General features: G+C 56.5%; 99 protein-coding genes and 1 riboswitch (2 of these 100 running past the window's edge). Of the genes, 44 read left to right on the top strand and 55 right to left on the bottom strand.

Annotated elements, in window-relative coordinates; translation table 11 throughout:
* Positions 1-1,883 carry the 3' portion of a glucose/quinate/shikimate family membrane-bound PQQ-dependent dehydrogenase gene (locus FFB58_RS16405; protein WP_138370448.1) on the top strand. 508 nt of this gene lie to the left of the window's left edge, so only the last 1,883 of its 2,391 coding nucleotides appear in the window; its start codon lies off the left edge, out of view; the stop codon is at positions 1,881-1,883.
* A 95-nt stretch (positions 1,884-1,978) separates the two neighbouring features.
* Here the strand turns inward: FFB58_RS16405 and cueO are convergent, their stop codons facing one another.
* Complete coding sequence (gene cueO / locus FFB58_RS16400; RefSeq protein WP_138370447.1) at positions 1,979-3,520, bottom strand: multicopper oxidase CueO; 1,542 nt, start codon at positions 3,518-3,520, stop codon at positions 1,979-1,981.
* Positions 3,521-3,665: 145 nt separating this feature from the next.
* Here cueO and FFB58_RS16395 point away from each other — a divergent pair, with 145 nt between their 5' ends.
* The 3 genes from FFB58_RS16395 to speD all read left to right on the top strand — a co-directional run bounded on the left by FFB58_RS16395 (position 3,666) and on the right by speD (position 5,781).
* The gene (locus FFB58_RS16395; RefSeq protein WP_039030342.1) at positions 3,666-4,013 is read left to right on the top strand and encodes a YacC family pilotin-like protein; all 348 of its coding nucleotides are present in this window, start codon (positions 3,666-3,668) and stop codon (positions 4,011-4,013) included.
* Between the two features lie 110 nt (positions 4,014-4,123).
* On the top strand, positions 4,124-4,981 hold the full coding sequence (gene speE / locus FFB58_RS16390; RefSeq protein WP_138370446.1) for a polyamine aminopropyltransferase: 858 nt from the start codon (positions 4,124-4,126) through the stop codon (positions 4,979-4,981).
* Between the two features lie 5 nt (positions 4,982-4,986).
* Positions 4,987-5,781: an adenosylmethionine decarboxylase gene (gene speD / locus FFB58_RS16385; RefSeq protein ID WP_039030344.1), complete on the top strand. Its 795-nt coding sequence runs from the start codon at positions 4,987-4,989 to the stop codon at positions 5,779-5,781.
* 30 nt (positions 5,782-5,811) lie between these two features.
* Here the strand turns inward: speD and yacL are convergent, their stop codons facing one another.
* On the bottom strand, positions 5,812-6,174 hold the full coding sequence (gene yacL / locus FFB58_RS16380) for a protein YacL (RefSeq protein ID WP_039030345.1): 363 nt from the start codon (positions 6,172-6,174) through the stop codon (positions 5,812-5,814).
* Positions 6,175-6,355: 181 nt separating this feature from the next.
* Complete coding sequence (acnB, locus tag FFB58_RS16375) at positions 6,356-8,953, bottom strand: bifunctional aconitate hydratase 2/2-methylisocitrate dehydratase (protein ID WP_072036672.1); 2,598 nt, start codon at positions 8,951-8,953, stop codon at positions 6,356-6,358.
* Between the two features lie 510 nt (positions 8,954-9,463).
* On the opposite strand from acnB, the gene FFB58_RS16370 reads away from it, so the two are divergent.
* Complete coding sequence (locus tag FFB58_RS16370; RefSeq protein WP_138370445.1) at positions 9,464-11,086, top strand: DUF3300 domain-containing protein; 1,623 nt, start codon at positions 9,464-9,466, stop codon at positions 11,084-11,086.
* A gap of 11 nt (positions 11,087-11,097) precedes the next feature.
* Complete coding sequence (locus FFB58_RS16365) at positions 11,098-11,892, top strand: DUF2950 family protein (RefSeq protein WP_138370444.1); 795 nt, start codon at positions 11,098-11,100, stop codon at positions 11,890-11,892.
* 55 nt (positions 11,893-11,947) lie between these two features.
* Here the strand turns inward: FFB58_RS16365 and lpdA are convergent, their stop codons facing one another.
* The 4 genes from lpdA to pdhR all read right to left on the bottom strand — a co-directional run bounded on the left by lpdA (position 11,948) and on the right by pdhR (position 19,137).
* Complete coding sequence (gene lpdA / locus FFB58_RS16360) at positions 11,948-13,372, bottom strand: dihydrolipoyl dehydrogenase (RefSeq protein ID WP_039030349.1); 1,425 nt, start codon at positions 13,370-13,372, stop codon at positions 11,948-11,950.
* 175 nt (positions 13,373-13,547) lie between these two features.
* Positions 13,548-15,452 carry a pyruvate dehydrogenase complex dihydrolipoyllysine-residue acetyltransferase gene (aceF, locus tag FFB58_RS16355; RefSeq protein ID WP_138370443.1) on the bottom strand — a complete coding sequence of 635 codons (1,905 nt, stop codon included), beginning with the start codon at positions 15,450-15,452 and terminating at the stop codon, positions 13,548-13,550.
* Between the two features lie 14 nt (positions 15,453-15,466).
* Positions 15,467-18,130 (bottom strand): pyruvate dehydrogenase (acetyl-transferring), homodimeric type, encoded by a 2,664-nt coding sequence (gene aceE / locus FFB58_RS16350; RefSeq protein ID WP_039030351.1) that lies wholly within the window; start codon positions 18,128-18,130, stop codon positions 15,467-15,469.
* 242 nt (positions 18,131-18,372) lie between these two features.
* Entirely contained in the window at positions 18,373-19,137 is a 765-nt protein-coding gene (gene pdhR, locus FFB58_RS16345; protein ID WP_039030352.1) for a pyruvate dehydrogenase complex transcriptional repressor PdhR, read from the bottom strand.
* Positions 19,138-19,675: 538 nt separating this feature from the next.
* On the opposite strand from pdhR, the gene aroP reads away from it, so the two are divergent.
* From aroP to FFB58_RS16330, 3 genes are all read left to right on the top strand, one after another.
* A complete protein-coding gene (gene aroP / locus FFB58_RS16340; RefSeq protein ID WP_138370442.1) occupies positions 19,676-21,046 on the top strand; it encodes an aromatic amino acid transporter AroP in 1,371 nt (456 codons plus the stop codon).
* 161 nt (positions 21,047-21,207) lie between these two features.
* The gene (locus FFB58_RS16335) at positions 21,208-22,605 is read left to right on the top strand and encodes an MFS transporter (RefSeq protein WP_039030354.1); all 1,398 of its coding nucleotides are present in this window, start codon (positions 21,208-21,210) and stop codon (positions 22,603-22,605) included.
* A 10-nt stretch (positions 22,606-22,615) separates the two neighbouring features.
* The gene (locus FFB58_RS16330) at positions 22,616-23,566 is read left to right on the top strand and encodes a family 43 glycosylhydrolase (protein WP_138370441.1); all 951 of its coding nucleotides are present in this window, start codon (positions 22,616-22,618) and stop codon (positions 23,564-23,566) included.
* Positions 23,567-23,584: 18 nt separating this feature from the next.
* On the opposite strand, the gene ampE is transcribed toward FFB58_RS16330, so the two are convergent.
* Together ampE and ampD are read right to left on the bottom strand one after the other, a co-directional pair.
* Positions 23,585-24,439 (bottom strand): beta-lactamase regulator AmpE, encoded by an 855-nt coding sequence (gene ampE / locus FFB58_RS16325; RefSeq protein WP_138370440.1) that lies wholly within the window; start codon positions 24,437-24,439, stop codon positions 23,585-23,587.
* A complete protein-coding gene (gene ampD, locus FFB58_RS16320; protein WP_138370439.1) occupies positions 24,436-24,999 on the bottom strand; it encodes a 1,6-anhydro-N-acetylmuramyl-L-alanine amidase AmpD in 564 nt (187 codons plus the stop codon). The genes ampE and ampD overlap by 4 nt, the downstream gene beginning before the upstream one ends.
* A gap of 87 nt (positions 25,000-25,086) precedes the next feature.
* Here ampD and nadC point away from each other — a divergent pair, with 87 nt between their 5' ends.
* The 4 genes from nadC (at position 25,087) to hofC (ending at position 29,184) form a co-directional block, all read left to right on the top strand.
* Positions 25,087-25,980, top strand: a complete 894-nt coding sequence (nadC, locus tag FFB58_RS16315; RefSeq protein ID WP_039030358.1) for a carboxylating nicotinate-nucleotide diphosphorylase — start codon at positions 25,087-25,089, stop codon at positions 25,978-25,980.
* Positions 25,981-26,164: 184 nt separating this feature from the next.
* A complete protein-coding gene (gene ppdD, locus FFB58_RS16310) occupies positions 26,165-26,623 on the top strand; it encodes a prepilin peptidase-dependent pilin (protein WP_138370438.1) in 459 nt (152 codons plus the stop codon).
* Entirely contained in the window at positions 26,613-27,998 is a 1,386-nt protein-coding gene (gspE, locus tag FFB58_RS16305; protein ID WP_039030360.1) for a type II secretion system protein GspE, read from the top strand. The genes ppdD and gspE overlap by 11 nt, the downstream gene beginning before the upstream one ends.
* On the top strand, positions 27,988-29,184 hold the full coding sequence (hofC, locus tag FFB58_RS16300) for a protein transport protein HofC (protein WP_138370437.1): 1,197 nt from the start codon (positions 27,988-27,990) through the stop codon (positions 29,182-29,184). Before gspE ends, hofC begins: the two co-directional genes overlap by 11 nt.
* Positions 29,185-29,214: 30 nt before the next feature.
* Here the strand turns inward: hofC and FFB58_RS16295 are convergent, their stop codons facing one another.
* Positions 29,215-30,258: a GMP reductase gene (locus FFB58_RS16295; RefSeq protein ID WP_039030362.1), complete on the bottom strand. Its 1,044-nt coding sequence runs from the start codon at positions 30,256-30,258 to the stop codon at positions 29,215-29,217.
* A gap of 236 nt (positions 30,259-30,494) precedes the next feature.
* Here FFB58_RS16295 and coaE point away from each other — a divergent pair, with 236 nt between their 5' ends.
* The 3 genes from coaE to yacG are packed head-to-tail and all read left to right on the top strand — an operon-like array spanning position 30,495 to position 32,053.
* Complete coding sequence (gene coaE / locus FFB58_RS16290; RefSeq protein WP_039030363.1) at positions 30,495-31,106, top strand: dephospho-CoA kinase; 612 nt, start codon at positions 30,495-30,497, stop codon at positions 31,104-31,106.
* Positions 31,106-31,849, top strand: coding sequence for a cell division protein ZapD (zapD, locus tag FFB58_RS16285; RefSeq protein WP_039030364.1), 744 nt, complete (start codon positions 31,106-31,108; stop codon positions 31,847-31,849). Before coaE ends, zapD begins: the two co-directional genes overlap by 1 nt.
* A 9-nt stretch (positions 31,850-31,858) precedes the next feature.
* A complete protein-coding gene (yacG, locus tag FFB58_RS16280; protein WP_138370436.1) occupies positions 31,859-32,053 on the top strand; it encodes a DNA gyrase inhibitor YacG in 195 nt (64 codons plus the stop codon).
* A 34-nt stretch (positions 32,054-32,087) separates the two neighbouring features.
* On the opposite strand, the gene mutT is transcribed toward yacG, so the two are convergent.
* From mutT to leuO, 23 genes are all read right to left on the bottom strand, one after another.
* On the bottom strand, positions 32,088-32,480 hold the full coding sequence (gene mutT, locus FFB58_RS16275; protein WP_138370435.1) for an 8-oxo-dGTP diphosphatase MutT: 393 nt from the start codon (positions 32,478-32,480) through the stop codon (positions 32,088-32,090).
* Positions 32,481-32,537: 57 nt separating this feature from the next.
* Positions 32,538-35,243: a preprotein translocase subunit SecA gene (secA, locus tag FFB58_RS16270; RefSeq protein ID WP_039030367.1), complete on the bottom strand. Its 2,706-nt coding sequence runs from the start codon at positions 35,241-35,243 to the stop codon at positions 32,538-32,540.
* 60 nt (positions 35,244-35,303) lie between these two features.
* Positions 35,304-35,807 carry a secA translation cis-regulator SecM gene (secM, locus tag FFB58_RS16265; RefSeq protein ID WP_171029968.1) on the bottom strand — a complete coding sequence of 168 codons (504 nt, stop codon included), beginning with the start codon at positions 35,805-35,807 and terminating at the stop codon, positions 35,304-35,306.
* 251 nt (positions 35,808-36,058) lie between these two features.
* Positions 36,059-36,976, bottom strand: coding sequence for a UDP-3-O-acyl-N-acetylglucosamine deacetylase (lpxC, locus tag FFB58_RS16260; protein ID WP_039030368.1), 918 nt, complete (start codon positions 36,974-36,976; stop codon positions 36,059-36,061).
* Between the two features lie 101 nt (positions 36,977-37,077).
* Complete coding sequence (gene ftsZ, locus FFB58_RS16255) at positions 37,078-38,229, bottom strand: cell division protein FtsZ (protein ID WP_039030369.1); 1,152 nt, start codon at positions 38,227-38,229, stop codon at positions 37,078-37,080.
* Positions 38,230-38,292: 63 nt separating this feature from the next.
* Entirely contained in the window at positions 38,293-39,549 is a 1,257-nt protein-coding gene (gene ftsA / locus FFB58_RS16250; RefSeq protein WP_039030370.1) for a cell division protein FtsA, read from the bottom strand.
* A 2-nt stretch (positions 39,550-39,551) separates the two neighbouring features.
* Entirely contained in the window at positions 39,552-40,385 is an 834-nt protein-coding gene (ftsQ, locus tag FFB58_RS16245) for a cell division protein FtsQ (protein WP_039030371.1), read from the bottom strand.
* A gap of 1 nt (position 40,386) precedes the next feature.
* Positions 40,387-41,307, bottom strand: coding sequence for a D-alanine--D-alanine ligase (locus FFB58_RS16240; protein ID WP_138370434.1), 921 nt, complete (start codon positions 41,305-41,307; stop codon positions 40,387-40,389).
* Positions 41,300-42,775: a UDP-N-acetylmuramate--L-alanine ligase gene (murC, locus tag FFB58_RS16235; RefSeq protein ID WP_039030373.1), complete on the bottom strand. Its 1,476-nt coding sequence runs from the start codon at positions 42,773-42,775 to the stop codon at positions 41,300-41,302. Before murC ends, FFB58_RS16240 begins: the two co-directional genes overlap by 8 nt.
* A 59-nt stretch (positions 42,776-42,834) precedes the next feature.
* Entirely contained in the window at positions 42,835-43,899 is a 1,065-nt protein-coding gene (murG, locus tag FFB58_RS16230) for an undecaprenyldiphospho-muramoylpentapeptide beta-N-acetylglucosaminyltransferase (protein ID WP_138370433.1), read from the bottom strand.
* On the bottom strand, positions 43,896-45,140 hold the full coding sequence (gene ftsW, locus FFB58_RS16225) for a cell division protein FtsW (protein WP_039030375.1): 1,245 nt from the start codon (positions 45,138-45,140) through the stop codon (positions 43,896-43,898). Before ftsW ends, murG begins: the two co-directional genes overlap by 4 nt.
* The gene (gene murD, locus FFB58_RS16220; protein ID WP_138370432.1) at positions 45,140-46,456 is read right to left on the bottom strand and encodes a UDP-N-acetylmuramoyl-L-alanine--D-glutamate ligase; all 1,317 of its coding nucleotides are present in this window, start codon (positions 46,454-46,456) and stop codon (positions 45,140-45,142) included. Before murD ends, ftsW begins: the two co-directional genes overlap by 1 nt.
* 2 nt (positions 46,457-46,458) lie before the next feature.
* On the bottom strand, positions 46,459-47,541 hold the full coding sequence (mraY, locus tag FFB58_RS16215) for a phospho-N-acetylmuramoyl-pentapeptide-transferase (protein WP_039030377.1): 1,083 nt from the start codon (positions 47,539-47,541) through the stop codon (positions 46,459-46,461).
* Entirely contained in the window at positions 47,535-48,893 is a 1,359-nt protein-coding gene (murF, locus tag FFB58_RS16210) for a UDP-N-acetylmuramoyl-tripeptide--D-alanyl-D-alanine ligase (RefSeq protein WP_138370431.1), read from the bottom strand. Before murF ends, mraY begins: the two co-directional genes overlap by 7 nt.
* On the bottom strand, positions 48,890-50,377 hold the full coding sequence (murE, locus tag FFB58_RS16205) for a UDP-N-acetylmuramoyl-L-alanyl-D-glutamate--2,6-diaminopimelate ligase (RefSeq protein WP_138370430.1): 1,488 nt from the start codon (positions 50,375-50,377) through the stop codon (positions 48,890-48,892). Before murE ends, murF begins: the two co-directional genes overlap by 4 nt.
* Positions 50,364-52,130: a peptidoglycan glycosyltransferase FtsI gene (locus FFB58_RS16200; protein ID WP_039030380.1), complete on the bottom strand. Its 1,767-nt coding sequence runs from the start codon at positions 52,128-52,130 to the stop codon at positions 50,364-50,366. Before FFB58_RS16200 ends, murE begins: the two co-directional genes overlap by 14 nt.
* 15 nt (positions 52,131-52,145) lie before the next feature.
* A complete protein-coding gene (ftsL, locus tag FFB58_RS16195; RefSeq protein WP_039030381.1) occupies positions 52,146-52,511 on the bottom strand; it encodes a cell division protein FtsL in 366 nt (121 codons plus the stop codon).
* Complete coding sequence (gene rsmH, locus FFB58_RS16190; protein WP_039030382.1) at positions 52,508-53,449, bottom strand: 16S rRNA (cytosine(1402)-N(4))-methyltransferase RsmH; 942 nt, start codon at positions 53,447-53,449, stop codon at positions 52,508-52,510. The genes ftsL and rsmH overlap by 4 nt, the downstream gene beginning before the upstream one ends.
* 2 nt (positions 53,450-53,451) lie before the next feature.
* Positions 53,452-53,910 carry a division/cell wall cluster transcriptional repressor MraZ gene (gene mraZ, locus FFB58_RS16185; protein ID WP_039030383.1) on the bottom strand — a complete coding sequence of 153 codons (459 nt, stop codon included), beginning with the start codon at positions 53,908-53,910 and terminating at the stop codon, positions 53,452-53,454.
* A gap of 599 nt (positions 53,911-54,509) precedes the next feature.
* A complete protein-coding gene (gene cra, locus FFB58_RS16180) occupies positions 54,510-55,514 on the bottom strand; it encodes a catabolite repressor/activator (protein ID WP_138370429.1) in 1,005 nt (334 codons plus the stop codon).
* 179 nt (positions 55,515-55,693) lie between these two features.
* Positions 55,694-56,185 (bottom strand): acetolactate synthase small subunit, encoded by a 492-nt coding sequence (gene ilvN / locus FFB58_RS16175; RefSeq protein ID WP_138370428.1) that lies wholly within the window; start codon positions 56,183-56,185, stop codon positions 55,694-55,696.
* Position 56,186: 1 nt separating this feature from the next.
* Positions 56,187-57,911, bottom strand: coding sequence for an acetolactate synthase 3 large subunit (gene ilvI / locus FFB58_RS16170; protein WP_138370427.1), 1,725 nt, complete (start codon positions 57,909-57,911; stop codon positions 56,187-56,189).
* Positions 57,912-58,296: 385 nt separating this feature from the next.
* Entirely contained in the window at positions 58,297-59,241 is a 945-nt protein-coding gene (gene leuO / locus FFB58_RS16165; RefSeq protein ID WP_039030386.1) for a transcriptional regulator LeuO, read from the bottom strand.
* A 635-nt stretch (positions 59,242-59,876) separates the two neighbouring features.
* Here leuO and leuL point away from each other — a divergent pair.
* From leuL to leuD, 5 genes are all read left to right on the top strand, one after another.
* On the top strand, positions 59,877-59,963 hold the full coding sequence (gene leuL, locus FFB58_RS23165) for a leu operon leader peptide (protein ID WP_072036675.1): 87 nt from the start codon (positions 59,877-59,879) through the stop codon (positions 59,961-59,963).
* Positions 59,964-60,057: 94 nt separating this feature from the next.
* On the top strand, positions 60,058-61,629 hold the full coding sequence (gene leuA, locus FFB58_RS16155; protein WP_039030387.1) for a 2-isopropylmalate synthase: 1,572 nt from the start codon (positions 60,058-60,060) through the stop codon (positions 61,627-61,629).
* Complete coding sequence (gene leuB / locus FFB58_RS16150) at positions 61,629-62,720, top strand: 3-isopropylmalate dehydrogenase (protein WP_039030388.1); 1,092 nt, start codon at positions 61,629-61,631, stop codon at positions 62,718-62,720. The genes leuA and leuB overlap by 1 nt, the downstream gene beginning before the upstream one ends.
* A 2-nt stretch (positions 62,721-62,722) precedes the next feature.
* Positions 62,723-64,123, top strand: a complete 1,401-nt coding sequence (leuC, locus tag FFB58_RS16145; protein ID WP_039030389.1) for a 3-isopropylmalate dehydratase large subunit — start codon at positions 62,723-62,725, stop codon at positions 64,121-64,123.
* A 10-nt stretch (positions 64,124-64,133) separates the two neighbouring features.
* Entirely contained in the window at positions 64,134-64,739 is a 606-nt protein-coding gene (gene leuD / locus FFB58_RS16140; RefSeq protein ID WP_039030390.1) for a 3-isopropylmalate dehydratase small subunit, read from the top strand.
* A gap of 89 nt (positions 64,740-64,828) precedes the next feature.
* On the opposite strand, the gene FFB58_RS16135 is transcribed toward leuD, so the two are convergent.
* The 3 genes from FFB58_RS16135 to sgrT all read right to left on the bottom strand — a co-directional run bounded on the left by FFB58_RS16135 (position 64,829) and on the right by sgrT (position 66,640).
* Positions 64,829-64,981: a Hok/Gef family protein gene (locus FFB58_RS16135; RefSeq protein ID WP_138370426.1), complete on the bottom strand. Its 153-nt coding sequence runs from the start codon at positions 64,979-64,981 to the stop codon at positions 64,829-64,831.
* Between the two features lie 197 nt (positions 64,982-65,178).
* Positions 65,179-66,384 carry a sugar efflux transporter gene (locus tag FFB58_RS16130; protein ID WP_138370425.1) on the bottom strand — a complete coding sequence of 402 codons (1,206 nt, stop codon included), beginning with the start codon at positions 66,382-66,384 and terminating at the stop codon, positions 65,179-65,181.
* Positions 66,385-66,487: 103 nt separating this feature from the next.
* The gene (sgrT, locus tag FFB58_RS16125) at positions 66,488-66,640 is read right to left on the bottom strand and encodes a glucose uptake inhibitor SgrT (RefSeq protein ID WP_072036676.1); all 153 of its coding nucleotides are present in this window, start codon (positions 66,638-66,640) and stop codon (positions 66,488-66,490) included.
* Positions 66,641-66,727: 87 nt separating this feature from the next.
* Between sgrT and sgrR the strand changes: the two genes are divergently transcribed.
* The 4 genes from sgrR (at position 66,728) to thiQ (ending at position 71,802) form a co-directional block, all read left to right on the top strand.
* Positions 66,728-68,383 carry an HTH-type transcriptional regulator SgrR gene (sgrR, locus tag FFB58_RS16120; protein ID WP_138370424.1) on the top strand — a complete coding sequence of 552 codons (1,656 nt, stop codon included), beginning with the start codon at positions 66,728-66,730 and terminating at the stop codon, positions 68,381-68,383.
* Between the two features lie 36 nt (positions 68,384-68,419).
* Positions 68,420-68,519, top strand: a riboswitch (TPP riboswitch).
* 34 nt (positions 68,520-68,553) lie between these two features.
* Positions 68,554-69,537 (top strand): thiamine ABC transporter substrate binding subunit, encoded by a 984-nt coding sequence (thiB, locus tag FFB58_RS16115; RefSeq protein WP_138370423.1) that lies wholly within the window; start codon positions 68,554-68,556, stop codon positions 69,535-69,537.
* Positions 69,513-71,123: a thiamine/thiamine pyrophosphate ABC transporter permease ThiP gene (thiP, locus tag FFB58_RS16110; protein WP_039030394.1), complete on the top strand. Its 1,611-nt coding sequence runs from the start codon at positions 69,513-69,515 to the stop codon at positions 71,121-71,123. The genes thiB and thiP overlap by 25 nt, the downstream gene beginning before the upstream one ends.
* On the top strand, positions 71,107-71,802 hold the full coding sequence (gene thiQ, locus FFB58_RS16105) for a thiamine ABC transporter ATP-binding protein ThiQ (protein WP_138370422.1): 696 nt from the start codon (positions 71,107-71,109) through the stop codon (positions 71,800-71,802). Before thiP ends, thiQ begins: the two co-directional genes overlap by 17 nt.
* 6 nt (positions 71,803-71,808) lie before the next feature.
* Here the strand turns inward: thiQ and FFB58_RS16100 are convergent, their stop codons facing one another.
* Positions 71,809-72,576 carry a DedA family protein gene (locus FFB58_RS16100; RefSeq protein WP_138370421.1) on the bottom strand — a complete coding sequence of 256 codons (768 nt, stop codon included), beginning with the start codon at positions 72,574-72,576 and terminating at the stop codon, positions 71,809-71,811.
* Between the two features lie 129 nt (positions 72,577-72,705).
* Entirely contained in the window at positions 72,706-73,551 is an 846-nt protein-coding gene (gene araC, locus FFB58_RS16095; protein ID WP_039030397.1) for an arabinose operon transcriptional regulator AraC, read from the bottom strand.
* Positions 73,552-73,886: 335 nt separating this feature from the next.
* On the opposite strand from araC, the gene araB reads away from it, so the two are divergent.
* The 6 genes from araB (at position 73,887) to rluA (ending at position 84,086) form a co-directional block, all read left to right on the top strand.
* The gene (araB, locus tag FFB58_RS16090; protein WP_138370420.1) at positions 73,887-75,596 is read left to right on the top strand and encodes a ribulokinase; all 1,710 of its coding nucleotides are present in this window, start codon (positions 73,887-73,889) and stop codon (positions 75,594-75,596) included.
* A 10-nt stretch (positions 75,597-75,606) separates the two neighbouring features.
* Positions 75,607-77,109: an L-arabinose isomerase gene (gene araA, locus FFB58_RS16085; protein ID WP_039030399.1), complete on the top strand. Its 1,503-nt coding sequence runs from the start codon at positions 75,607-75,609 to the stop codon at positions 77,107-77,109.
* 51 nt (positions 77,110-77,160) lie between these two features.
* The gene (gene araD / locus FFB58_RS16080; protein WP_138370419.1) at positions 77,161-77,856 is read left to right on the top strand and encodes an L-ribulose-5-phosphate 4-epimerase; all 696 of its coding nucleotides are present in this window, start codon (positions 77,161-77,163) and stop codon (positions 77,854-77,856) included.
* Positions 77,857-78,020: 164 nt separating this feature from the next.
* Complete coding sequence (polB, locus tag FFB58_RS16075; protein ID WP_138370418.1) at positions 78,021-80,378, top strand: DNA polymerase II; 2,358 nt, start codon at positions 78,021-78,023, stop codon at positions 80,376-80,378.
* 129 nt (positions 80,379-80,507) lie between these two features.
* Complete coding sequence (gene rapA, locus FFB58_RS16070; protein ID WP_039030402.1) at positions 80,508-83,414, top strand: RNA polymerase-associated protein RapA; 2,907 nt, start codon at positions 80,508-80,510, stop codon at positions 83,412-83,414.
* A gap of 12 nt (positions 83,415-83,426) precedes the next feature.
* A complete protein-coding gene (gene rluA / locus FFB58_RS16065; RefSeq protein ID WP_039030403.1) occupies positions 83,427-84,086 on the top strand; it encodes a bifunctional tRNA pseudouridine(32) synthase/23S rRNA pseudouridine(746) synthase RluA in 660 nt (219 codons plus the stop codon).
* A 40-nt stretch (positions 84,087-84,126) separates the two neighbouring features.
* On the opposite strand, the gene djlA is transcribed toward rluA, so the two are convergent.
* A complete protein-coding gene (gene djlA / locus FFB58_RS16060; protein ID WP_039030404.1) occupies positions 84,127-84,945 on the bottom strand; it encodes a co-chaperone DjlA in 819 nt (272 codons plus the stop codon).
* 240 nt (positions 84,946-85,185) lie between these two features.
* Between djlA and lptD the strand changes: the two genes are divergently transcribed.
* From lptD to apaH, 6 genes are read left to right on the top strand one after another with little or no spacing between them, the layout of a single operon-like run.
* Positions 85,186-87,534 (top strand): LPS assembly protein LptD, encoded by a 2,349-nt coding sequence (gene lptD / locus FFB58_RS16055; protein ID WP_138370417.1) that lies wholly within the window; start codon positions 85,186-85,188, stop codon positions 87,532-87,534.
* 53 nt (positions 87,535-87,587) lie between these two features.
* Positions 87,588-88,874 carry a peptidylprolyl isomerase SurA gene (gene surA / locus FFB58_RS16050; protein WP_138370416.1) on the top strand — a complete coding sequence of 429 codons (1,287 nt, stop codon included), beginning with the start codon at positions 87,588-87,590 and terminating at the stop codon, positions 88,872-88,874.
* Entirely contained in the window at positions 88,874-89,860 is a 987-nt protein-coding gene (gene pdxA, locus FFB58_RS16045) for a 4-hydroxythreonine-4-phosphate dehydrogenase PdxA (protein ID WP_138370415.1), read from the top strand. The genes surA and pdxA overlap by 1 nt, the downstream gene beginning before the upstream one ends.
* Positions 89,857-90,678 carry a 16S rRNA (adenine(1518)-N(6)/adenine(1519)-N(6))-dimethyltransferase RsmA gene (rsmA, locus tag FFB58_RS16040; protein ID WP_039030408.1) on the top strand — a complete coding sequence of 274 codons (822 nt, stop codon included), beginning with the start codon at positions 89,857-89,859 and terminating at the stop codon, positions 90,676-90,678. Before pdxA ends, rsmA begins: the two co-directional genes overlap by 4 nt.
* A gap of 3 nt (positions 90,679-90,681) precedes the next feature.
* Positions 90,682-91,059, top strand: a complete 378-nt coding sequence (gene apaG / locus FFB58_RS16035; protein WP_039030409.1) for a Co2+/Mg2+ efflux protein ApaG — start codon at positions 90,682-90,684, stop codon at positions 91,057-91,059.
* 2 nt (positions 91,060-91,061) lie between these two features.
* Positions 91,062-91,910: a bis(5'-nucleosyl)-tetraphosphatase (symmetrical) ApaH gene (gene apaH / locus FFB58_RS16030; RefSeq protein WP_138370414.1), complete on the top strand. Its 849-nt coding sequence runs from the start codon at positions 91,062-91,064 to the stop codon at positions 91,908-91,910.
* Between the two features lie 44 nt (positions 91,911-91,954).
* On the opposite strand, the gene folA is transcribed toward apaH, so the two are convergent.
* The 4 genes from folA to FFB58_RS23085 form a co-directional block, all read right to left on the bottom strand.
* Positions 91,955-92,434: a type 3 dihydrofolate reductase gene (gene folA / locus FFB58_RS16025; protein WP_039030411.1), complete on the bottom strand. Its 480-nt coding sequence runs from the start codon at positions 92,432-92,434 to the stop codon at positions 91,955-91,957.
* A gap of 114 nt (positions 92,435-92,548) precedes the next feature.
* A complete protein-coding gene (gene kefC, locus FFB58_RS16020) occupies positions 92,549-94,414 on the bottom strand; it encodes a glutathione-regulated potassium-efflux system protein KefC (protein WP_138370413.1) in 1,866 nt (621 codons plus the stop codon).
* The gene (gene kefF / locus FFB58_RS16015; protein WP_039030413.1) at positions 94,407-94,937 is read right to left on the bottom strand and encodes a glutathione-regulated potassium-efflux system oxidoreductase KefF; all 531 of its coding nucleotides are present in this window, start codon (positions 94,935-94,937) and stop codon (positions 94,407-94,409) included. The genes kefC and kefF overlap by 8 nt, the downstream gene beginning before the upstream one ends.
* A 402-nt stretch (positions 94,938-95,339) precedes the next feature.
* Positions 95,340-95,498 carry a hypothetical protein gene (locus tag FFB58_RS23085; RefSeq protein WP_286172789.1) on the bottom strand — a complete coding sequence of 53 codons (159 nt, stop codon included), beginning with the start codon at positions 95,496-95,498 and terminating at the stop codon, positions 95,340-95,342.
* Positions 95,499-95,622: 124 nt separating this feature from the next.
* Between FFB58_RS23085 and FFB58_RS16010 the strand changes: the two genes are divergently transcribed.
* A complete protein-coding gene (locus FFB58_RS16010; protein ID WP_286172788.1) occupies positions 95,623-98,205 on the top strand; it encodes an autotransporter outer membrane beta-barrel domain-containing protein in 2,583 nt (860 codons plus the stop codon).
* A 52-nt stretch (positions 98,206-98,257) separates the two neighbouring features.
* On the opposite strand, the gene FFB58_RS16005 is transcribed toward FFB58_RS16010, so the two are convergent.
* The 6 genes from FFB58_RS16005 to FFB58_RS15980 form a co-directional block, all read right to left on the bottom strand.
* A complete protein-coding gene (locus tag FFB58_RS16005) occupies positions 98,258-98,491 on the bottom strand; it encodes a YgdI/YgdR family lipoprotein (protein WP_039030414.1) in 234 nt (77 codons plus the stop codon).
* Between the two features lie 93 nt (positions 98,492-98,584).
* Positions 98,585-99,073 (bottom strand): MORN repeat-containing protein, encoded by a 489-nt coding sequence (locus FFB58_RS16000; RefSeq protein ID WP_039030415.1) that lies wholly within the window; start codon positions 99,071-99,073, stop codon positions 98,585-98,587.
* A gap of 126 nt (positions 99,074-99,199) precedes the next feature.
* Entirely contained in the window at positions 99,200-102,424 is a 3,225-nt protein-coding gene (gene carB / locus FFB58_RS15995; protein WP_039030416.1) for a carbamoyl-phosphate synthase large subunit, read from the bottom strand.
* Between the two features lie 18 nt (positions 102,425-102,442).
* A complete protein-coding gene (carA, locus tag FFB58_RS15990; RefSeq protein ID WP_039030417.1) occupies positions 102,443-103,591 on the bottom strand; it encodes a glutamine-hydrolyzing carbamoyl-phosphate synthase small subunit in 1,149 nt (382 codons plus the stop codon).
* Between the two features lie 455 nt (positions 103,592-104,046).
* The gene (gene dapB / locus FFB58_RS15985; RefSeq protein ID WP_138370411.1) at positions 104,047-104,868 is read right to left on the bottom strand and encodes a 4-hydroxy-tetrahydrodipicolinate reductase; all 822 of its coding nucleotides are present in this window, start codon (positions 104,866-104,868) and stop codon (positions 104,047-104,049) included.
* A 132-nt stretch (positions 104,869-105,000) separates the two neighbouring features.
* The gene (locus FFB58_RS15980) at positions 105,001-106,008 is read right to left on the bottom strand and encodes a LacI family DNA-binding transcriptional regulator (protein WP_138370410.1); all 1,008 of its coding nucleotides are present in this window, start codon (positions 106,006-106,008) and stop codon (positions 105,001-105,003) included.
* Between the two features lie 187 nt (positions 106,009-106,195).
* Here FFB58_RS15980 and FFB58_RS15975 point away from each other — a divergent pair, with 187 nt between their 5' ends.
* The 5 genes from FFB58_RS15975 to FFB58_RS15955 are packed head-to-tail and all read left to right on the top strand — an operon-like array spanning position 106,196 to position 110,500.
* Positions 106,196-107,938 carry a class I mannose-6-phosphate isomerase gene (locus FFB58_RS15975; protein WP_138370409.1) on the top strand — a complete coding sequence of 581 codons (1,743 nt, stop codon included), beginning with the start codon at positions 106,196-106,198 and terminating at the stop codon, positions 107,936-107,938.
* Between the two features lie 2 nt (positions 107,939-107,940).
* Positions 107,941-108,369: a PTS fructose transporter subunit IIA gene (locus FFB58_RS15970; RefSeq protein ID WP_138370408.1), complete on the top strand. Its 429-nt coding sequence runs from the start codon at positions 107,941-107,943 to the stop codon at positions 108,367-108,369.
* Positions 108,370-108,379: 10 nt separating this feature from the next.
* The gene (locus tag FFB58_RS15965; protein WP_138370407.1) at positions 108,380-108,874 is read left to right on the top strand and encodes a PTS sugar transporter subunit IIB; all 495 of its coding nucleotides are present in this window, start codon (positions 108,380-108,382) and stop codon (positions 108,872-108,874) included.
* A gap of 10 nt (positions 108,875-108,884) precedes the next feature.
* Positions 108,885-109,682, top strand: coding sequence for a PTS sugar transporter subunit IIC (locus FFB58_RS15960; protein WP_039030423.1), 798 nt, complete (start codon positions 108,885-108,887; stop codon positions 109,680-109,682).
* On the top strand, positions 109,682-110,500 hold the full coding sequence (locus FFB58_RS15955) for a PTS system mannose/fructose/sorbose family transporter subunit IID (protein WP_138370406.1): 819 nt from the start codon (positions 109,682-109,684) through the stop codon (positions 110,498-110,500). Before FFB58_RS15960 ends, FFB58_RS15955 begins: the two co-directional genes overlap by 1 nt.
* A gap of 27 nt (positions 110,501-110,527) precedes the next feature.
* Here the strand turns inward: FFB58_RS15955 and FFB58_RS15950 are convergent, their stop codons facing one another.
* The 3 genes from FFB58_RS15950 to FFB58_RS15940 all read right to left on the bottom strand — a co-directional run bounded on the left by FFB58_RS15950 (position 110,528) and on the right by FFB58_RS15940 (position 112,599).
* Positions 110,528-111,298 carry a glucose-6-phosphate isomerase family protein gene (locus FFB58_RS15950; protein WP_138370405.1) on the bottom strand — a complete coding sequence of 257 codons (771 nt, stop codon included), beginning with the start codon at positions 111,296-111,298 and terminating at the stop codon, positions 110,528-110,530.
* On the bottom strand, positions 111,291-111,854 hold the full coding sequence (locus tag FFB58_RS15945) for a glucose-6-phosphate isomerase family protein (protein WP_138370404.1): 564 nt from the start codon (positions 111,852-111,854) through the stop codon (positions 111,291-111,293). The genes FFB58_RS15950 and FFB58_RS15945 overlap by 8 nt, the downstream gene beginning before the upstream one ends.
* 100 nt (positions 111,855-111,954) lie before the next feature.
* Positions 111,955-112,599: an alanyl-tRNA editing protein gene (locus FFB58_RS15940; RefSeq protein WP_138370403.1), complete on the bottom strand. Its 645-nt coding sequence runs from the start codon at positions 112,597-112,599 to the stop codon at positions 111,955-111,957.
* A 92-nt stretch (positions 112,600-112,691) separates the two neighbouring features.
* Between FFB58_RS15940 and FFB58_RS15935 the strand changes: the two genes are divergently transcribed.
* Positions 112,692-113,597 (top strand): LysR family transcriptional regulator, encoded by a 906-nt coding sequence (locus FFB58_RS15935; RefSeq protein ID WP_138370402.1) that lies wholly within the window; start codon positions 112,692-112,694, stop codon positions 113,595-113,597.
* Between the two features lie 17 nt (positions 113,598-113,614).
* Here the strand turns inward: FFB58_RS15935 and ispH are convergent, their stop codons facing one another.
* The 3 genes from ispH to lspA all read right to left on the bottom strand — a co-directional run.
* A complete protein-coding gene (gene ispH / locus FFB58_RS15930) occupies positions 113,615-114,565 on the bottom strand; it encodes a 4-hydroxy-3-methylbut-2-enyl diphosphate reductase (RefSeq protein ID WP_039030429.1) in 951 nt (316 codons plus the stop codon).
* On the bottom strand, positions 114,546-115,016 hold the full coding sequence (gene fkpB / locus FFB58_RS15925) for an FKBP-type peptidyl-prolyl cis-trans isomerase (protein WP_138370401.1): 471 nt from the start codon (positions 115,014-115,016) through the stop codon (positions 114,546-114,548). Before fkpB ends, ispH begins: the two co-directional genes overlap by 20 nt.
* Positions 115,017-115,110: 94 nt before the next feature.
* Positions 115,111-115,343, bottom strand: the final stretch of a protein-coding gene (gene lspA, locus FFB58_RS15920; protein WP_039030431.1) for a signal peptidase II. The gene runs 268 nt beyond the window's last position; 233 of the gene's 501 nt are visible here — the last part of the coding sequence; its start codon lies beyond the right edge, outside the window; its stop codon occupies positions 115,111-115,113.

Below are 115,343 nucleotides of genomic sequence, written 5' to 3'. Positions count from 1 at the left end.
CCTACGGGCGTAACCAGGAAGGTCAGCGCTACTCCCCGCTGAAACAGATTAATGCCGATAACGTGCACAATCTGAAAGAAGCCTGGGTATTCCGTACCGGCGATCTGAAACAAGCGAACGATCCGGGCGAACTGACCAACGAAGTGACCCCGATTAAAGTGGGCAACATGCTCTACCTGTGTACCGCCCACCAGCGTCTGTTCGCGCTTGATGCGGCCACCGGTAAAGAGAAATGGCATTTCGATCCGCAGCTGAAAACAAACAATCAGTTCCAGCACGTGACCTGCCGTGGCGTCTCTTATCACGAAGCACGCGCTGATAACGCCAGCCCTGAAGTGATCGCCGACTGTCCGCGTCGCATCATGCTGCCGGTGAACGACGGTCGTCTGTTTGCCCTTAACGCTGAAACCGGCAAGCTGTGCGAAACCTTTGCAAACAAAGGCGTGCTGAACCTGCAGACCAACATGCCGGATCAGACCCCGGGTCTGTATGAGCCGACTTCCCCGCCAATCATCACCGATAAAACCATCGTGATTGCCGGTTCGGTAACGGATAACTTCTCCGTTCGCGAAACCTCTGGCGTGATCCGCGGCTTTGACGTCAACACCGGTAAGCTGCTGTGGGCCTTCGATCCGGGTGCGAAAGATCCAAACGCTATCCCGTCGGATGAACACACCTTCACCTTCAACTCGCCAAACTCCTGGGCACCTGCTGCCTATGACGCGAAGCTGGACCTGGTTTATCTGCCGATGGGCGTGACCACGCCGGATATCTGGGGTGGCAACCGTACGCCGGAGCAGGAGCGTTACGCCAGCTCTGTCGTGGCCCTGAATGCGACCACCGGGAAACTGGCGTGGAGCTACCAGACCGTTCACCACGATCTGTGGGATATGGATATGCCGTCCCAGCCGACGCTGGCCGACATTACCGTAAACGGTAAAACCGTACCGGTGATCTATGCTCCGGCCAAAACCGGCAACATCTTCGTGCTGGACCGTCGTAACGGCGAGCTGGTAGTTCCTGCACCGGAAAAACCGGTTCCGCAGGGTGCGGCGAAAGGCGACTACGTCACTAAAACCCAGCCGTTCTCCGATCTGAGCTTCCGTCCGAAGAAAGATCTCAGCGGGGCGGACATGTGGGGCGCCACCATGTTCGACCAGCTGGTGTGCCGCGTAATGTTCCATCAGATGCGCTATGAAGGCATCTTCACCCCGCCGTCCGAGCAGGGTACGCTGGTGTTCCCGGGTAACCTGGGGATGTTCGAATGGGGCGGTATCTCCGTTGATCCGAACCGTCAGGTGGCGATTGCCAACCCGATGGCGCTGCCGTTTGTCTCTAAGCTGATCCCACGTGGCCCGGGCAATCCGATGGAACAGCCGAAAGACGCGCAGGGTACAGGTACTGAATCCGGCATTCAGCCGCAGTACGGCGTGCCGTATGGCGTAACGCTGAACCCGTTCCTGTCTCCGTTTGGCCTGCCGTGTAAACAGCCTGCCTGGGGTTATATTTCAGCGCTGGATCTGAAGACCAACCAGGTCGTCTGGAAAAAACGTATTGGTACGCCACAGGACAGCATGCCGTTCCCGATGCCGATCCCGGTACCGTTCAATATGGGTATGCCGATGCTGGGTGGCCCAATCTCCACCGCCGGTAACGTGCTGTTCATTGGTGCGACCGCGGACAACTACCTGCGCGCATACAATATGAGCAACGGTGAAAAACTGTGGCAGGGACGTCTGCCAGCCGGTGGACAGGCCACACCGATGACCTATGAAGTGAATGGCAAGCAGTTCGTTGTCATCTCTGCAGGTGGTCACGGTTCGTTTGGTACGAAGATGGGCGACTACATTGTTGCTTATGCGCTGCCTGACGACGCGAAGTAACTAAAAAGCCGGGTGGCGGCTACGCCTTACCCGGCCTACGGTTCGTGCACATCTTGTTTTGTAGGCCCGGTAAGCGTTAGCGCCACCGGGCTTTTTTACACCGTGAACCCCAGCATCATCCCGGTATCTTCATGCTCCAGCAGATGGCAGTGCGCCATATAGGCGTACTCTTTCGGCGCGTCATGATCGAACTTCACTAGCACCTCGCTCACCCCACCCTCTACGCGTACCGTGTCTTTCCAGCCCGCACGATGTACCGCTGGCGGCCTGCCGTTTTCCGTCAGGATGCGGAACTGGGTACCGTGAATATGGAATGGATGCAGCATCATGTCGCCCTCGCCTGAGATCACCCAGCGCTCGTACTGCCCTTTGGCAGCAGCAAACTGCGGGGTGTGCATATCGAAGGCTTTGCCGTTAATCCGGTTGCCGTTATGGAAATCAAACCCGTGCATGCTGTGATCCATCTGTCCGTGATTCATATGGCCCATCTGGCCGTGATGCATCCCCGCCATCGCCTGGTCGCCATACTTCTTCATCAATGCCTGCATGCCCATCATATCGAGCATCGGATCCATCGACAGCTGGAGCTTGCGCTGGGTCACTCCTTCGAGCGACGGCAGAACGGGCATTTTGGCCAGCGTATCCGGCAACGCGCCCGAGGCGGTGACCAGCAGCGGCTGAATGCGCAGCACCGGCTGCGGTTTATCGAAGGGCGCCACCGCCATCCCCATCTGGCTCACCGGCAGAGTAATCAGGTCAAACGGCTTGCCGTCGCTGATGTCCACCAGCACTTCAAAACGCTCGCCCATCAGCATCGGCAGTTCGGTCACTTTAACCGGCTCAGCCAGCAGCCCGCCGTCGCTGGCGACGACGTATAGCGGTCGCTTATCGCTGGCGGCGAAGTTGAGCGAGCGGGCGTTACAGCCGTTGAGCAGTCGCAGGCGCAGCCAGCCTTTCGGCGCATTGTGCTGGGGGTAAATCGCTCCGTTGGTCAGCAGGGTGTCGCCAAACCAGCCCACCGCGGCGCTCATCACATCCAGCTGATAGTCAATTTGCCCGTCGGCGGTAAATTTCTTGTCCTGCACGACAACCGGCACATCGTCGATGCCCCACTGCTTCGGCAGGCGCAGCAGGCGGCTTTCGTCATCGTCAATCAGGACCAGCCCGGCTAATCCCATCGCCACCTGATGCCCGGTCTTGCCGTGCTGATGGGGATGGAACCAGCAGGTTGCCGCCCGCTGATCCGGCGTAAAGGTCACCGTCCGCTGGCCGCCTGGCTTAATGATGCCGTGCGGGCCGCCGTCTACCTCTCCCGGCACTTCCAGACCGTGCCAGTGGACGGTGGTCTCTTCGTTCAGGGTGTTGTGGATGTTAACGGTCAGCGCTTTTCCCTTGCGCAGCTGGATAGCCGGGCCCAGCAGGTTGCCGTTATAGCCCCAGGTGGTGGCGTTGTGTGGTCCAAACGTGGTTTTGCCCGCCTGCACCACCAGGCGCACCTGATTACGCGCATCCGGGGTGAGTAAATTCGGGATCGGCAAAACGGGCCGCTCGGCGGCAAAAGCCGCGCGGCTCCAGAGCGGAAGCGCACTGGCGACACCCAGGGCGGCAGAATATTTTAAAAAATCACGGCGTTGCATGTTCATCTCCTTATTCGCAGCAGTCGATCTCCTGAGCATAAACCCTCCCCTTGCCGGAAGGTCAAGAAAAGCAGCAATAATAAAGATCGTCGCACCGGCGGGAAGTGTGCTAACGTTGAATTTCCGTGACGTATTGGTAGAAGCAATGAAGACGTTTTTCCGAACAATCCTGTTCACCACACTAATGATGGGCTGCGCAAACAGCTATGCGCTGAGTGAAAATGAAGCCGAAGATATGGCGGATTTAACGGCGGTGTTTGTGTTTCTGAAAAACGACTGCGGCTACCAGAACTTACCTAACGGCCAGATCCGTCGCGCACTGGTCTTTTTTGCTCAGCAGAACCAGTGGGATCTGAGCAACTACGACAGTTTCGATATGAAAACCCTCGGTGAAGACAGCTACCGCGATCTCAGCGGCATCGGCATCCCTACAGCAAAAAAATGTAAAGCCCTGGCTCGCGACTCGCTGAGCCTCCTCGCCTACGTTAAGTAACTCTTCTCCCGATGCCCCTTTGCTGAATTTATGACCGTGCAACCACGGTCATTGTTAGCTATGATGTTGCCCCCGTTTTAAGCGGGTGTTAACAAAGGAGGTATCATCCCATGGCCGAAAAAAATGTGTGGCATGAAACGCTGCATGACCATTTTGGGCAGTACTTTGCCATTGATAACGTGCTCTATCATGAGAAAACCGATCATCAGGATCTGATCATTTTCGAAAACGCGGCCTTTGGCCGGGTGATGGCGCTGGATGGCGTGGTGCAAACCACCGAACGTGATGAATTCATCTATCATGAAATGATGACTCACGTCCCGCTGCTGGCGCACGGCAACGCGAAACATGTCCTGATCATCGGCGGCGGCGACGGCGCTATGCTGCGCGAAGTGTCCCGCCACAAATCCATCGAAAGCATCACCATGGTCGAGATCGACGCTGGCGTGGTCTCCTTCTGTCGCCAGTATCTGCCTAACCACAATGCCGGTAGCTACGACGATCCGCGCTTCACGCTGGTCATCGACGATGGCGTTAATTTTGTTAACCAGACGACGCGCACCTTCGATGTGATCATCTCCGACTGCACCGACCCGATTGGGCCAGGGGAGAGCCTGTTTACCTCGGCGTTCTACGAGGGCTGCAAACGCTGCCTGAATCCCGGCGGTGTCTTTGTGGCGCAGAACGGCGTCTGCTTCCTGCAGCAGGACGAGGCCATCGACAGCCACCGTAAGCTGAGCCACTACTTTACTGACGTCAGCTTCTACCAGGCGGCGATCCCGACCTACTACGGCGGCGTGATGACCTTTGCCTGGGCGACGGACAACGAAGCCCTGCGCCATCTCTCTACCGGCATTATTCAGGCGCGCTTCCAGCAGGCGAATCTGGCCTGCCGCTACTACAATCCGGCCGTGCATACCGCAGCCTTTGCCTTACCACAATATTTGCAAGATGCTCTGAGGGGGTGAATGAATTGAAAAAGCTGAAACTGCATGGCTTTAACAACCTGACCAAAAGCCTGAGTTTTTGTATTTACGATATCTGCTATGTAAAAACGGCGGAAGAGCGCGATGGTTATATCGCCTATATCGATGAACTCTATAACGCCAACCGACTGACCGAGATCCTGTCAGAAACCTGCTCTATTATCGGCGCCAATATCCTGAACATCGCCCGTCAGGATTATGAACCCCAGGGTGCCAGCGTGACCATTCTGGTCAGCGAAGAGCCCGTTGATCCTGGGCTCATCGACCATACCGAGCACCCCGGCCCGCTGCCGGAGGCGGTGGTTGCCCATCTCGATAAGAGCCATATCTGCGTGCATACCTACCCGGAGAGCCATCCTGAGGGCGGGTTATGTACCTTCCGCGCCGATATAGAAGTCTCGACCTGCGGCGTGATCTCCCCGCTCAATGCGCTGAATTACTTAATTCATCAGCTTGAGTCTGACATCGTGACCATCGACTATCGCGTGCGCGGCTTTACCCGTGATATCAACGGTATGAAGCACTTTATCGATCATGAAATTAACTCGATTCAGAACTTCATGTCCGAGGATATGAAAGCGCTGTATGACATGATGGATGTAAACGTCTATCAGGAGAATATCTTCCATACCAAGATGCTGCTTAAGGAGTTCGATCTTAAGCACTACATGTTCCATACCCGGCCGGAAGATTTAAGCGAAGAAGAGCGCAAGGTCATTACCGACCTGCTGTGGAAAGAGATGCGTGAAATTTACTACGGCCGCAATATCGCGACCGTATAAGACCCGTCTGGAGCAGGGACGCTCCTGATATTATTTCTGTTTCACAAACTCGCGGTAGGCCGCTACCACCTGCAGAAAATCCTCTACGCCGCACAGCGACAGGCTCTCTTCATCGTAGTAGCTCATCCCCTCTTCCATCTCGTCGCCGGAAAACTCCAGCTGATTGGCGCGAACCATGACCTCTTCGCCGTCCATCCACAGCGTGTATTCATGGCCGGCACGTTGCCAGGATCGTTCACTGCCTTTTACCGTGCGTGCAGCCTGTTCCACTTCATCGAGCAGGCTCAGGTTCTCTTTCACTTCCTCATTGAACCAGTGACCGACCACTTCGTGGCCCATCGACATACGCACTTTCACCACACCGGTGATATCACGCAGAAATTCGTAATCCATAGTATTTTCCTCTGCAAAGCTCTTGCAGTAATTATCGCAGCCCGGAGGAAGAAAAAAAGCGGAACGGGTGGAAGGAATGAAAATAAAAAATACCCCTCACCCTGGCCCTCTCCCCAAAGGGGAGAGGGTGTAATTGTTCCCTCTCCCCTATGGGGAGAGGGTTAGGGTGAGGGGTCAGGTTTTATACTGCAGTCTGGAAGATAACCCCGTCCGCTTTCTCGGTGTACTGAGAGAGCTGGTCGAAGTTCAGATAGCGATAGGTATCCACCGCAGTCTTATCAACCTGAGCCACAAAGGTCTGGTACTCTTCCGGCGTTGGCAGTTTGCCAATCAGCGCCGCAACCGCCGCCAGCTCCGCAGAGGCCAGGTAGACGTTTGCACCCGTACCTAAACGGTTCGGGAAGTTACGGGTTGAGGTAGAAACCACCGTCGCACCGTCCGCCACGCGCGCCTGGTTACCCATACACAGGGAACAGCCAGGGATTTCGATACGCGCACCGCTCTTACCAAACACGCTGTAGTAACCCTCTTCGGTCAGCTGCGCCGCGTCCATACGGGTTGGCGGAGCCACCCACAGACGGGTTGGCAGCTGGCCTTTATGGGTATCCAGCAGTTTACCGGCCGCACGGAAGTGACCGATGTTGGTCATGCAGGAGCCGATGAACACTTCGTCAATCTTGTCGCCCTGAACGTCAGAGAGCAGACGCGCGTCGTCCGGATCGTTCGGCGCACACAGGATTGGCTCTTTGATGTCGGCCAGATCGATGTCGATCACTGCGGCATATTCTGCATCAGCGTCGGCTTCCAGCAGCTGTGGATCCGCCAGCCATTTCTCCATGCCCTGAATACGACGCTCCAGGGTACGGCGGTCGCCGTAGCCTTCTGCAATCATCCACTTCAGCAGCACGATGTTGGAGGTCAGGTACTCTTCGATTGGCGCCTGGTTCAGCTTGATGGTACAGCCGGCAGCAGAACGCTCAGCGGACGCATCGGTCAGTTCGAACGCCTGCTCCACTTTCAGATCCGGCAGACCTTCGATCTCGAGGATACGGCCAGAGAAAATGTTCTTCTTGCCCTTCTTCTCAACGGTCAGCAGGCCCTGCTTGATAGCGTACAGCGGGATCGCATGCACCAGGTCGCGCAGGGTGATGCCCGGCTGCATTTTACCTTTGAAACGCACCAGAACGGATTCCGGCATGTCCAGCGGCATTACGCCGGTCGCAGCGGCAAACGCCACCAGGCCGGAGCCCGCCGGGAAGGAGATCCCAATCGGGAAACGGGTGTGGGAGTCACCACCGGTACCAACGGTATCCGGCAGCAGCATGCGGTTCAGCCAGGAGTGGATAACGCCGTCGCCCGGACGCAGGGAGACACCGCCGCGGTTCATGATGAAGTCTGGCAGGGTGTGGTGGGTGGTGACGTCAACCGGCTTCGGATAAGCCGCAGTGTGGCAGAAGGACTGCATCACCAGATCAGAAGAGAAGCCCAGGCACGCCAGGTCTTTCAGTTCGTCACGGGTCATTGGACCGGTGGTGTCCTGAGAGCCCACGGAGGTCATCTTCGGCTCGCAGTAGGCACCCGGACGGATACCGGCTACGCCGCACGCGCGGCCTACCATTTTCTGCGCCAGAGAATAACCACGGTCGCTTTCCGCCACGTCTTTCGCCTGACGGAATACGTCTGAGTGCGGCAGACCCAGCGCTTCACGCGCCTTGGTGGTCAAGCCACGACCGATGATCAGCGGGATACGGCCACCAGCACGCACTTCGTCGATCAGCACGTCGGTTTTCAGTTCAAAGCTCGCCAGCAGCTCGTTGGTTTCGTGGTTACGCACTTCACCTTTGAACGGGTAAACGTCAATCACGTCGCCCATGTTCAGGTTGTTAACGTCCACTTCAATTGGCAGTGCGCCGGCATCTTCCATGGTGTTGAAGAAGATAGGTGCGATTTTACCGCCGAGGCACAGACCGCCGCCGCGTTTGTTCGGCACGTTCGGGATATCATCACCCATGAACCACAGCACGGAGTTGGTTGCCGATTTACGGGAAGAACCGGTCCCGACCACGTCACCGACGTACGCCAGCGGGAAGCCTTTCTGTGCCAGCGCTTCGATCTGTTTGATCGGGCCGACCACGCCTGGCTGATCCGGCTCAATGCCTTCACGGGCGTTTTTCAGCATCGCCAGGGCGTGCAGTGGGATATCCGGGCGTGACCAGGCATCCGGTGCCGGAGACAGGTCATCGGTGTTGGTTTCACCGGTCACCTTGAAGACGGTGACGGTCATTTTTTCTGCAAGCGCAGGGCGGCTCAGGAACCATTCGGCATCAGCCCAGGACTGCATAACCTGCTTCGCATAGCGGTTGCCCGCTTTGGCTTTCTCTTCTACGTCGTAGAAGTTATCGAACATCAGCAGCGTGTGGGACAGGGCTTTAGCGGCAATCGGCGCCAGCGTGTCGCTGTCCAGCGCATCAATCAGCGGATGAATGTTGTAACCACCCTGCATGGTGCCGAGCAGTTCAATCGCTTTTTCAGGGGTAACCAGTGGGGAGGTTGCTTCGCCTTTGGCAATCGCAGCAAGGAAACCGGCTTTTACGTAGGCAGCTTCATCTACGCCTGGCGGTACGCGGTTGATCAACAGATCTAACAGGAATTCTTCTTCGCCTTTTGGCGGATTCTTCAGCAGCTCGACGAGCGCGGCCATTTGGGTTGCATCTAAAGGTTTGGGTACAATCCCCTCGGCGGCACGTTCTGCTACGTGCTTACGGTATTCTTCTAGCACGACGGTTCTCCTCGCTCTCATTGTCATATGCGGCGGGCGTTCTCTTCACGCTCCTGTGAGACAGCAGTTTGTAGGGTATATGCCCGATACCGCGTCGGGCAGCATAGCAGGATTTTCAGACAGTGTTAATCCGTTTACAAAAAAGCAACATTAAATTGTTTGCTGAATCGTTAAGCATGGTATAGCGGCGAGGCGGGAAGAATTTCAGGCACAAAAAAACCGCCCTTAAGCGGTTAGTTTGTTGCCTTGCGGTGGTAGCACACCGGGTTGGCAGATTTGTGGCAAAACCCCAACGAGAAAGATTTTGCTACGCAATAAGATGACTTGCAAGCGGGTTTGAATACCCCAACGCGTTTTTCGCCATCGGATATAATCTGTGTAATAACTGCTCACACTCTTTATCAGGCCATTCGCAACGGTTCCCAGTTTAAGTCAAAAAAGTAATACCCGGGTGCATATACTCGCGGCAACGTAAACGCCTCACGGCCTCGCTTTCGTCGGAGTCTTACTATGAAGTTGCCCTTTAAGCCACATCTGCTTGTTCTCCTGTGTAGCGCCGGGCTGTTAGCCGCATCTGGCGTTGTCTACGTCAACAGCCGTGCGCCTGAGACCGTCACTCAGCCACCACCGCCGGCACAGCCCGCACCGACAGCACAAACTGCATCAGCTCCTGCACCGGCTCAGGGGCAACCCGCGCCGGTGGTCTATACCGCCGCGCAGATCGACCAGTGGGTGGCACCCATCGCGCTCTATCCGGATGCCCTGCTGTCGCAGATTTTAATGGCCGCAACCTATCCGACGAACGTGATACAGGCGGCGCAGTGGTCGCGTGACAACCCGCGCATGCAGGGGGATGCGGCTATTCAGGCCGTCGCCGGGCAGCCCTGGGATCCGAGCGTGAAATCGCTGGTCGCCTTCCCGCAGCTGATGTCGCTGATGGGGGAAAACCCGCCGTGGGTGCAGAGTCTCGGCGATGCGTTTCTGGCCCAGCCGAAGGATGTGATGGACTCCGTCCAGCGCTTACGTCTGCTGGCGCAGCAGACCGGCGCGCTGCAGTCCACGCCGCAGCAGAAGGTGACCACCGTGACGAAAACCGAGCCCGCCAAAGTGAGCTCATCGTCCACCACATCCACATCGACCACATCAACCCCGGCCCCTGCCCCGACGGTCATCAAGATTGAATCCGCCGATCCGCAGGTAGTTTACGTCCCGACCTACAACCCCAGCACGGTCTACGGCACCTGGCCTAACACCAGCTATCCGCCGGTCTATCTGCCGCCGCCTCCGGGGGAGCAGTTCACCGACAGCCTGGTCAAAGGGCTTGGCTTTAGTCTCGGCGTGGCGACGACCTACGCCATCTTCAGCAACATCGACTGGGATGACGATGACGACTGGGATCACCATCACCACGATGACGATCACCACGGCGGTTATTCGCGAAACGGTGATAACAACATCAATATCAACGTGGATAACTTCAATAAAATCAGCGGGGAGCGGCTTGATGCCAATCGTGGCTGGCAGCACAACCCGGCCTATCGCGGCGGCGTGCCTTATGCCTCCAGCCAGCTAAATAATCGCTACGCGCAGAACACGCCTGCGGTGCGCCGGAATACCACCAGCCTCAGCACAGCTGCCCCGCAGGGTGGTGCCAACCGCGACGCCCAGCGCCAGGCGGCAATGACCCAGATGGAGCGTTCAACGGGTAAAAACCTGTCGCAGACGGCGCGTCCTGCCACCCGCGACGGGCAGCGTCAGGCGGCAAATAAGCAGCTGAATCAAATCTCCCAGCGCAACAACTACCGCGGATACGACAACGATCGACCGCAAACGGCGAAACGGGCTACCAGCACCCAGCGCGATACGCAGCGTACGGCGGCACGCCAGGAGACCACCCGCAAGGCACAAACTCAGCAGCGCACCGCACAGAACCAACAGCGTGCGATGCAGACGCACCAGCGGGCCAATGCGCTCAGCGGCAACGACAGCCGCTCGGCCAACTGGCAGGCGCAGCAGCAGCGCGGCATGCAGAGCCGTCAGCAGACGGCCCGCAATGTCGAACGCAGCGGCGGTCGGGCGCAGATGTCTGAGCGCCGCAGTGGTGGCGAACATCGTGAATTCCGTCATCGTTAAGGGAGACGACAATGAAAAGTAAACTACTCAGCGGAATGATGTTGTTCATGGTATCGACCGGCGTCTTTGCCCAACACCATTTCAGCACGCCCGAACAGGCGACCGATGCACTGGCAAAAGCCATTAACGAGCAGAACGAAACGGCACTGGGCGACCTTCTCGGAGAAGACTGGCGCAGCTTCTTACCGGCGGATGGCGTCGACCCCGAGGCCGTGGATCGCTTTAAACGCGACTGGCAGGTAAACCACCATACGGTGATCGACGGCGACATGGCCTGGCTGACCGTCGGGGAGTACCACTGGCAGCTGCCGATCCCGGTGGTGAAAACCGACAAAGGCTGGCATTTCGACATGCAGGAAGCCAAAGAGGAGATCCTGAATCGCGAGGTAGGTCGCAACGAGCTCGCCGCCATTGAAGCGCTGCATGCCTATGTGGATGCCCAGGACAGCTACTACGCCCTCACCACGCACTACGCGCAGAAGATTGTCAGCAGCGAGGGTAAAAAAGATGGCCTGTACTGGCCGGTAAAACCCGGCGAAGCGCCCAGCCCGCTTGGCCCGGCCTTCAGCCCGAAAGAGCCCGGTCAGGGTTATCACGGCTATCACTTCCGTATTCTGCCGGATACCAAATCAGGCTTCGCGATGATCGCCTGGCCGGTAAGCTACGGCGAAACCGGGGTGATGAGCTTTATGATCAACGGCGACGATCGGGTGTGGCAGGCGAATCTCGGCGAGAAGTCGGCAGAGGAAGTGAAAGCGATGTCGGCGTTTAAACCGGACGACCGCTGGCAGCTGGTCGCCCAGTAACCTTTCAGGCATAAAAAAAAGCGGCTCTTGAGCCGCTTTTTTCATGCCGGAAGAATTACTTCTTCTTCGCTTTCGCGTTTGGCAGGTCGGTGATGCTGCCTTCAAACACTTCTGCCGCCAGGCCAACTGACTCGTGCAGAGTCGGGTGAGCGTGGATGGTCAGCGCGATGTCTTCAGCGTCACAACCCATTTCGATCGCCAGACCGATCTCACCCAGCAGCTCGCCGCCGTTGGTGCCAACAATCGCACCACCGATCACACGGTGAGTCTCTTTGTCGAAGATCAGTTTGGTCATACCATCTGCGCAGTCGGAAGCGATAGCACGGCCAGAAGCAGCCCACGGGAAGGTGGCGGTTTCGTAGCTGATGCCTTTCTCTTTCGCTTCTTTCTCGGTCAGACCAACCCATGCAACTTCTGGCTCGGTGTACGCGATAGATGGGATCACTTTCGGGTCGAAGTAGTGCTTCATGCCGGCGATAACTTCTGCGGCAACGTGGCCTTCGTGAACACCTTTGTGTGCCAGCATTGGCTGACCGACGATATCGCCGATAGCAAAGATGTGCGGCACGTTGGTGCGCAGCTGTTTATCAACGCGGATAAAGCCGCGGTCGTCAACTTCCACGCCCGCTGCACCTGCATTGAGGTTTTTACCGTTCGGTACACGACCGATAGCCACCAGCACCGCGTCATAACGCTGTGCTTCCGCAGGGGCTTTTTTGCCTTCCATGGAAACGTAAATACCGTCTTCTTTCGCTTCAACGGCAGTCACTTTGGTTTCCAGCATCAGGTTGAACTTCTTGCTGATGCGTTTGGTGAAGACTTTAACGATGTCTTTGTCAGCAGCCGGGATAACCTGGTCGAACATTTCAACCACGTCAATCTCTGAACCCAGCGCATGGTACACGGTACCCATTTCCAGACCGATGATACCGCCACCCATAACCAGCAGGCGTTTTGGAACGGTTTTCAGTTCCAGCGCGTCGGTGGAGTCCCACACGCGCGGATCTTCATGTGGAATGAACGGCAGTTCGATCGGACGGGAGCCCGCCGCGATGATCGCGTTGTCGAAGTTGATTACGGTTTTGCCGTTCTCGCCTTCCACTTCCAGGGTGTTTGCCCCGGTAAATTTACCCAGACCGTTTACCACTTTCACCTTACGGCCTTTGGCCATACCGGCCAGACCACCGGTCAGTTGGGTGATAACTTTCTCTTTCCAGGTACGAATTTTGTCGATATCGGTTTTCGGCTCGCCGAAGACGATACCGTGCTCAGCCAGCGCTTTGGCTTCTTCGATAACTTTAGCAACGTGCAGCAGCGCTTTAGAAGGGATACAGCCGACGTTCAGACAAACACCGCCGAGGGTGTTGTAACGCTCTACGATGACGGTTTCCAGACCTAAATCCGCGGCACGGAATGCTGCGGAATAACCTGCCGGGCCTGCCCCAAGTACTACGACCTGAGTTTTGATTTCTGTGCTCATCATGACCTCTTAATTTATACCCGTCGTCCACCGGGTCGTTCAATCCGCCCGCAGTTTACAAAATTGTTAACAATTTTGAAACAACAAACGGCTCACGAATTGTCGCTTTCGCTAATAACCTCACAAACTTCATGAGATTACCAGAAAAAAGCCGGCCGTCAGGCCGGCTCTTCGATTACATCACCAGGCGGCGAATGTCGCTCAGGGTGTTGTTGATGATGGTAATAAAGCGAGCACCATCAGCACCGTCGATCACGCGGTGGTCGAAGGACAGAGAGATTGGCATCATCAGACGCGGCATGAACTCTTTGCCATTCCATACCGGCTCCATCGCGGACTTGGACACACCCAGGATCGCCACTTCCGGCGCGTTAACAATCGGCGCGAAGTGGGTAGTACCCAGGCCGCCGATGCTGGAGATGGTGAAGCAACCGCCCTGCATTTCGCCAGCAGTCAGCTTGCCATCACGCGCTTTTTTGGAGATGGTGGTCAGTTCGCGAGACAGCTCAGTAATGCTCTTCTTGTTCACGTCTTTGAAGACCGGAACAACCAGACCATTTGGCGTATCAACCGCAACACCGATGTTGATGTATTTCTTCAGCGTCAGCTTCTGGCCATCTTCGGACAGGGAGCTGTTGAAGCGTGGCATCTGCTCAAGCGCCGCAGCAACGGCTTTCATGATGAAGACCACTGGGGTGAATTTCACGTCCAGTTTACGCTTCTCAGCTTCGGCGTTCTGCTGTTTACGGAACGCTTCCAGATCGGTGATATCGGTTTTGTCGAAGTGCGTAACGTGCGGGATCATCACCCAGTTACGGCTCAGGTTGGCACCAGAGATTTTCTGGATACGGCCCAGTTCCACTTCTTCGATTTCGCCGAACTTGCTGAAGTCCACTTTCGGCCATGGCAGCATGCCCGGGATACCGCCGCCGGTGGCAGCAGCAGGAGCTGCTTCAGCGCGTTTCACCGCTTCTTTAACGTAAGCCTGAACGTCTTCGCGCAGGATACGACCTTTACGGCCAGTCCCTTTCACTTTCGCCAGGTTCACACCGAATTCACGCGCCAGGCGACGAATCAGTGGGGTAGCGTGGACGTAAGCGTCGTTTTCAGCAAACTCAGATTTGCCTTCCGCTTTAGCAGCCGGAGCAGCAGCAGGTTTAGCCGCCTGAGCCGGTGCAGCAGCAGGTGCTGGAGCAGCAGCGGCAGCCGGAGCTGCTGCAGGCGCAGCGCCTTCTACTTCGAAGACCATAATCAGGGAACCGGTAGAGACTTTGTCGCCGGTGCTGATTTTGATCTCTTTAACGGTACCGGCGAATGGCGCAGGAACTTCCATAGAAGCTTTGTCGCCTTCAACGGTGATCAGTGACTGTTCAGCGGCAACTTTGTCGCCCACTTTCACCATCACTTCGGTCACTTCAACTTCGTCACCGCCGATGTCAGGTACGTTAACGTCTTTCGCGCCGCCAGCGGCTGCTGGTGCAGCGGCCTGTGCCGGAGCAGCTTCCGCTTTCGCTGGAGCCGCAGCGCCTTCAGCGCCCGCCACTTCGAAGACCATGATCAGGGAGCCGGTAGAGACTTTGTCACCGGTGTTGATCTTGATCTCTTTAACGGTACCCGCGAACGGCGCAGGCACTTCCATAGAGGCTTTGTCGCCTTCTACGGTGATCAGTGACTGCTCAGCCGCAACGGTATCGCCCACTTTCACCAGGATTTCAGTGACTTCAACTTCGTCACCGCCGATGTCAGGCACGTTAACTTCTTTCGCTGCCGCGGCAGCTGCTGGAGCAGCGGCAGCCGGAGCAGCTTCTTTCTTCTCTTCCTGCGCAGGTGCAGCAGCTGCTGCACCGTCGGCGGAATCGAAAATCATGATCAGTTTGCCAGTCTCGGTTTTATCGCCCACAGAGACTTTGATCTCTTTGACGATGCCAGCCTGAGGAGACGGGACTTCCATAGAGGCTTTGTCGCCTTCTACGGTGATCAGCGACTGTTCAGCTTCAACTTTGTCGCCTACTTTGACCAGGATCTCGGTGATTTCAACTTCATCAGCCCCGATGTCCGGTACATTGATTTCGATAGCCATTATTCTTTTACCTCTTACGCCAGACGCGGGTTAACTTTTTCTGCATCGATGTTGAATTTGGTAATTGCTTCCGCAACCACTTTCTTATCGATTTCGCCACGTTTAGCCAGTTCGCCCAGTGCTGCTACAACCACGTAAGAAGCATCAACTTCGAAGTGGTGACGCAGGTTTTCGCGGCTGTCAGAACGACCGAAGCCGTCAGTACCCAGTACGCGATAATCATCAGCTGGAACGTAAGTACGAACCTGCTCAGCGAACAGTTTCATATAGTCAGTAGACGCCACCGCTGGCGCGTCGTTCATCACCTGAGCGATGTAAGGAACGCGTGGAGTTTCCAGTGGGTGCAGCATGTTCCAGCGCTCGCAATCCTGGCCATCACGCGCCAGTTCGGTGAAGGAGGTGACGCTGTACACGTCAGAACCTACGCCGTAGTCGTTCGCCAGGATCTGCGCTGCTTCACGGACGTGACGCAGGATAGAACCGGAGCCCAGCAGCTGAACTTTACCTTTGCTACCTTCGATGGTTTCGAGTTTGTAGATACCTTTACGGATACCTTCCTCGGCACCTGCTGGCATAGCCGGCATATGGTAGTTTTCGTTCAGGGTGGTGATGTAGTAGTAAATGTTCTCTTGCGCTTCACCGTACATACGGGTCAGACCGTCATGCATGATGACTGCCACTTCGTACGCGTAAGACGGGTCGTAAGAGATACAGTTAGGGATAGTCAGAGACTGAATGTGGCTGTGACCATCTTCGTGCTGCAGACCTTCACCGTTCAGGGTCGTACGACCGGAAGTACCCCCTACCAGGAAGCCGCGAGCCTGTTGGTCGCCAGCCTGCCAGCACAGGTCACCGATACGCTGGAAACCGAACATGGAGTAGTAGATGTAGAACGGGATCATCGGCAGGTTGTTGGTGCTGTAAGAGGTCGCAGCAGCCAGCCAGGATGCGCCTGCGCCCAGCTCGTTGATACCTTCCTGCAGGATCTGACCTTTCTCGTCTTCTTTGTAGTATGCAACCTGCTCGCGGTCCTGCGGGGTGTACTGCTGACCGTTCGGGCTGTAGATACCGATCTGACGGAACAGACCTTCCATACCAAAGGTACGCGCTTCGTCAGCGATGATTGGAACCAGACGATCTTTGATCGACTTGTTCTTCAGCATCACGTTCAGGGCACGCACGAAGGCGATAGTGGTGGAGATCTCTTTGTTCTGCTCTTCCAGCAGCTGAGAGAAGTCTTCCAGCGCTGGCAGTTCCAGTTTCTCAGTGAAGTTCACCTGGCGAGACGGCAGGTAGCCGTTCAGCTTCTGACGCTGGGCGTGCAGATAGGTGTGCTCTTCAGAACCTTCCGGGAAGGTGATGTAAGAGAGGTTTTCAACCTGCTCGTCGGTCACTGGAACGTTGAAACGGTCGCGGATATAACGCACGCCGTCCATGTTCATTTTCTTAACCTGGTGCGCGATGTTTTTACCTTCGGCAGTGTCACCCATGCCATAACCTTTAACGGTATGCGCCAGGATTACAGTTGCTTTGCCTTTGGTGTCCTGCGCTTTTTTCAGTGCAGCGTAGACTTTCTTCGGATCGTGACCACCACGGTTCAGGGCCCAGATCTGATCGTCAGTCCAGTCTGCAACCAGGGCTGCGGTCTCAGGGTATTTACCGAAGAAGTGCTCACGTACATAGGCACCGTCTTTGGATTTGAAGGTCTGGTAGTCGCCGTCAACGGTTTCCTGCATCAGCTGGAGCAGTTTACCGCTGGTGTCTTTACGCAGCAGCTCATCCCAACGACCGCCCCACATGACTTTAATCACGTTCCAGCCAGCACCTGCGAAGATGCCTTCCAGTTCGTTGATGATCTTGCCGTTACCGGTTACCGGACCATCCAGACGCTGCAGGTTACAGTTGATGATGAAGCAGAGGTTGTCCAGCTTCTCACGGGTTGCGATGGTGATCGCACCTTTAGATTCTGGCTCATCCATCTCGCCGTCGCCCAGGAAGGCGTATACGGTCTGCTGGGAGGTGTCTTTCAGGCCACGGTGTTCCAGATATTTCAGGAATTTAGCCTGGTAGATCGCACCGATTGGACCCAGACCCATAGATACGGTCGGGAACTGCCAGAATTCTGGCATCAGTTTCGGGTGCGGATAAGAAGACAGACCTTTACCGTGAACTTCCTGACGGAAGTTGTTCATCTGCTCTTCAGTCAGACGACCTTCCAGGAACGCTCGTGCGTAGACGCCCGGAGAGATGTGGCCCTGGAAGTACACCAGGTCGCCGCCGTCTTTCTCGGTGCGCGCGCGGAAGAAGTGGTTAAAGCACACTTCATAAACGGTTGCGGAAGACTGGAAGGAAGCCATGTGGCCGCCCAGCTCCAGATCTTTTTTGGACGCGCGCAGAACGGTCATGATGGCGTTCCAGCGAATTGCAGAACGGATGCGGCGTTCCAGATCCAGATTGCCCGGGTATTCCGGTTCGTCTTCGACGGCAATCGTGTTTACGTAGTTGTTAGCCCCTGCACCTGCAGCTACTTTCACACCGCCTTTGCGGGCTTCAGAAAGCATCTGTTCAATCAGATACTGAGCACGCTCAACACCTTCTTCACGGATGACCGATTCGATCGCCTGTTGCCAGTCGCGAGTTTCGATCGGATCCACGTCATTTTGGAGACGTTCTGACATGGGGGTATTCCTTATCTATCTAATACGTTGATTTGTCTGGAACCTGTCCCATTGCACTTTCTTTTCTTCATATTTCAGGCTGTCTCTTTGTTGGCTGCGCTTCCTCACCCCAGTCACATAGTTAACTATGCTCCTGGGGATTCGCGCGCTTGCCGCCGCGATACAACCCGAACTATTTCGAAAACTAAAAGCGCAATAAGACAGGTTCTGCGTTTAGTTGCCGCGCTCTAAAAAACTGGCGCTTAATCCTTTCGTTGCTGTATGCGGCGTAATGAACGTTCGCGACGCGACTGTTCACGGCTGCGGTCCAGCAAGATTTCCTCAATGAAAGCCAGGTGACGGTGCGACGCTTCACGCGCCTGCTCCGGCTCCCCGGCCATTATCGCCTCGAAGATTCGGGTGCGATGGTTGCTGACCAGCGGAAGCATCTCCCGGCGGGCATACAACAATTCAAAATTCTGACGAACGTTTTGGGCAAGCATTGGCTCCATGCAGCGTAGCAGATGGAGTAGCACCACGTTGTGGGCAGCTTCGGTGACGGCAATTTGATACTGGACAACGGCGTCGGATTCGGCGTCGAGATCGCCGGATTCCTGGGCCCGTTCGATGGCCTGATGCAGCTCGCGGATACGCTCGCGATCGGCATCATTGCTGCGCAGCGCCGCGTAATAGGCCGCGATGCCTTCAAGCGCGTGACGGGTCTCAAGTAGATCAAACTGGGATTCTGGGTGGTCGGAGAGCAGCTCCACTAACGGGTCGCTGAAACTCTGCCACAGGCTGTTTTGCACAAAGGTTCCGCCACCCTGGCGACGAAGCAGAAGGCCCTTGGCTTCGAGGCGTTGGATCGCCTCACGCAGCGAGGGACGGGAAACGTCGAACTGTTTAGCCAGTTCGCGTTCAGGTGGTAGTTTTTCACCGGGGCGCAGGGTCCCCTCAAGGATCAAAAACTCCAGCTGCTGCTCAATCACATCGGATAATTTTGGTTGGCGAATTTTGCTGTAGGCCATATTCCCTGTCTTACGCCTTTTTGCCCGGAGTCAATTGGTCTTACCAATTTCATGTTCGTATCGCTAAAGTAACAAAGTATTCACCTTGTGTCCATATTGGTTTTGATTGAAATCATTAAACCCTGCTTATTTTAACAACCTTACAGAAATAACGTTTCAAAAATGTAACTCTGCACAAATGAATTGATTACCCCAAAAGAGGCAGTTTTAACTTTAATGAAACGGTGGAAAGTGCGATCTGAACCGATTTAGCGGAGTAAAAAATGAAAATCTGCCCACTTATGGAGCATTTTTATTCTATAGGTTGATAAAGGGACTTAAACGGGACGATTTACAAATGCTTTCTTTTTATTCGAACTCGCTTTCTCCTCGCATAAAGCAGGTGCATTCGCTGTCGCTTACCACTATTCTTCCGATTACGGAAGACACATCCGTTTATTTCAGCCAATTGAACCGTAAACTTATAAATACATGAAATGGAATTTCATAATTACACACGCCCGAGCGTGAACATAACAACCACACACGAGGTTTTATAATGGAAGGTCAACAGCACGGCGATCAGCTAAAGCGCGGCCTCAAAAACCGCCATATACAGCTTATTGCTCTTGGTGGCGCTATTGGCACAGGCCTGTTCCTGGGTAGCGCATCGGTCATTCAGTCTGCCGGTCCGGGAATTATTCTGGGCTACGCCATTGCCGGTTTTATTGCATTCCTTATTATGCGTCAGCTGGGTGAAATGGTGGTCGAAGAGCCGGTAGCCGGTTCCTTCAGCCATTTTGCTTACAAATACTGGGGTAGCTTTGCCGGTTTTGCGTCCGGCTGGAACTACTGGGTGCTGTACGTCCTTGTCGCGATGGCGGAACTGACCGCGGTCGGGAAATACATCCAGTTCTGGTGGCCTGAAATCCCAACCTGGGCCTCAGCGGCGGTCTTCTTTGTGGTGATCAACGCCATCAACCTGACCAACGTCAAAGTGTTCGGGGAGATGGAGTTCTGGTTCGCCATTATTAAAGTTATCGCGGTTGTGGCAATGATCCTGTTCGGCGGCTGGCTGCTGTTCAGCGGCAACGGCGGCCCGCAGGCTTCCGTGAGCAACCTCTGGGATCAGGGCGGCTTCCTGCCGCACGGCATGACCGGGCTGGTGATGATGATGGCGATCATCATGTTCTCCTTCGGCGGTCTGGAACTGGTGGGTATCACCGCTGCGGAAGCCGACAACCCGGAGCAGAGCATCCCGAAAGCCACTAACCAGGTTATCTACCGTATCCTGATCTTCTATGTGGGCTCGCTGGCCGTGCTGCTCTCGCTGCTGCCGTGGACCCGCGTTACCGCTGACACCAGCCCGTTTGTCCTGATCTTCCACGAGCTGGGCGACACCTTCGTGGCGAACGCGCTGAACGTGGTGGTACTGACCGCGGCACTGTCGGTTTACAACAGCTGCGTTTACTGTAACAGCCGTATGCTGTTCGGCCTGGCCCAGCAGGGCAACGCCCCGAAAGCGCTGCTCAACGTGGATAAGCGTGGCGTGCCGGTGAATACCATTATCGTGTCGGCTGTGGTGACCGCACTGTGCGTGCTGATCAACTACCTGGCACCGGAATCGGCCTTCGGCCTGCTGATGGCGCTGGTGGTATCTGCTCTGGTGATCAACTGGGCGATGATTAGCCTGGCGCACATGAAGTTCCGTCGTGCCAAGCAGCAGCAGGGCGTGAAAACACGCTTCCCTGCCCTGCTCTACCCGCTGGGTAACTGGGTTTGCCTGCTGTTCATGGCAGCCGTACTGGTTATCATGCTGATGACCCCAGGCATGGCTATTTCGGTCTACCTGATCCCGGTCTGGATTGTGATCCTCGGCGTGGGCTACATGTGTAAACAGAAAAATGCCAAAGCGGTAAAAGCGCACTAATCCCCTCCCCTCTGCACCTTTACCGGGTGCAGAGGGTTGTTACCTTCCTCACACTTTCCCGCCTACAGCAATTTTATCCATATCACCGACGTTATACTGCAACGCATATTTTGCTTTGCCAGCGAATAATTCTCTCCATACCGTTACTCGGAGAAACGTCGATGGATAACAATAAACTATCAGTGAAAGAAAAGATCGGCTATGGGATGGGTGATGCCGGGTGCAACATCATCTTTGGCGCCATCATGTTGTTTGTGAACTATTTTTATACGGACATTTTCGGCCTGGCCCCTGCGCTGGTGGGCGTCCTGCTGCTCTCGGTGCGCGTCATTGATGCCGTTACCGACCCGATCATGGGCGCTATCGCCGACCGTACCCGCAGTAAGTATGGGCGATTTCGTCCATGGCTGCTGTGGATCGCTTTCCCTTATGCGCTGTTCAGTATCCTGATGTTCACCACCCCGGACTGGACCTACAACAGCAAAGTTATCTATGCCTTTGTCACCTATTTCCTGCTTTCTCTGACCTATACGGCGATTAATATTCCGTACTGCTCGCTGGGCGGGGTTATCACCAACGATCCGAAAGAGCGTGTTGCCTGTCAGTCCTACCGCTTTGTGCTGGTGGGTATTGCCACCCTGCTGCTGTCCCTGACCCTGCTGCCGATGGCCGACTGGTTCGGCGGTGAGGACAAGGCCAAGGGCTACCAGATGGCGATGACCGTGCTGGCGCTGATTGGCACCTGCATGTTCCTGTTCAGCTTCTCTACCGTGCGCGAGCGTGTGCAACCGGCGGTGCAAACCAATGACGAACTGAAAAACGATCTCAAGGACGTGTGGAAGAACGACCAGTGGGTGCGCATTTTGCTGCTGACCCTCTGCAACGTCTGCCCGGGCTTCATCCGCATGGCGGCCACCATGTACTACGTCACCTGGGTAATGGGCCAGAGCACCCACTTCGCGACCCTGTTTATCAGCCTGGGCGTGGTAGGGATGATGCTGGGCAGCGTGCTGGCAAAAGTGCTGACCGACCGCTGGTGTAAGCTGAAGGTCTTCTTCTGGACCAACATCGTGCTGGCGATCTTCTCAACCGCCTTCTATTTCTTCGATCCGAAAGCCACCGTAACCATCGTGGTGCTCTACTTCCTGCTGAACATCCTGCACCAGATCCCGTCTCCGCTGCACTGGTCCCTGATGGCCGACGTGGATGACTACGGCGAATGGAAAACCGGTAAACGTATCACCGGGATCAGCTTTTCCGGCAACATCTTCTTCCTCAAGCTCGGGCTGGCGATTGCCGGTGCCATGGTGGGCTTCCTGCTCTCCTGGTACGGTTATGATGCGGGTGCAAAAGCGCAAAGCGCTGACGCCATCAACGGCATCGTCCTGCTCTTCACTGTGATCCCTGGCGTCGGGTATCTCATTACCGCAGGCGTGGTGCGTCTGCTGAAGGTGGACCGCGAAACCATGAAGCAGATTCAGCAAGATCTGGAGAAACGCCGGAACAACTATCGCGAGCTGAACGACTATCAGGAACTCAAAGCCGCTGAGACTAAATAAGGAGAGCCGAATGCACACCTGGCCAAACCCATTTATTGAACAACGCGCCGATCCGTACATTCTTCGCCATGAAGGAGAGTACTACTTTATTGCCTCAGTTCCGGAGTATGACCGGCTGGAGATCCGCCGCGCCGACTCGCTGGACGGACTGCGCAGCGCGGAGCCTGTGGTGGTCTGGCGCAAGCCCGACAGCGGCCCGATGAGTGAGCTTATCTGGGCGCCGGAACTGCACTGTATCGACGGCAAATGGTACATCTACTTTGCCGCCACCCATACCCAGGCGCTGGACAAGCTCGGTATGTTCCAGCACCGGATGTTTGCCCTGGAATGTAGCGACAACGATCCGCTCACCGGTACCTGGGTGGAGAAAGGGCAAATCACCACCCCGTTCGACACCTTTGCGCTGGATGCGACCACCTTTGTTCACCAGGGCAAACGCTGGTATCTCTGGGCACAAAAAGCCCCGGACATCGCCGGTAACTCGAACCTTTATCTGTGCGAAATGGAAAATCCGTGGACGCTCAAAGGCGAACCGGTGATGCTCAGCAAACCGGAATATGACTGGGAGTGCCGCGGATTCTGGGTAAATGAAGGCCCGGCGGTTCTGTTCCACGGTGACCGCTTGTTTATCAGCTACTCCGCCAGCGCCACCGATGAAAACTACTGCATGGGACTGCTGTGGATCGACCTCAATGCCGACCCACGCAACCCGGCGAACTGGCATAAATCCCCGCAGCCGGTATTCACCACCAGCTACGAGAACCGCCAGTACGGGCCGGGGCACAACAGCTTTACCCAAACGCCGGACGGTGAAGACGTACTGGTTTACCATGCGCGCAACTACACCGAGATCGAGGGCGATCCGCTGTACGATCCGAACCGCCACACCCGCCTGAAAACCGTTGTCTGGAAAGAAAACGGGATGCCCGATTTCGGCATCCCGTCAGCTGATACAGTGTAAGGCCTGCGGCACGCTGGTTTAGATCAGCGTGCCGTAGATGGTCAGCAGCGCCACAATCACCACCACCACAAAAGAGGTTTTCTTGGCCATCGAAACGGCCGCTTTTGGCGTTTCGATCTTATCCGTATGCGGCTCCCGCGCCAGGGAGAACTGCGCCAGACGCGTTAACACCAGATACTGTGAGGTATGGCGATCCCCCAGCGAAGCGAACCACGCCGGCAGGGCTTTCTCGCCGTGGCCAATCAGGGCATACACCACGCCGAACAGCCGTACCGGCAGCCAGTCCACCACGTGCAGAATTGCGTCGATGCCGGACTGCAAACGCTCGTGCGGGGTCAGATAGCGTGCCAGCCAGCTCTGCCAGGCACGTAAGAACGCATAGCCCATGAGCAGAACCGGGCCCCACGCGCCCCCCACCACAAACCAGAACAACGGCGCCAGATAATAGCGGAAGTTAATCCACAGCAGCGCGTTCTGCAGTTCGCGTAAAAATTCGCGTTCATCGCACTCCGGCGGGATACCGTGAATAAGCGTTAGCTCGCTGGCCATCGCCCCACGGGCATGGGCATCATTGTTGGTGGCGGCCTTCAGATAGGCATGATAATGCAGACGCACCTTGCCCGCGCCGATACAGAGCACGCCGAGCAGGATCCACACCACCAGCAGCGGCACGTTGAAGAAAAGGCCATACAGCGAGCGCAGCAGCAGGAACACCACCACCATCACGCCCGCCGTCATCAGCAGCGTGCGGATCATGGAAAAGTGGCGGATGCGACGAAACAGCACTTCCATCCGATGATCCAGATGCCAGTGTTCGCCCAGCTTGAATAAACGCTCAGCAATCATCACCAGCAGCATGGTAAATAACGTCATGTCATCTCCTTTTCTGACAGGGCGGTAAGCAAGGTTTTAAATCTTTCCCAGTCAAACGCCGGGCCGGGATCGGTCTTGCGCTGCGGCGCAATATCGCTATGCCCGGTCAGGTTGCGGGCGATAGCCGGGTAGAGCGAAATCAGCGTGCGCGTTACCGCGGCCAGTTGCTCATATTGCGCGTCGGTGTAGGGCAGCGTATCTGTCCCTTCAAGCTCGATGCCGATAGAAAAGTCATTGCAGCGTTCACGCCCCTGATACTGAGACACGCCCGCATGCCAGGCTCGTTTATCGAAAGGAACATACTGGACGATCTCGCCGTCACGACGAATCAGACAATGGGCAGAAACGCGCAGGTGGGCGATTTCCGCGAAGAAGGGGTGAGCATCAGGATCGATTGTCCCGGTGAATAATGCGTCAATCCACGGGCCGCCAAATTCGCCGGGCGGCAGGCTGATGTTATGCACAACCAGCAGCGACGGAATTTCATCTTCCGGGCGGCAATCGTGGTGTGGCGAAGGAACGCGCCGTGCATCTGCCAGCCAGCCATGTTCTGAGTGCATGCAGGATCTCCTTATATATGGTGCTGATTCCCGGTTCAGAGTAGCATGTTTCAATCTTATGATTCGTTACCAATTTGGAGTTTTAACATGCCGCCACGCCGCTACAACCCCGACCACAGACGTAACGTACTGCTGGAACGTATAAATATGGATATTCCGGCAAGCGTCGCCAACGCGCTGCGCGAAGATCTGGGCGGAGACGTCAACGCTGACAACGACATTACCGCCCAGCTGCTGGCGGAAGATGCCCGTTCACATGCCGTCGTCATCACCCGTGAGGACGGGGTTTTCTGTGGTAAACGTTGGGTGGAAGAGGTCTTTACGCAACTGGCCGGGGACCGGGTCCAGGTAACGTGGCATGTTGAAGACGGCGACAGCATCAAGGCTAACCAGCCGCTGTTTGAACTTGAGGGGCCTTCACGCGTGCTGCTCACCGGTGAACGCACCGCGCTTAACTTTGTCCAGACGCTCTCCGGCGTGGCAAGCGAAGTGCGCAGCTATGTTGACCTGCTCGCAGGCACCAACACCCAGCTGCTGGATACGCGTAAAACCCTGCCGGGCCTGCGCACCGCGCTGAAATACGCCGTGCTGTGCGGCGGCGGTGCGAACCACCGTCTGGGGCTGTCCGATGCGTTCCTGATCAAAGAGAACCACATTATTGCCTCCGGCTCCGTTCGCCAGGCGGTGGAAAAAGCCTTCTGGCTGCATCCGGACGTGCCAGTCGAAGTGGAAGTGGAAAGCCTGCAGGAGCTGGAGGATGCGCTGAAAGCCGGCGCTGACATCATCATGCTGGATAACTTCGAAACTGAGCAAATGCGTGAAGCCGTGAAACGCACCAACGGCCAGGCCCGCCTGGAGGTCTCTGGCAACGTGACGCGTGAAACCCTACGTGAATTTGCCGAAACCGGCGTCGATTTCATCTCCGTTGGCGCGCTGACCAAACACATTCGCGCCCTCGACCTGTCGATGCGCTTTCGCTAAGTGACATAAAGCCCGGTCTGCACCGGCCGGGCTTGCCAGATTTACGACCTCTCTCGCAAGCCCGCTGCACCTCACTGAAACGCCAGCACATCCCTCTGAATCCCGCTTCACGAAACGCTTTTTGCCGCTCGCCCCCGGTTTGTCTGCCTGCCACAGTAGTGCCAGTCTAAACAAGGAGCGAATCATGGAAAGACAAAAAGGATTTACCCTCATCGAATTAATGGTTGTCATCGGCATCGTCGCCATTCTGAGTGCCATCGGCATTCCGGCCTATCAGAACTACCTGCGAAAAGCCGCCCTCACCGATATGCTGCAAACCTTCCTGCCCTACCGTACCGCCGTCGAACTCTGCGCGCTCGATCATGGCGGGACAGATAGCTGCGATGCGGGCGTGAACGGTGTCCCCTCCCCCGCGACATCCCGCTATGTCTCAGGCATGAGCATCGCCAAAGGTGCCATCACCCTGACGGGACAGGAGAGCCTGAACGGTCTGGAGGTGGTCATGACGCCGCAGTGGGATAACGGCAATGGCATCACTGGCTGGAAGCGCGTCTGTACCATTGCCGCAGACGGTGCCCTGAAGCAGGCCTGTGAAGAGGTGTTCCGCTTTACGGCCGGTGAGGAGAAAGGCAATGAATCCTGATCGGTTAATGGCCCTGTGTCAGCGTCATAACGCCCAGCTGCTGAATCGCGATCCGGACAAAATCACTATCGCGGTTGTCGGTAACCCGCCGTCTGAGTTGCTGGAGGCGCTACGTTTCGCCACGCAGAAAAGGATCGATATCGAATGCTGGACCAGCGAGAGAATGGAGAAGCACCGGCAAACCGCGTCGGAATCGCATCTGCCCGCCGTCGCCAGCGCCACGAGCTCCGCCATTGAGATCCTTAACCGCACCCTGATGCAGGCGATGAGTCAGCGGGCCTCGGATATTCATATCGAGCCCGCCGACGAGAGCTGGCAGATTCGGTTACGCATCGATGGCGTGCTGTACCCGCAACAGCCCCTCTCATCTGAGCTGGGCACAACGCTTATCGCCAGGCTGAAGGTACTGGGCAACCTGGATATCGCCGAGCGGCGCTTACCCCAGGATGGGCAATTTACGGTTGAACTTTCAGGGGCTCCCGTCTCGTTTCGTATTGCCACGCTCCCCTGTCGCAGCGGAGAAAAAATCGTCCTGCGGCTTCTGCAGCAGGAGCAGCAGGCACTCCTGCTCGATCAGCTGGGCATGAGCACAACCCAGCAGCGATTATTCGCCGGGGCACTGCATAAATCCCAGGGGCTGATTCTGGTGACGGGACCTACCGGCAGCGGCAAAACCGTTACCCTGTACAGCGCGTTGCAGGCCCGTAACACGCCCGCAGTGAACATCTGCAGCGTCGAAGATCCTGTCGAAATCCCGCTTGATGGGCTAAACCAGACCCCCATTAACCCCCGGGCGGGGTTAACCTTCCAGAGCGTACTGCGCGCGCTGTTACGTCAGGATCCGGACATCATCATGGTGGGCGAAATACGCGATGGCGAAACGGCGGAGATCGCCATCAACGCCGCACAGACCGGCCATCTGGTGCTGTCGACGCTGCATACCAATTCCACCGCCGAAACGCTGGTACGTCTGCAGCAGATGGGGGTGGCGCGCTGGATGATCTCCTCGGCGTTGTCTCTGGTGATTGCCCAGCGGCTGGTCCGTCGGCTGTGTCCGCACTGTCGTCAGGAGGCCCTAAGGGATACGCCGCTACCGCAGGCGCTGTGGCCTCGCCCTCTGCCGCACTGGCTGCCGGTGGGTTGCGACCGCTGCTATCACGGTTTTTATGGCCGTGTGGCCATCTTCGAGGTAATGGTTATTACCCGCGAACTGCGCTCGGCCATTGCCAGCGGAGCAGCGGTGGAAGAGATCGAAAAACTGGCCCGACAGACGGGCATGGTCACGCTGTTTGAACATGGCTGCATGGCGGTAGAACAGGGCCACACCACCCTCGAAGAGGTGGTGCAGATGCTGGGTGCCCCGGATGGCAGGTAATCAGCTCTGGCGCTGGCGGGCACTCAGCCCACAAGGGGAACGCCAGGCGGGCGCACTTTGGGCGCCCGACAAACAAACGGCATGGACAGTCCTGCTGGGCAAAGAGCTTGTCCCCCTTGAGCTCAGACGATGCGCGCAGCAGAGTCGCTGGCAGGCGCAGCATCGCTACGATGTTATCCACCAGCTGGCAACGCTGTTGCAGGCGGGCTTAACGCTGTCGGCAGGGCTGTCGCTTCTGGCGCAGCAGCATCCGGCCCGGCAATGGCAGGCGCTGTTGCAAAGCGTCGCCGATGACCTCAGCGCCGGGTGCGCCTTCTCTGACGCCCTGAAAAAGTGGCCGCACGTCTTCCCGCCGCTCTATATCTCGATGATTAAAACCGGGGAGCTAACCGGCAAGCTGGATGAATGTTGTCGTCAGCTGGCGCATCAGCAAAAAACCCAGCAGCAGCTCAGCACGAAGGTAAAAAAAGCGCTGCGCTATCCGGTGATTATTCTCAGTCTGGCGGTCGCCGTGGTGCTGGCAATGGTGACGCTGGTGTTGCCGGAGTTCGCTGCGATCTACAAAACCTTCAATACCCCATTGCCTGCCCTGACCCGGGCCGTCATGGGGCTGGCAAATGCGCTCCAGGAGCAGGGCGTGGTACTGCTGTTAAGTCTGCTGGCAATCATATCGGGCCTGCTGTTTCTTCGGCGCAAACGACGATGGCAGTACGCCACCCAGCGTCTGCTGCTGACCAGCCCGGTGATTGGCCCGCTGGTGCGGGGGCAAAAGCTCAGCCAGATCTTTACCGTTTTGTCGCTCACACAACAGGCGGGTATCGCTTTTCTACAGGGGCTGGAAAGTACGGAGGAGACGCTGGAGTGCCCCTTCTGGCGGGAGAAATTACAGACGATACGGCATCGCATTATGCAGGGTATGCCCATCTGGTCAGCCCTGCACAACGCCGCGATTTTTACGCCACTCTGCATTCAGCTGGTTCGCACCGGCGAGGCATCGGGAGCGCTGGACACCATGCTGAGCAATCTGGCGCAGCATCACAATGAGCAGACCTTTCAGCAGGCGGACAATCTTGCCTCGCTGCTGGAGCCATTACTGTTGATTGTGACGGGACTGATTATTGGCACGCTGGTGGTGGCGATGTATCTGCCGATTTTCCATCTGGGGGATGCGATGAGCGCGGGATAACGCTGGCGCGAGACGCGCCAGCGAGAGGCATTACAGGCTGTTGAAGACGCGGTTTTCCTGTTCCTGAACGCGGATAAAGGTCGTGCGCTTGGTCAGCTCTTTCAGGCGGGATGCACCCACGTAGGTACATGCGGAACGCAGGCCACCCAGGATGTCACGCGCGGTATTCTCAACCGGGCCGCGCAGAGGCAGCTTAACGGTTTTACCTTCCGCGGCACGATACTGCGCAACACCACCCACGTGGCGGTTCATCGCAGATTCAGAGCTCATGCCGTAGAAGAGCATGAATTTTTCACCGTTTTCGTCAACCACGGTGCCGCCGCTCTCTTCGTGGCCCGCCAGCATACCGCCCAGCATCACGAAGTCTGCGCCGCCGCCGAAGGCTTTCGCCACGTCGCCCGGCATGGTGCATCCACCGTCACTGATGATCTGGCCGCCCAGGCCGTGGGCTGCATCAGCACACTCGATCACTGCTGACAGCTGCGGATAGCCAACGCCAGTTTTTACACGCGTTGTGCAGACGGAGCCCGGGCCGATGCCCACCTTCACAATATCTGCGCCGGACAGGATCAGCTCTTCACACATTTCACCGGTAACCACGTTACCCGCAATAATGGTTTTGGTCGGCCAGGCCTGACGCGCCTTGCTGACGAACTGAACGAAGTGCTCGGAGTAACCATTCGCCACATCAATACAGACGAAGTTCAGGTTTGGGTTCGCAATCAGGATCTGTTTTGTTTTTTCGAAATCAGCATCAGAGGTGCCGGTGGAAACCATCACGTGCTTCAGCACGTTTTCAGATACGGAACCTGCAAACGCATTCCACTCTTCAACGCTGTAGTGCTTGTGCACAGCGGTCAGGATGTCGAAGGAGGCCAGCGCTTTTGCCATGGCAAACGTCCCGACGGTATCCATATTCGCGGCGATAACAGGTACGCCAGACCAGGTCTGACCGGAATGCTTAAAGGTGAATTGACGTTCAAGTTCAACGTCGGAGCGACTTTTCAGAGTAGAACGTTTAGGGCGGATAAGAACGTCTTTGAAACCTAACTTCAGATCTTCTTCGATACGCATTTGCGGATTCCTGGGGTACTGGGGTAAATGTCGAAAAAACGTAACACACAACTCCAGTGACGCTATCATACGCACTAATACCTGTTGCGCAAGACTGCGAAAATCACTTTTTTTACGCTACAATCCTATAAATTTACCTGGTAAAAAGTACGTAAGCAGAGCTTAATCTTTGCTGATAAAAGATTAAATCTTAAGCAATTGATATCAATAATGAATATTTCCCAGGATTTTATTTAATGGGGTACATCGTTGCACTAACGGGAGGCATTGGCAGTGGCAAAAGCACTGTGGCAGAAGCCTTCTCTCGTCTGGGCGTCACAATAATTGATGCCGACATCCTTGCCCGCCAGGTGGTAGAGCCCGGTACACCCGCACTACGCGCTATCGCAGAACATTTCGGCAACGATACGATCGCACCTGACGGCACCCTTAATCGCCGGAAGCTGCGCGAACGCATTTTTGCCCACCCTGAAGAGAAAGCCTGGCTTAACGCCCTGCTTCACCCGCTTATCCAGCAGGAGACGCAGAAACAGATAGCGCAAGCGACGTCTCCCTATGTGCTCTGGGTTGTCCCGCTTCTTGTGGAAAATAATCTCCATGACAAAGCGGACCGGGTGCTGGTGGTGGACGTCTCCCCGGCAACACAAATTCAGCGCACCATTGCCCGCGATAACGTCGGGCGTGAACATGCGGAACAAATTCTTGCCGCGCAGGCCACGCGTGAAGCGCGTCTGGCCGTCGCGGATGATGTTATTGATAATAACGGCGCACCGGATGCCATTGCATCGGATGTGGCTCGCCTGCATCAGCAATACCTGGCGCAGGCCGTTTTACAGGAAAAAGCCTAATGCACACCCACGTTCTTTTTGAGCATCCCCTCAATGAAAAAATGCGCACCTGGCTGCGCATTGAGTTTTTAATCCAGCAGCTTTCGAGCCTGCTTCCGGTTCACGACCACACCACGGCGCTGCATTTTTTCCGTAACGTGGGCGACCTGCTGGATGTGTTAGAGCGTGGCGAAGTCCGCACTGATTTAGTGAAAGAGCTGGAGCGTCAGCAGCGTAAATTGCAGGCCTGGGCAGAAGTGCCGGGAGTGGACAACAGCCGCATCGACAGCCTGCGCCAGCAGCTGAAAAACAGCAGCGGAGTGTTAATGGCCGCACCCCGTATCGGCCAGTTTCTGCGGGAAGACCGCCTGGTAGCGCTGGTGCGTCAGCGTCTGAGCATTCCCGGCGGCTGCTGCAGTTTCGATTTACCGACCCTGCACATCTGGCTGCATATGCCGCAGGAGCAGCGCGATATCCAGGTACAAAACTGGCTGGTCAGCCTTGAGCCGTTGAACCAGGCGTTGACGCTGATCCTCGACCTGATCCGCAACTCCGCGCCGTTCCGCAAGCAAACCAGCCTGAATGGTTTTTATCAGGATAATGGGGAAGATGCCGATCTGCTGCGCCTGCAGTTGCCCCTTGCCGCTCAGCTTTATCCGCAGATTTCAGGCCATAAAAGCCGCTTTGCGATTCGTTTCATGCCGCTCGACAGTGAACATGGCCTGGTGCCGGAACGCCTCGACTTTGAACTGGCGTGTTGTTAAGGAGTTAAGATGTCTGATGTTACTACCGTGAACTGCCCCATCTGTGGGAAGCCCGTCGTCTGGGGCGAGCAGAGCCCGTTTCGTCCTTTTTGCAGCAAGCGTTGTCAACTGATCGATCTGGGTGAGTGGGCCGCGGAAGAGAAACGCATTCCAAGCGAAGGCGATCTCTCTGACAGCGACGACTGGAGTGAAAGCCAGCAGTAACGTTTAATGCCTGCTGGCGCTTTGTCCGGCAGGCTTACAGATTGTCCACTAAACGGGCGATAACAGGCGCGTTTGCCGGTGGGAATTTATCAGCATCCTGCGCGCTCAGCATCACCCAGTTTCCAGGCTGTCCCTCTTTGCCCCAGGGCTCCCCCTCCCAGCTTTCCACCAGCCAGAACCACAGCGTGATATGGCGATCGGGGAAGGTATATTCCAGTTTGTCGAACAGGGTCGCACCGAGCGGGGTGATCCCCACCTCTTCCTGAAGTTCGCGGGTAAGCGCCTGTTCCGGCGTCTCGCCAGACTCGATTTTGCCGCCAGGAAACTCCCACTTGTTCGCCATATGCGCATCCGCTGCACGCTGGGTAATAAAGATTTGGTTATCGGAATTGCGAATGATCCCGACAGCGATTTGCAGTATTTTCATTGTCTTACGTCCATAAAAAAGGCGCAGATATCTGCGCCTTTCAGGTGTGTTTCAGGCTTAGCTCAGACGGCCATGGCACTGTTTGTATTTTTTACCAGAACCGCATGGGCACGGATCGTTACGACCGACCTTACGCTCACCGGACTGCGCGGCAATCGCGGCGGCTGCGGCTTCTTCGTCGTCCTGATGGCTGAGCTGCTGCATCTGGGCCAGACGCTCAGCTTCTTCACGACGCTGCTGCTCCATCTCTTCCACTTCTTCCGGCATGCGCACCTGAACTTTGCTCAGAGTGCTGATCACTTCATACTTCAGTGATTCAAGCATGGAGGCAAACATCGCAAAGGATTCGCGCTTGTACTCCTGCTTCGGATCTTTTTGTGCATAGCCACGCAGGTGGATGCCCTGACGCAGGTAGTCCATCGCCGCCAGGTGCTCTTTCCACAGGGAGTCCAGGGTTTGCAGCATCACGCCTTTTTCGAAGTGACGCATCATCTCAGCACCCACAACTTCTTCTTTGCGCTTATAAACCTCAAGGGCGTTAGCAAAAATACGCTCGCGCAGGGTCTCTTCGTGCAGCTCCGGCTCTTTATCCAGCCACTCCTGAATCGGCAGATCCAGGTCGAAGTCGTTTTTCAGACGCGCCTGCAGACCTTCAACATCCCACATCTCTTCCAGGGACTGCGGAGGAATGTGCCCATCGATGGTGGCTTTAAACACGTCTTCGCGGATGCTGTTAATGGTTTCGCTCACGTCGGAAACGTCCAGCAGCTCGTTACGCTGGGTGTAGATCGCGCGACGCTGATCGTTGGCCACATCATCATACTCAAGCAGCTGCTTACGAATATCGAAGTTACGGCTTTCCACTTTGCGCTGGGCGTTGGCGATGGCTTTGGTCACCCATGGGTGTTCAATCGCTTCGCCCGGCTTCATGCCCAGCTTACGCATCATGCCCGACACACGGTCAGAGGCGAAAATACGCATCAGCGCATCTTCCATCGACAGATAGAAGCGTGAAGAACCGGCATCACCCTGACGACCCGCACGGCCGCGCAGCTGGTTATCGATACGACGGGATTCATGGCGCTCAGTACCAATGATGTGCAGACCGCCCGCAGCCAGCACCGCATCGTGACGAACCTGCCAGTCGGCTTTGATCTGTGCGATCTGCTCCGGCGTTGGGTTTTCCAGCGCGGCCACTTCTGCCTGCCAGCTACCGCCCAGCATGATGTCAGTACCACGACCCGCCATGTTGGTGGCGATCGTCACGGCTGACGGATAACCCGCCTGCGCAACGATATCCGCTTCTTTGGCGTGGAATTTGGCGTTCAGCACGTTGTGCTTAATACCGGCTTTGGTCAGCTCTTCGGAGACCACTTCCGATTTTTCGATGGAGATAGTCCCTACCAGCACCGGCTGGCCCGCGGCGGTACGATCGCGGATATCTTCGATGATGGCCTGAATTTTTTCCGCTTCGGTCATGTAGACCAGGTCCGGCATATCTTTACGGATCATCGGACGGTTGGTTGGCACCACCACGGTATCCAGCTTATAGATGGAGCTGAATTCGAAGGCTTCGGTATCCGCCGTACCGGTCATCCCTGCCAGCTTCTCGTACAGACGGAAGTAGTTCTGGAAGGTGATCGATGCCAGGGTCTGGTTCTCGTTCTGGATATCGACGTTTTCTTTAGCTTCAACCGCCTGGTGCAGACCATCGGACCAGCGGCGACCCTGCATGGTACGGCCGGTGTGTTCGTCGACGATGATGACTTCGCCATCCTTAACGATGTAGTCCACGTCACGGGTAAAGAGCACGTGCGCGCGCAGGGCGGCAGTCACGTGGTGCATCAGCATGATGTTGCCCGGAGAGTAGAGCGACTCGCCCTCTTCCATAATGCCCTGGGCAACCAGCAGCTCTTCAATCTGGACCAGGCCACGCTCGGTCAGGTTCACCTGACGGGCTTTTTCGTCCACGGAGAAGTGACCTTCACCCTGGAAGGTGTCGGAGTCCTCTTTTTCCTGACGGATCAGGTGCGGAATGATTTTGTCGACTTTGCGATACATCTCGGAGCTGTCTTCAGCCGGACCGGAGATGATCAGCGGCGTACGCGCTTCGTCGATCAGGATGGAGTCCACCTCATCCACCAGCGCATAGTGCAGTTTGCGCTGGACGCGCTCTTCAGGGCTGAACGCCATGTTGTCGCGCAGGTAGTCGAAGCCATATTCGTTGTTGGTACCATAGGTGATGTCAGCGTTGTAGGCTTCGCGTTTCGCGGGAGCCGGCAGGCCGGACATGTTGATCCCGACGCTCATACCGAGGAATTCGAACAGAGGACGGTTGTTTTCGGCGTCACGCTGGGCCAGATAGTCGTTGACGGTCACCACGTGCACGCCTTTACCCGACAGGGCGTTAACGTAGGCTGGCAGAGTCGCGGTCAGGGTTTTACCTTCACCGGTACGCATCTCGGCGATGCAGCGGTCGTTCAGAACCATACCGCCCAACAGCTGCACGTCGAAGTGACGCATGCCGAACACGCGCTTACTCGCTTCGCGCACAACGGCGAACGCTTCCGGGATCAGGCTTTCAACGGTTTCACCTTTTTCAAGGCGGGCACGGAATTCAGCGGTTTTGGCTTTCAGCTCGTCATCAGAAAGTTTTTCCATCGCTGGCTCGAGGCCATTGATGACGCTGACAGCTTTACGCATGCGGCGCAGGGTACGATCATTACGGCTACCGAAAACTTTAGTTAGTAATTTGATTAACATAATAAATTCTCAAACGCCCCATCATGGGCAGTTAAATTAAGGTATTGAAAGACGGTTAATTTAGCTGAGGCGTTGAGGTCCGGCGCGGATGCCCTGTACCTGGCTAATCCAGGCGGACACGGAGAAAGCGGTGTGTGGCTCGAATGCAGCAAGCGCGACCTGACGGACAATAACCGGCGGCTTGCTCTGCTGAGTCAGAAGCGTATTGAGCGTATCCAGCAGCGCCAGATGGTGCGCCTGAACCGGTAAAGACTCTTCAACAGCAGGTAACGCCTGCGGCGCCATGGCAAAGGAGAGATGCCGGATGACGGTACGAATGGCATGCTGATGCCAGTAATCTACCGTGAAATTCGGTCGGCGGTTCGCTTCCAGCAGGGCAAGATTGGTGAAATTAACCCGCGTGTTCAGATCGTGGCGGGTGGTGGTGGTCCTGGCAGTACTGGCGGCTTCAGCGTTACTGCTGAGCGCGGGCAGGCCAAGACTCGCCGCGACCATCCCCAGAAGGAGATGCGGCCAGAAGTAACGTCTGCCAAATTGTCGCCAGCGCGTCAGAATTCCGCTCAATTGCCCCACCACAAGTAAGTAAGCTTTCAGGCTCACCGTATGATTTTTATATTTTCGCGCCAAGATAGTACCACTAAAGCTACTTCACAGCAGCAGTATTGAGGCACCGGGGAGGTTAAAAATGGTGATGAAATCAGCAAACGCGCCATTGACTACAGCGATTCGGGAAAGGCAAAAACAAAAACGACTGGTCTTCCTGGCCGGAGAGAGTGCCAGGTCAACCAGTCGAATTTACATAACGGAGTGTGCCGTTACGCCAGAACCGTGCTCGGTGCTTTGAATGCCAGTGGCAGTTCAGCTTCGTCTTCGAAGGTCACATATTCCCAGGCTTCCTGTTTTGCCAGAACAGCCTGCAACAGTTTGTTGTTCAGCGCGTGACCGGATTTATACGCGGTAAACGCACCAATGATGTTGTGACCACACATGAACAGGTCGCCGATCGCATCCAGCATTTTGTGACGAACGAATTCATCTTCAAAACGCAGGCCGTCTTCGTTCAGTACGCGATAATCGTCAACAACGATGGCACAATCGAAGCTGCCGCCCAGGCACAGGCCACGGGACTGCAGATATTCGATATCACGCATGAAACCAAACGTACGAGCTCGGCTGATCTGACGCATAAACGCATCAGCAGAGAAGTTCATCGCATAGCGCTGAGTGCTGGAATCAATCGCCGGGTGGTTAAAATCGATGGTGAAATCCAACGAAAAACCATTAAACGGCTTGAATTCTGCCCATTTGTCGCCATCCTGGACACGAACGGTCTCTTTAATGCGTACGAATTTCTTCGCGCTGTTCAGCTCTTCGATGCCGGCATCCAGCAACAGATAGACAAACGGTGCAGCACTGCCATCCATGATTGGGATTTCTGGCGCATCGACTTCAATAACGATGTTGTCGATACCCAGACCCGCCAGGGCGGCATTCAGGTGCTCTACGGTAGAGATCCGCACGTCATGCTCATTTACCAGGCAAGTACAGAGCATGGTATCACGCACAGATTTGGCATCAGCCGGGAAATCTACCGGTGGATTCAAGTCGGTGCGACGATAGATGACCCCGGTGTTGGCCGGCGCAGGGCGCAACGTCAGGGTGACTTTCTTGCCGGTATGTAAACCGACACCTGTCGCCTGAACGATACGTTTTAATGTCCTTTGTTTGATCATCGTATAATCTCGCCAAGTTACTTATCCAACCGAGAGTGTACATCACTATCGGGCGGCCAGTTTAGCACAAAGAGCGTAAATCCCCTAATTCCAGCTAATTCTTAATCAGCTTGCTTACGCAGGAACGCGGGAATGTCCAGATAATCCGGCTCTTTCTGAGTCTGTGGAGTATTGTCATTAACCACCTTAGCGGCTGGTTTCTGCTCCTGGGTCAGCGGCGCCATACCGTGCTGCTGGTAACGATCCATCACCGGCTGCTGAGCAGGTTTATTGGTCACCAGAGTGATCTCAGGACGTTTGTCCATGCCAATACCGGTCGCAACAACCGTTACGCGCAGTTCATCGTTCATTTCCGGATCAAGGGAAGTACCGATTACCACGGTGGCGTTGTCAGAAGCGAACGCACGGATGGTGTTACCCACGGTTTCGAACTCATCCAGACGCAGGTCGAAGCCCGCAGTGATGTTAACCAGCACGCCGCGCGCGCCGGACAGATCGATATCTTCCAGCAGCGGAGAAGAGATCGCCATTTCAGCGGCTTCTTCTGCACGGTCTTCACCTTTCGCCACGCCGGAGCCCATCATCGCGTAGCCCATTTCGGACATCACGGTGCGCACGTCAGCAAAGTCGACGTTCATCAGGCCAGGACGGGTAATCAGCTCGGCAATACCCTGGACTGCGCCTTTAAGGACATCGTTCGCTGCGCCAAAAGCGTCCAGCAGAGAGATGCCACGGCCCAGCACTTTAAGCAGCTTGTCGTTTGGAATGGTGATCAGCGAGTCCACGTGCTTGGACAGCTCGGTGATACCCTGCTCTGCAAACGCCATACGCTTCTTGCCTTCAAAGTTGAAAGGCTTGGTCACTACGGCAACAGTCAGGATACCTAAATCTTTAGCCACTTCCGCAACAACTGGCGCAGCACCGGTTCCGGTACCACCGCCCATACCTGCGGCGATAAACACCATGTCTGCACCATCCAGCGCAGCACGCAGTGCTTCACGGTCTTCTTCTGCAGCATTACGGCCGACTTCCGGGTTTGCCCCAGCGCCCAGCCCTTTGGTGATGCCGCCACCGATCTGGATTGTCTGGCCAACAGCCGTCTTACGCAGTGCCTGCGCATCGGTGTTCACCGCGAAGAACTCAACACCTTCGATGCGCTCGCGCACCATGTGCTCTACAGCATTACCGCCGCCGCCACCGACGCCGATGACTTTAATCACCGCGTCGTTGGTCAGTTCCATAGGTTCAAACATAGTTTCTCTCCGTTTTGTGCCTGTCGCCTGAAACCGTTAATTCTCTCCGGTCTCTTACTAAAATTAAAATTCTTTTCGCAGCCAGGTATTGATTCGCTTAAACCACGAACCTACCGACGTACGTTTTTCTACTTCTGCTTCGCCACTGAGATGGGTTTCCTTCCCGTAATGAAGCAAGCCCACTGCCGTTGAGTAATACGGCTCCTGAGCATAATCCGTCAGACCGGTGATGTTCAGCGGTGCACCAATACGCACCTGCGTATGAAACACCCGCTGAGCGCAGGCCGCAAGACCTTCAATTTGCGCCGCGCCGCCGGTTAATACAATCCCCGCCGCAAGATGATGTTTAACACCCTGCTGGCGAAGCTGTTCCTGTAATTGCAAAATCTCTTCGTTCACCAGGTTAAGCAGCTCGGTATAACGCGGCTCAATCACCTCGGCTAAGGTCTGGCGCTGCAGGCTGCGCGGCGGACGACCACCGACGCTCGGCACTTCAACGCTCTCATCTTTACCCACGATGGAGCCCAGTGCACAACCGTGGCGCACTTTAATTGCCTCGGCATCGCTCGGTGGCGTACCGAAGGCGTACGCGATATCGCTGGTGACCACATTCCCTGCATAAGGGATAACCTTGGTGTGGCGCAGCGCACCACCGGTGTAGACGGCCATGTCCATAGTACCACCGCCGATATCGACGACACAGACGCCCAGTTCACGTTCGTCTTCCGTCAGCACCGAATAACTTGCCGCCAGACCGGCGAAAATAAGTTGGTCAACTTTCAGGCCACAACGTTCAACGGCTTTGACGATGTTCTTCGCCATATCGTTGTGACATGTGATCAAGTGCACTTTTGCCTGCATACGCACGCCTGAAAGTCCTACCGGATTCTTAATACCTTCCTGGTAGTCGATCGCATATTCCTGCGGGATCACATGCAGGACGCGATGCTCGTCGCGAACACGTACCGACTTCGCAGTATGCACTACGTTCTCGACGTCTTCCTGCGAGACTTCTTCTTCTGAGATCGGCACCATACCGATCTCGTTCTGGCAGCTGATGTGCTTGCCAGAGAGTGCCAGATACACGGAGGAAATCTGGCAATCTGCCATCAGTTCGGCCTGATCGATGGCGCGCTGTACGCATTTCACCACCGACTCGAGGTCGTTTACCCCACCTTTATCCATACCACGGGACGGGCAGCTACCCACACCAATGATATTGACCACACCGTCGGGCAGAACTTCCCCTACTAAAGCGGCAACCTTCGCAGTGCCAATCTCCAGTCCTACTACCAGTTTTCTGTCCGTCGCCTTGATCATTGTTATTCTGCCTGTACCTGAGCCTGATTCTGTTGCTGATTAGGTTCCTCAACCGGGGCCGGGGACCACCCGACCGATGCGCCTGAGTCATAGCGCAAATCAACGTAGCTAATCCTTTTGCCTTCAGCCTGCGCCTGCTGCTGCAGAACGGGATAAAGTTCTACAAAACGTTCTAGACGCTTCATCGTGTCACCCCGCCCCAGATTCAGCTTGATATCGTTCGTCAGCGTTAACTGCCAGGAACGACGCGCCGTCATTGCAGCCTGTTTCAGGGTAAAACGATCCTTAGCCAGCACTTTACCCATGCTACGAAAACCTTCCAGTACTTCGTTTTCGCTGCCTTCCGGCCCATACAACATAGGTAAATTTTGCTTGCTGACACGATCGGCCGGGACGCTGAAAGAAACTCCATCTACGTCAACCATATGCTGATCATTCCAACGCGCAATGGGTACATATTCAACCAGATGAATCTTCAATTCATCAGGCCACTGCTTTCTGACGCTCGCCTGTTTAATCCAGGGCAGGCGCTCAATCTGACTCTGGATGATGTTCACATCCTGCGTCATGAAGGTGCCAGGCGACCCTAATGCCAGGATCGACTGACGGATATCGTCATTACGCGTGTAGTGACGGTCGCCGGTCACCACCAGTTTCGACAGAGGCAGACGCTGTGCATCTTCCATCCAGCCGAGCACCATCCAGCCGCTGACAAACACAGTACACAGCACGGCAAGCAGGAAGGTGATCCCTGCAAGACGCGTTCCATTACTCCGCCGTGAAGAATATTCTTCTTCCTCTTCGCGGTTTCGCGTGTTCAGCGCAGCCTGAGACATATCAGCCCGCCTGATCCAGAATGCGGACTACCAGCTGCGAGAAGCTCATGCCAGCCTGGCGAGCCGCCATCGGCACCAGGCTATGACTGGTCATGCCCGGTGAGGTATTGGCTTCCAGCAGATAAAACTGTCCGTCGCTATCCTGCATGACGTCGATTCTTCCCCATCCATAGCAGCCAAGAACTTGCCAGGCTTTAAGCACCAGCGCGTTGATTTCAGCTTCATGCCCGGCATCCAGACCACTTGGGCAGAAATATTGCGTCTCATCAGAGAGATACTTCGCCTCATAATCATAGAAGGTTCCGGCTGGTTGGATACGAATTGACGGTAAAATTTCTTCACCGAGCATCGCGACGGTAAATTCCGGTCCGCTTAGCCATTTTTCCACCAGAACTTCTTCATCATGTTGAAAAGCCAGCGCTAATGCTGATGATATATCGTCAGCTTTATCAACTTTAGACATTCCTACGCTTGAGCCCTCACGGCTGGGCTTAACAATCACCGGTAAACCCAGCGCGGCAATGTGCGCGCTAACGCTGGCTGTCAGGCCCTGCTCAAACTCACGACGCGTCAGTGCAACCCACGGGGCAACCGGTAAGCCGGCACCCTGCCACAGCAGTTTGCTGCGCAGTTTGTCCATGGAAATGGCCGACGCCATCACGCCGCTGCCGGTGTAAGGCAGGCCGATAATGTCCAGCAAGCCTTGCAGCGTGCCATCCTCACCGCCGCGACCGTGCAGCGCGATAAAAACTTTATCAAAGCCCAGCTCTTTCAGGCGCGTCACGTCGGTCTCTTTCGGATCGACCAGGTGCGCATTAACGCCGCCTTCGCGCAGCCCTGCCAGCACGGCCGCGCCGGAATTCAGGGAAACCTCGCGCTCGGCAGAGGTGCCGCCAGAGAGGACCGCAATCTTATCAGCCATGGCGCTCTTCCTCCGAAATTTGCGGCTTAAGTTTGATTTCGGCCAGCGTACGGGCGATTTTGCCGATATTTCCGGCACCCTGCACCAGAATCAAATCATTGCCGGTCAATACCGGGGCAAGCATCGCTGCCGCCTGGGCGTGATCGGAGACCAGAATCGGATCGATCTTGCCGCGACCACGAATGGTACGGCACAGCGAACGGCTGTCGGCACCCGGAATAGCCGCCTCACCTGCCGCGTACACTTCCAGCATCAGCAGCGTATCAACCTGTGACAGCACATTAGCGAAATCGTCGTATAAGTCACGCGTACGGGTGTAACGGTGTGGCTGGAACAGCATAACCAGATTTTTGTCCGGCCAGCCCGCGCGCGCCGCTTTGATCGTGGCGTCCACTTCCGTCGGGTGATGGCCGTAGTCATCCACCAGCATTGCGGTACCGCTTTTCCCGTTAACGCTTTCCAGCGGGAACTCGCCGAGGAAATCAAAACGACGACCGGTCCCCTGGAAGCTTTCGAGCGCCCGCAGGATATCCTCGTCGTCAATGCCCTCTTCTGTGGCGACCGCAACGGCCGCCGCCGCGTTCAGTGCGTTATGGCGTCCCGGCGCGTTAAGCGTCACCTGCAACAGCTCTTTGTCCTGACGCGCCAGGGTGAAATGCCCCTGCGCACCAACCTGCCTGTAACTCTCTACGCGGACATCAGCGTCTTCGCTGAAACCGTAGGTAGTGATCTGACGTCCGACACGCGGCAGCAGCTCGCGGATCACCGGATCGTCAACGCACATCACTGCACGTCCATAAAACGGCAGGTTGTGCAAAAAGTTTATAAAGGTTTGCTTTAAATTTTCGAAATCGCCCTGGTAGGTATCCATATGGTCGGCTTCGATGTTGGTCACAATCGCGACCATCGGCTGCAGGTGCAGGAACGACGCGTCGCTTTCATCCGCTTCAGCGATCAGATAGCGGCTGTGCCCCAGGCGAGCGTGAACGCCCGCTGCTTTCACCAGGCCGCCGTTAACGAAGGTCGGATCGAGGCCCGCTTCAGCATAAATGCTGGAGACCATCGCCGTGGTCGTGGTTTTACCGTGGGTACCGGCAATGGCAATGCCGTGACGAAAACGCATCAGTTCTGCCAGCATCTCTGCGCGGCGGATCACCGGAATACGCGCTTCGTGTGCCGCAACGATCTCCGGGTTATCGGCAGAAATGGCGCTGGAGACCACCACCACGCTCGCATCAAGAACGTTTTCCGGGCGATGGTTGAAATAGATTGTCGCACCCAGCGACGCCAACTGTTGCGTAACAGGGTTCGGCGCCAGATCGGACCCGCTGATCTGGTAGCCTTCATTCGCCAGCACCTCGGCAATACCGCCCATACCGGCGCCGCCGATGCCAACAAAGTGAATGTGCCGGACGCGACGCATCTCGGGCACGATTGAACGCAGTTTCGCCAGTTGTTGTGTATTCATTCTCTAAACGCCATCGACTACTTCAAAAAAATCGTGCAGCGCAACACGCGCTGCGAGGGTTAAACCTGGGCTGCCAGGCTCACTTCTTTCGCCACCCGCTCCGTTGCATCCGGGATCGCCGCCGCACGTGCGTGCTGCGCCATCGCCAGTAATGTCTCCCGGTCCCAGCCCGCCAGGGTGGTGGCGACCGCCTCGGCGGTAAACTGCGGCTGTTCAAAAATTTTGGCTGCCCCGGCTTTTTCAAGCGGCAGCGCATTCCAGTACTGCTGACGGTCTTTGTGCTGGAAGGGCACAAACAGTGCCGGCAAACCGGCGGCGGCGATCTCGCTCACCGTCAGCGCGCCGGAGCGGCAGACAACGACATCGGCCCAGGCATATGCCGCCGCCATGTCGTCGATAAATTCGGTTACTTTGTGCTGCGGCTGGCCCGCATCGGCATAGGCCTGCTCTACCGTTTGCTGAGCGCCCTTTCCGCTTTGATGCCAGATCGTCACGCTATCGTTAAGCTTTGCGGCCACCTGTGGCATGGTCTGATTCAGGACGCGCGCGCCCTGCGATCCCCCCACCACCAGCACGCGTACCGGCCCTTCACGACCGGTGAGTCGCTCCTGCGGCAACGGCAGCGCCAGCACGTCGACACGTACCGGGTTACCCACCACGTCGGCTTTCGGGAATGCGCCCGGGAATGCCTGCATCACTTTGCTGGCGATTTTTGCCAGCCATTTATTGGTGAGGCCCGCAATACCGTTCTGCTCGTGGAGCACAACCGGGATCCCCAGCGACCACGCCGCCAGTCCGCCAGGACCCGAGACATAACCGCCCATTCCCAGCACCACGTCCGGCTTAAAACGCTTCATGATCGCCCGCGCCTGACGCCAGGCATTGAAAATACGCACCGGCGCAAGCGCCAGGGCTTTGATCCCCTTACCGCGCAGGCCAGAAATACGAATAAAGTCGATCTCAATACCGTGTTTTGGCACCAGATCGGCTTCCATGCGGTCTGCGGTTCCCAGCCAGCGTACCTGCCAGCCCTGATCCATTAAATGGTGTGCAACCGCGAGCCCCGGGAAAACATGTCCGCCGGTACCGCCCGCCATCACCATTAACCGCTTCGGTTGATTCATCGTGAACCTCGTGTAAACGCCTGGGCATTCTCCAGACGCGTTTCATAATCTATGCGCAACAAAAACATAATGGCGGTCGACATGATCAACAGACTCGAACCACCGTAACTGATTAACGGCAACGTCAGACCTTTGGTCGGCAGCATACCTGCTGCTGCACCTACGTTGACTAATGCCTGAAAACTGAACCAGATACCGATCGAACAGGCTAAAAAGCCCGAGAAACGGTGGTCAATCACCAGCGCTTTACGACCGATCGACATCGCACGGAAAGCGACGAAGAATACCATTAAAAGCGCCAATACCACACCGATATAACCCAGTTCTTCCCCAATAATGGAGAAGATAAAGTCGGTATGTGCCTCGGGTAAATACTCCAGTTTCTGGACTGAATTCCCAAGCCCCTGACCCCACATTTCACCGCGGCCAAACGCCATCAGCGACTGTGTCAGCTGATAACCGCTGCCAAACGGATCTTCCCAGGGGTTCCAGAAAGAGGTCACGCGGCGGATACGATACGGCTCGGCGAGGATCAGCAGCACGACCGCGGAGATCCCCATTCCGATGATGGCGATGAACTGCCACAGTTTCGCCCCCGCCAGGAACAGCATCGCCAGCGTAGTGACGAACAGTACTACCACGGTACCGAGGTCAGGCTGGGCCAGCAGCAGAACCGCCAGCACCAGAATCACGCCCATCGGTTTTAAGAAGCCGCGCAGGTTGTTACGCACCTCATCAACCTTACGCACCAGGTAGTTGGCGAGATAGCAGAACAGCGACAGCTTGGTAAATTCCGCCGGCTGGATACGCAGCGGGCCGAAGGCAATCCAGCGCGATGCCCCGTTCACCGAGCTACCCACCACCAGTACGATCAGCAGCATGACGATCGAGGCGATCAGCATCGCGGTACTGTGGCGCTGCCAGAACGCCATCGGCAGACGTAAGGTCACCATCGCCAGACAGAACGCGAGGATGATGTATAGCCCGTCACGCTTGGCAAACAGGAAGGGATCATTCGCCAGACGCTGCCCGACAGGCATCGAGGCCGAGGTCACCATAATAAAACCAATCGCCGCCAGCCCCAGCGTAAGCCAGAGCAGCATGCGGTCATACATCACCAGACTATCGGAATCTTTATCCCGGGAGCCCATGACCCAGCCTTTTAACGCCGACGAGATCCACACCAGGATGCCAAATCCTGGCAGGCGCGGCATTTTCGGGCGAGGGAGAGAGAAGCGCATCAGCCTAACTCCTTCGCCAGGCGGGTGAAGAGATCGCCCCGCTGTTCGAAATTCTTAAACTGATCGAGGCTGGCGCAGGCCGGAGAGAGCAGCACCATATCGCCCGGCTTCACGCGCGGGGCGATCAGCCGCATCGCCTGTTCCATGGTCCCGGTTTGTTCGGCGATGTCCGGACGCAGCGCTGCCAGTTCGGCACCGTCACGGCCAAAGCAGTAAAGACGCACGTTATCGCCGCTGAGATACTGTTTCAGCGAAGAGAAATCGGCGGATTTACCGTCGCCACCCAGCAGCAGGTGCAGGGTGCCGTCAACGTGCAGGCCATTCAGCGCCGCTTCCGTACTGCCGACGTTGGTGGCTTTTGAATCGTTGATCCAGCGCACGCCGTTATGCTCCAGCGCCAGTTGGAAGCGGTGCGCCAGGCCCGTAAAGGTGGTGAGGGCTTTCAGGCTGGTGGCGCGGGGTAATCCCGCAGCGTCCGCCAGCGCCAGCGCCGCAAGGGCGTTGGTGTAGTTGTGCTGGCCCGAAAGCGGCATCTCTTTAACGTTCAGCACCTTTTCACCGTTTGCCCGCAGCCAGGTTTCGCCCTGCTGACGGTTAAGGTGATAGTCGCCCATATTGATGCCAAAGCTCACGCAGCGCTCATCCGCGCCGCGTACCGGCATGGTCAGCGCATCATCGGCGTTCACCACGCACACGCGGGCTTTTTCATAGATGCGCAGCTTGGCGGCGCGGTACTGCTGCAGACCAAACGGATAGCGATCCATATGATCTTCGGTGACGTTGAGGATGGTCGCCGCCACCGCCTGCAGGCTTGAAGTGGTTTCCAGCTGGAAGCTGGAGAGCTCAAGGATGTAGAGCTCACGCGCGGGATCGAGCAGCATCAGTGCCGGTAGGCCGATGTTGCCGCCGACCCCCACATTGACGCCCGCCGCTTTCGCCATCTCACCGACCAGCGTAGTGACGGTGCTTTTACCGTTTGAACCGGTAATGGCAATAACTGGCGCCTGGGCTTCACGGCAGAACAGTTCGATATCGCCGACGATCTCAACGCCCGCCTCGGCGGCAGCGCTCAGGGCCGGGTGCGCCAGGGCGATACCTGGGCTTGCGACAATCAGATCGGCGGCGTTCAGCCACTCTTCATTCAGACCACCAAGGTGGCGTTCAACCTGTTCCGGCAGTTTGTCCAGACCAGGCGGAGAGACACGCGTATCCATCACGCGAGGCGTGACGCCGCGCGCGAGGAAAAAGTCCACGCAGGAGAGGCCGGTTAAGCCTAACCCGATGATAACGACTTTTTTACCCTGGTAATCTGCCATGATTAACGTACCTTCAGCGTTGCCAGGCCAATCAGCACCAGCATCAGCGAAATAATCCAGAAGCGCACGATGACGCGCGGTTCCGGCCAGCCTTTCAGTTCATAGTGGTGATGGATAGGCGCCATCCGGAAGATGCGCTGTCCGCGCAGCTTGAATGAACCCACCTGCAGGATCACCGACAGGGTTTCAACCACAAACACGCCGCCCATGATCACCAGCAGGAACTCCTGGCGCAGCAGCACGGCGATAATGCCCAGCGCGCCGCCCAGCGCCAGCGAACCCACGTCGCCCATAAAGACCTGCGCCGGGTAGGTGTTAAACCACAGGAACCCTAAACCTGCCCCGACAATCGCCGTGCAGACGATCACCAGTTCACCGGCATGACGCAGATACGGAATATGCAGATAGCTGGCGAAGTTCATGTTGCCACTCGCCCACGCCACCAGCGCAAAGCCCGCCGCCACGAAGACGGTAGGCATAATCGCCAGGCCGTCGAGGCCGTCAGTCAGGTTTACTGCGTTACCGGTACCGACAATCACGAAGTAGGCCAGCAGGATGTAGAACAGGCCCAGCTGCGGCATCACGTCTTTGAAGAAGGGCACCACCAGTTCGGTGGCTGGCGTGTCTTTGCCTGCCAGATAGAGCGCAAACGCCACGCCCAGCGCAATCACCGACATCCAGAAATACTTCCAGCGGGCGATCAGGCCTTTGGTGTCCTTGCGCACCACTTTGCGGTAGTCATCGACGAAACCGATAATCCCGTACCCGACCAGCACCACCAGCACGCACCAGACGTACGGGTTTGACGGATAAGCCCACAGCAGCACCGACACCACAATCGCGGTGAGGATCATAATGCCGCCCATGGTCGGCGTACCGCGTTTGCTGAAGTGTGATTCCGGACCGTCGTTACGCACAACCTGACCGAAAGAGAGTTTTTGCAGACGGGCAATCATGCGCGGGCCCATCCACAGCGAGATGAACAGCGCAGTCAGCAGGCTGACGATGGCGCGAAACGTCAGATAGGAAAAGACGTTAAAGCCGGAATAATATTTGACCAAATGCTCGGCCAGCCAAACTAACATGTCCCATTCTCCTGTAAAGCGTGCACAACCTCTTCCATGGCGGCACTGCGTGAACCTTTCACTAAAACTGTCACTATTTGTTGTTCTGCAACCAGCGCCCTGAGGCGGGCGATCAACGCCGCTTTATCGGCAAAATGCTCACCGACGCCGCTGGCCTGGCTGATATTTTTACTGAGATGACCGGCGCTTAACACGCGATCGATACCGGAGGCTTTCGCCGCCTCACCCACCTCGGTGTGGCAGGCCTCGCTCTCATCACCCAGCTCGGCCATATCCCCGACCACCATCACGCGATAGCCCGGCATCTCAGACAGCACCTGTACGGCAGCGGTCATAGAGCCGACGTTGGCGTTGTAGGAGTCATCCAGCAGCAGTTTGTTTTCTGCCAACTGAACAGGGAACAGGCGTCCAGGGACGGCTTTGAGGTTTGCCAGCCCGGCTTTGATAGCCGACAGCGGCGCGCCGACGGCCATCGCCAGCGAACTTGCCGCCAGGGCATTGGCGATGTTGTGGCGACCCGGCAGGGGCAGCAGCACATCCACATTGCCGGTTGGGGTCTGGAGCGTAAATTCGGTGCCGTGGGAGGTCACGTGGACGTTGGTCGCGGTGAAGTCGCTGTTGGCAGCATTCGGCGAGAAGCGCCAGGTTTTACGATCCCCGATGACGCTTTTCCAGTTCAGCCAGTCGTTGTTATCGGCATTCATAATGGCGATGCCGTTTGCCGGCAGGCCGGTATAAATCTCGCCTTTCGCTTTCGCCACGCCTTCGAGTGAGCCGAAACCTTCGAGGTGCGCCGCAGCAAGGTTGTTCACCAGCGCCGCTTCCGGACGGGTCAGGTTGACGGTCCAGGCGATTTCACCCTGGTGATTAGCCCCCAGCTCGATCACCGCAAATTCGTGCTCGGGCGTCAGGCGCAGCAGCGTCATCGGCACGCCGATGTCGTTGTTCAGATTGCCTGCGGTATAAAGCGTGTTGCCACACTGCGAGAGGATGGCGGCGGTCATCTCCTTAACGGAGGTTTTACCGGAGGAGCCAGTCAGCGCCACAACGCGCGCCGGAACCTGCTGGCGAACCCATGCCGCCAGCTCACCAAACGCCAGACGGGTATCTTTCACTACCGCCTGCGGCAGGTCGATATCCAGCTTACGGCTTACCAGCAGTGCGCCAGCACCGGCGGCTTTCGCCTGTTCTGCAAAATCGTGGGCATCGAAACGCTCACCCTTCAGCGCCACAAACAGGCAGCCTGGGGTGATTTTGCGCGTGTCGGTGGTAACAGCATCGAAGGTCAGATCGTCGCCGCTGACGTCAGCGCCCAGGATCATCGCTAGCTGGTTTAGCGTTACGCTAATCATGCCACCACTCCCAGCAGACGCGCCGCGGTCACACGGTCGGAGTAATCCAGACGGTTGGTGCCGACAATTTGATAGTCTTCGTGGCCTTTACCGGCCAGCAGCACTACGTCGTTTTCGTTAGCCTGCATAATGGCGTTGGTCACCGCTTCTGCGCGGCCTTCCACCACACGGGCGCGGCCCGCATCCAGCATACCGGCCAGAATGTCGTTGATGATAGCGCGCGGCTCTTCGGTGCGCGGGTTGTCATCGGTAACTACCGCGATGTCCGCGAACTGCTCGGCAATAGCCCCCATCAGCGGGCGTTTGCCTTTGTCGCGATCGCCGCCGCAGCCAAAGACGCACCACAGCTTACCGGCACAGTGCAGGCGCGCGGCTTCCAGCGCTTTTTCCAGTGCGTCCGGCGTGTGGGCATAATCCACCACCACGGTCGGTTTGCCAGGGGCGGTGAACACTTCCATACGACCACAGACCGGCAGCAGGCGCGCGGAGGTGCTGAGCAGGTCCGCCAGCGGATAATCCAGCGCCAGCAGGGTGGCGAGAGCCAGCAGCAGGTTGCTGACGTTGAAGGCCCCCATCAGGCGGCTTTCGATTTCGCCTTCGCCCCATGAGGAGGTAAAGCGAATGGTCGCCCCGCTGTCGTGATAGGTCACGTCGGTGGCTTTCAGCCAGCGGCCGTGGCAGTTCGGGTTGATATGGTCAGCCATGGAGACCGCAACGGCATCCGGCAGCTTAGCCAGCCAGCGGCGTCCCACTTCGTCATCGGCGTTGATAATCGCCTGACCGCAGTGATGCGTGGCATACAGTTGCCATTTCGCCGCTTCGTAGTTTTCCATATCGCCATGGTAATCGAGATGGTCCCGGCTCAGGTTAGTGAACACGGAGGCCGCAAATTTCAGGGCCGCAACACGGTGCTGTACCAGCCCGTGGGAAGAGACTTCCATTGCCGCGAAGGTAGCGCCCTGCCCTGCCAGGCCCGTCAGCACGTGCTGGACGTCGACCGCAGAGCCGGTGGTGTTTTCCGTTGGGTTGACTTTGCCCAGCAGGCCGTTGCCCACGGTTCCCATTACCGCGCTGGTTTCACCCAGCAACTGCGCCCACTGCGCCATCAGCTGCGTGGTCGTGGTTTTACCGTTAGTCCCGGTGACGCCAACCAGACGCAGCCGGTCAGAGGGTTCGTTATAAAAACGTCCCGCCAGCGCAGAGAGACGTTCATTCAACTGGCTGAGATAGATGACCGGCACGCCGTGCATTTCACGGATTTCACCGTCAGTGGCCTCATCTTTTGCCTCAGCAATAATGGCAGCTACACCTTGCGCTATCGCCTGCGGGATATACCGACGCCCGTCCGCCTGATGACCCACTACTGCCACAAAAAGATCGCCCGACGCAGCCAAACGGCTGTCGAGTACCATCTCTCGCAGTACTCGCGCAGGTAAACCTGATACCCACGGAGCAAGAAGGTCGCGCAAATTACGATCTGCCACCTGTTCCCTCGCCTTGATTAATTACAAATTCACTTTTCTCGCCTGTTGCCAGCGCATCCGGCTCGATGTTCATGGTTCGCAGTACGCCGCCCATGATGGCACCGAAGACCGGCGCGGAAACGGCGCCACCGTAGTATTTACCCGCCTGTGGATCGTTGATGACCACCACCAGCGCAAAACGCGGATTACTCGCAGGCGCAACGCCTGCGGTGTATGCAATATATTTATTGATGTAGCGGCCATCCGGACCGACTTTTTTCGCCGTACCGGTTTTGATCGCGATGCGATAGCCTTTGATCGCCGCCTTCACGCCGCCGCCGCCGGGCAGCGCCACGCTTTCCATCATGTGAACGACGGTACGGACGATCGATTCCGGGAAGACGCGCTCACCGGGAACCGGGGGGTCAACTTTGGTAATTGAGAGCGGGCGATAGACGCCATAGCTGCCAATCGTTGCATAGACTCGCGCCAACTGTAACGGTGTTACCATTAGCCCGTAGCCGAAAGAGAAGGTGGCCCTCTCTATGTCAGACCACCGTTGTTTTTGAGGATATAAGCCACTGCGTTCTCCGACCAACCCCAAATTGGTCGCTTTTCCCAGCCCAAAACGTGAGTAAGTTTCTACCAACGCTGAGGACGGCATCGCTAACGCCAGCTTAGAAACGCCGACGTTACTCGACTTCTGTAAAACCCCGGTGAGGGTCAATTCGCTGTAACGCGCCACGTCTTTGATTTCGTGACCGTTAATTCGGTAAGGAATGGTGTTGAGCACGGTATTTTCATTGACGATGCCGCGCTGCAGGGCCGTCATCACCACCATCGGTTTGACCGTTGAACCCGGCTCGAAGACGTCAGTGATCGAACGGTTACGCATGGCGTCTTTAGCCGTTCCGGCAAAATTGTTCGGGTTGTAGGACGGGCTGCTGGCCATCGCCAGCACTTCGCCAGTGCTGACATCAACCAGTACCGCACTGCCGGATTCCGCTTTGTTAAAGGCCACGGCGTTATTCAGCTCACGATACACCAGCGCCTGCAGACGTTCGTCAATGCTCAGCGCCAGGTTGTGCGCCGCCTGGCTATCCGTTGAAGAGATATCTTCAATTACGCGGCCGTAGCGGTCTTTACGCACCACGCGCTCGCCCGGTTGACCGGTCAGCCACTTATCGAAGCTCTTCTCTACGCCTTCAATACCCTGGCTGTCGACGTTGGTAAAGCCGATCAGGTGGGCAGTCACTTCCCCTGACGGGTAGTAGCGACGTGACTCTTCACGCAGGTGAATGCCGGGCAACTTCAGTTTTTTGATGTAGTCGGCCATGTCAGGGTTAACCTGACGCGCAAGATAGATAAAGCGCCCTTTCGGGTTGGCATTCACGCGCGCCGCCAGCTGATCGAGCGGCATTTTCAGCGCGTCTGACAGCGCTTTCCAGCGGTTATCCAGCGAGATCCCACCGGCGTCATGCAGCTCTTTAGGATCCGCCCAGATCGCTTTTACCGGCACGCTGACCGCCAGCGGACGACCCGAGCGGTCGGTGATCAGGCCGCGCGAGGTGGAGACTTCCTGAACGCGCAGGGAACGCATGTCACCCTGACGCACCAGCATGTCGGGCGCAATGATCTGCAGCCACGCCACGCGTCCCAGCAGGAAACCCAGCGCCAGTAAAATGCAGCCGCACAGCAACGCAAAACGCCAGCTGATAAAGCTGGCCTGTTCTTCCTGACGTTTTGGTTTTAGCGCCTTCGCCGCCGATTTCATGCGTCGCGTTTTTCCTTATTTTTGTACTACGATATTTTCCTGAGAAGGATCAACATGCTGCATCTGCAGCTTTTCCGTTGCGATCCGTTCAACCCGGCTATGATCGCCGAGCGCATTTTCTTCGAGGATCAGATTTCGCCACTCGATATCCAGCGCATCACGCTCCAGCACCAGCTGTTCGCGCTGCGCCGTTAACAAACGGGTATGGTGAGCGGTGGTCACGACAGTGACCGCCGACACAATGATGCAAATAAACAGGCACAGTGGCAGCTTGCCGAAACGCAACAGATCGTCCCAGATGACGCCGGGCAAGGCATGACGCTCGTTGCTGCTAAGCGAATCTTTAACCTTGCTGAAGGTATCTGCCACCTTGCCAATCATGCGCTCGTCCTTTCTGCAATACGCAGCACGGAACTACGGGCGCGTGGGTTCTCTTCCACTTCTGCTTCGCCCGGCATTAATTTGCCCAATGCGCGCAGCTGACGACCACCCAGCTTTTTGAGCTGCTCTTCCGTCATCGGTAAGCCGGCCGGAACCTGTGGGCCGCGGCTTTGCTCGCGCATAAAGCGCTTCACGATGCGATCTTCCAGCGAGTGGAAGCTGATAATCGACAGGCGACCACCCGGGGCAAGCACGCCAAGCGAACTCTTTAGCGCCTGCTCAATCTCATCCAGCTCGCTGTTCACCCAGATGCGAACGGCCTGGAAGGTGCGGGTGGCGGGATGTTTGTATTTGTCCTTCACCGGGGTTGCCGCGGCGATCACTTCCGCCAGCTCTTTGGTGCGGGTCATCGGCTCAATGCGGTTGCGCTCAACGATGGCTCGGGCTATACGCTTGCCAAAACGCTCTTCGCCAAAGGTTTTGATCACCCAGGCAATATCGGCTTCATCGGCGGTTTGCAGCCACTCGGCGGCAGACTGGCCGCGCGTTGGATCCATGCGCATGTCCAGTGGACCATCGCGCATAAAGGAGAAACCGCGTTCAGCATCGTCAAGCTGTGGTGAGGAGACGCCAAGATCGAGAAGAATGCCGTCGATCTTGCCGGTTAAACCACGCTCGCCGACGTAATCAGCCAACGCGGAGAAAGGACCGTGAACGATGGAAAAGCGTGGGTCATCGATGGTTTTTGCCACCTCAATCGCCTGTGGATCGCGATCGATTGCCAGCAAACGGCCTTCCGCTCCCAGTTGGGAGAGGATCAAACGCGAGTGACCACCCCGGCCAAAAGTGCCATCAATATAGATGCCATCAGGACGAATATTCAGGCCATTGACGGCCTCATCCAGTAGCACCGTCGTATGTTTATAATTTTCCATCATATTTATAGAGACAAATCCTGCAATCGTTCCGACAATGTCGCGGAATCAGACTGCTCTGCGTCGATATCTTCCTTGACCCGTTGATACCAGGCCGTTTCATCCCACAGTTCAAATTTATTGAACTGTCCGACCAGCATCACTTCTTTTGTCAGACCGGCATGTTGCCGCAGCACAGGCGCAATCAACAGACGCCCCGCGCTATCCATCTGACATTCACTGGCATGACCCAATAACAGCCGCTGCACGCGGCGTTCCTGCGGGTTCATGCTCGACAGTCGAGACAGCTTTTGCTCAATGATTTCCCATTCAGGCAAGGGGTAAAGCAGCAGGCAGGCGTGGTTGATGTCAATGGTGCAGACCATTTGACCAGAAGCGCTCTCGTTCAGCCGATCGCGATATCGTGTTGGGACCGATAAACGCCCTTTGCTGTCGAGATTGACTAACGTCGCTCCACGGAACATGCCAGTCTCACCCCTCCTCACCACTTTTACCCACAAATTCCCACTTAAGGGAGTTTACGGAGCGATGGAAAAGCTTGTCAAGCCAGGACTTCCGCGACATCAGTCTAAATGTTACTGATTTACGAACGGAAGTTAATCAGGCTATTAACCGTACAACTGGCGAGGCAAAATTAACGTGATGAATATTTGCGAGAAAAAACTCAGATATGCATACCAGCGTTAAAAATCACTCATCTCATCGCAACGAAATATAAAGTGTCAGTTTGCGACGCGGGCGGCATTTTAAGCCATATTCTCGGGGGATAACAGCGCCAGATTCAACGCGGGTGCCATGCCGGTGGCGCGTAAACAGAGAGTGGGATAGTGCAAGGAAAAAAATGGCTGATAATTCAGCAATAGCGATCGGTTATGTAACAAAATAATACAATTAATGTCATCTGTGGCAATTAAATAAACATGAAAAGAAGTTTTAAATAGCCAGGAGAAATAAAAAGCATAGCAGGCGATGTGTTTTAGAGAATTATCTTAAAAATAATAAGGGAATACCTGCGCATAGTAATGGCAATAAATTCAGGGCAGCTTTCACTGCCCTGCCACCCTTACGTACGGCTTAATATGCCGCGACGGTAGAGATTACGACGGATGCGCGTTAGCCCTGGTTTAGGCTTACGCGGCTCATCGAGGCTCGCCAGCACGATCTCCAGCACCCGTTCTGCCACATCGCGATGACGCTGGGCAACGGCCAGCACCGGACACTGCAGGAAATCGAGCAGCTCGTGATCGCCGAAGGTCGCAATCGCCAGATTCGAAGGCAGCTTGCCCTCGCGGCGCAACGTCACATCCATCACCCCCTGCAGCAGCGCAAAAGAGGTGGTGAACAGCGCCTGCGGCATCGGATGGGTTTCCAGCCACTTCTCAAAAAGCTGCGCCGAGGCTTCACGCTCGTAGCTGTTGGCATAGAGGAAGTCCACTTCGCGGGGATCGTCTTTCCATGCGGTGCGGAACCCTTGCTCGCGCAGGAAGCTCACGGAAAGCTCAGGTAAGGCGCCCAGATAGAGGACGTTTTCCGCCGGGAAGGTCCGCAGCTCCGCCGCCAGCATCTCGGCATCATCCTGATCGGCACCCACTACGCTTGTAAAATGTTCGCGGTCTAATGCACGGTCGAGGGCGACAATAGGGAAGGAATCATTGGCCCAGCGCTGGTAGAACGGATGCTCCGGCGGGAGTGAAGTTGAAACGATAATGGCATCGACCTGACGCTGCAGCAGGTGCTCAATACAACGCATTTCATTATCGGGCTGATCTTCCGAACAGGCGATCAACAGTTGATAGCCGCGCTGACGCGCCTGGCGCTCAAGGTAGTTTGCGATCCGGGTGTAACTGGTGTTTTCCAGATCCGGGATCACCAGGCCAATCGAACGGGTGCGGCCGGCGCGTAAACCTGCCGCGACAGCATTCGGATGGTAGTTATGTTCACGAACCACGGCCATCACTTTCTCAACGGTCTTGTCGCTGACCCGATACTGCTTCGCTTTACCGTTAATCACATAGCTTGCCGTTGTTCGCGACACGCCGGCGAGCCTGGCGATTTCATCCAGTTTCACAATTGCCCCTTAAAAAGTATAAAAGAGTCCATGACCTTGTCAGGGTTAAGACTAAATCTTGTAACATCTAAGCGCAGAATAGTCTGTGCGGCAACCGCTTTTGTCCGTACAACGGCATCGGTGCGCAAAAAAAAGCCCGGTTAATCGCACCGGGCAATAGAGAGGCGAACTTTTTATCCTTAACGCATCACTTTGTCACCGCGAGAGAGCCCCACGACGCCAGAACGCGCCACTTCAACAATTTTTGCCACATCCCGCACCGAGGAAAGGAAGGCATCCAGCTTATCGCTGGTACCGGCAAGCTGAACGGTGTAGATAGACGGGGTGACATCGATGATCTGCCCACGGAAAATATCCGCGTTGCGTTTCACCTCTTCACGCCCGTAGCCGGTGGCCTGAATTTTCACCAGCATGATCTCGCGTTCAACGTAAGCCCCCTGCCCCAGCTCGCTGACGCGTAAGACATCCACCAGTTTATGCAGCTGCTTTTCGATCTGCTCCAGCACCTTGGCATCACCCACCGTCTGAATGGTCATGCGGGAAAGCGTTGGATCGTCCGTCGGGGCAACCGTCAGGCTTTCGATGTTATAGCCGCGCTGTGCAAAGAGCCCAATCACGCGCGACAGCGCCCCGGACTCGTTTTCCAGTAATACAGATAATATCCGGCGCATATCAGGTTCTCTCCGTTTTGCTTAACCACATTTCATCCATACCGCCGCCGCGAATATGCATCGGATAAACATGTTCAGTGCCATCCACAACCACATCAACAAAGACCAGACGGTTATTTTTAACGTGCTCAAGGGCTTCGCTGAGCTTCGCTTCCAGCTCTGCCGGATTGTTGATGCGCATACCAATGTGGCCGTAAGCTTCTGCCAGACGGACAAAATCAGGCAATGAGTTCATGTAAGACTGCGAATGACGACCGGAATAGATCATGTCCTGCCACTGCTTCACCATGCCCAGATAGCCGTTATTCAGGTTGAGCACCAGCACCGGCAGCTCATACTGCAGCGCGGTGGAGAGCTCCTGGATGTTCATCTGGATACTGCCATCGCCGGTCACGCAGACCACCGTCTCTTCCGGTAACGCCAGCTTAACGCCCAGCGCGGCAGGCAGGCCAAAGCCCATGGTGCCGAGGCCGCCGGAGTTGATCCAGCGACGTGGCTTATCAAACGGGTAATAGAGCGCGGCGAACATCTGGTGCTGGCCGACGTCAGACGTAACGTAAGCCTCGCCGTTGGTCAGCCGCCAGATAGTTTCAATCACCGCCTGCGGTTTGATGTTCTCGCTTTGGGTGTCGTACTTCAGACACTGACGCGCACGCCACTGCTCAATTTGCAGCCACCAGTCACGAATATCATCGAGCGGCTGGACATAGTTTTCCTGCGCCAGCAGCTCCAGCATCTGATCCAGAACCTGACGTGCGTCGCCCACAATTGGCACATCCGCCGGAACGGTTTTGGAAATAGAGGTAGGATCGATGTCGATGTGTAGCACCGTGGCATTGGGGCAGTATTTCGCCAGGTTATTGGTAGTGCGATCGTCAAAGCGCACCCCCACGGCAAAGATGACATCGGAATTGTGCATCGTCATGTTAGCTTCATACGTGCCATGCATGCCGAGCATACCAAGCGCCTGGCGATGCGTGGCCGGGAACGCCCCGAGTCCCATTAATGAAGAGGCTACCGGCAGATTCAGCTTTTCGATAAGCGTCCGCAGCTGTGTTTCACACTGGGCATTGACCGCTCCGCCGCCAACGTACACCACCGGCTTTTTGGCCGTCGCCAGGGTTTGCAGGGCGCGCTTAATCTGGCCCTTGTGCCCCTGAGTGGTTGGGTTATAAGAACGCATGCTGACCGACTCTGGCCAGACATAAGGCAATTTGTTTGCCGGATTCAGAATATCTTTGGGAAGGTCAACCACCACCGGCCCCGGACGTCCGCTGGCCGCCAGCCAGAAGGCCTTTTTCAGCACGCCCGGAATATCTTCCGTCTGCTTGACCAGGAAACTGTGTTTCACCACCGGACGCGAGATGCCAACCATGTCGCACTCCTGAAAGGCATCGTAGCCAATCAGCGAGGTCGCAACCTGACCGGAGAGCACCACCATCGGGATGGAATCCATATAGGCCGTGGCGATCCCGGTAATAGCGTTGGTCGCGCCAGGACCGGATGTCACCAGCACAACGCCCACCTCACCTGTCGCACGCGCCAGTCCGTCGGCCATATGCACGGCAGCTTGCTCATGACGCACCAGGACGTGATCGATACCGCCAACGGTATGTAGTGCGTCGTAAATATCGAGGACCGCGCCCCCAGGGTAACCGAACACTTGCTTCACGCCCTGATCGATTAACGATCGGACGACCATTTCGGCGCCAGACAACATCTCCATGATTTGCCTCCAGGCTTATCGTTTCAGACGGACAGGAGATCCAGGTTCTGAGCCGTCATTTTTGTCAGGGTTACCCCTGGCGATTTTTATTGTGCAGAGTGACATTTACCATAACCGCTCGCCGGAAGGCAGGCAATTAGCAAACCTCGGCTGGCGCATAAACCAAAAAGAAGAAATAAGAGGTATTAATATTTGTTATGGATAAATCTACTACGATAACGAGGAGGAGTGAGCGTTCGTCATTTGAAAAGGGGGAGGCGCAGGAATTCATGCATTTTTACTGCCAGACAATAACAATAAAAAATTCACCAACAGAATAAAATTTCAGAAATAATCAGATAGTCAGGATAAATAACAATAACACTGAAATTTATCCTGACGGTGTTTATCGTCGGCAGACGCTGACCAGCAACTCCTCCATCCACTGATGGCCTTTATCGCGACCGGCTGCTTCATGCCATGAGAGATAGCAGGTACGCGAGTTAAGGTTCAGCGGCAGCGGCATAATTCGCAGGTTCAGCGGCTCGGCAAACTCTTCAACCAGCCAGCGCGGGGCAATGGCGACCAGGTGGGTTTGCGAGACAATATTCAATACGCTGACCATCGCCATTCCCTGATAGGCCACACAGGCCTGCTTATCTGGCGTGTCGTACCATGGCTGGCTAAATGAAGCGTAGCGATCGAGGGCGACAACCGCATGCTGTTCGCGATAAATATCGCTTTCCAGCAACATACCATTCAGGCGCGGATGGGTTTTGCTGGTCACCAGCACCATTTCATCTCTGAATAACGGCACGCAGGAAAACTCCGGGCGACGAAACTCTTCGTAGCCAATAACAAACTCCGTTTCCTGATACCGCAGCTGATGTTCCGTATTTTGGTTAAGGGATGATTTGAAAACCAGCTGAATATTAGGTGCAACCTCCTCAACCTTATTATAAATAAGCGAGGTGAGATAATTATCCAGAGGGCTACAAACGCATAAATGGAAAATACGCTCGCTGCTGCTTGAGTCGAATCCCGATCCCGGCAGTTCATTCTGCACCAGCTGTAGCGCCTGGCGTACCGATGCAAACAGCTGATAGGCCCGGGCAGTAGGCTGAATACCGCGGCCATAACGAACAAATAATTCATCGTTAAACATGACCTTGAGTCTTGCGACAGCATTGCTGACAGCGGGCTGCGACATCCCCAGAGACTGGGCAGCGCGCGTAATATTTTGCTCCTGCATCACCGCATCAAAGACAGTTAAAAGGTTCAGATCCACCGTACGAAGTTGGGGTTTCGTCCCCTCTGACACAGGCGATTTTTCGCTACTTTCTTCAGACATATCCTGCTCCACTGTCACGCTGAACTCCCTTTTCTCGTGTGCAACAATAAACTTAAAAAATATGATTTATCACGCATATAAAACAAGCTAAAGAGAAATGTTACAAATTAGGAATATATAAATACCCGTCAGCAGTGACAGGACTAAGGCATAAGATAAGAGAACATGTTCAAAAAACAACAAAACATATCAATTAGTTTATATTGCGAATGAAACCATAGATCACACAAATAAACAACATGGCATTTCGTTAAGGTCCAATTAAGTACTAATGAAAGATTAACAGTAAAATAATTAAATTAATTAACATTTCATTATCGGGAAAATTACTTTCCCATATTTCTCGACTGTCTCATCATGGTAACTTAATGAAAGTTAAAGAATTCAAAAGCCAGACTTATTGTTTCGAAAGTTTAAACAATTGCAATTAAATATATTTAAATAATTCCACCGTTAAATTCGCCGACATAAATCAGAAGAACAAAATTGTCTGACAGGGAAAAACCAGCACAATAAGCTAATTTCATTCTGACATGTCAGGGGAGCAAAGGGCCGTTTTCACATCTGAGGGGTTGACATCAAACCGCGTATCCAGTACCACTAAAAGCATATCTTATTTCTCTGGGGCATGACTCATGATTCACAGCACTCGTTTCACCGGTCTACTACTACTAAACGCATCCACTGTGCGCGGTAGACTGGCGGGCGAAATTCAGCGTTGAATCGTTCCCCCGGTTAAGACAAAAAACCCGCGCCACTGCGCGGGTTTTTTTATGCTCGTAGCAAGGCGCCCAAATTCAGACAAGGACCTAAACCATGAGCCAGCAAGTCATTATTTTCGATACGACCTTACGTGACGGTGAACAGGCATTACAGGCAAGCCTGAGCGTTAAAGAGAAATTGCAGATTGCTCTGGCCCTTGAACGTATGGGCGTAGACGTAATGGAAGTGGGCTTCCCGGTCTCTTCTCCAGGTGATTTTGAGTCCGTTCAGACCATCGCCCGCACCATTAAAAACAGCCGGGTCTGTGCGCTGGCTCGCTGCGTCGAGAAAGATATTGATGTCGCCGCGGAGTCGCTGAAAGTCGCCGAAGCCTTCCGTATTCATACCTTTATTGCCACCTCGCCGATGCATATCGCCACCAAGCTGCGCAGCACGCTGGATGAGGTGATCGAGCGCTCCATCTATATGGTAAAACGCGCCCGTAACTATACCGACGACGTTGAGTTCTCCTGTGAAGATGCAGGCCGTACGCCGATTGACGATCTGGCCCGCGTGGTCGAAGCAGCCATCCGTGCCGGCGCCACCACCATCAACATCCCGGACACCGTCGGCTACACCATGCCGTTCGAGTTCTCCAACATCATTACCGGCCTGTATGAGCGCGTGCCGAACATTGATAAGGCGATTATCTCTGTTCACACCCACGACGATTTAGGCCTGGCGGTGGGTAACGCCATTGCCGCGGTCCATGCCGGCGCACGTCAGGTTGAAGGCGCCATGAATGGTATCGGCGAGCGCGCCGGTAACTGCTCGCTGGAAGAAGTGATCATGGCGATCAAAGTGCGTAAAGACATCATGAATGTTCAGACACGCATCAATCACCAGGAGATCTGGCGCACCAGCCAGACCGTCAGCCAGATCTGCAACATGCCGGTCCCGGCGAACAAAGCGATTGTTGGCACCGGTGCTTTCGCACACTCCTCCGGTATCCACCAGGACGGCGTGCTGAAGAACCGTGAAAACTACGAAATCATGACCCCGGAATCTATCGGTCTGAATCAGGTGCAGTTGAACCTGACTTCCCGCTCTGGCCGTGCGGCGGTAAAACACCGCATGGAAGAGATGGGTTACAAAGATACCGACTACAACATGGATCACCTGTACGACGCCTTCCTGAAGCTGGCCGATAAGAAAGGTCAGGTCTTTGATTACGATCTGGAAGCGCTGGCGTTTATCAACAAGCAGCAGGAAGAGCCAGAGCATTTCCGTCTGGACTACTTCAGCGTGCAGTCGGGTTCAAGCGATATCGCCACCGCCTCCGTCAAGCTGGCCTGCGGTGAAGAGATTAAAGCCGAAGCGGCTAATGGCAACGGTCCGGTCGATGCCATCTACCAGGCCATTAACCGCGTCACCGATTACGACGTTGAACTGGTCAAATATGACCTGACGGCGAAAGGCCAGGGCAAAAACGCGCTGGGTCAGGTCGACATCGTGGTCAACTATAACGGCCGTCGCTTCCACGGCGTGGGCCTGGCGACCGATATCGTCGAATCCTCCGCTAAAGCCATGGTTCACGTCCTGAACAATATCTGGCGCGCCGCGGAAGTTGAAAAAGAGTTGCAACGCAAAGCTCAGAATAAAGAGAACAATAAGGAAACCGTGTAATGTCGAAGAATTACCATATTGCTGTGTTGCCGGGTGACGGAATTGGCCCGGAAGTTATGGCACAGGCGCTGAAGGTTCTGGAAGCTGTCCGCACCCGTTTTGCGATGAAAATTACAACCAGCCACTACGACGTGGGCGGTATCGCGATCGATAACCAGGGTACGCCGCTGCCGCAGGCAACGGTGACCGGCTGTGAGAATGCCGACGCGGTATTGTTCGGTTCCGTGGGTGGCCCGAAATGGGAACACCTGCCGCCGGCCGAGCAGCCAGAGCGCGGCGCGCTGCTGCCATTACGTAAACACTTCAAGCTGTTCAGCAACCTGCGTCCGGCCAAACTGTACCAGGGGCTGGAAGAGTTCTGCCCGCTGCGCGCCGATATCGCCGCCAACGGCTTCGACATTCTGTGCGTCCGTGAACTGACCGGCGGCATCTACTTCGGTCAGCCGAAAGGCCGTGAAGGCAGCGGCCAGCACGAAAAAGCGTTTGATACCGAGGTGTATCACCGTTTTGAGATCGAACGTATCGCCCGGATCGCATTCGAATCCGCCCGCAAACGCGGCCATAAAGTGACTTCAATTGATAAAGCGAACGTGCTGCAATCTTCCATCCTGTGGCGCGAAATCGTCAACGAGATCGCTCAGGAGTACCCGGACGTTCAGCTGGCGCATATGTATATCGACAACGCCACCATGCAGCTGATTAAAGATCCGTCCCAGTTCGACGTACTGCTGTGCTCCAACCTGTTCGGCGACATTCTCTCCGACGAGTGCGCGATGATCACCGGCTCCATGGGGATGCTGCCGTCCGCCAGCCTGAACGAAGAAGGTTTTGGCCTGTACGAACCGGCAGGCGGCTCCGCCCCGGACATCGCAGGCAAAAATATTGCTAACCCGATTGCGCAGATCCTCTCCCTGGCGCTGCTGCTGCGCTACAGCCTGAACGCTGACGACGCGGCAACGGCCATCGAAAACGCCATCAACCGCGCGCTGGAAGAAGGCATTCGCACCGGTGATTTGGCCCGTGGTGCGGCCGCAGTCGGTACTGATGAAATGGGTGATATCATCGCCCGCTATGTCGCTGAAGGGGTGTAATCATGGCGAAGACGTTGTACGAAAAATTGTTTGATGCGCACGTGGTCTTCGAAGCGCCGAACGAAACCCCGCTGCTCTATATCGACCGCCACCTGGTGCATGAAGTGACGTCCCCGCAGGCGTTTGATGGCCTGCGCGCGCACCATCGCCCGGTGCGTCAGCCTGGTAAAACCTTTGCGACGATGGACCATAACGTCTCGACGCAGACTAAAGACATCAACGCCTCCGGTGAGATGGCGCGAATTCAGATGCAGGAGCTGATTAAGAACTGCAAAGAGTTCGGCGTTGAGCTGTACGACCTGAATCACCCGTATCAGGGGATTGTCCACGTGATGGGTCCTGAGCAGGGCATCACCCTGCCAGGGATGACCATCGTCTGCGGCGACTCCCATACCGCGACCCACGGCGCGTTCGGCGCCCTGGCGTTCGGTATCGGCACCTCAGAAGTAGAACATGTGCTGGCGACTCAGACCCTGAAACAGGGCCGCGCGAAGACCATGAAAATTGAAGTTACCGGCGAGGCCGCCCCGGGCATCACCGCCAAAGACATCGTGCTGGCGATCATCGGTAAAACCGGTAGCGCAGGCGGTACCGGGCATGTGGTGGAGTTCTGCGGCAGCGCAATCCAGGCTCTGAGCATGGAAGGCCGTATGACCCTGTGTAACATGGCCATTGAAATGGGTGCGAAAGCCGGTCTGGTTGCACCGGATGAGACCACTTTCGCCTATGTGAAAGATCGTCTGCATGCCCCTAAAGGTCAGCATTACGACGACGCGGTCGCCTACTGGAAAACCCTGAAAACCGACGAAGGCGCGGTGTTCGACACCGTTGTCACCCTGCAGGCCGAAGCGATTGCGCCTCAGGTCACCTGGGGCACTAACCCGGGCCAGGTCATCTCCGTTAACGACAACATTCCCGATCCGGCCTCGTTCGCCGATCCGGTTGAGCGCGCCAGCGCAGAGAAAGCGCTGGCCTATATGGGTCTGAAACCGGGCGTGCCGTTGACCGACGTGAACATTGATAAAGTGTTTATTGGCTCCTGCACCAACTCGCGCATTGAAGATCTGCGCGCGGCGGCAGAAGTGGCGAAAGGCCGTAAAGTGGCACCGGGCGTACAGGCGCTGGTGGTTCCTGGCTCCGGCCCGGTAAAAGCGCAGGCAGAAGCCGAAGGCCTGGACAAGATTTTCATCGAAGCAGGCTTCGAGTGGCGTCTGCCGGGTTGCTCCATGTGTCTGGCCATGAACAACGATCGCCTGAATCCGGGCGAGCGCTGCGCCTCCACCAGCAACCGTAACTTTGAAGGTCGTCAGGGGCGCGGTGGGCGCACACATCTGGTTAGCCCGGCGATGGCCGCGGCCGCCGCAGTGACCGGCCATTTCGCTGATATTCGCAGCCTGAAATAAGGAGACCATCATGGCAGAGAAATTTACCCAACATACTGGCCTGGTGGTCCCTCTGGACGCGGCTAACGTCGATACCGACGCCATCATTCCGAAGCAGTTTTTGCAGAAGGTGACCCGCACCGGTTTTGGTGCCCACCTGTTTAACGACTGGCGTTTTCTGGATGACAAAGGCGAAGTGCCAAATCCGGAGTTCGTGCTGAACTTCCCGGCATTTAAAGGGGCGTCGATCCTGCTGGCGCGGGAAAACTTTGGCTGCGGTTCATCGCGCGAGCATGCACCGTGGGCGCTGACCGATTACGGTTTCAAAGTGGTGATTGCGCCGAGCTTTGCCGACATCTTCTACGGCAACAGCTTCAACAACCAGCTCCTGCCGGTCACCTTAAGCGACGAGCAGGTCGATGAGCTGTTTACATTAGTGCAAAGCAACCCGGGCATCACCTTCGAAGTGGATCTGGAAGCGCAGGTAGTCAAAGCCGGGGAGAAAACCTACAGCTTTAACATCGACGCCTTCCGCCGCCACTGCATGATCAACGGTCTGGACAGCATCGGGCTGACCCTGCAGCACGAGGAGGCGATTTCCGCCTACGAGAACAAACAGCCAGCCTTTATGAGTTGAGTTAATGGCCCGCAATGCGGGCCATTAAAAAGGTGCCTGAGCCAATCATGCAACCTGGAAAAGCGGGGGAAAATTCCCCCGCCCTCGCCTTAACGTTTCACATCACAAGCCAACACTGCCGCCAGCTCTGTATGGTCCTGTCTGAATCGCAGCTCACACAGCGAGTCGCGAACCATCCAGGTGAAGATCAGTAACGTCATACAGATCATCAACAAACCTAACAGCAGAGTACGTTTTGGCATTCCAGCCTCCTTATTGCTTTCCAGCGATGAAGAGGCTAACCTCACAGGGTTCAGTTGTGTTGGTTGGGTAGCCTCACATCAATGTTAAGTTGAGTGGGGCTTTCTTCTGTCTACCCTTCCACCAATGCTTCAGGCAAACAGCCTCAAGCACCCGCGTGAACTCTATGCGTATTACGCTCTGCTGTCAGAATGGGCTTTCATTTCGTGAAGCCGCCTTCCAGAATTTCGCTCTCTTTCACCCGCCAGGTCAGCACCAGCGCCACCAGCGAAATCCCCGCAATAGCCAAGTAAACCGCAGAATGACCGTAGCTTTGCGCCAGCGCTCCCTGAACGATCCCCGCCAGAATCACGCCGGTTGAAATGCTATTGGTAAATAACGTCGTGGCAGAGCCCGCACGTCCCGGCATCAAATCCTGGAACCAGAGCATGCCGATCCCGGCGATGATGCCGATAAAGACCGCGTTAAACAGCTGCAGGGCGAGCAGCGCTTCACGGCTGTGAAACAGGATCAATCCCAGATAAAACAGCACACCCGCCGCCACCGCAACCACCATCATCCGGCGCTTGCCGAAATATTTCACGTAGTAGCCTGCAAGGATCATCGCCGGGATTTCCAGCCCGGCGGCGGTGCCCATTAAGATCCCGGCCAGCTTGTCAGGCAGGCCCAGATCGCTGCTGATCCACAGCGGCATGTCGATGATATACATGGTGTTGCAGGTCCACATCAGCGTGGAGGCGATAAACAGCCTGCGGACATTTTTGTTTTTCCAGCCGCTGACCTCGGTCACCGGCACGGCGGTCGCCGATTCCACCCGCGCAACGGAAGGCAGCGCGAAGGCAATCAGCCCCAGGCTAATGGCAAAAATGGCCGCCGCAATGGAGAACATGGCGGTAAAGCCGTAGTTAAGCGCCAGCATAAACGCCAGCGGCGGGCCGATAACCCACGCCAGCGAAAGCTGGGCACGCATCACCGAGCTGAACATCACCACTTCACGCGCGGAGCTGTCGGCATATTCCCGCGCCAGGGCAAACAGCTGCGGCATGGCGGTGTTGGCAAGTGAGGCCAGCAGCACGCCGCAGGTTAATAAGGTCAGATAATGACGGTTAAAGGCAAACAGCAGCGCGTTGCCAATCGCCATCGCGCAGCAAAAGAGGATTAGCTTGCGGCGATCGCCCTGGCTGTCGGAACGCTTCGCCAGCCAGAGGCTGACCAGGATCCCGGCGACGGCGTTGACGGTATAGAACAGCCCCACCCAGAAAGGTTGAGCGCCCACCTCGCGGCTCAGGAACAGACTCAGGGTCGGCGCCTGCAGTGCCCCGGCTACGCCCATCATAAAAGCCACCATTAAAAAAGCGGCATAAACACCGTTGAGACGGCGTCCCATCGTCATTAACCAGAGCATTCACTGTTCCCTTTAGCGCACGTGAAAACGAAAAAAGCCAGCAGATAATACCTGCTGGCGTGGTGATTGGCACCAATACTCAGTCACACATGATAGAAGCAATTCAGCGTTCCGAGGTCGACGTTGTCACCTCCCACTGCATCAGATCTTCCAGTATTTTCAGCCGCTGCTCTGCACACCGGCGGGCCAGCCAGGACACTCCCTTTGTCGCTGAGAAGTACTGCTGGTAAAACTGATTTGTGGCAGACCTCTTCATATTCACCTCCTCGCTTCATCGAAGAGAATTATTGGCTTAATATAGGGATTAATAAATTGCTGATTTTTTGTCAGGAGTTCCCCTTTTATGCCTTCTGGTCGTCTGCAACAACAATTCATCCGCCTGTGGCAGTGCTGTGACGGCCAGACCCGGGACACCACGCTCAGCGAGCTGGCCGATCTGCTCAGCTGTACGCGTCGCCATATGCGGACCCTGCTTAACACCATGCAGCAGCAGGGATGGCTGAGCTGGGAAGCCGAAGCCGGGCGCGGCAAGCGTTCGCGCCTCACCTTCCTCTACACCGGCCTCGCGCTCCAGCAGCAGCGGGCGGAAGACCTGCTCGAGCAGGATCGCATCGAACAGCTGGTGCAGCTGGTGGGCGATAAAGCCGCGGTGCGCCAGATGCTGGTATCCCACCTCGGACGCAGCTTCCGTCAGGGCAAACACATCCTGCGCGTGCTCTACTATCGTCCGATGAAAAATCTGTTACCGGGCAGCGCATTACGGCGATCTGAAACCCACATGGCGCGGCAGATTTTTAGCGGCCTGACGCGCATAAATGAGGAAAATGGGGAACTGGAAGCCGACATTGCTCATCACTGGCAGCAGCTTTCCCCGCTGCACTGGCGATTTTTTTTACGGCCCGGCATCCATTTCCATCACGGACGCGAGCTGGAGATGGCCGACGTCATCGCCACGTTGCAGCGCGCCCGCGAATTGCCTCTTTACTCGCACATCAGCCGGATCCAGTCCCCCACCGCCTGGACTCTGGACATCCAGCTCTCTCAGCCCGACCGCTGGCTGCCGTGGCTGCTGGGGTATGTACCCTCGATGATCCTGCCGCGCGAGTGGGAAACCATGCCCAACTTTGCCGCCCATCCGGTGGGTTCCGGGCCTTACGCCGTTTCCCGCAACAACAATAATCAGCTAAAGATCCGCGCCTTCGACGACTACTTTGGCTACCGGGCCTTGATTGACGAAGTGAACGTCTGGGTGTTGCCGGATCTCAACGAAGAGCTGAGCGTCGGCCTGACCCTCGAAGGGCCAACGGAGGGAGAAAAGGCGGTAGAGAGCCGCCTCGAAGAGGGGTGCTACTATCTGCTGTTCGATGCCCGCTCCCATCGCGGTGCCAGCGGCGAGGTGCGCCAGTGGATAAGCCGGATCCTTTCGCCAGCCAACCTTATCTATCAGGCCGAAGAGATGTACCAGTCCTACTGGTTCCCGGCGTATGGCCTGCTGCCGCGCTGGCATCACGCCCGCCCGGGACGCGGCGATAAACCGGCCGGGCTGGAGAGCATCACCCTGACCTTCTACCGCGAACATATTGAACACCGGGTGATCGCCAGAATGATGAGCGAGCTGCTGGCCGCCGAGCAGGTGACGCTCAACATTCAGGAGGTCAGCTACGAGGAGTGGCATCGCGGAGAGATCGTAAGCGACATCTGGCTCAACAGCGTCAACTTCACCCTGCCGCTGGATTTCTCGCTGTTCTCCCATCTGTATGAGGTACCGCTTCTGCAAAACTGCATCGCGCGGGACTGGCAGCAGGACGCCGCCCAGTGGCGCGCCGGGGAGATGAATCTTGCGGTCTGGTGCCAGCAGCTGCTGGCCCAGCAGGCGATCGTCCCGCTGATCCACCACTGGCTGATGATCCAGGGGCAGCGCAGTATGCGCGGCTTACGCATGAATACGCTGGGCTGGTTTGACTTTAAATCGGCGTGGTTTGCGCCGCCGGAACCATAACACTTTCGTAATATTCACCAAATCATTACAATACCGCCGTTCTCAACGGGGTGCTGCGCGAAAGCGTGTGCTGAGAAAATACCCGTCGAACCTGATCCGGATAACGCCGGCGAAGGGATTTGAGGCTGTCGCTCAAAATCCTTTGCCACTCTCAAACAATGAGGTGCAAAGTGTTCAAAACTGTTCTTCCCCTGCTGGCGCTGGTTGCGCTGCCTGCCGTAGCCAGTCCTGTGCTGACGGTCTACACCTACGACTCTTTCGCTGCCGACTGGGGCCCTGGCCCGGCGGTCAAAAAAGCCTTTGAAGCCGACTGCAAGTGCGAGCTGAAGTTTGTGGCGCTGGAGGATGGCGTCTCGCTGCTGAACCGCCTGCGCATGGAAGGTAAAAACAGCAAAGCCGACGTGGTGCTGGGTCTGGATAACAACCTGCTGGAAGCGGCGACGCAGACCGGGCTGTTCGCCAAAAGCGGCGTGCCGACCGATGCGGTTAACGTCCCTGGCGGCTGGAAAAACGACACCTTTGTGCCCTTCGATTACGGCTACTTCGCCTTTGTCTATGACAAAAACAAGCTGAAAAACCCACCGAAAAGCCTGAAAGAGCTGGTTGAGAGCGATAAAAAATGGCGTGTGATCTACGAAGATCCGCGCACCAGCACCCCGGGACTGGGTCTGCTGCTGTGGATGCAAAAAGTGTACGGCGACAAGACGCCGGAAGCCTGGCAGAAACTGGCCGCCAAAACCGTCACGGTGACCAAAGGCTGGAGCGAAGCCTACGGCCTGTTCCTGAAAGGCGAGAGCGACCTGGTGCTGAGCTACACCACCTCTCCGGCGTACCACATTATTTCGGAGAAAAAAGAGAACTACGCCGCCGCGGACTTTGCCGAAGGCCACTATCTGCAGGTGGAAGTTGCCGCCCGTACCGCTGCCAGCAAACAGCCGGAACTGGCTGAGAAGTTCCTGAAATTTATGGTCTCTCCGTCGTTCCAGAACGCCATCCCGACCGGCAACTGGATGTACCCGGTGACCAACGTGACGTTACCGGCCGGTTTTGACACCCTGGTGAAACCGCAAACCACCCTGGAATTTACCCCACAGGAAGTGGCCGGGAAACGTGCAGCCTGGGTCAGTGAATGGCAACGCGCCGTCAGCCGCTAATCGCCGGCTGGTTACTTCCGGGGCTGCTGGCCGCCATCCTGATGGTGGCCGTCGCCCTGGGTGCCTTTCTGGCGCTGTGGTTTAACGCGCCCGCCACCGACGTCGCGGCGCTGTTGCACGACAGCTATCTGTGGCATGTTATCCGCTTCTCTTTCTGGCAGGCGTTTCTCTCCGCCCTGCTCTCGGTGACCCCCGCCATATTTCTTGCCCGCGCCCTCTACCGGCGACGGTTTCCGGGCAGGCAGGCGCTGCTGCGCCTGTGCGCCATGACCCTGATCCTGCCGGTGCTGGTGGCGATATTTGGCATTCTCAGCGTCTACGGACGTCAGGGCTGGCTGGCCGCCCTGTGCCAGGCGCTCGGGCTGGAATGGACCTTCTCGCCCTATGGCCTGCAGGGGATCCTGCTGGCGCACGTCTTTTTCAACATGCCGATGGCCACGCGTCTGCTGCTGCAGGCGCTGGAGAATATCCCCGGCGAGCAGCGCCAGCTTGCGGCCCAGCTCGGGATGCGCGGCTGGTCATTTTTCCGCTTCGTTGAGTGGCCCTGGCTGCGCCGTCAGATCCCGCCGGTTGCGGCGCTGATCTTCATGCTCTGCTTTGCCAGCTTCGCCACCGTGCTCTCGCTCGGCGGCGGGCCGCAGGCCACCACCATCGAGCTCGCTATCTATCAGGCCCTGAGCTACGACTATGATCCGGGCCGTGCGGCACTGCTTGCCATCGTGCAGATGGTCTGCTGTCTGGGGCTGGTGATGCTGAGCCAGCGGCTGGGAAAAGCCATCCCCGTCGGCAGTAACCAGCTCGCAGGCTGGCGCGATCCGCAGGACAACCTGCGTAGCCGTCTGACCGATGGCCTGCTGATCGCCCTGGCGCTACTGCTGCTGATCCCGCCGCTGCTGGCGGTGGTGGTCGACGGTCTGAATCTCAACCTGCTGTCGGTGCTGCAACAGCCGGTGCTCTGGCAGGCGCTGGGCACCTCACTGCGCATTGCGCTGGGTGCCGGGCTGCTCTGCGTGCTGCTGACCATGATGCTGCTGTGGACCAGCCGGGAGCTGTATGCCCGCCAGGCGTTCGTAGCTGGACAGGCGCTGGATCTCAGCGGGATGCTGATCCTGGCGATGCCCGGCATCGTGCTGGCGAGCGGTTTTTTCCTGCTGTTCAACAGCACTGTCGGCCTGCCTGAATCGGCCGATGGCATAGTCATCTTTACCAACGCCCTGATGGCGATCCCCTACGCGCTGAAAGTGCTGGAAAACCCGATGCGCGATCTCAGCGCCCGCTATACCCTGCTCTGCGACTCCCTGGGAATGCACGGCTGGCAGCGGCTGAAGGTGGTGGAGCTGCGCGCCCTGAAACGCCCGCTGGCCCAGGCGCTGGCCTTTGCCTGCGTGCTGTCGATCGGTGATTTCGGCGTGGTGGCGCTGTTTGGCAACGATGATTTCCGCACCCTGCCGTTCTGGCTTTACCAGCAAATTGGCTCGTATCGCAGCCAGGACGGTGCCGTCACGGCGCTGCTGCTGCTCTTGCTATGCTTTGCGTTATTTACCGTTATCGAAAAACTTCCGGGGCGTGATGTTAAAACTGACTGATGTAACCTGGCTTTATCAGCACCTGCCGATGCGCTTTACCCTGTCCGTGGGCCAGGGCGAACTTATCGCCGTGCTCGGCCCCAGCGGCGCGGGGAAAAGCACGCTCCTCAACCTGATCGCCGGTTTTCTGCAACCGGCCAACGGCAGCATCACGATTAACGGCCATGACCATACCCGCACGCCGCCGTCACAGCGCCCGGTGTCGATGCTGTTTCAGGAAAACAATCTTTTCACTCATCTGACCGTGCGTCAGAACATTGGCCTCGGCATGCATCCGGGCATGAAGCTGAAAGCTGCCCAGCAGCAGAAGCTAAGCGACATCGCGCTTCAGATGGGGATAGACGATCTGCTGGAACGCCTGCCGGGGGAGCTCTCGGGTGGTCAGCGCCAGCGTGTTGCCCTTGCGCGCTGTCTGGTGCGCGAACAGCCTATCCTGCTGCTGGATGAGCCCTTTTCGGCGCTCGATCCCGCGTTACGTCAGGAGATGCTGCTGCTGGTCAAAGAGGTGTGCGAGCGCCAGCAGCTAACGATGCTGATGGTGTCGCACAGCGTGGAAGATGCGGTCAGGATCGCCCGACGGTCGGTGGTGATTGCCGATGGCCGTATCGCCTGGGATGGCGATACGGAACAGCTGGCAAGTGGGAAAGCGAGCGCGTCGCGCCTGCTGGGGATCCGCTGATAAGTGTCAGCGGCTGACAACCTTCAATAAGATCTCGCCGTAGACCGGCATCAGCGGGTGGCGGATCAGCATCACCAGCGCTGCCACCGCAACACCCAGGGTGACGGGCGCCAGCCAAAACAGGCGTCCGCGCGGCAGGTAATCGCTCAGGCGATCGGACGCCGCCTTTCCGCTGCGCCACAGTCGCCAGCAGAGCCAGGCCGCCAGCCACAGCAGCATCGCGGTTGCCAGCAACAGCCATTTAAAGCCCCCGCTCTGCACATCGGCAGGAATATCAATCGCTGCCCCGGCCAGAATGCCCGGCAGGAAGTAAAACGGCGGCCATAACAGGCAGCCAATCAGGTTCGGCACGATAAATTTCGACACCGGCAGATCGAGCATCCCCGCCACCATCGGCACCAGCGGACGCGTCGGGCCCACAAAGCGGCCCACCAGAATGGTAAACATGCTGTGTTGATGCAGGGCATGCTCGGTTTTATCGAGCAGCGCTTTGTTTTTCTTCATAAATGACCAGCGGTGCAGCGGCTTTTTGAAGCGCCAGCCCAGCCAGAATGAGATCCAGTCACCCAGCAGGCAACCGACGATCCCCGCCAGCCACGCCTCCCAGAAGTTAACCTCGCCACTGCCAATCAGCGCGCCGAGCCCGGCCATCAGCACCGTGCCGGGCAGGATCAGTCCGACCAGCGCCAGGGATTCCAGAAAGGCCACTAACGCCACGGCGATGAGCGAATAGGTAACGGACTGAGTAATAAAATGTTCCAGCAATGCCTGCATAACAGTTCCGGTCAGGTGACGAAGCAGGGATTCTGCGAACAGAGGCCTGCTGCGTCAAGACAACAATTGTCTGAATAGTTTACCGGGTGTGAGCAGGATCGAGTGATCTTGTTTAGTTTTATTTACCTTTTATTCACACCCCGCGCGGAATTCGCTCGGGCTGGCCCCGGTGCATTTTTTAAAGACCCGGGAAAAGTAGAGCTGATCCTCAAAGCCCACGTTGCGCCCGACGGTGGCAATCGGCATGCGGGTGGTGCTGAGCAACAGCTTGGCCTGGCTGATACGCTGATCTTCGCGCCAGCTCAGCACGCTCACCCCCAGCTGCTGCCGGAACAGGTGCGACAGCCGCGACGGCGACAGGCAGACATGCTGGGCGACGCTGGCGATATCGAACTGGCTGTCCGCCAGATGATCGCTAATGTACTGACAGGCTTCGCGCACCCGGTGATCCAGCGGTGGGTTCAGCGATTCGTTGATCGCCTCCATCCGGCGCAGCAGGAGCTGTTCCAGCAGGTTGATGGCCAGCAGTTCGGCATAGCGCCCCCCGGCCTGTCCGGCCTCGATGATCTGGGCGAACAGTTCACGAAACTGCGGCTGATGGGCTTCATCCGGGCGATAAAAGCCGGTGTGGGCAAACATCGATGGCCAGGCCAGCCACTCCTGCCAGTAGGCGCGGGGGCGAAAGTAGACCCACTGGTGATACCACTCCCGGGCATCGGGATGACGGCCGTAGTGGTGAATTTCACCCGGCGGAAAGAGCAAAATATCCCCCGGACGGCAGACAAAGGTTTGCTCGCCATTCTTGATGACCCCCTCTCCGCGCACGGTCAGGTTGAGGATATAGCCCTTCATCCCCAGCGGTCGGTCAACGTAAAAATCGAGATAGCCTTCCGCCTCAATGGGCGTCAGTCCTGCAACCAGATGCGCGTTAAACGAGTAGCCCGGCAGCAGGGGATCACTTTGCGTTTCAGCCATATTTTCAGTACTCCTGGCAGTCCTGAAGGAAACCATTTGTCCATATCATCAAAAGCGGCATAAAAACGGGGCGCTCAAAGATCCAAAAGGCATCAGCCCGCTTTTAGGTCCGCCATCATAACGCTTCCGTTGCGATTTATCCGTAACATCGGGCGGGTCGGCGGTAACAAAAGTGTCTATAACCACGGCAGAAATGTCCACATTGATTATTTGCACGGCGTCACACTTTCTCATGTCACAGCAAAATCATCCATAAGATTAGCGGATCCTGCCTGACGATTTTTCCCCTCACTCTCTAATGTTCATTCATATCTGTTTTTTGATGGAGCAACACCATGGCAATTGCGATTGGCCTCGATTTTGGCAGTGACTCAGTACGCGCCCTGGCAGTGGAGTGCACAACGGGTCAGGAGATAGCGACCAGCGTCGAGTGGTATCCGCGCTGGCAAGAGGGGCGCTATTGCGATGCGCCGAACAATCAGTTCCGCCATCACCCGCGTGACTATATCGAGTCGATGGAAGCGGCGATCAAAACCGTGCTGGCAGAGTTAAGCGAAGCGCAGCGCGCTCAGATCGTCGGGATTGGCGTGGACAGTACCGGTTCAACCCCGGCACCGATTGACGCCGACGGCCACGTCCTGGCGCTGCAGCCGGCGTTCGCCGATAACCCGAACGCCATGTTCGTGCTGTGGAAAGACCATACCGCGGTAGAAGAAGCCGAAGCCATCACCCGTTTGTGCCATCAGCCCGGCAAAAACGACTACTCCCGCTACATTGGCGGCATTTACTCCAGCGAGTGGTTCTGGGCGAAAATCCTGCACATTACCCGTCAGGATCCGCAGGTGGCGCAAGCGGCTGTGTCGTGGATTGAGCTGTGCGACTGGGTTCCGGCCCTGCTCTCCGGCACCACCCGCCCGCAGGATATCCGTCGCGGTCGCTGCAGCGCCGGGCATAAATCCCTCTGGCATGAGAGCTGGGGTGGCCTGCCGCCTGCCGCCTTCTTTGACGAACTCGATCCGATTATTAACCAGAGCCTGGACTACCCCCTGTTTACCGATACCTGGACTGCGGATATCCCGGTCGGCACGCTGTGCGCCGAGTGGGCGGAACGTCTGGGTCTGCCGCAGACCGTTGCCATCTCCGGCGGCGCCTTCGACTGCCACATGGGCGCGGTTGGCGCGGGGGCTCAGCCCAACACACTGGTGAAAGTGATCGGCACCTCTACCTGCGACATCCTGACGGCAGATAAAGCCAGCGTCGGCGATCGCGCCGTGAAAGGTATCTGCGGCCAGGTCGATGGCAGCGTAGTGCCTGATTTTATCGGCCTGGAAGCGGGTCAGTCCGCCTTCGGCGACATCTACGCCTGGTTTGGTCGCGTGCTGGGCTGGCCGCTGGATCGGCTGGCGGCTGCGCATCCGGAACTGAAAACCCAGATTGCCGAGAGCAAAAAACAGCTGCTGCCGCAGCTGACTGAAGCCTGGGCGAAAAATCCTTCCCTTGATCATCTCCCGGTCGTTCTCGACTGGTTTAACGGCCGCCGCACACCGAATGCTAACCAGCGCCTGAAGGGGGTGATTACCGATCTCAACCTCGCCACCGACGCCCCGGCGCTGTTTGGCGGGCTGGTGGCAGCCACCGCTTTCGGCGCGCGCGCCATTATGGAGTGCTTCACCGAACAGGGGATCGCCGTTAACGAAGTGATGGCCCTGGGCGGTATCGCCCGTAAAAACCCGGTGATCATGCAGGCCTGCTGCGACGTGCTGAACCGTCCGCTGCAGATTGTCGCCTCGGATCAGTGCTGTGCCCTGGGCGCGGCGATCTTCGCCGCAGTGGCGGCAGGCGTGCACGCCGATATCCCGACGGCCCAGCAGCATATGGCGAGCAAGGTGGAAAGCACCCTGCAGCCGCGCGCGCAGCAGGCGCAACGTTTTGAACAGCTTTATCAGCGCTACCAGCAGTGGGCGAAGAGCGCTGAGCAGCACTATCTCCCTGTCGCCGCCCCGGTTAAGAGCATCCCGGAATCCACGGCAACCCTGACACATTAAGGACACGATAATGACGATTTTTAATAATTATGAAGTGTGGTTTGTGATTGGTAGCCAGCATCTTTACGGGCCGGAAGCCCTGCGCCAGGTAACACAGCATGCAGAACATGTGGTCAATGCCCTGAATGCGGAAGCAAAACTGCCGTGCAAGCTGGTGCTTAAACCGCTGGGGACCTCCCCGGATGAAATCACCCACATCTGCCGCGACGCCAACTACGATGATAAATGCGCGGGCCTGGTGGTGTGGCTGCACACCTTCTCCCCGGCCAAGATGTGGATCAACGGTCTTTCCATCCTCAACAAACCGCTGCTGCAGTTCCATACCCAGTTCAACGCGGCGCTGCCGTGGGACAGCATCGACATGGACTTTATGAACCTGAACCAGACCGCACACGGCGGCCGTGAGTTCGGCTTCATCGGCGCGCGTATGCGCCAACAGCACGCGGTGGTAACCGGCCACTGGCAGGACAAACAGGCTCATCAGCGAATCGGTTCCTGGATGCGCCAGGCAGTATCGAAACAGGATACCCGTCAGCTGAAAGTGGTGCGCTTCGGCGACAACATGCGCGAAGTGGCGGTGACCGACGGCGATAAAGTGGCCGCGCAGATTAAGTTTGGTTTTTCCGTCAACACCTGGGCGGTGGGCGATCTGGTGCAGGTGGTCAATGAAATCAGCGACGGCGACGTTAATGCGCTGGTGGATGAGTACGAAAGCAGCTATCGCCTGACGGCGGCGGCACAGGTTAACGGGGATAAGCGCCAGAACGTGCTGGATGCGGCCCGTATTGAGCTGGGGATGAAGCGCTTCCTGGAACAGGGTGGCTTCCATGCGTTCACCACCACCTTCGAAGATCTGCACGGCCTCAAGCAGCTGCCGGGCCTGGCGGTACAACGTCTGATGCAGCAGGGCTACGGCTTTGCCGGTGAAGGCGACTGGAAAACTGCCGCTCTGCTACGCATCATGAAAGTGATGTCGACCGGTCTGCAGGGCGGCACCTCCTTTATGGAGGATTACACCTACCACTTCGAGAACGGCAACGATCTGGTGCTGGGCTCGCACATGCTGGAAGTCTGCCCGTCGATCGCCGTGGATGAAAAACCGATCCTTGACGTGCAGCATCTTGGCATCGGTGGCAAAGCCGATCCGGCGCGTCTGATCTTCAACACCCGTACCGGCCCGGCCATCAACGCCAGCCTGATCGATCTGGGGGATCGTTTCCGCCTGCTGGTGAACTGCGTTGACGCCGTTGAAACCCCGCACTCCCTGCCGAAACTGCCGGTCGCCAACGCCCTGTGGAAAGCCCAGCCGGATCTGGCGACCGCGTCCGAAGCCTGGATCGTGGCGGGCGGCGCGCACCACACCGTCTTCAGCCATGCGCTGGATCTCAACGACATGCGTCAGTTCGCGGAGCTGCACGACATCGAACTGACGGTCATTGATAACGACACCCGTCTGCCGGCCTTTAAAGATGCGCTGCGCTGGAACGAAGTCTACTACGGTTCAAAACGTTAACAGGGGAACCTTTGGCCTGCCGCAGGGCGGGCCTTTTTTCCTGGAGGATACATGCTGGAAGATCTCAAACGTCAGGTGCTTGAAGCTAACCTGGCCCTGCCGGAACATAACCTCGTTACCCTGACCTGGGGCAACGTCAGTGCCGTCGACCGCGAAGCAGGCGTGTTCGTGATTAAACCGTCCGGCGTCGACTACCGGGTGATGACCGCCGACGACATGGTAGTGGTCAGTCTCGCCACCGGCGAAGTGGTGGAAGGGAAGAAAAAGCCCTCCTCCGATACGCCAACCCATCGCCTGCTGTATCAGGCTTTCCCGTCGATTGGCGGCATTGTTCACACCCACTCCCGTCACGCCACCATCTGGGCGCAGGCAGGGCAGCCGATCCCGGCGACCGGTACCACCCACGCCGACTACTTCTATGGCACCATCCCCTGCACCCGCAAGATGACCGATGCCGAGATCAACGGCGAGTATGAGTGGGAAACCGGTAACGTGATTGTCGAAACCTTTGAGAAACAGGGAATCGACGCCGCGCAGATGCCGGGGGTGCTGGTTCACTCTCACGGCCCGTTTGCCTGGGGTAAAAACGCCGAAGACGCAGTGCATAACGCCATTGTGCTGGAAGAGGTGGCCTATATGGGCATCTTCTGCCGTCAGCTGGCGCCGCAGTTGCCGGATATGCAGCAAACCCTGCTGGATAAACATTATCTGCGCAAGCACGGCGCGAAGGCGTATTACGGGCAGTAAAAACACCCCTCACCCCGGTTCTCTCCCCAAAGGGGAGAGGGTGTAATCGTCCCCTCGCCCCTCTGGGGAGAGGGTTAGGGTGAGGGGATAACTGTATAAAACCCCAGCAATACACCCGCAACCAGGCTATAATCAGGCCTGGTTTTGTTTTATGAGAGAACGGCGTGGCGCAGGCGCAACAAGGCTTTTTACTCACCCGGCACTGGCGGGATACGCCCCAGGGTACCGAAGTTGAATTCTGGCTGGCGACCGATAACGGTCCGCTGAACGTCACCCTGCCTGCCCAGGAGTCCGTCGCGTTTATTCCTGAGCCTGACGTCGAAAAAGCCCGCCAGCTGCTGCAGGCTGAAAACGGCTGGCGGCTGACCCCGCTTGAACTGAAAGATTTCCACCGCCGTCCGGTGTACGGCCTCTACTGCCGCGCCCATCGCCAGCTGATGCGCTATGAAAAGCTGCTCCGCGAGGCGGGCGTGACCCTGTACGAAGCCGATGTTCGTCCCCCGGAGCGCTTTCTGATGGAGCGCTTTATCACCGCCCCGGCGTGGGTGGACGGTACGCCCCAGGGCAGTCGGCTGATCGATGCCCGCCTCAAGCCCAACCCGCACTATCGCCCGCCCCTGAAATGGGCGTCGGTGGATATTGAAACCACCCGCCACGGCGAGCTCTACTGCATCGGCATTGAAGGCTGCGGCCAGCGGGTTGTCTATATGCTGGGCCCGGCGAATGGGGACGCCTCCGGGCTCGATTTTCAGCTGGAGTACGTCAACAGCCGCCCGCAGCTGATCGAGAAACTTAACGCCTGGTTTGCGCAGCACGATCCGGACGTCATCATCGGCTGGAACGTGGTGCAGTTTGATTTGCGGGTTCTACAAAAACACGCCGAACGCTACCGCATTCCTCTCCTGCTCGGGCGCGGCAACAGCGAGCTGGAGTGGCGAGAGCACGGGTTTAAAAACGGCGTCTTCTTTGCCCAGGCTAACGGGCGCTTGATTATCGACGGCATCGAGGCGCTGAAATCGGCGTTCTGGAGCTTCTCGTCATTTTCGCTGGAGTCGGTATCGCAGGAACTGCTCGGCGAGGGCAAATCCATCGACAACCCGTGGGACAGGATGGACGAAATTGACCGCCGGTTCGCGGAAGATAAACCTGCTCTGGCCACCTATAACCTGAAAGACTGCGAGCTGGTCACGCGCATTTTCCACAAAACCGAGATCATGCCGTTTCTGCTGGAGCGCGCCACGGTCAATGGCCTGGCGGTCGACCGGCACGGCGGCTCGGTGGCCGCCTTCAGCCATCTCTACTTTCCGCGCATGCACCGGGCGGGCTATGTGGCCCCGAATCTCGGTGACGTGCCGCCCCAGGCCAGCCCCGGCGGCTACGTGATGGACTCCCGCCCCGGCCTGTACGACTCGGTGCTGGTGCTGGATTATAAAAGCCTTTATCCGTCGATCATTCGCACCTTTCTTATCGATCCGGTCGGGCTGGTGGAAGGCCTCGCACAACCGGATGAGCAGCACAGCACCGAAGGATTCCTCGGGGCGCGCTTCTCCCGGGAAAAACACTGCCTGCCGGAGATCGTCAGCCAGATCTGGTACGGGCGTGAAGAGGCCAAACGCCACGGTAATAAACCGCTCTCCCAGGCCCTGAAGATCATTATGAACGCCTTTTACGGCGTGCTTGGCACCAGCGCCTGCCGCTTCTTCGATCCGCGCCTGGCCTCGTCGATCACCATGCGCGGCCATGAGATCATGCGCCAGACCAAAGTGCTGGTGGAGTCTCAGGGCTATGACGTGATTTATGGCGACACCGACTCCACCTTCGTCTGGCTGAAGGGCGCGAAAAGCGAAGCGGAGGCTGCCGCCATCGGCCGGTCGCTGGTGGAGTACGTTAACAGCTGGTGGCGAACCCAACTGCAGAACGCTGGCCTGACCAGCGCCCTGGAGCTGGAATATGAGACCCACTTCTGCCGCTTTTTAATGCCCACCATCCGGGGAACCGATCAGGGCAGCAAGAAACGCTACGCCGGGCTTATCCAGGAGGGGGAAAAGCAGCGGATGGTGTTCAAAGGGCTGGAAACCGTGCGTACCGACTGGACCCCGCTGGCGCAGCGCTTCCAGCAGGAGCTTTATCTGAAAATCTTCCGTCGCGAGCCCTATCAGGAGTTTGTGCGCGAAACCATCGCCAGCCTGATGGCGGGCGAACTGGATGCGCAGCTGGTCTACCGCAAGCGCCTGCGCCGCCCGCTGGCGGAGTATCAGCGCAACGTCCCGCCCCACGTTCGCGCCGCCCGGCTTGCCGATGAAGAGAACGTCCGCCTCGGGCGCGCGCCGCAGTATCAGAACCGCGGCACCATCAAATATGTCTGGACCACCAGCGGCCCGGAGCCGGTGGATTATCAGCGTTCGCCCCTTGACTATGACCACTACCTTACGCGCCAGCTACAGCCCGTCGCGGAGGGAATTTTACCGTTCATGGACGACGACTTTGCTACACTGATGACAGGTCAGTTGGGGCTATTTTGACAGGTGACGAAATCGCTGCCATCCAGTACCATAGCGCCCTTTCCATTCCCGGACCCATTATTCGATTACCGTCATTTCTGGACGGTGGTTCAACTATTGCCTGCAATTAAAGATTAGAGCCGAACAAATATGCCTTTTACACTTGGTCAACGCTGGATCAGCGACACAGAAAGCGAACTTGGGTTAGGAACTGTCGTGGCGCTTGATGCGCGTATGGTGACTCTCCTTTTCCCCGCCACCGGTGAAAACCGTCTGTATGCGCGCAATGATTCCCCTGTGACCCGCGTGATGTTCAACCCGGGCGACACCGTTACCAGCCATGAAGGCTGGCAGCTGAAGATTGAAGACGTAAAAGAAGAGAATGGACTGCTCGCCTATATTGGTACCCGTCTTGATACCGACGAGACCGATGTGATGCTGCGCGAAGTGCTGCTCGACAGCAAGCTGGTGTTCAGCAAGCCTCAGGATCGCCTGTTCGCCGGTCAGATTGACCGCATGGATCGCTTCTCGCTGCGCTACCGCGCGCGTAAGTTCCAGAGCGAGCAGTACCGTATGCCCTGGAGCGGCCTGCGCGGCCAGCGCACCAGCCTGATCCCCCATCAGCTAAACATCGCTCATGACGTGGGCCGTCGCCATGCGCCGCGCGTCCTGCTGGCGGATGAGGTCGGCTTAGGTAAAACCATCGAAGCGGGCATGATTTTGCATCAACAGCTGCTCTCCGGCGCGGCCGAGCGCGTGCTGATTGTGGTGCCAGAAACCCTGCAGCACCAGTGGCTGGTGGAGATGCTGCGTCGCTTCAACCTGCGTTTTTCCCTGTTTGACGACGAGCGCTACGCCGAAGCCCAGCACGATGCCGATAACCCGTTCGAAACCGAACAGCTGGTGATCTGCTCCCTGGACTTCGTGCGCCGCAGCAAGCAGCGTCTTGAGCACCTGTGCGATGCCGAATGGGACATCATGGTGGTCGATGAAGCGCACCATCTGGTGTGGAGCGTCGATGCCCCAAGCCGCGAATATATGGCGATTGAACAGCTGGCCGAGCGCGTGCCTGGCGTGCTGCTGTTGACCGCAACCCCGGAACAGCTGGGTCTGGAGAGCCACTTTGCGCGTCTGCGCCTGCTGGATCCAAACCGTTTCCATGACTTTGACCTCTTTGTCGAAGAGCAGAAAAATTACCGCCCGGTGGCCGACGCCGTTGCCCTGCTGCTGGCAGGCAAACACCTCTCCAACGAAGAGCTCAACACCCTGAGCGATCTGATTGGTGAACAGGATATCGAGCCGTTACTGCAGGCCGCCAACAGCGATCGTGACGGCGCCGACGCCGCTCGCCAGGAGCTGGTCTCCATGCTGATGGACCGCCACGGCACCAGCCGCGTCCTGTTCCGTAACACCCGTAACGGGGTGAAAGGCTTCCCGAAACGCGAGCTGCACACCATCCGTCTGCCGCTGCCAACCCAGTACCAGACGGCCATCAAGGTCTCCGGCATCATGGGCGCACGCAAAACGGCGGAAGAGCGCGCCCGGGATATGCTCTATCCGGAACAGATTTATCAGGAATTTGAAGGCGATAGCGGCACCTGGTGGAACTTCGATCCGCGCGTTGAATGGCTGATGGGTTATCTGACCGCCAACCGTTCCCAGAAGGTGCTGGTTATCTGTGCCAAAGCCACTACCGCGCTGCAACTGGAGCAGGTCCTGCGCGAGCGGGAAGGTATTCGCGCAGCGGTGTTCCATGAAGGCATGTCCATTATCGAACGCGACCGCGCGGCGGCATGGTTCTCCGAAGAGGACAGCGGCGCGCAGGTGCTGCTCTGCTCCGAAATCGGCTCCGAAGGGCGTAACTTCCAGTTCGCCAGCCGTCTGGTGATGTTCGATTTACCGTTCAACCCGGATCTGCTGGAGCAGCGTATCGGTCGTCTGGATCGTATCGGTCAGGCGCACGACATTCAGATCCACGTCCCGTATCTGGAAAAAACTGCCCAGTCCGTGCTGGTACGCTGGTTCCACGAAGGGCTGGATGCGTTCGAACATACCTGCCCGACCGGCCGTACCATTTACGACAGCGTGCACAGCGAGCTGACAGGCTATCTGGCCTCACCGGAAAACACCGACGGTTTCGACGATCTGATCAAAACCTGCCGTGAACAGCATGACGCCCTGAAAGCGCAGCTGGAACAGGGCCGCGACCGTCTGCTGGAGATCCACTCTAACGGCGGCGAAAAGGCCCAGGCGCTGGCCGAGAGCATTGAAGAGCAGGATGACGACACCAGCCTGATCAGCTTCGCCATGAACCTGTTTGATATCGTCGGTATCAACCAGGACGATCGCGGCGAGAACCTGATTGTGCTGACCCCGTCCGACCATATGCTGGTGCCGGACTTCCCGGGCCTGCCGGAAGATGGCTGCACCATCACTTTCGAGCGTGATGTGGCGCTTTCCCGCGAAGACGCGCAGTTCATCACCTGGGAGCATCCGCTGATCCGCAACGGTCTGGATCTGATCCTCTCCGGCGACACCGGCAGCAGCACCATTTCGCTGCTGAAGAACAAGGCTCTGCCGGTCGGCACCCTGCTGCTGGAGCTGATCTACGTGGTTGAAGCCCAGGCGCCGAAACAGCTGCAGCTCAACCGCTTCCTGCCGGCCACACCTGTACGTCTGCTGCTGGATAAGAACGGCACCAACCTGGCGGCGCAGGTCGAGTTTGAAAGCTTTAACCGTCAGCTGAGCGCGGTGAATCGCCATACCGGCAGCAAGCTGGTAAACGCGGTGCAGCAGGACGTGTATACCATTCTCCAGCAGGGTGAACCTCAGATCGAGAAAGCGGCGCGGGCCCTCATTGACGCAGCGCGTAGCGAAGCGGATGAAAAACTGTCGGCGGAGCTGTCGCGTCTGGAGGCCCTGCGTGCGGTGAATCCGAATATTCGTGACGATGAACTGGCGGCGATTGAAACCAATCGCCAGCAGGTGCTTGAGAGCCTCGAGCAGGCAGGATGGCGTCTTGATGCGCTGCGCCTTATCGTTGTGACGCATCAGTAAGCGGAGCGAAACATGTTGATGGAACCCTACAATCCGCCGCAGGATCCGTGGCTGGTCATTCTGTATCAGGATGAGCACATTATGGTGGTCAACAAGCCGAGCGGCTTGTTGTCCGTGCCGGGCAGGCTGGATGAGCACAAAGACAGCGTGATGACGCGCGTGCAGCGCGATTATCCGCAGGCAGAGTCCGTCCACCGTCTGGACATGGCGACCAGCGGTGTGATTGTGGTGGCGCTGACCAAGGCGGCAGAGCGCGAGCTGAAGCGTCAGTTTCGTGAGCGCGAGCCGAAGAAGCAGTACCTTGCGCGCGTCTGGGGACACCCACAGCCGTCTGAAGGATTGGTTGACCTGCCGCTTATCTGCGACTGGCCTAATCGCCCGAAGCAGAAGGTCTGCTACGAGACCGGCAAGGCGGCGCAAACCGAGTATGAAGTGCTGGAGTACGCGGCGGACAACAGCGCCCGCGTGCTGTTAAAACCCATTACCGGTCGCTCGCACCAGCTGCGCGTGCATATGCTGGCGCTGGGCCATCCAATTCTGGGGGATCGCTTTTATGCCACGCCAGAAGCACTGGCCATGGCGCCGCGCCTGCAGCTGCACGCTGAGATGCTCACCATCACCCATCCGGAATATGGCACGCCGATGACCTTTAAGGCACCGGCGGATTTCTGACGACTTGCCCGGCGGCACGACGCTTGCCGGGCATATCCTCTTATTTAAAACCCTTCTGCTCTTTAATGAGCTCGTAGGCTTTCTGAATTTCCTGCGCTTTTTGCTTCGCCATCTCCATCATCTCTGGCGGTAACCCTTTCGCCACCAGCTTATCCGGGTGATGCTCGCTCATCAGCTTGCGGTAGGCGCGCTTGATGGTCGTTGGCTCATCGGTCGGCTTCACGCCCAGCACGTTACAGGCATCTTCCAGGGTTGGTCCGCGCTGCGCCTGCTGCCAGCCGCCACCGCCCGCCTGCTGTTGCTGATAGCCGCCGCCAAACTGCGCCCCGCCCTGCATCATGCGCAGGAACTGATCGAACTGGGTTCGGGAGATGCCCAACTCTTCGGCGATGACATACAGCACCTCTCGTTCGTTCGGGTGGAGCGAACCGTCGGCAAACGCTGCCTGGATTTGAATCTCCAGAAACATCCGAATTAAGTCGAAGCGCCCGAAGCAGATACTGCGGAACTGACGCATTTTTTCGCGCAAGGGATAGTTGTCCGCCTTGCCGATACGAAATGCGTGTTGCGCCGCCGCCCGGGAGTCGCCGTGCAGGTTCATGCGATCCATAAACTGGCTGGCGATGTGGATGTCGGCCTCGGTCACCCGCCCTTTCGATTTGGTCAGATGGCCCATAACCTCGAACGTCGTCGCAAAAAAAAGCGCCTGGCGTTCACGCTGGTTGGCGAACCAGGCCATCTTACGACTTCGTGCTTTATCAAACATATGGCCGATAAGCAGCCCCAGAACGATACCCCAGAAGCCCGCGCCCATCAGTAAAGCGAACGCCACGCCGATAATTTTTCCCCAATACTGCATATACTCCCCAAATGGTGATGTATTTAAACCAGCGCAACGCCATCATTCCGGTGGCCTGGCCACGGTCAAGTGAAGGACATCGCCTATAATTTGCATTATCATACTCGTCATTCAATAACGAGCCTATCACCATGGCTTGTTTACGGGCAGGATTAACGCTGGCACTGTGATGATGAGTAAGATAGTCTCTGACCGTTTGCCAGCGATAAGCCACTGATGACGGAACAATAAATAAAACGTATGAAAAAACGTATCCCCACCCTCCTGGCCACGATGATAGCTACGGCTCTGTATAGTCAACAGGGTCTGGCAGCCGATCTCGCCTCGCAATGTATGTTGGGTATTCCCAGCTATGATCGCCCGCTGGTTCAGGGTGATACGAACACGCTACCGGTTACCATCACCGCTGACAACGCGAAAGGGAACTATCCTGACGACGCCGTGTTTAGCGGGAATGTAGATATTAACCAGGGCAACAGCCGCCTGCAGGCCGATGAAGTTCAGTTGCACCAGAAACAGCCAGAAGGCGCGGCCGAACCGGTACGAACGGTGGATGCGCTGGGTAATGTGCACTATGACGATAATCAGGTCATCCTGAAAGGTCCGAAAGCCTGGTCAAACCTGAATACCAAGGACACTAACGTCTGGGAAGGTGATTACCAGATGGTAGGCCGTCAGGGCCGCGGTAAAGCCGACCTGATGAAACAGCGCGGTGAAAACCGCTACACCATTCTTGAGAACGGGACCTTTACCTCCTGTCTGCCAGGCTCAGATACCTGGAGCGTGGTCGGTAGCGAAGTGATCCACGACCGCGAAGAGCAGGTGGCGGAGATCTGGAACGCCCGCTTTAAGCTCGGCCCGGTACCGGTCTTTTACAGCCCGTATCTGCAGTTACCCGTGGGCGATAAACGTCGCTCAGGTTTCCTGATCCCCAACGCCAAGTACAGCACCTCAAACTATTTTGAGTTCTATCTGCCGTACTACTGGAACATCGCGCCCAACATGGACGCCACGATCACGCCGCACTATATCCACAAGCGCGGCAACATCATGTGGGAAAACGAGTTCCGCTATCTGACGCAAGCGGGTGAAGGTCTGATGGAGCTGGACTATCTGCCATCGGATAAGGTCTTCCAGGACGAGCATCCAACAGAAGGCGATAAACACCGCTGGCTGTACTACTGGCAGCACGCCGGGGTAATGGATCAGGTATGGCGCTTCAACGTTAACTATACCAAAGTCAGCGATCCTTATTATTTCAACGATTTCACCTCGAAATACGGTTCAAGTACCGACGGCTACGCCACGCAGATCTTCAGCGCAGGCTACGCGGTCAAAAACTTTGACGCTACCGTATCGACCCGTCAGTTCCAGGTGTTCAGCAGCCAGAACGCCAGCACCTACGGTGCGGAACCGCAGCTGGACGTCAACTGGTACCAGAACGACGTCGGTCCGTTTGATACCCGCATCTACGGCCAGGCCGTGCATTTCGTCAATACCAACTCCGATATGCCGGAAGCGACGCGTATTCACCTTGAGCCGACCATTAACCTGCCGGTGTCAAACGACTGGGCGAGCCTGGATACCGAAGTGAAGCTGATGGCGACCCACTATCAGCAGGATAATCTGGAGACGTACAACGCCAATAACGGTACCCATCTTGAAGAGTCCGTAAACCGTACGCTGCCGCAGTTCAAGATGGACGGTAAGCTCATCTTCGAGCGCGACATGAACTGGAGCGAGGGTTACACCCAGACGCTGGAGCCGCGCGCGCAGTACCTGTACGTGCCGTATCGCGATCAGAGCAACATCAATAACTACGACTCATCCCTGCTGCAATCCGACTACAGCGGCCTGTTCCGCGACCGTACTTACGGTGGTCTGGACCGCATTGCCTCGGCTAACCAGGTGACCACCGGTGTCACAACCCGCGTATTTGATGATGCTGCGGTTGAACGTTTTAATGCTTCCATTGGTCAAATCTACTATTTCACCGAATCGCGTACTGGCGATGACAACATCAACTGGGAGAAAAACGACAAAACCGGCTCCCTGGTCTGGGCGGGTGATACCTACTGGCGCATGACGGATCGCTGGGGGCTGCGTGGCGGCCTGCAGTACGATACGCGTCTGGATAACATTGCCACCAGCAGTGCCACCGTTGAGTATCGCCGTGATGAAGACCGTATGGTGCAGCTGAGCTACCGTTACGCCAGCCCGGAGTATATCCAGGCAACGTTACCTAACTTCTCGACGGCCGAACAGTACAAAGAGGGCATTTCGCAAGTGGGTGGCACGGCAAGCTGGCCTATTGCCGATCGCTGGTCAATCGTCGGCGCGTACTACTTTGACACCAATCAGAGTAAGTCGGCGGATCAGATGCTGGGTCTGCAGTATAACTCCTGCTGTTACGCGATCCGCGTCGGTTACGAGCGTAAGCTGAACGGCTGGGATCCTGACAAAGGTCAGAGCGAGTACGATAACGTCATCGGCTTTAACATCGAGCTGCGTGGCCTGAGTTCGAACTATGGTCTGGGTACTCAGCAGATGCTGCGCTCACCGATTCTGCCGTACCGTAGTTCCTTATGATGTACTTGATTTAACACGTAATCCGCTTTGCGGTTAATTGATATGGAAAAAGTATGAAGAACTGGAAAACGCTGCTGCTCGGTATCGCTATGGTCGCGAATACCAGCTTCGCGGCCCCACAGGTTGTCGACAAAGTCGCTGCCGTTGTGAACAACGGTGTGGTACTTGAGAGCGACGTTGATGGTTTAATGCAGTCTGTGAAGCTCAACGCGGGTCAGGCAGGTCAGCAACTTCCGGATGATTCCACACTGCGTCATCAGATCCTTGAACGTTTGATCATGGATCAGATCGTTCTGCAGATGGGTCAGAAGATGGGTGTGAAGATCTCTGATGAGCAGCTCGATCAGGCTATCGCCAACATTGCGAAGCAGAACAACATGTCCGCCGACCAGATGCGCAGCCGTCTGGCCTATGACGGCATCAGCTATTCGACCTACCGTAATCAGATCCGCAAAGAGATGCTGATTTCAGAAGTGCGTAATAACGAAGTGCGTCGTCGCGTCACCATCCTGCCGCAGGAAGTGGATGCGCTGGCTAAGCAGGTTGGCAATCAGAACGATGCCAGCACCGAACTGAACCTGAGCCACATCCTGATCCCGCTGTCAGAAAACCCATCCTCTGACCAGGTAGCCGAGGCGGAAAGCCAGGCTCGCTCTATCGTCGATCAGGCGCGTAACGGCGGTGATTTCGGTAAACTGGCGATCACCTATTCGGCTGACCAGCAGGCGCTGAAAGGCGGCCAGATGGGCTGGGGTCGTATTCAGGAGCTGCCCTCTATCTTTGCCCAGGCGCTGAGCACCGCGAAAAAAGGCGATATCGTGGGTCCAATCCGTTCCGGCGTTGGCTTCCACATTCTGAAAGTGAACGATCTGCGCGGTCAGAGCCAGAGCATCTCCGTTACCGAAGTGCATGCCCGCCACATTCTGCTGAAACCTTCCCCGCTGATGAATGACGATCAGGCGCGGGCGAAACTGCAGCAGATTGCCGCCGACATCCGCAGCGGAAAAACCTCCTTCGCTAACGCGGCGAAAGAGTTCTCCCAGGATCCAGGTTCAGCCAATCAGGGCGGCGATCTGGGCTGGGCGGCAGCGGATATTTACGATCCGGCCTTCCGCGATGCGCTGATGAAAATGAACAAAGGTCAGTTGAGCGACCCGGTTCACTCCACCTTCGGCTGGCACCTGATTGAGCTGCTGGACACCCGTAACGTGGATAAAACCGATGCGGCGCACAAAGATCGCGCCTACCGCATGCTGTTCAACCGTAAGTTCTCTGAAGAAGCAGCGACCTGGATGCAGGAACAACGCGCCAGCGCCTACGTCAAAGTTCTGAGCAACTAATGAAACAACATCGTGTTGTCATCACTCCCGGCGAACCCGCCGGGATTGGTCCCGACCTGGTCGTCCAGCTTGCCCAGCGCAGCTGGCCGGTCGAACTTGTGATCTGTGCCGATGCCAGCGTGCTCGAAGCGCGGGCGAAGCAGCTTAATCTGCCGCTCACGCTTCTGCCGTATCAGGCTGAAAACGCCCCCCTCCCCCAGCAAGCGGGTACCTTAACGCTGTTACCCATTCCGCTACGTGCCCCGGTTATCCCAGGTCAACTGAGTACCGAGAATGGCCATTATGTGGTGGAGACGCTGGCGCGCGCCTGTGATGGCTGTCTGAGCGGGGAATTTGCCGCGCTGATCACCGGCCCCGTTCATAAAGGGGTGATCAACGACGCCGGCGTGGCCTTTACCGGTCATACTGAATTTTTTGAAGAGCGTTCGCACAGCCCTAAAGTGGTGATGATGCTGGCAACCGAGGAGTTGCGGGTTGCTCTGGCCACCACGCACCTGCCGATCAAAGCCGTTTCCGACGCCATTACGCCGGATCTGCTGCGCGACGTCATCGCCATTCTGCATCACGATTTACGCACCAAATTCGGTATTGCCAGTCCGCACGTGCTGGTGTGTGGCCTGAATCCGCACGCGGGCGAAGGCGGGCATATGGGAATGGAAGAGATCGACACCATCATTCCGGTACTGGATGAGATGCGTGCTCAGGGAATGAATCTCAGCGGGCCGCTGCCTGCGGATACCCTTTTCCAGCCGAAATACCTTGATCATGCCGACGCCGTGCTGGCGATGTACCACGATCAGGGCCTTCCCGTGCTAAAATACCAGGGCTTTGGCCGCGGCGTGAATATCACCCTCGGTTTACCCTTTATTCGAACTTCTGTTGACCACGGTACTGCACTCGATTTAGCAGGCCAGGGAAAAGCGGATGTCGGCAGTTTTATTACGGCGCTTAATCTCGCCATCAAAATGATTGTTAATACTCAATGAATAATCGCGTCCACCAGGGCCATTTAGCCCGTAAACGTTTCGGGCAAAACTTCCTCAACGATCAGTTCGTGATCGAAAGTATTGTTTCGGCTATCAATCCACAAAAAGGCCAGGCGATGGTCGAGATCGGGCCGGGTCTGGCTGCACTGACCGAACCGGTTGGCGAGCGCCTCGATGAACTGACCGTCATCGAACTGGACCGCGATCTGGCAGCCCGCCTGCAGACGCACCCGTTCCTTGGGCCAAAGCTGACGATTTATCAGCAGGATGCCATGACCATGAACTTCGGCGAACTGGCGGAGAAAATGGGTCAGCCGCTGCGCGTTTTCGGCAACCTGCCGTATAACATCTCCACGCCGCTGATGTTCCACCTGTTTAGCTATACTGATGCCATTGCGGACATGCACTTCATGTTGCAAAAAGAGGTCGTTAATCGACTGGTTGCAGGGCCGAACAGTAAAGCGTATGGTCGTTTAAGCGTGATGGCACAGTATTTCTGTAACGTGATCCCGGTACTCGAAGTGCCGCCGTCAGCGTTTACGCCGCCGCCGAAAGTTGACTCTGCGGTGGTGCGCCTGGTGCCGCATAAAACGAAGCCGTATCCGGTCAAAGAGCTGCGCGTGCTGAGCCGCATCACCACCGAAGCCTTTAACCAGCGTCGTAAAACGATTCGTAACAGCCTTGGCAATCTGTTTACCGTTGAAGTGTTAGCCGGGCTGGGTATCGACCCGGCAATGCGTGCGGAGAACATTTCCGTAGAACAGTACTGCAAGCTGGCTAATTACATCAGCGAAAATGCGCCGCCGAAGGAGAGCTAAGCCATGATTAATTCGCCCCGCGTATGTGTTCAGGTGCAAAGCCTTTATATCGAGTCTCAATCCACGCCGGATGAAGAACGTTTTGTTTTTGCTTACACCGTGACTATTCGCAATCTCGGGCGAACCCCTGTGCAGCTGCTGGGGCGTTACTGGCTTATCACCAACGGCAACGGCCGTGAAATTGAAGTGCAGGGCGAAGGTGTGGTGGGTGAACAGCCGCACATTGCGCCCGGCGAAGAGTATCAGTACACCAGCGGCGCGGTAATCGAAACGCCGCTGGGTACCATGCAAGGCCATTATGAAATGGTCGATGCCGAGGGTAATGCATTCCGCATTGCCATTCCTGTTTTCCGTCTGGCTGTACCAACACTCATTCACTAAACATGTCTACATATCTCATTGGCGACGTTCACGGTTGCTACGATGAACTGATCGCATTGTTAAAGCAGGTGGATTTTACCCCGGGTACAGACACGCTGTGGCTTACGGGCGATCTCGTTGCCCGCGGCCCTGCCTCGCTGGACGTCCTGCGCTATGTTAAATCTCTGGGCGACAGCGTACGGATAGTCCTTGGCAACCACGACCTGCATCTGCTGGCCGTCTATGCCGGGATCAGCCGTAATAAACCGAAAGACAGGATCACCCCGCTGCTGGATGCGCCTGACGCCGATGAGCTGATTAACTGGCTGCGTCGCCAGCCGCTGCTACAGATCGATGAAGAGAAAAAGCTGGTGATGGCCCACGCGGGCATTACCCCCCAGTGGGATCTGCAAACCGCAAAAGAGTGCGCCCGTGACGTCGAAGCGGTGCTCGCCAGCGACTCATACCCGTTCTTCCTCGATGCCATGTATGGCGACATGCCCAACAACTGGAGCACGGAGCTGAGCGGCGTTGCGCGCCTGCGTTTTATCACGAACGCTTTTACCCGCATGCGCTACTGCTTCCCGAACGGTCAGCTGGATATGTACTGCAAGGATGTGCCGGAAAACGCGCCGACCCCGCTCAAGCCGTGGTTTGCTATCCCCGGGCCGGTGACGGACCAGTACAGCGTGATCTTCGGACACTGGGCATCGCTGGAAGGGAGAGGCACGCCTGAAGGCATTTATGGGCTGGATACGGGTTGCTGCTGGGGCGGAGAACTCACCTGTCTGCGCTGGGAAGATAAAGCCTACTTTATGCAGCCTTCGAACCGGCACCAGGATTCAGGTGAGAATGAAGCAGTAGCGTCGTAGAAGAGAGCTGCACCTCTCCCGGCGGGAAAGGTGCAGTTAACAGATTAGCGGCGTTCAAGGATCTCGAAGCAGTAGCTATGCGAATTTTGCGCGTCAGCGTCGTGGAATTCGCTGAATACCGATTCCCACTCGTCAGGATCGTAGTCCGGGAAATGGGTATCCCCTTCCACTTCAGCATCAATATGGGTCAGATATAACTTCTGCGCTTTCGGCAGGAACTGCTCATACACGCGCCCCCCGCCAATCACCATTATCTCTTCAGCATCGCCGCAGGCAGCAATGGCTTCGTCAATGGATTTAACCCACTCAACCCGCTCATCGGTGCCGGGCTGGCTGCTTATTACGATGTTTTTACGGCCCGGCAACGGGCGCCCGATTGACTCCCAGGTCAGGCGACCCATTACTACCGGCTTGTTCAACGTTGTACGTTTAAACCACGCGAGATCGGCAGGCAGATTCCACGGCATGGCGTTTTCCATGCCAATCACGCGATCTACCGCAAGCGCCGCAATCAGACTGATCATTGGTTATTTCCCGGATGCAAAAAATTGCCGCCACTATACGGAAAGCTTAATCTTTCGTCGACTGGCGGCAGAGTAAAGAACAGGAAATTTTTTATATTTGCTGGCAACCCCGCTTCACGCTACAGGTTTACTCTCCGGCTCATCCTGCGGATCGCCGGTATGCTTACCCTCTTCGGTTCCCTGCCAGCCATGACGCTGGGTCAGCGAGAGGTGATTTCGGTCTTCATTGATGATCTCCGTCAGCATGGCGCTGGTGCGTTTCACCACTGCCGCGCGCGAGGTAGCATCGTTTTCAACCATCGCCGCCATCTCTTCGACCATCTCCGTATTAAACCGGCGGAACAGATCGGCGCGCTCGCGGGCCTCATAAGCCCCGAGACCGAGGCTTTCCAGCGCCAGCCGACCGGATTTGAGCGCACCTTCGAAGGTTTCACGCTCCGGCGCGTCGATACCCATCTGGCGGAGCTGGATGTAATGATCAACATCGCGTGCGCGGGAGATGATCCTCAGATGCGGAAAATGCGTCTTCGCCAGCTCCGCCAGCTGCAGGCTGTTCTTCGGATCGTCTATTGCGTTGATTAACACTTCGGCCTTCTGCGCCCCGGCGGACTCGAGCAGATCAACCCGGGTGGCATCGCCATAAAAGACCTTCATATCAAACTTGCGCAAGGTTTCAACGTGGTCAGGATCGTGATCGAGGATGACCATCTTGACGCCGCTGGAGAGCAACAGACGGCCTGCAATCTGGCCGAAGCGACCAAACCCGGCGATGATCACCCGCGGCTGTTCTTCGTCAATTTCATCAGCCTCGTGCTGCTGACCACTGTCGGCGGCCTCCAGTCGCGTCAACACCACCAGCAGCAGCGGTGTTACCGCCATCGACAGTGCGACCGCCAGCGTCAGCGCCTTCGCCCATTCAGGATCGAGCACGTTCGCCATGTTCGCTGCGCCAAAGACCACAAACGCAAACTCACTCCCCTGGCCCAGCAGCACCGCAAACCAGCGACGCTGTTTTGCTGGAACCTTCAGCGGGCGAGCCACCAGCCAGAGCATGGCCATTTTAATGACCAGGAAGCCCACCAGCAGGATGGCGATGCGCAGCGGATGGGTCACCAGCGTCCCGAAGTCAACGGACATCCCCACGCCGATGAAAAACAGCCCCAGCAGCAGGCCCTTGAAGGGCTCGATATCGCTTTCCAGCGCGTGGCGATACTCGGAGCTCGCCAGCAGCACGCCTGCCAGGAACGCGCCCATCGCCATAGAGAGCCCGGCCTCTTCCAGCATCAGGCCAAAACCGAAGACCAGGAACAGGGCCACGGCGCTGAACACTTCCCGCAGGCCGGAACGGGCAACAAAACGCAGTAATGGTCGACTGACGTACCGGCCCAGCAGTACCACCAGGGTCAGCGCCCCGACGACTTTTAATGCTGAAAGCGCAAAGGCGCCCAGGGTCGTAGACGCTCCGGAGGTAGCCAGCAGCGGGATCATCGCCACCAGCGGAATAGCGGCAATATCCTGGAACAACAGCACCGAAAAGGCGCTACGCCCCATCTGGGAAACCGTCAGGTTGCGTTCATTCATGGCCTGCATGGCGATGGCCGTGGACGAGAGCGCCAGGGTCATGCCGATCAGCTCCGCCACTTTCCAGTCCATGCCCAGCAGGATGCAGAACCCGCCCAGCAGCAGGCCGCAGGCCAGCATCTGCAACGCCCCGCCGCCAAATACCGAGGCGCGCAGCTTCCACAGGCGACGCGGATCCAGCTCCAGACCGATGACGAAGAGCATCAGCACTACGCCGATTTCCGCAAAGTGCAGAATCGACTCGGCATCGGTGACCAACCGTAGCCCCCACGGGCCAATGACGCAGCCGGCGATCAGATAGCCCAGCACCGAGCCAAGCCCAAGGCGCACGGCAACGGGCACAATCAGCGCCGCGGCGCCCAGGTAAATCAGCGCCTGAATCAGCGTATGGCTATCCATGGTGCGCCTCCTGCCAGTCGAGTAAACGTTGTTTATAGTGACGCGCCTGCGCCTGAAGGGTTTCGTCGTCGCAGACGAACGTGCAGTGCATGGCAAACGGCGGGAGCCAGTTCAGCCCACAGTAGAGCGCGGTGGCCTGCAGCGGCTGCGCCAGCACCTCAAACCCCGGGAAAGAACCGATATCAAAATGGCTTTCACCGCCACCGGTGGTCACCGCCCAGAGCAGACTTTTGCCCTTCAGCGCCCTGCCGTTATGGCCGTATGCCCAGCCGTGAGAGAACACCTTATCGATCCACAGCTTCAGCAGCGGCGGTATGCTGTACCACTGCATCGGATGCTGCCAGACGATGAGATCGGCACGGGATATCGCCTCTTGTTCGGCGGCGATATCGATATTGAAATCCGGATAGAGTTGATAAAGAGAGCGGATTTCCACCCCTTCAAGTGTCCTTACCTGATCAAGCATCCGCTTATTCGCATGGGAATGGTGCGGATAAGGATGCGCATAGACAATGAGTATCATGATTAACCTGGTTTAACTGCTTTCTTGTTGTAAGAGTCAGTGTAGACAGGAAAGGGAGGCGTTTGAAGGGCTCTGTGCCCTTGCCGGGGTTAACCGCAAAGATTGATAAATCACTTTCTGGTCAGAATAATCATTTCCATTAAAAATATATCAAGAAAATATAATATTTATTATTCAAACCCATTAATCAGAAATAATAAAAGCAATGGAATAATTAAATTAAAATTAATCAAAAATTTAAAATGAATAGCTATACAAGAAATAGTTAAGAACCAATAATTTTGCTTTTAAGCTGCCATTTAAGTCTTAAAAAAACAGATAGTTAAAAAGTTGTTATCTAAATAGACATTTTTATAATCACAAAATGGATGTGGCAATGAAAACAAGAACACCGCAATTAAATCAGACGACAACATTTCTTAAAAGTCTTTTTCCAGCATTATCAGCGTTAATTGCATTCACTCCACTAATGGTATCTGCTGAAACCACAATTAGTGGTTCAACAGATAAAGCCCAGCTTTTTTCTTCGGATATTGAGTACATCATTAATAAAGGTGTCATCATTTCCCCTGATACTGTTGATCCCTCTGTGACGATCTCTGGCAGTACCGTTCGCAGCGTAACGAACAATGGTGAGATAACCGGTGCGCATGACGGACTTTACATTGCGACCGGCGGCCAGACCATGCAGATCATTAATCAGGAGAATGCGGTTATTAACTCCACCAATGCCAACGGTATTACCGTCATCGATATGGGGGGAGAGATAAGCAACGCCGGGAAAATTACAGGCGCAGAGAAAGGTATTCAAGTTCACGAAAATTCCGGCAGCTTTAACGTTGCGAATGCCAAAACAGGAATCATCAAAGGTAAAACAGCGCTTTATTCCGACGCAGGTATTACGCTCAATAATGCTGGCCACATTGAAGGCACTGCCGGAAACGGTGTTGAGCTGCATATCGCAGGCAAAAGTAAAATTGAGAATAACGGAACAATTAATGGCAAAGAAAACGGCATTATCACCTCCGACAATAACCGACTTCAGCTTATCAACTCCGGCGTGATAGAGGGCAATGCCAGTGCAATTACTTTCCAGAGCACCCAAAATAACACCCTGACTCTGGAAACTGGCTCTCAGCTTATTGGCGATGTCATCTCCACAAACTCCTCCGGCAACACGCTCACCTTACATGGTACGGGTGATGAGGACAGCAATTTCCGCGGTCTGAATGCCGGTGACGGTTTTGCGTCACTGACCATGGATGGAAAAGATTGGTCGTTGACCGGCAATGTCGACGTCATCGGCTCCGGCGACTCGATCAAGGTCAATACGGGCAAACTGACGCTCGCAGGCGACGTAAAAAACAGTGCCGGAAATACCCTGATTGCCAACGGCGCTACGCTGCAGTTGGGTGACGGTAATACAAAAACCGGCTTGCTGACCGGCACAGTGAGCAATAACGGCACGTTGATCTTTAATCAGGGCTCCGACTCCACTTTCGCGACGGACATTACCGGTAGCGGCAACGTGCAAAAAATGGATGCCCATACGTTAATACTGTCCGGCAATAACAGCTATGCGGGCAATACGCTTCTGAACAGCGGCACGACGCTGGTTGCGGAAGGCGCAACGCTTGGCAGCGCAGGCAACACCGCGACCGTGACGGTAGCGGATGGCGCCACCTTCGCCAGCGCAGGGGCTGTTAACAACAACGTTGATATCCTGAGCGGCGGCGTGCTGGCCTCGTGGAATGCGGTATCCGGCAATAACGACACCCTTTCCACAACGGCCAACACCATCAACGGCAACGTCAACAACAGCGGCACGCTGCAAATCAGCGGCCTCAACGACCACGTCGGCAATAAATTCACCGTCAACGGCGACTATACCGGCCAGAGCGGCAGCAAGATCGTCATGAACAGCATCCTGGGCGATGACAGTTCCCGGACCGATCATCTGACCATCACCGGCAACAGCGCGGGTCAGTCAGGCATCAAACTCAACAATATTGGCGGCCTCGGGGCGCAGACGGTCAACGGGATAGAAATTATCAACGTCGGCGGAAACTCTGATGCGGCCTTTACCCTGGCGAAACCTGCCGTGGTGGGCGCCTGGGAATACAACCTGAATCAGAAGAGCGATGGCAACTGGTACCTGGAATCGAAAACGCCACCTTCAGATGATGGTCAGAACAACGGCGACGATGATGACGGCAGCAGCACCGACAACGACGGAGATAACAACAACGGCGGAGATAACAACAACGGCGGAAACGGTGACAACAATGGTGGCGGTAACGGTAATAACGATGACAAAAAGCAGGCCAATCCTGAGGTGATGGCTCCTGAAGTCGGCGCCTATCTCGGCAACTATCTGGCCGCCCAGGGCATGTTCCTGCATAAGCGTGACGATCGCGATCAGCTCACCCTCCGCGACGCCGACGATCTGAACACCTGGATGTATGTCAAAGGCCGTTATCATGACAACGACGTGGCGGGCGGGAAAGTAAACTACGACACCACCCAGTACGTCATGCAGGTCGGCAGCGATTTCATCAGCAAACAGCTGGATACCGGCGTACTGCATGGCGGGATGATGTTTGGTGCAGGCCAGGCCAAAACCGACTCCACCTCGGTGGGCAGCAAGCGTTCCGCGCACGGCAAGGTCGATGGTGTGAACTTCGGGGTATACGCGACATGGCAGGAAGATCAGCAGCTGCGTAAAGGCAGCTATATCGACAGCTGGGCCTCTTACGGCTGGTATCACAACAAGCTGAGAAGCGACGGACGTGACAATGAATCCTACAACAGCAGCGGCTTTGCCGTGTCGCTGGAAGCAGGCCATGCGTGGATTGTGGATTCAGAAAACGAGAGAACCTGGAAAATCGAGCCGCAGATCCAGGCGGTCTACAGCTATCTTGATCAGGACGATCATACTGATGCCGACGGCGTACGTATCACCACCCTCGATAACGACAGCATACTGGGTCGCCTGGGTGTGAAATCCAGCTACTTTAACCAGAAAGACGTACAGGCGTGGCAGCCGTATGTGGCGGTGAACTGGCTGAAAGGAGCCGGACAGAATGACCTGGCCTTTAACGGCGAAGCGTTCAGCAACGACACCCCGGACGACCGCGGCCAGCTGGAGCTGGGCGTAACCGGCAAGCTGAACGAAACCACGCTGATCTCCCTGCGCGCCAGCGGCGAATGGGGCGAAAACAGCTATGACGCCTACGGCGGCCATATCCTGTTAAATCACCGCTGGTAAGGCCTTTTCCGCAATGACCGATGCAGTGGCCCAGGCCACTGCATTTTTTTTATCAGTTATCCAGTTCACCCATGGATTTAACCTGATCGCGGTTGATCTGCTCGGTCTGCCCGGTTTCCGCATTTTCATAGGAGACCAGACCGGTATCATCATCCACCTGCGGTTTACCGTCGGTGACGATAGTTTTGCCATCGGTGGTTTTCACCGCTTGGTTAGATGAACAACCGGCTACGGTGAACAGCGTCGCAGCCGCGAAGATCGAAGCCAGCAGAATTTTGTTTTGCATCATATGCTCCCTGTTAGTCGTCATTTTTATCATGCGTACTAAACTTTAGCGGAATACACCTTGCTCAGAGATAAATGCAGAACACTCCGAAGGTTAGCTCTTCTGCGGGAAGCCATCTTTATAGATCACCGTCTGCACCACTTTGCCGCTTGCGTCATAGGTTTTCGCCTCGCCATTGGCCACGCTCTGCTTAAAGGTGATCGTCGAACGCAATTTTCCTTGCTGGGTATACCCCTGCGACAGCCCTTCCGCCTGGCAGTTCACCAGCGGCGTGTGGCTTCGCAGCACGCCGTTCGGGTAATAGACGTCGATATAGTCGTTAAAGCAGCGGTTTTTAATCACCGTCTCAAACTTCTTATTACCATTGTCATATTTCTCGACGAGCTTGCCCTCAGGCACGGTATCCGCCACCTTCACCACCGGCGTGGCTAATTTTTTCTGCGGTTCCAGATCGTCCTTTAAGCCTTTTGCATAGTCGGGGGTCATTCCCATTCCATCGATAGTATTGGTCACCGACGAGGCAAAATCAGCGCAGCCAGCAAGCAGTACGACCAGAGGGATTAACGTAAGGGCCTGTTTCACTGTGAACTCCTTTTATCAGGTATCACCGTAAAGTGCGCTGTATAAAGAGGCGGCACAACCGCCAAAATTGGTCGGAAAGGCATAAAAAAACCCGCCTAAGCGGGTTTTGAGAACAATCTGAAGCGATTACTTCGCGATCTGGGCGTGCATCTCCTGCACCGAAATCACCTTCTCGGTGGCATCCGCGTTCAGCGCCATCGCTGTTGCAAAACCGCCGTTCAGGGTGGTGTCGTAGTGCACTTTGTACTGCAGCGCACTGCGGCGAATCAGCTTGGAGTCTTCAATCGCCTGACGTCCTTCGGTGGTGTTGATGATGTAGGTGTATTCGCCATTCTTGATACGGTCCTGAATGTGCGGACGACCTTCATGCACCTTGTTCACCAGACGCGGGTTGATACCGGCTTCACCCAGCACAATCGCGGTACCGTGGGTGGCGTCCAGTTCGAAGCCCTGTTTCAGCAGTTTCGCCGCCAGGTCGACCACACGCTCTTTATCCCCTTCACGCACGGACAGCAGCGCACGGCCCTGTTTCTTCATGGTGGAGTTACTGCCCAGCTGCGCCTTGGCGAACGCTTCTGCGAAGGTGCGGCCCACGCCCATGACTTCACCGGTAGAGCGCATTTCTGGCCCTAACAGCGGGTCAACGCCCGGGAATTTGTTGAACGGCAGCACCACTTCTTTCACCGAGTAGTACGGCGGGATAATCTCTTTGGTCACGCCCTGCTGTGCCAGCGTCTGGCCAGCCATCACGCGCGCCGCCACTTTCGCCAGCGGGATGCCGGTTGCTTTGGAGACGAACGGTACGGTACGCGCCGCACGCGGGTTGACTTCAATCAGGTAGACTTCGTTGTCTTTCACCGCAAACTGCACGTTCATCAGACCGCGAACCTGCAGCTCGAAGGCCAGCTTCTTCACCTGGTCGCGCATCACGTCCTGAATCTCTTTGCTCAGCGTATAGGCTGGCAGAGAACAGGCGGAGTCGCCGGAGTGAACGCCCGCCTGCTCGATGTGCTCCATGATGCCGCCAATCAGCACCATTTCGCCGTCGCAGATAGCATCAACGTCCACTTCGACTGCGTCATCCAGGAAGCGGTCCAGCAGTACCGGTGCGTCGTTAGAGACGCTGACCGCAGTCTGGAAGTAACGGCGCAGGTCGGCTTCGTCGTAGACGATTTCCATCGCACGGCCGCCCAGCACGTAGGAAGGACGCACCACCAGCGGGTAGGTGATCTCTTTGGCCTTCTCAACCGCCTGCTCAATGGCGGTGACGGTGGCGTTAGCCGGCTGTTTCAGCTTCAGACGGTCAACGGCATGCTGGAAACGCTCGCGGTCTTCCGCACGGTCAATCGCATCCGGGCTGGTACCGATAACCGGTACGCCTGCCGCTTCCAGCGCGCGCGCCAGCTTCAATGGCGTCTGGCCGCCGTACTGCACGATAACGCCTTTTGGCTTCTCGATGCGCACGATTTCCAGCACGTCTTCCAGAGTTACCGGCTCGAAGTAGAGACGGTCGGAGGTGTCGTAGTCGGTAGAGACGGTTTCCGGGTTACAGTTGACCATGATGGTCTCGTAACCGTCTTCGCGCAGCGCCAGTGAGGCGTGTACGCAGCAGTAGTCGAACTCGATGCCCTGGCCGATACGGTTTGGACCGCCGCCCAGCACCATGATTTTGTCGCGGTCAACGGACGGGTTCGCTTCGCACTCGTCTTCATAGGTGGAGTACATGTACGCGGTGTCGGTCGCAAATTCTGCCGCACAGGTATCCACGCGCTTGTAGACCGGATGCAGGTCATACTGGTCACGCAGCTTGCGGATTTCTGCTTCACGCACGCCCGCCAGTTTTGCCAGACGCGCATCAGCGAAGCCCTTACGCTTCAACATGCGCAGGAAGTCAGCGTCGAGGCCGTTGATGCCAATCTCAGCGACTTTCTCTTCCAGACGCACCAGCTCTTCAATCTGCACCAGGAACCAACGGTCGATGTTGGTCAGGTTGAAGACGCCATCGACGGACAGGCCAGCGCGGAAAGCATCGGCGATGTACCAGATACGCTCGGCGCCCGCGTCTTTCAGCTCGCGGCGGATTTTGGTCAGCGCTTCCGGGTCGTCCAGGCTCACTTTCGGGTCGAAACCGGTGGCGCCCACTTCCAGGCCGCGCAGCGCTTTCTGCAGAGATTCCTGCTGGGTACGGCCAATCGCCATCACTTCCCCGACAGATTTCATCTGGGTAGTCAGACGGTCGTTAGCGCCGGCGAATTTCTCAAAGTTGAAGCGAGGAATTTTGGTCACAACGTAGTCGATGGACGGCTCAAAGGATGCCGGAGTACGGCCGCCGGTGATGTCGTTCATCAGTTCGTCGAGGGTGTAACCTACCGCCAGCTTCGCCGCGACTTTGGCAATCGGGAAGCCGGTGGCTTTCGATGCCAGCGCAGAAGAGCGAGATACGCGCGGGTTCATTTCGATAACAATCAGACGACCGTTTTTCGGGTTAACCGAGAACTGAACGTTAGAGCCGCCGGTTTCGACGCCAATCTCACGCAGTACCGCCATCGAGGCGTTACGCATGATTTGGTACTCTTTGTCGGTCAGGGTCTGGGCCGGTGCCACGGTGATGGAGTCACCGGTGTGGATCCCCATGGCGTCGAAGTTTTCGATGGAGCAGACGATGATGCAGTTGTCGTTTTTATCACGCACCACTTCCATCTCGTACTCTTTCCAGCCGATCAGCGATTCGTCAATCAGCAGTTCGTTGGTTGGAGAGAGATCCAGACCACGGGCGCAAATCTCTTCGAACTCTTCACGGTTGTACGCGATACCGCCGCCGGTGCCGCCCATGGTGAAGCTAGGACGAATGATGCACGGATAACCCACGTCAGCGGCAACCGCCAGCGCTTCTTCCATATTGTGTGCGATACCGGAGCGCGCTGTGTCGAGGCCGATTTTTTTCATCGCCACATCGAAACGGCGGCGGTCTTCTGCTTTATCAATCGCATCGGCAGTGGCGCCAATCATGGTCACGCCGAACTCGGCCAGCACGCCCTGACGCTCCAGCTCCAGCGCGCAGTTCAGCGCCGTCTGGCCGCCCATGGTCGGCAGCACCGCATCCGGACGCTCTTTTTCGATGATTTTGCGCACGACTTCCCAGTGAATTGGCTCGATGTAGGTGGCATCAGCCATTTCCGGGTCGGTCATGATGGTGGCCGGGTTGGAGTTCACCAGGATAACGCGGTAGCCCTCTTCGCGCAGGGCTTTACACGCCTGTGCGCCAGAGTAGTCGAATTCACAGGCCTGGCCGATAACAATCGGGCCAGCGCCAAGGATCAGGATGCTTTTTATGTCTGTACGTTTTGGCATTGTCTTCTCGGCTCCTGATTATTTAGCGGTCTTACGGTATTGCTCGATAAGTTCGATGAAGTGATCGAACAGCGGCGCGGCATCGTGCGGGCCTGGGCTTGCCTCCGGGTGACCCTGGAAGCTGAACGCCGGTTTGTCGGTACGATGGATACCCTGCAGGGTGCCATCGAACAGCGACTTGTGCGTAACGCGCAGGTTGGCAGGCATGGAGGCTTCATCGACGGCAAAACCGTGGTTCTGCGCGGTAATCATCACCGTGTTGTTGTCGATATCTTTCACCGGGTGGTTACCACCGTGGTGACCGAACTTCATCTTCACGGTTTTCGCACCGCTCGCCAGCGCCAGCAGCTGATGGCCGAGACAGATGCCGAACACCGGAATGTCGGTTTCAAGGAAGGTCTTGATCGCGTCGATAGCATAGTCGCACGGTGCCGGGTCGCCCGGGCCGTTAGAGAGGAAGATCCCGTCCGGATTCATCTTCAGCACTTCATCTGCCGGGGTTTTAGCCGGCACAACGGTCAGGCGGCAGCCGCGGTCAACCAGCATACGCAGGATGTTGCGCTTGGCGCCGTAGTCGTAGGCCACCACGTGGAACGGCAGCTCTTCTTCTTTTTTCGCTTCCGGCAGTTCGTCTGCCAGCGTCCAGCTACCCTGCGTCCAGCTGTAGGATTCAGCTGTGGTCACTTCTTTTGCCAGATCCATGCCGTTCAGACCCGGGAAGGCTTTGGCTTTTTCTTGCGCCAGGGCCGCGTCCAGGTTGTCGCCAGCGATGATGCAGCCGTTCTGGGCACCTTTTTCACGCAGCAGACGCGTCAGTTTACGGGTATCGATATCGGCAATCGCCACGATGTTATGGCGCTTCAGGTAGGAAGAGAGGTCTTCAGTATTGCGGTAGTTGCTGGCAATCAGCGGCAGGTCACGAATGATCAGACCTTGTGCATGTACCTGGGAGGACTCTTCATCAGCGGCGTTAGAGCCGACATTACCGATATGGGGATAAGTTAAAGTGACGATTTGGCGGGAATAGGAAGGATCAGTGAGGATTTCTTGATAACCGGTCATTGAAGTATTGAAAACGACTTCCCCAACCGCCGAACCTGTTGCCCCAATGGCCCGACCGATAAACTGGGTTCCGTCTTCCAGAACCAATAGCGCTGACTTAATCAAAACACCCTCCAGAGAATATTCACTCACTTTATTTGCATATTAATTCATAACCACAGTCTGAATCAATGCAAATCTGCTGCCAGTGGATTTTCGGCAAACGGCGGCATTCTGGAGATTTACCCGGGAGAAGTCAACTTAAAAAGTGGGTTTTGTTTGTGGTTTTCGTGTCACTGACCGGGCGGAGGATTATTAATGGCTAAAAAGATCAACTAAATCACTCAGGAAAACGCTTGCGAGACAAGTTTGTTGTTAAAACATCTGACCCGGCCTGAAAAAGTGGACCATCTGGTCAAAATTCACAATATTGAAACAAAAAATCATGGCATAAGTTATTTTTTATCGCGCTTGGAATAAAAAAATACCTCAAGCTTGTAAAATTAAAGGGCAATAATTTATTGCCCTCTGCAATCAAGTAATTACGACTGCAATAACCACATCACGAAGGGTAACTATGATTATAAATTGTTGAGATCGAGCACATCTCGCATGTCATAAAGACCATCTTTTTTGCCTTTCAACCACATTGCAGAACGAACAGCCCCATTTGCAAAAGTCATACGACTGGAGGCCTTATGGGTGATTTCAACGCGCTCACCGATGTCGGCAAACATGGCGGTATGTTCACCAACAATGTCGCCGGCACGCACGGTGGCAAAACCAATGGTCCCAGGAACGCGTTCACCGGTATGCCCTTCCCGGGTATAGACGGCACACTCTTTCAGATCTTTATCCATCGCCTGGGCAATCGCCTCGCCCATCGCCAGTGCGGTGCCTGAAGGCGCATCCACTTTGTAGCGGTGGTGAGCTTCGACGATCTCGATGTCGGTGTAATCCCCCATTACCTTCGCCGCTTTCTCCAGCAGCTTGAGCATCACGTTCACGCCCACACTAAAGTTGGCTGCAAACACGACAGGGATCGCTTTTGCCGCATCCTGAATGGCCTGCTTACCGGCATCATCAAAACCGGTGGTACCAATAACCATGCCTTTGCCGTGCTGACGACAAAACGCCAGGTGGTGCAGCGTGCCTTCCGGGCGAGTGAAGTCGATGAAGACATCGAAGTCGTCTTTAACCGCCTCAAGGCTGCTCTGGACGGTGACGCCTGACTTGCCTGCGCCCGCCAGTTCGCCAGCATCGGCACCCAACAGCGTGGAACCTTCACGCTCCAGCGCCGCCCCCAGCGCCACGCCATCCATCTGCAATGTCGCCTGAATTAACTGGCGGCCCATACGACCACCCGCGCCGGCAATGGCGACGCGGATCTGTGCATCATGCATAGTTATTCTCTTACGTTAAAATGATGTAAACCGTTTTCAGATTAACCAGCCTTCGCAAAGGCCGCCACAGAAAACGCCAATAATTAGAATTTAATGATAAACAGGGATAGATATCAGTTAAAGACATGATCGTCAGCGAAAACCGCATGATTCCCGCACCACCAGCGCAGGCGGCAGGATGATCCGTTTGGCGGGTTCGTCATTGCCCTGGATGCGGCTGTACAGCAGCTCCCCCGCCTTGCGGCCAATCTCCTTTGCCGCCACCGACACGGTGGTCAATGCCGGCTGGACCAGAGCCGCTTCGGTAATGTCATCGAAGCCGATCAGCGCAAAATCACGCCCCGGTTCACGGCCCATCTTGCGTAAACTTTGCATCACCCCCAGCGCCACAATATCCTGGTAGCAAATCGCAGCGCTGATTTCTGGATTTTCAAGGAGTAACGCCTCCGCTACGCGCGCGCCATCGCTCTGGCTGGCCTGCGACGTTCTGATCCAGGCAGGATTCGGCGTCACGCCGAATTCCAGCAGCTTGCTGGTAAAACCACCGATACGCTGCGCCCGCGAACCCGAGTTCTGGCTCCCCCCGATAAACGCAATATGCCGATGGCCCATTCTGAGCAGATGCTCTGTCGCCATCTGCGTGCCCAGGAAGTTGTCCGTTCCGACAAAATCAAAATCCGGATCCTTCAGCGGGCGCACAACCATGATAGCCGGAATGTTGCGCCGCTTTAGCCCATCAAAAAATGCCTGCGGCGTTTCGCGGGCCGCACACAGCACCATCCCTCCCACGTTATTGCGCATCAGCGAATCAACAAATTTTTGCTGTCGCTCTGCGGACTCCTCGCTGTTGGCCAGAAAAAGCAGCAGCTCATGGCGTTCCATTTCATGGCTTAGCCCTGCAGTCATCTCTCCGTAAAAAGGGTTGGTGATGTCGTGCAAAAGCAGCCCCACCTGGTTACTGCGGCGATTACGTAAATTGGCCGCCGTCTGGTTATAGACGTAGCCCGTCTCATCCAGCGCCTTTAGCACGCGCTCGCGCGTATTTTGCGAAATACGGCCTTTGTTACAGAGCACCATTGAGACCGTTGCCGTTGATACGCCAGCGCGTTTCGCGACGTCTGCCAGTGTCATTCCCGTCATGCTGTCTCCTTGCGTTTCATACAAGATTAATCGAATAACCTTTTTTATGCATTTTTCCCTGTGAGTCTCTTCACATTACCGCTACCGATCGGGATTACATTGCCATTTATGGCGGGTTAATCGCGTTAACCACTCTTCTCAAACGCGGTTAATCGAATAACCTTAAGTCACGATTATGGAGGATAAAATGACTGCCTACGACAAATTCCCCACGGTGACGATCCAGGGTTATGACGACAGCGCCTGGCAAGGATGGGAGGCGATTACCAGTGCCTTTGAAGCAAAAACCCAGCCGCGCAGCCGCACCGTACTGGTGATCGATTGTTATCCGGGCGTGCGCATGACCGAACTTGAAGACAACGTGCTGCCGCGCCTACGCCCGGCGCTGACGATTAATGCCGGGCAGGCACGCCAGGGTGAGCAGGCCATCCATGAGATGATTGCCCGCAACCTCACCGACGATCGCGTCTTTGGCGTGCTCTCCTGCCACCAGCTGGTTGAATTTTTTGACGCCGCGCGTCTGGAGGCATTGCAGACTCAGGTGAGCCAGTGTTCCGCAGGGCTGATTGTCATTTACGGCCCCGGTGCGGCGCTTATTCATCCCGGTGACGTACTGGTGTACGCCGATCTTCCGCGCTGGGAGATCCAGCAGCGTATGCGCAGCGGTGAGATGGGCAACTGGGGGGCAGAGAATCAGCACGAGGATATGCTTCGTCGCTACAAGCGGGCTTTTTTTGTTGAGTGGCGCGTCTTCGATCGCCATAAAACCCCCCTGCTCAGGCGCGCCGATTTTTTACTGGATACCACCCGCAAAGCGCTTCCTGCGATGGTCACCGGCAAGGCGCTGCGGGCCGGGCTGGCACAGATCACTGCCCAGCCATTTCGCGTGGTGCCATTTTTCGATCCCGGCGTCTGGGGCGGCCAGTGGATGAAACAGCAATTCGATCTCGATCCCTCTGCACCCAATTACGCATGGTGTTTTGACTGCGTGCCCGAGGAGAACAGCCTGTTACTGCGTTTTGGCGCGGTGCGGATCGAGATCCCCTCTCAGGACCTGGTTTTACTTGAGCCTCGTGCGCTGCTGGGCGAGAAAGTTCACGCGCGTTTCGGCGCGGAGTTCCCGATCCGTTTTGACTTCCTGGATACCATCGGTGGCCAGAACCTGAGCTTCCAGGTACACCCTGTTACCGAGTACATCCAGCAGCAGTTTGGGATGCACTACACCCAGGATGAGAGCTATTACATCCTGGAAGCCGGGCCGGGTGCCGTGGTCTACCTGGGCACCAAAACCGGTACCGATCCCCGGGCAATGATGGACGACCTCAGGCGTGCCGGGCGCGGTGAAAAATCTTTTGATGACGCCCGGTTCGTTAATCAGATCCCGGCGAAAAAACACGACCATTTTCTGATCCCTGCAGGTACGGTGCACTGCTCCGGCGCTGGAACAATGGTGCTGGAGATCAGCGCCACGCCATACATCTTCACCTTCAAACTGTGGGACTGGGGCCGCCTGGGCCTGGACGGCCTGCCGCGTCCGGTACATCTGGAACATGGTGAACAGGTCATCGACTGGCAGCGCGACACGCAGTGGGTCCATCAGCATCTGGTGAATCAGTTTGAACCCATTGCGCAAGGAGAGCGCTGGCGCGAAGAACGCACCGGCCTGCACGAGCGTGAATTTATCGAAACGCGTCGCCACTGGTTTAGCGAACCCGTTGTCCATAACACCGCGGGTGGTGTGAATGTGCTCAATCTTATTGAGGGCGACGAAGCGATTGTCGACAGCCCTACCGGCGCTTTCGCGCCGTTTACCGTCCATTACGCCGAAACTTTCATTATCCCGGCAAGGGTGGGTGAATATCGCATTTCGCCTGCCGCCAGCGCGTCCGGACAGCAGCTGGCCACCATCAAAGCCTGGGTGAGGAGCTAACGATGATTCATTTTATAGTTGCAACCCACGGCCCGCTTGCCGCCGCGCTGCTTGAGAGTGGCCGGATGGTGTACGGCGACCTGCCCGGCGTGCACGCCGTCTGCCTGAGCGAACAGGCGGGAATTGAGGGTTTTCGCCGGGATTTTTGCGCCACGCTGGAAGCCGCAAGCGCCGATGCCGACGGCGTGCTGGTGCTGTGCGATATGCAAAGCGGCACGCCGTGGAACGTGGCGTGCGAGGTCGCCTTTAATCCGCAAACGCAGCCCCCGGTCGCCGTGGTGGCGGGGGTCAACTTACCGATGCTACTGCAAAACGACGAGGTGATGGCGGCAAGCCATGTCCATCACGCCGCCGCGCAACTTATCGAACTCACTCTGCCGACGCTGGTTCAGGCAACGCCGACAGAGTCTGTACAGACAGACGATTTTTGAGGAGCCGCATATGAGTATTTCTTTTGTACGTATTGACGATCGCGTCATCCACGGGCAGCTCATTACACGCTGGGCCAGGGAGCTGCCCTGTGACGGCATCGTTGCCATTGACGATGCCGTTGCGGCCGATCCGCTGCTGTCGTCAGTCATGAAAGGAGCCGTCTCTGACACCAAAGTGTGGCTTTTTGATATGGCAACGGCCATTGAAAAACTGCCAAAAGTGATCGCCAGCGAGAAACGCTATTTTGTGATTGGTAAATCGCCGCTCACGCTACAGCGCATTGAACAGGCGGGTATCAGCCTGAAAAACAGCAATGGCAAAATTAACGTAGGGCCGATGAGCGCTCGGGCGAACACGATTACCATCGGCCCGAATCAGTCGGTAACGAACGAGGAAGCCGCGGCCTTCGAGTGGCTAACCGGCCAGGGACACGAAATTGAATTTCGCCTGGTTCCCGATGCCAGTTTTTACCGCTGGCAGGACGCCAGACTGAAGCTGAAATAAGGAGCGGATCATGATTATCGAAGCGGCGTTAATTGGTTTGCTCTGTTATCTGGGCGCCCTCAGCAGCCCGTGGCTTCTGGGGCTGACTGGCGGCTGGTATCTCATCTCCCGCCCGCTCATCTCCGGGATGCTGGTTGGCCTGATCCTGGGCGATATCAAAACCGGGATTATCATTGGCGTAGCCGTGCAGGCGGTCTATATCGCGATGGTGACCCCCGGCGGCTCGATGCCAGCAGATTTAAACTTCGTGGCCTATCCGGCCATCGCGCTGGGGATCCTCTCCGGCAAAGGGCCAGAGGTCGCGGTGGCGCTGGCCGCCACTATCGGTATCGCTGGCACCATTCTGTTTAATGCGATGATGGTACTGAACTCATTCTGGAACCATCGGGCGGATGTGGCGCTTGAGCACGGCGACGAGCGCGGGATCTACCTCAACAGCGCCATCTGGCCGCAGGCGATGAACTTTGTACTGCGCTTTGTCCCGACCTTTATTGCCGTCTTTTTCGGCGCGCAGTACATCAGCGGCTTTATGGATAGCCTGCCGCAGATCGTCCTCTCCACCATGAACGTGCTGGGCGGTATTTTACCCGCCGTCGGTATCGCCATCCTGCTTAAGCAGATCATCAAAAGCTATACCATGCTCATCTACTTCCTGGTGGGCTTCGTCTGCATCGTATTTCTCAAACTCAATATGGTTGCGCTGGTGATCGTGGGCGCCCTGCTGGCACTCATCCATTACAACTACAAACCTGAAACGCCGCAGGCCGTGGCTTCTGCGCCGGTCGCTGACGACGAGGATGAATTCTGATGGAAGAACATAAACTTACCCGCAGAGATCTGCGCCGCTGCTGGCGGGCGTGGATGATGCATAACCTCTCCTCCATGAGCTTTGAACGTCTGGAATCCTTCGGCTTCTGCCTGAGCATGCTGCCGGTGGCAAAAAAACTCTATCCTGATGCGGCTCAACGCACTGAAATGCTGCGCCGTCACGCGTCGTTCTACAACACAGAGCCGCAAATTGGCGCGATCGTCAACGGTATGGCGCTGGGTCTGGAGGAGAAAAAAGCCAACGGCGAGCCAATTGATGGTGAAACCATTAACACCCTGAAGGTAGGCCTGATGGGGCCGATCGCCGGCATCGGCGATTCCATGATCCCGGGCATGCTGATCCCGATCCTCCTCAGCATCGGGATGGCGCTGGCGGCGGGCGGAAATATCCTCGGCCCGCTGTTTTACACCGTCGCCTGGCTGGCCATTATCATTCCCGGCTCCTGGTTTCTGTTTCTCAAAGGCTACCAGATGGGCTCAGGCTCCGTGGAGATGCTGGTCAGCAGTAAATCCACCCGGCTTCGGGAGGCGCTCTCCCTCCTCGGGGTGTTCGTTATGGGCGGCGTGGCAGCCAGCTACGTGAAGCTCGGCACCGGCCTGGAGTTCATCACCCGGGACGGGGTTAACATTCACGTGCAGCAGATGCTGGACGGTATTTTCCCGCAGCTGCTTCCGCTGACGGTGGTGCTGGGAACCTGGTATCTGATGGCAAAACGCGGCGTGTCGCCGGTTAAGGCCATGCTATTACTGCTGGTTCTGGCCGCACTTGGCGTGGCGTCAGGTTTGTTCGCCGGATAAGAGAACCGGGGCGAGGCCCCGGTCACTTTATGGATGGAAGTTTTCCCACAGCCCGGCGGTTTTATCCGGTCGTGAGATAAACTGAAACCGCGCCGGATCGTCGATAAACTGCTGATAAATAGGTGCATCGGTAATACCGAATTCCGAATAACCGCGCGGCGTAATCATCTGTAATCGCCCCGGCCTGTAGTGGCTATTTTGCTGCCAGACAATATGATCGCCCTGAACCAGGGGATACCATGCCAGCCCTTTGCGCGCACGCACGGCGTCATACTCAAAGCCGTATTCCCGATCGCACCACGCGCCAAAGGTCAGCGGCTCCCCGGCAGAGGCTGAAATGGTTGCATGGCCCCATCCGGGCGGAACCAGCACTTTTTCACCCGGTCCCGCCAGCACCGCAAAGCAGCGTCCCGGATCGTCATCAACAAACTCCTGCATATAGATAATCGCTTTACCCTGCCAGATTTCATACAGCTCAGGGGGCGACCATCCGCTGTGTTGGCTGATACGGTGCACATGCCCCTGGCTGCGGACCGGCTCATCGCCGAGCGTGCCTGCGGCGTAGGTCACCACGCCAAACAGCAGCATCCGTTTTTCGAGCTCTTGCCTGTCCGCCAGGCGCGCCACGTCCATCGCGATAGCATAAACCTGCTCCGGCCCTTCGCAGTCGGGATTGCGCAGCGACGGACGGATCTGATCCAGGGTGCGAATTTCCGGCATCGGGCCGGTAACGTCATCTCCGTAGCTGAAGCCCAATGGTCGATGCGCAATGGTCATATCCAGTCCGAAATTAATCATTGCGCGCCTCCCATTCCTGCAAGTGATGGTCAGAGGCAAATACGCGAAGCGCAAAACCACCGGCCAAAGCCGCATAGTCATGCCCGGCCACGCTGGGCCAGACCGCCAGCGCAGAAAGCGTCTCATCGCCGGTGTTAATCAGACGGTGCGCAGTAAAGGAGGGGATGATGTGCACAGAGCCGGGCTTCACGCGCTCAAGGCGCGCCTCACCGGATGCCGTCTGAAGCAGCAGCAGGCCGCCTCCGCACAGGCCAAAATAGACCTCGCCCTGTTCACGGCGCTGGTGAAAATGACCGCGCGTCATAAAAAACTCGTCACCGATTTTGCCCGCATACAGATGGGTAACGCCGACGTACAGCGCGCCTTCACCCGACGGGGAGTCGATCGTTTCAACGTCATAGAGGCGCTGCTGCGGATCGCAGCCACGCCAGGCGTTGTTATCACTGAAAAGGTCTGGCAGATCGGCGAGGCGTGTCGTCTTGCGGATCAGTGGAGCATTAGCGAATACACCGCTGGCCCACGCCACCTGGGGTGGCAGGATTACGTCAGGATTCATGTTTATCTCCGGCCCGAGGAGAACAACATGGCAAGCTTACCAGATTAACCCGTTATCCTCCTGAGAAGCCGCCCGCTTTGTCGGGTTAATCACACGCCTGTTATGCCTGCTCATGGAGGGCATAAGTCACCACCAGCTGCCCTTTTTTCATTTTCAGCCCTAGGATCTGCATCCCATCGGTTTCAGCCAGCTGTTTAACATGCGTTCCACCACACGAATAGGCAGGAAGATCGCCAAAGCGAACCTTGCGCCTGCCCGCTTCAATGTCGGTATAAAGAAGCAGGTTGTCCGCTTGCCAGCCTTTAATCATCGCGAGCAGCGCGTTGGCATCAGGCATCGATATCTGTTGCTCCCGGGGGATAAAAGTAATTCGTCCCTCACCGGGCCAGTGATGGGCTTTTACTGGCTCCCAACCAAACCGCTCACCGGCGTAACCAATCAAATGGCCTGCGCTGTGCCAGCGGGAATGACGCGCTCGCGTACTTTTATCGATCTGCATTTCCACCACCGCGCCTGGCGCAAGCGGTTGAGCCAGAATGTGAATAACAGTCTCCCCGCGCAGGCTCACTCCCTCCACCGCAATCCCCGCGATCGCCCCCCGATCCGCTGGCTGTCCGCCACCCTGCGGATGGAAAAGGGTCCGATCCAGCTCAACGGCGTAGCGGCCATCAGGCTCGGATGTGCATCGGACCACCTTCGCGTGGCCTTCTGTCGCGTCACTTATGTAATAAAGTCGTTCTGTCATGGTTGTCCTCCTCTGTACCCTGACAGTATATTCATTACTTAAGCATCGATAATCCTGCTTTCAAACAATGCACTATTGCCTGGCAGACACAAATGAAACCTGCACTCCTACCCGATCTTGCTACCTTCGTGACCATCGTAGAGCACGGCAACTTTTCAACGGCTGCCCGTATTACGGGAGCAACGCCCTCGGCGATCAGCCGCTGTGTTTCACGCCTCGAAAAGGAGATGGGATGTAAGTTACTGCACCGCACCACGCGCAAGCTGGCCCTTACTGAAACCGGAAAATCAGTTTATGAACACGCGCTGGATATGCTGGAAGCGGCGCAACAGGCAATAGATTCCGGTAGCAGTCTGCAAACCGTTGCCCAGGGAAAGCTCACCTTGAGCGTGCCGAAAGCCGTGGGACGGTTTGTGATCCATCCGCTGATCCCGGCGTTCCTGGAGCGCTACCCGCAAATTGACGTCTGCCTGCGTCTGGAAGATCGTTACATGGACCTGATCGAGGATGGTGTCGATCTGGCATTACGCATCACCAGGACACCCTCTCCTGGCCTGTATGGAAAACCGCTGATGCCGGTAACCCATGTTATTTGCGCCACGCCAGAATACCTTCGTCGCAGAGGTACGCCACAGCATCCGCACGACCTGCGGGCACATAGCTGTATTTCGCTCGGTGAAACCCCGGCCGATTCACGCTGGAAATTCACCTTGCAGGGGAAAACGGAGATCGTCCAGACGCACGGACGCTACGCTGCTAACCACACGGGCGTGCGGCTGGATGCGGTCAAACAGCATGTCGGCATCGGGAGTTTACCGCTGTTTACCGCGCGAGAGGCTCTGGAACGAGGGGAGATTGTGCAGGTTCTGCCGGCTTGGGAGTTTATCAGCAGCTATACGGGCGACCTCTGGCTGCTGTGGACGCGCAACAAACATATGCCAGCCAGAATGCGGGCAATGATCAACTATCTGAATGAAAAAATGCCAGTCATTAAGTGACTGGCATTTTTTAAACCTTACTCGACTTCTCGCGCGTCGATACGTAGCTCTTTCGGCACTTCGAAGACAATATTCTCTTCGCGGCCCGCCAGCGGAATGGCTTCCCCGCCGCCCAGCTCCTGCAGACGCGCAATCACGTTCTGCACCAGAATATCCGGCGCCGAGGCACCGGCAGTCACGCCAACGCATTGCACCTCTTTTACCCAGGCTTCCTGAATGTCGGTAGCATCGTCGATCAGGAACGCGGCTTTCCCCATTCGCTGCGCCAGTTCGGCCAGACGGTTGGAGTTAGAGGAGTTTTTCGAGCCGACAACCAGCACCACATCCGCCTGCTCCGCCAGGGCGCGCACCGCTTCCTGACGGTTGGTGGTGGCGTAGCAGATGTCATCTTTACGCGGGCCAACGATTTTCGGGAAGCGGCTTCGCAGCGCATCGATAACGTCGGACGTATCATCGACGGAGAGCGTGGTCTGGGTCATAAACGACAGTTTGGCTTCGTTTTTGACGTTCAGCGTCAGCACATCTTCAGGGGACTCGACCAGATACATACCCCCTTCCGGGTTACTGTACTGTCCCATGGTCCCTTCCACTTCCGGGTGGCCTGCGTGACCAATCAGAATCGACTCTTCACCACGGCGGCTGGCACGGGCCACTTCCATATGCACTTTGGTCACCAGCGGGCAGGTGGCGTCGAAAACGGTCAGATCGCGATTTTTCGCTTCGTTACGCACCGCCTGAGAGACGCCGTGTGCGGAGAAGATCAGGATCGCGCCGTCCGGCACTTCGTCGATCTGCTCAATAAAGATTGCCCCGCGTGCGCGCAGGCTATCCACCACGTAGCGGTTATGCACCACTTCGTGACGGACATAAATAGGCGCGCCGTAAAGCTCCAGCGCGTTTTCAACAATGCTGATAGCGCGGTCTACACCGGCGCAGAAGCCGCGCGGGTTAGCCAACAGGATCTGCATTCACATCCTCCAGTACCGGGTCGATTTCCAGTACTTCAACATCAAAATGGACGGTACGCCCGGCGAGGGGGTGGTTGAAATCGACGGTAATCGAGTCGCCGTTGATTTCACGGATCACGCCTGGCATTTCGCTGCCATCCATAGCGGTAAAGAGCATAATCGCCCCAATCTCAGGTTCCCCCGCATCCATAAATTCACGACGCGAGAAGTACTGGATCAGGTCCGGGGACGGCACGCCAAATGCGGCATCTGGCTCCAGAGAGAAGGTTTTTTTATCCCCTTCTTTCAGCCCCAGCAGCTGTTGCTCAAGACCTTCAGACAGAGAGGTATCACCCAGACGGAACAGCGCCGGTTTGCCGTTATTGCGGGTGGACTCCGCCGTGGAGCCATCATCAAGTTTCAGCGTGAAATGAACCAGCATCGCGCTGTTGGACTGTACGGATTTAGACATGCAATTTAGCCTGAGGTTTGTCCGGTGGCGCTGCGCTTACCGGGCCTACAAAATCGTAGGCCGGTGCAAACGCAGTGCCGCCCGGCGTTTACTGTTACGCCTGCTCTTTCGCTGCGGGTTTCGGCAAGAAGCCTTCCAGCACAATCAGCGCCGCACCGATACAAATCGCCGTATCGGCCAGGTTGAAGGTGGCGAAATGCCAGTTGCCGACGTAGAAGTCGATCATATCGACCACAAAGCCGTGCCACAGACGGTCGAACAGGTTACCCAGCGCACCGCCAATGATCAGCGCGTAGGCAATGTTGTTCAGCTTTTGCGTGGCTTTCC

Origin of the sequence: Enterobacter sp. MF024, from assembly GCF_005843915.1 — a bacterium.
Classification (GTDB): domain Bacteria; phylum Pseudomonadota; class Gammaproteobacteria; order Enterobacterales; family Enterobacteriaceae; genus Enterobacter; species Enterobacter barmai.
This window is presented reverse-complemented; position numbering and strand designations above follow the sequence as displayed.

Coding starts and splice junctions, on each gene's coding strand:
- leuL (WP_072036675.1), top strand. CDS start 59,877: ATGATTCACAGCACTCGTTTCACCGGTCTACTACTACTAAACGCATCC.
- leuA (WP_039030387.1), top strand. CDS start 60,058: ATGAGCCAGCAAGTCATTATTTTCGATACGACCTTACGTGACGGTGAA.
- FFB58_RS15980 (WP_138370410.1), bottom strand. CDS start 106,008: ATGACGGGAATGACACTGGCAGACGTCGCGAAACGCGCTGGCGTATCA.
- ftsA (WP_039030370.1), bottom strand. CDS start 39,549: ATGATCAAGGCGACGGACAGAAAACTGGTAGTAGGACTGGAGATTGGC.
- FFB58_RS15975 (WP_138370409.1), top strand. CDS start 106,196: ATGACTGCCTACGACAAATTCCCCACGGTGACGATCCAGGGTTATGAC.
- murG (WP_138370433.1), bottom strand. CDS start 43,899: ATGAATCAACCGAAGCGGTTAATGGTGATGGCGGGCGGTACCGGCGGA.
- FFB58_RS16395 (WP_039030342.1), top strand. CDS start 3,666: ATGAAGACGTTTTTCCGAACAATCCTGTTCACCACACTAATGATGGGC.
- pdxA (WP_138370415.1), top strand. CDS start 88,874: ATGAAACAACATCGTGTTGTCATCACTCCCGGCGAACCCGCCGGGATT.
- FFB58_RS15940 (WP_138370403.1), bottom strand. CDS start 112,599: ATGACAGAACGACTTTATTACATAAGTGACGCGACAGAAGGCCACGCG.
- folA (WP_039030411.1), bottom strand. CDS start 92,434: ATGATCAGTCTGATTGCGGCGCTTGCGGTAGATCGCGTGATTGGCATG.
- murC (WP_039030373.1), bottom strand. CDS start 42,775: ATGAATACACAACAACTGGCGAAACTGCGTTCAATCGTGCCCGAGATG.
- aroP (WP_138370442.1), top strand. CDS start 19,676: ATGGAAGGTCAACAGCACGGCGATCAGCTAAAGCGCGGCCTCAAAAAC.
- nadC (WP_039030358.1), top strand. CDS start 25,087: ATGCCGCCACGCCGCTACAACCCCGACCACAGACGTAACGTACTGCTG.
- murF (WP_138370431.1), bottom strand. CDS start 48,893: ATGATTAGCGTAACGCTAAACCAGCTAGCGATGATCCTGGGCGCTGAC.
- sgrT (WP_072036676.1), bottom strand. CDS start 66,640: ATGAAGAGGTCTGCCACAAATCAGTTTTACCAGCAGTACTTCTCAGCG.
- fkpB (WP_138370401.1), bottom strand. CDS start 115,016: ATGTCTAAATCCGTACAGTCCAACAGCGCGATGCTGGTTCATTTCACG.
- rluA (WP_039030403.1), top strand. CDS start 83,427: ATGTTGATGGAACCCTACAATCCGCCGCAGGATCCGTGGCTGGTCATT.
- leuC (WP_039030389.1), top strand. CDS start 62,723: ATGGCGAAGACGTTGTACGAAAAATTGTTTGATGCGCACGTGGTCTTC.
- FFB58_RS15955 (WP_138370406.1), top strand. CDS start 109,682: ATGGAAGAACATAAACTTACCCGCAGAGATCTGCGCCGCTGCTGGCGG.
- FFB58_RS15970 (WP_138370408.1), top strand. CDS start 107,941: ATGATTCATTTTATAGTTGCAACCCACGGCCCGCTTGCCGCCGCGCTG.
- FFB58_RS16240 (WP_138370434.1), bottom strand. CDS start 41,307: ATGGCTGATAAGATTGCGGTCCTCTCTGGCGGCACCTCTGCCGAGCGC.
- apaH (WP_138370414.1), top strand. CDS start 91,062: ATGTCTACATATCTCATTGGCGACGTTCACGGTTGCTACGATGAACTG.
- thiQ (WP_138370422.1), top strand. CDS start 71,107: ATGTTAAAACTGACTGATGTAACCTGGCTTTATCAGCACCTGCCGATG.
- ftsL (WP_039030381.1), bottom strand. CDS start 52,511: ATGATTGGCAAGGTGGCAGATACCTTCAGCAAGGTTAAAGATTCGCTT.
- ftsW (WP_039030375.1), bottom strand. CDS start 45,140: ATGCGCTTCTCTCTCCCTCGCCCGAAAATGCCGCGCCTGCCAGGATTT.
- coaE (WP_039030363.1), top strand. CDS start 30,495: ATGGGGTACATCGTTGCACTAACGGGAGGCATTGGCAGTGGCAAAAGC.
- rsmA (WP_039030408.1), top strand. CDS start 89,857: ATGAATAATCGCGTCCACCAGGGCCATTTAGCCCGTAAACGTTTCGGG.
- ampD (WP_138370439.1), bottom strand. CDS start 24,999: ATGCACTCAGAACATGGCTGGCTGGCAGATGCACGGCGCGTTCCTTCG.
- araD (WP_138370419.1), top strand. CDS start 77,161: ATGCTGGAAGATCTCAAACGTCAGGTGCTTGAAGCTAACCTGGCCCTG.
- ampE (WP_138370440.1), bottom strand. CDS start 24,439: ATGACGTTATTTACCATGCTGCTGGTGATGATTGCTGAGCGTTTATTC.
- ftsQ (WP_039030371.1), bottom strand. CDS start 40,385: ATGTCTCAGGCTGCGCTGAACACGCGAAACCGCGAAGAGGAAGAAGAA.
- leuB (WP_039030388.1), top strand. CDS start 61,629: ATGTCGAAGAATTACCATATTGCTGTGTTGCCGGGTGACGGAATTGGC.
- cueO (WP_138370447.1), bottom strand. CDS start 3,520: ATGCAACGCCGTGATTTTTTAAAATATTCTGCCGCCCTGGGTGTCGCC.
- gspE (WP_039030360.1), top strand. CDS start 26,613: ATGAATCCTGATCGGTTAATGGCCCTGTGTCAGCGTCATAACGCCCAG.
- yacL (WP_039030345.1), bottom strand. CDS start 6,174: ATGGATTACGAATTTCTGCGTGATATCACCGGTGTGGTGAAAGTGCGT.
- mutT (WP_138370435.1), bottom strand. CDS start 32,480: ATGAAAATACTGCAAATCGCTGTCGGGATCATTCGCAATTCCGATAAC.
- FFB58_RS16010 (WP_286172788.1), top strand. CDS start 95,623: ATGCAGATCATTAATCAGGAGAATGCGGTTATTAACTCCACCAATGCC.
- secA (WP_039030367.1), bottom strand. CDS start 35,243: ATGTTAATCAAATTACTAACTAAAGTTTTCGGTAGCCGTAATGATCGT.
- lptD (WP_138370417.1), top strand. CDS start 85,186: ATGAAAAAACGTATCCCCACCCTCCTGGCCACGATGATAGCTACGGCT.
- lpxC (WP_039030368.1), bottom strand. CDS start 36,976: ATGATCAAACAAAGGACATTAAAACGTATCGTTCAGGCGACAGGTGTC.
- FFB58_RS16100 (WP_138370421.1), bottom strand. CDS start 72,576: ATGCAGGCATTGCTGGAACATTTTATTACTCAGTCCGTTACCTATTCG.
- leuD (WP_039030390.1), top strand. CDS start 64,134: ATGGCAGAGAAATTTACCCAACATACTGGCCTGGTGGTCCCTCTGGAC.
- rsmH (WP_039030382.1), bottom strand. CDS start 53,449: ATGATGGAAAATTATAAACATACGACGGTGCTACTGGATGAGGCCGTC.
- araB (WP_138370420.1), top strand. CDS start 73,887: ATGGCAATTGCGATTGGCCTCGATTTTGGCAGTGACTCAGTACGCGCC.
- ispH (WP_039030429.1), bottom strand. CDS start 114,565: ATGCAGATCCTGTTGGCTAACCCGCGCGGCTTCTGCGCCGGTGTAGAC.
- carB (WP_039030416.1), bottom strand. CDS start 102,424: ATGCCAAAACGTACAGACATAAAAAGCATCCTGATCCTTGGCGCTGGC.
- lpdA (WP_039030349.1), bottom strand. CDS start 13,372: ATGAGCACAGAAATCAAAACTCAGGTCGTAGTACTTGGGGCAGGCCCG.
- surA (WP_138370416.1), top strand. CDS start 87,588: ATGAAGAACTGGAAAACGCTGCTGCTCGGTATCGCTATGGTCGCGAAT.
- FFB58_RS15935 (WP_138370402.1), top strand. CDS start 112,692: ATGAAACCTGCACTCCTACCCGATCTTGCTACCTTCGTGACCATCGTA.
- apaG (WP_039030409.1), top strand. CDS start 90,682: ATGATTAATTCGCCCCGCGTATGTGTTCAGGTGCAAAGCCTTTATATC.
- FFB58_RS15965 (WP_138370407.1), top strand. CDS start 108,380: ATGAGTATTTCTTTTGTACGTATTGACGATCGCGTCATCCACGGGCAG.
- FFB58_RS16295 (WP_039030362.1), bottom strand. CDS start 30,258: ATGCGTATCGAAGAAGATCTGAAGTTAGGTTTCAAAGACGTTCTTATC.
- kefF (WP_039030413.1), bottom strand. CDS start 94,937: ATGATACTCATTGTCTATGCGCATCCTTATCCGCACCATTCCCATGCG.
- FFB58_RS16365 (WP_138370444.1), top strand. CDS start 11,098: ATGAAAAGTAAACTACTCAGCGGAATGATGTTGTTCATGGTATCGACC.
- araA (WP_039030399.1), top strand. CDS start 75,607: ATGACGATTTTTAATAATTATGAAGTGTGGTTTGTGATTGGTAGCCAG.
- ilvI (WP_138370427.1), bottom strand. CDS start 57,911: ATGGAGATGTTGTCTGGCGCCGAAATGGTCGTCCGATCGTTAATCGAT.
- FFB58_RS23085 (WP_286172789.1), bottom strand. CDS start 95,498: ATGACACCTTTATTAATGATGTACTCAATATCCGAAGAAAAAAGCTGG.
- yacG (WP_138370436.1), top strand. CDS start 31,859: ATGTCTGATGTTACTACCGTGAACTGCCCCATCTGTGGGAAGCCCGTC.
- ppdD (WP_138370438.1), top strand. CDS start 26,165: ATGGAAAGACAAAAAGGATTTACCCTCATCGAATTAATGGTTGTCATC.
- FFB58_RS16335 (WP_039030354.1), top strand. CDS start 21,208: ATGGATAACAATAAACTATCAGTGAAAGAAAAGATCGGCTATGGGATG.
- FFB58_RS16370 (WP_138370445.1), top strand. CDS start 9,464: ATGAAGTTGCCCTTTAAGCCACATCTGCTTGTTCTCCTGTGTAGCGCC.
- ftsZ (WP_039030369.1), bottom strand. CDS start 38,229: ATGTTTGAACCTATGGAACTGACCAACGACGCGGTGATTAAAGTCATC.
- FFB58_RS15960 (WP_039030423.1), top strand. CDS start 108,885: ATGATTATCGAAGCGGCGTTAATTGGTTTGCTCTGTTATCTGGGCGCC.
- FFB58_RS16330 (WP_138370441.1), top strand. CDS start 22,616: ATGCACACCTGGCCAAACCCATTTATTGAACAACGCGCCGATCCGTAC.
- murD (WP_138370432.1), bottom strand. CDS start 46,456: ATGGCAGATTACCAGGGTAAAAAAGTCGTTATCATCGGGTTAGGCTTA.
- araC (WP_039030397.1), bottom strand. CDS start 73,551: ATGGCTGAAACGCAAAGTGATCCCCTGCTGCCGGGCTACTCGTTTAAC.
- speE (WP_138370446.1), top strand. CDS start 4,124: ATGGCCGAAAAAAATGTGTGGCATGAAACGCTGCATGACCATTTTGGG.
- aceF (WP_138370443.1), bottom strand. CDS start 15,452: ATGGCTATCGAAATCAATGTACCGGACATCGGGGCTGATGAAGTTGAA.
- ilvN (WP_138370428.1), bottom strand. CDS start 56,185: ATGCGCCGGATATTATCTGTATTACTGGAAAACGAGTCCGGGGCGCTG.
- mraY (WP_039030377.1), bottom strand. CDS start 47,541: ATGTTAGTTTGGCTGGCCGAGCATTTGGTCAAATATTATTCCGGCTTT.
- FFB58_RS16005 (WP_039030414.1), bottom strand. CDS start 98,491: ATGCAAAACAAAATTCTGCTGGCTTCGATCTTCGCGGCTGCGACGCTG.
- hofC (WP_138370437.1), top strand. CDS start 27,988: ATGGCAGGTAATCAGCTCTGGCGCTGGCGGGCACTCAGCCCACAAGGG.
- mraZ (WP_039030383.1), bottom strand. CDS start 53,910: ATGTTCCGTGGAGCGACGTTAGTCAATCTCGACAGCAAAGGGCGTTTA.
- djlA (WP_039030404.1), bottom strand. CDS start 84,945: ATGCAGTATTGGGGAAAAATTATCGGCGTGGCGTTCGCTTTACTGATG.
- leuO (WP_039030386.1), bottom strand. CDS start 59,241: ATGTCTGAAGAAAGTAGCGAAAAATCGCCTGTGTCAGAGGGGACGAAA.
- rapA (WP_039030402.1), top strand. CDS start 80,508: ATGCCTTTTACACTTGGTCAACGCTGGATCAGCGACACAGAAAGCGAA.
- zapD (WP_039030364.1), top strand. CDS start 31,106: ATGCACACCCACGTTCTTTTTGAGCATCCCCTCAATGAAAAAATGCGC.
- FFB58_RS15945 (WP_138370404.1), bottom strand. CDS start 111,854: ATGAATCCTGACGTAATCCTGCCACCCCAGGTGGCGTGGGCCAGCGGT.
- thiP (WP_039030394.1), top strand. CDS start 69,513: ATGGCAACGCGCCGTCAGCCGCTAATCGCCGGCTGGTTACTTCCGGGG.
- sgrR (WP_138370424.1), top strand. CDS start 66,728: ATGCCTTCTGGTCGTCTGCAACAACAATTCATCCGCCTGTGGCAGTGC.
- dapB (WP_138370411.1), bottom strand. CDS start 104,868: ATGCATGATGCACAGATCCGCGTCGCCATTGCCGGCGCGGGTGGTCGT.
- aceE (WP_039030351.1), bottom strand. CDS start 18,130: ATGTCAGAACGTCTCCAAAATGACGTGGATCCGATCGAAACTCGCGAC.
- FFB58_RS15950 (WP_138370405.1), bottom strand. CDS start 111,298: ATGATTAATTTCGGACTGGATATGACCATTGCGCATCGACCATTGGGC.
- pdhR (WP_039030352.1), bottom strand. CDS start 19,137: ATGGCCTACAGCAAAATTCGCCAACCAAAATTATCCGATGTGATTGAG.
- FFB58_RS16130 (WP_138370425.1), bottom strand. CDS start 66,384: ATGCTCTGGTTAATGACGATGGGACGCCGTCTCAACGGTGTTTATGCC.
- kefC (WP_138370413.1), bottom strand. CDS start 94,414: ATGGATAGCCATACGCTGATTCAGGCGCTGATTTACCTGGGCGCCGCG.
- FFB58_RS16200 (WP_039030380.1), bottom strand. CDS start 52,130: ATGAAATCGGCGGCGAAGGCGCTAAAACCAAAACGTCAGGAAGAACAG.
- FFB58_RS16135 (WP_138370426.1), bottom strand. CDS start 64,981: ATGCCAAAACGTACTCTGCTGTTAGGTTTGTTGATGATCTGTATGACG.